The sequence below is a fragment of the Aeromonas sp. sif0611 genome (assembly GCF_019218845.1).
Classification (GTDB): Bacteria; Pseudomonadota; Gammaproteobacteria; order Enterobacterales; family Aeromonadaceae; genus Aeromonas; species Aeromonas media.
The window spans coordinates 1-114,166 of sequence record NZ_JAHUWU010000004.1 but is presented as its reverse complement, the minus strand read 5'-3'; the positions used below and the strand labels follow the sequence as shown (position 1 = coordinate 114,166).

Below are 114,166 nucleotides of genomic sequence, written 5' to 3'. Positions count from 1 at the left end.
TCAGGGGCTGGCTCCGTCAGCATCCTCAGGTCCATCAGCCTGGCCGGGGATCAGTGCAGGATATCGCCGAAGAAATAGGCCAGCAGGGTCAGGATGAGGGTGAACACCAGGTTCAGCACCAGACCTGCCCGCATCATCTCCCGCTGCTGGATGTGACCGCTGGCGAAGACGATGGCGTTCGGCGGCGTGGCCACCGGCAGCATGAAGGCGCAGGAGGCCCCGACTGCGATCAGCACGGACACCACTATGGGGGAGACCCCCAGCGCCTCGGCCACACCGGCGAACAGCGGCACCAGCAGGGCGGCGGTGGCGGTGTTGGAGACCAGTTCGGTCAGGAACACCACGAAGGCGGCCAGGCAGAGCAGAATGATGAAGATGGGCATGGTGGAGAGCGCACTGGAGAGGTGCTCCGCCAGGAAGGCATTGGCCCCGGTTTGCTTGAGGACGGCGCTTAAGGTAAGACCACCCCCGAACAGCAGCAGCACGCCCCAGTCGGTGTTCTGGTTGATGTCATCCCAGCTGGCGACCCGGCTGACGGCGATGGCCAGGATGGCGCCCATGGCGATCAGGGTATCGAACTGGGGAATGCCCCCCAGGGCCGCAGCGATGGGCTGGGAGCCAATCCACAGCAGCACTGTGGTCAGGAAGATGAGCAAGGTGGTCTTGCGCTGGCCGGTCCACTCTATGGTGACCTGCTCGGTGCTGACCTGGTGCGACAGGTTGGGGCGCGTCACCCAGTAGAGCAGGCCTATGCCCACCGGCATGAAGATGAGCACCACCGGGATGCCGAACTTCAGCCAGTCGGTGAAGCCGAGTCCCATCTGGGCGGCGGCGATGGCATTGGGAGGGCTGCCCACCAGAGTGCCGATCCCGCCGATGCTGGCGCTGTAGGCGACGCCAAGCAGAACGAAGACCAGGGTACGGCGCTCCTTGTGAACGTCGAGGCCCTTGAGCATGCCGAGGGCCAGCGGCATCATCATGGCGGCGGTGGCGGTGTTGCTGATCCACATGGAGAGCGCAGCCGTGATGGTGAACAGCACTATGGCTGCCCAGCCAAGGTGACCCTTGGCAAGCTGCATCACCTTGGCGGCGATTTGGGTATCGAGTCCCTGCTTGGAGAGGGCCGCCGCCAGGGCAAAGCCGCCGAAGAAGAGGAACAGGACCGGGTTGGCGAAGTCGGTCAGCGACTTGCTCATGTCAAACACCCCGAGCAGGGTGGCGAGCACCGGGATGGACAAGGCCGTGATGGTGATGTTCACCGCTTCGGTCAGCCAGAGAATGGCGATGAAGATCAGGATGCCGAGGCCTTTGTTGACCATGGGATCAAACGGAAGCCAGGCGAGCATGGCACAGAGCAGCAGGAGATCCAGGATGACGATCCCGGCCTTGATGTCCAGCCAGCGTGTAGGGGCGGAAGGGACTGCAGAGGTATTCATGTTGTTCTCTCGGTTAATTTATGGTTGTTGTTGTGTTGCCGAGATTACATTTATCCCCCTGTTTGAAACAGGGGGATGTGGTCAAAGCATGTGGCGACTCACAGAGTCAAGTGAAAATGGATCTGACATTAAACAGAAATTAAACATTCTGTTTTCATTTGGGCGCTGCCGCGGTGGAGAGCAGCCACTCCTTGAACAGGCTCTTGGGCAGGGAGCCGCTGCGCTGAGCCAGGATCTGTCCCCCTCTGAAGATCATCAGGGTCGGTATGCTGCGAATGCCGTAGCGGCTGGCGATGGCGGCCTCCTGTTCGGTGTCGAGCTTCACGAAGCGGATGCGGGGTTCGAGCTCCTGGGCTATCTCTTGAAAGACGGGGGCGAACTGCAGGCAGGGGCCGCACCAGCTGGCCCAGAAGTCGACTACCACCGGAATGTCGGACTGGATCAAGGCATCAAAGTGCGCCATGCGACCCGACACCGGGGAGTGGGAAAAGAGGGGTTGGTGGCAGCGACCGCACTTTGCACTGGCATCCACTTTGTCGTCGGGCAGGCGATTGCGGGTGAAGCAGTGGCTACAATAGGTAGTGACAAGTGACATAATTGGCTCCTTTATTCATGGCCCGGCAACATCTTTATTGCATTCACAGAGCAGACTAACGGTAACATAGCGCTCAGTTGTTTTTCACACTCGGCTGTCTGGTCGTGACCCTGAGTCACCGGATGGCTGACCATGACATGAGAATCGTGACGGGATGAAGAGTGTTGCACGGGTCAATCGTGTTGTCTTTGGCCTTATCATCGTATCGCTGCTGGCGTTTTCTGCCTATTGCTGGCAGTTGCTGAGCCAGCAACAACGCGCCTCCGATCTGAGCGTGGCCGCAGAGCTGGTCCTCAACCGGGTCAATACCGACACTGTGTATCTGCTGGGGCGAGAGAAGGCCAGCGATGGCAGCGTACAGCAGCGCCTCAGCCTGCTGTCGAGCAGCCTGGATCGCTTCGTGAGCCAGGTGCGCGAAGACCCGGGCTCGGTGGATGAGCCCACTTCCCAGGCGCTGCAACGGGACATCGATGGCTATCTGCTGGATCTCGCCAGGTTCTACACCATGGAGATGACCATCGAATACCTGGCGCCTCGTTTCCAGAGCCAGCTCAAGGCACTGCTGGCAACGCTGCCGGCCGGGGCCGAGCAATCCCGCGATCTTACCGAGCTTGCCCGGTTGAGCCACTACCTCAGGCGCAGCTGGGACACGAGCGAACAGCGTCAACTGCAGCAACTGCAGCAGCGGCTGATGGAGACCTCCCCCGGGCAGCCCAAGGTCATGGCCCTCACCCGACTCAGCCAGGAGCTCAATCAGCAGGTGATGGAGTACCATCGCCTGCGCAACCAGATCGTCGAGATGAAGGGGTTGTCCTCGCTGCCTGCGTGGAAACAGAGCAAGCTGGATCAGGCCTCGTCCCTCAAGAGCCGTTTCTATCTGATGGTGCTGGGGGGGGCGCTGCTCTGTTTCTCGCTGGTGGCCGCGACCCTGTGGCGCCGCAACCAGAAGCTGAGTGAGCTGTCCCGCCACGCCGCCTTGCTGGCCCAGGCCAAGAGCGATTTTCTGGCCAACATGAGCCACGAGATCCGCACCCCCATGAATGCCATCATCGGCTTCAGTGCCCTGGCGCTGCAGACCAATCTCGATCAGCAGCAGCGGGACTATCTCAACAAAATAAAGTCATCGTCTGACACCTTATTGTTGCTCATCAATGACATCCTGGATTTGACCAAGGTGGAGTCCGGCAAACTGACGCTCGAGGAGATCGACTTCGATCTCAGCGAGCAGCTCGACTCCCTGGCCGCCATGTTTGCGGACCTGGCGGAGCGCAAGCAGATCGAGGTCATCATCAACAAGTCGCCTGCGGTGCCCGATTTTCTGCGCGGCGATCCGCTGCGACTCGGTCAGGTGCTGGTCAATCTGGTCAACAACGCCATCAAGTTCACCGAACGGGGGGAGGTGGAGGTGGCCATCACTCTAGTCAATCAATACCCGATGCGGGTCTGTTTCAGCGTGCGGGACACCGGCATCGGCATAGCGCCGGAGAAACAGGCGCAGCTGTTCCAGCCCTTCACCCAGCTGGAGGCGGGCAACACCCGCAAATATGGCGGCTCGGGGCTTGGGCTCAACATCTCCCAGCGGCTGGTGGGGCTGATGGGGGGGGAGATTAAGGTGCAGAGCAAGCCCGGGGTGGGCTCCACCTTCCTGTTCGAGATCCCCCTGTCCCAGGTTGTCTATGGGGTCTCCGGACGCCGGGTCTTCTTCGATCACCAGCCCCTCATCCTGATGATGGATGACAACGAACTGGTGCTGGATCTCGCCAAGGACATACTGGGCCGGGCCGGTGCCTCGGTGATCGCGGTCAACAGCCTCTCCCGTGCCCGCCAGGTGCTGCGAGAGGAGGGCCACCACATCCGGCTCGCCATCCTCGACTGGCGCATGGGGCAGGAGGACGGTCTGGATCTCGCCCTCGAGATGTACCAGCACAGCCAGTGGCGGCGTCTGCCCATACTGATGACCAGCGCCTGGTCCAGGGAGGGGCTGCACGGGCGCATGGAGAGCATGGGGCTGACCCACTTCCTGCCCAAGCCCATGACAGAGAACGCCCTGCTGGCCAAGGTGGACGAGCTGCTCAACGGCAGCTCCCATGACAGCAAGGTTCGTCAGGCTGAGGCGCAGGGCGATCAGCAGCACTTTCGGGAGCTGCTGCACGGGACCCGGGTGCTGCTGGCCGAAGACAACCGCGTCAACCAGCAGCTTATCATGGAGTACCTGCGCCGGGTCGAGGCCGTGGTCACCGTGGTGGACAACGGGCGCGAGGCGGTGGAACAGGTGGCGGAGCAGCCCTTTGACGTGATCCTGATGGATTTGCAGATGCCGGTGCTCGACGGCCTGGATGCGACCCGCCAGATCCGCAAGATGGTGGACAAACACGATGTGCCCATCATAGCACTCACCGCCAGCGCCATGCCGGGGGACCGGGAGCGCTGCCTCGGGGTCGGCATGAACGGCTATGTCACCAAGCCGGTGAGCAAGCTGGATCTCTACAACAACCTGCTGCAGTGGGTGAAGAGCGCCAGCGGCGAGCGGCGGGCGCCGCCCGAGGTCAAGCCGCCGGATCTGATGGGGGTGCTGGATCTGGAGGATGCCCTGCACCGGCTGGAGCAGGACAGGGAGGCGCTGCAGATCCTGTTCAAGCTGTTCCTCTCGGAGCACAAGGACGATCTGTGGGACATTCGCTCCGCCCTGCGCCGCCAGCAGCCCGAAGTGGCCTGCCGCCTGCTGCACACCTTGAAGGGGGTGTCAGCCAACATCTCCGCCTCCCGCCTGCAACTGCTGGCTGGCGAGCTGGAGTGGCGGCTGCGGCTGCAAGAGGAGCTGAGCGAAGGCGAACTGACCCAGTTGCAGCAGGTCTTCATCCAGACCCGGGAGGAGGTCTCCCACTTCCTGCTGACCGGCGAGCAGCAGGAGTCGGTCGCCTTCCCGTTCTCGCCCCCCGACAAGCGGCTGTGAACCGGTGAGATAGCAATCGTTCTCAAGTCGTCCGCTTCAGGCTATGATGACCCACTCCCATCGCCCCCACCTCGGGGGCGATTGTATTGAGCTTCTCTCTATGACCACGCGGCGCCGGCTGTGCCGCGAGCAAGGACTTTACTGTGAGCGTATTTTTGCGGCTTGGCTGGTTTTTCAAGGATCAGTGGCGGCGTTATCTGATGGCCATCTCCCTGCTGATGATGGTGGCCCTGTTGACCGTGATCCCCCCCAAGGTGGTGGGCTGGGTAGTGGATGGCATCGCCAGGGGGGAGCTCGATGACGGTACCCTGATGGGCTATCTGGCGGGGCTCCTTGGCCTCGGCCTGCTCATCTATCTGCTGCGTTATGTGTGGCGGGTCATGCTGTTCGGGGCCTCCTACCGGCTCGCCTATGTGCTGCGCAACCGCCTCTTTACCCACTTCACCCGCATGAGCCCGGATTTCTATCAGCGCCACCGCACCGGCGATCTGATGGCCCATGCCACCAACGACATCCAGGCGGTGGAGATGACGGCCGGAGAGGGGGTGCTGACCCTGGTGGACTCCTTCATCGTCGGGATCCTGGTGCTCTCCATCATGTGCAGCCAGTACTCCTGGCAGCTGACCCTGCTCTCCCTGTTGCCGCTGCCGGTGATGGCCTTCTTCATGAACCGCTTTGGCACCCAGATCTACAAGGAGTTCAAGGCGGCGCAGGGGGCCTTCTCCCGGCTCAACAACAAGACCCAGGAGGCTCTCTCCGGGGTGCGGGTGCTCAAGTCCTATGCGGTGGAGTCCCTCGAGGATCAAGGCTTCGCCGAGCTGACCCGTCAGGCGGGAGAGCGCAACATGGCGGTGGCCCGCATCGATGCCAAGTTCGATCCCGTCATCTACCTGTGCATCGGCTGCTCCTACTTCCTCGCGGTGGCCGGCGGTAGCGCCCTGGTGCTGCAAGACAAGCTGACCCTGGGGGAGCTCACCAGCTTCACCATGTACCTGGGTCAGCTGATCTGGCCCATGTTCGCCATCGCCTGGCTGTTCAACATCATAGAGCGGGGCAGCGCCGCCTACTCCCGTATCGAGAGCATGCTGGGGGAGCGCAGCGACATCGAAGAGCCCGCCCGGCCTGCGGCCTTTGTCTCGGCTCTGCCCCTTGAGGTCAGGGGCCTGGGCTATCGGCTGGAGCAGCGTACCCTGCTGCAGGATATCGACTTTACCCTCAAGCAAGGGGGCATGCTGGGGGTGGTGGGACGCACAGGAGCAGGCAAGAGTTCCCTGCTCAAGCTCCTGATGCGTCTTGCCAATCCCACGGCCGGTGCCATTACCATGGGGGGCGTGCCCATCGATCAGCTACCCCTGGGCACCCTGCGCAACCAGTTTGCCTATGTGCCCCAGGAGCCCTTCCTCTTCTCCACCACCATCGCCGCCAACATCGCCCTCGGCAAGCCGGAGGCAAGCCAGGAGGAGATAGAGCGGGTGGCGCGCATCGCCTGCGTCCACGACGACATAGTTCGTTTCCCCAGAGGCTATGAGACCGAGGTGGGGGAGAAGGGGGTGACCCTCTCCGGCGGCCAGAAGCAGCGCCTCGCCATTGCCCGCGCCCTGCTGCTGGATGCCCCCATCCTGGTACTGGATGACGCCCTGTCGGCGGTAGATGCCCACACAGAGCAGCAGATCCTGCTGGCGCTCAAGGCCCACAGACGGACCCTCATTCTGGTGAGCCACCGCATGACGGCGGTGGAACAGGCCAACGAGATCCTGGTGCTGGAGCAGGGAGCCATCAGCGAGCGCGGTGCCCACGGTGCCCTGATGACCCACAACGGCTGGTATGCGGACATGGTGCGCTATCAGCGCCTGGAACAAGACGTGGAGGAGAGCCTGTGAGTTCGATGATGAGACGAGTGGCTCCCCTCATCCCCAACCCTTCTCCCGCAAGGGGAGAAGGGTGCAAAGAGAGTCCATTCCCTGAGAGTGCTGTGCTGGAGGCAAGTCTGTGAACCCGACTATCAAACGGCTGCTCGCCTATTGCGCCCGTTACCCGCGCTGGCTGGTGCAGGCGGGCATCTGCCTGCTGCTGGCCACCGGCGCCGAAGTGGCCGGGCCCCTGCTCATCAAACTCTTCATCGACGACTATCTGGCGCCGCGCCAGCTGGTGTGGCCCGACATCGCCGCTCTTGCCGCCGGTTATCTCGGCCTTCAGGTGCTCTCGGCGGCGGGTTTTTACCTGCAATCCCTGCGCTTCAACCGCATCGCCCAGGCGGTGGTGCAGACCCTTCGCGAGCAGGTGTTTGCCACCGCCATCCGGCTGCCGGCCCGCTATTTCGACAAGCATCGTTCGGGCTCCCTCATCTCCCGCATCACCAATGACACCGAGGCGATCATGAACCTCTATGTGCAGGTGATAGGGCTGCTGGTGCAAAAAGTGGTGCTGCTGTGCGGCATCCTCATCTCCATGGCGCTGCTGGATCTGCGCCTGATGCTGGTGTGTGCCACCCTGCTGCCGGCGGTGGGTGCCGTGATGTGGCTCTATCAGAAACTGAGCGTGCCCGTGGTGCGGGCGACCCGCAGCCTGCTCTCCGACATCAACAGCCGGCTCAACGAGTCCCTGCAAGGGATGCCGGTCATTCAGGCCATGGTGCAGGAGCGCCACTTCGCCAATGCCTTTGCCGAGGTGAACCAGCAGCACTGGCAGGCCAGGATCAAGAGCCTCAAGATCAACGGCATATTGCTGCGCCCCCTCATCGATCTCTTCTACATGATGGTGCTCATCGGCCTGCTGGCGCTGTTTGCCCACGAGGGGTTGAGCACGGGCAGCGCCATCCAGGTGGGGGTGCTCTACGCCTTCATCAGCTATCTGGGGAGAATGATCGAGCCCCTCATCGAGATGACCAACCAGCTCAACCAGTTGCAGCAGGCCATGGTGGCGGGGGAGCGAGTCTTTGCCCTGCTGGACGAATCCCGGGAGAGCACGCAAGGGGAGAGCCCTGCGTTGCAGGGGCGGGTCAGCTTCGAGGGGGTGAGCTTCTCCTACGATGGCCAGCAGCCGGTGCTGCAGGAGGTGAGCTTTGCCACCCGTCCCGGCCAGATGCTGGCGCTGGTGGGTCACACCGGCAGCGGCAAGTCCACCATCATCAGCCTGCTGATGGGCTTCTATCCGCTGGATCAGGGCTGCATCCGCTTCGATGATCACCCCATGAGCGCGCTGTCGCTCTCGGCGGTGCGCCGCAGCATAGGCCTGGTGCAGCAGGATCCCTTCATCTTCGTCGGGACCCTGGCGGAAAATCTGCGCCTCGGCCGTGACGGCATCCTTGATGCGACGCTCTGGCGAGCGCTGGAGGAGGTGCAGCTGGCTGCGTTCGTGCGCCATCTGCCACAGGGGCTGGAGACCCTGATGGAGGAGGGGGGCAAGAACCTCTCCGCCGGTCAGCGTCAGTTGCTTTCGTTTGCCCGCGCCCTGGTGGGGGATCCGCGCATCCTCATCCTGGACGAGGCGACCGCGAGCGTGGACTCCCAGACCGAGCTCGCGCTCTCCCAGGCGCTCTCGGCGGCGCGCCGTGGCCGCACCACCATCGCCATCGCCCACCGGCTCTCCACCATCGTCGATGCGGACGAGATCCTGCTGCTCTCCCGCGGCCAGGTCAGCGAGCGTGGCACCCACGGCGAGCTGATGGCGCTCGGGGGCCACTACGCCCAGCTGTTCGAGATGCAGAGCCAGGGGGCCTGGCTCGAAGAGAAGCGAGCCTGAGGTTCCTCATAAAAAACAGCCGGCAGATGCCGGCTGTGTTGTTTCCAGGATTGGGGAGGATCAGACCGTGGCCTTGCTGCGTGCGATCAGCTTGGGCTCCAGGGGCGGGAAGTCGTCGTTGAAGAAGGTGTCGGCTTCCTCGATCTGGGCCTTGCGCTGCTTCTGGATGAAGCTGTCGAAGTCGCGCTTGATCTCCGGATCCTTCAAGGCCTCGTAGTCGAACACGTTGGCGGCATAGAGGTAGTTGAAGTGGATGTCGACGAATTCGGCGCTGGCACAGGCGGAGGTGAACTTGCTGTTCTGGCGGTCGAAGTTGACGCGGTACTGCTTGATCTTGGGCACATAGACCAGCTCGTTGCCCACCTTGAACACTTCCACCGTGACTCCCACGGTGATGGTCTTGTAGAAGTCCTTGTTGTTCTCCATCCCGAAGCGGATGGCATCCCCCTGCTTCTGCAGGAACTTGTTGAAGCTGGCCAGCGCCGTGGTGCCCTGGCTCACCACCACATCCATGATGAAGTTGATGAAATCGGTGGCGATGCTGAGCCCCTTGATGTGGCGGCTGTAGCTCTGCTGATCGATCTTGCTCGGCCCCATCAGAGGGATCTTGGAGAGGGCCCTGGCCCAGAGATCCGCGTCCGTCTTGTACTGCTCGCCATAGGCTTCGGCGTAGCGGTTGATGTAGGCGGTAACCACAGAGGTGATGGCGATGAGGTAAGCCTTCTGCTCCGCCAGCTTGGCCATGACGGCGGGATCGTCCAGCAGCTCGTTGGCCACGATGAACTCCACCAGGCCGTCCTTGTCTGCATAGGGATCATTGACCACCGCCCGGACGGTGTCGGGCAGATTGACGTCGTTGAAGAAGGCCTCTGCCTCGGCGAACTGATCATGGTTGCTCAGGCGGTTGGCCGGTGCCTCGCGCACCAGCTGGCAGAGCACTATCTCGGCCTCGTAGTCCGACTCGCGCCACAGGGGAGCCTGGGCCTGGTTGCCGAAGGTTTTCTTGTAGGCGAGGTTGAAGTCGAACAGCACAGAGTTGCAGCCGCAATCCATGGCGAAGTCGACGGTGTAGCTGAGCGGCCCGGTGGGCAGCGGCTTGCTCATCTTGCCCTTGGCGCTGAGGTTGGCATAGCACTTGAGGTACTCCCGGCCAAACAGCTCAAAGGCACGGTTGTTGTTGAAGTTGAGCTGGAAAGTACCGGCGCTCTCGCCCCCGTTGAACAACTGTTGCACGTGACTCATCTCTCTATCCTTATGGTGAGATTGGTAAACGGGTTGACCCGGTGCCGAGTGGCTACTTCCGGGCCAGCAACAGCCTAGCGAGGGGGGAGACATTTCGTTACTGCGATTATTCTCAGTGGCGCTGGCGAGAGGGTGAACTAGCGCCTGGGCAATCCCATTTATCGTTAGCTTTCATCCGGCTAGGGGTGTAATGAAAGTGCCATATGGATTCTTAATGAAAAAATGTCTGGCACGAAGAGAGAATGGCACCCCTTAGGCCAGGATGTCAGGGTCAGTCTCTCCCCATCGAATGCAGCGGCGCCCATCATTTGAATGACAAAGAGGTCCGGGAGCCGATCGTCCTCACAGCGATGGCAACGGAGGCTTGTCTATTGGGGAGTGGGCTGGCAACATTTCGTTCACACCAACTCATCGGATCAGTTTGCAATGGACCTGCAACGCTTCAAAGCCAATCTCGCCCTGCGCCTGTTTGCCTGGCGCTATATTCCGGTCATCGGTTTTTGCGCCCCCGTCATCGAAGAGATGAACGCCAAGGCGCTGCGCATCCGCATTCCGCTGGGCTGGCGCACCCGCAACCACCTGGGCAGCATGTATTTCGGGGCGCTCGCCACCGGCGCCGATCTGGTGGGGGGCTTGCTGGTGATGGAGAAGGGGCGGGCAAGGCGCAAGAAGGTGCATTTTGCCTTCAAGGATGTGCAGGGGGAGTTTCTGAAGCGCCCCGAGGGGGATGTGCAGTTTGATTGCGCGGCCGGGGAGGCCATCGACGCCATGATAGACGAGTCCCTGGCGACGGGGCTGCGCATCAACCGCCCCATCCAGGTGGTGGCCACCTGCCCGTCGCTCAACGGGGATGAGGCGATGGCGCGCTTCGTGCTGACCCTGTCGATCAAGGCCAGCTAGGCAGCCCCTGCTGGGCGTCAGGGTTCGGCCGATGGCCGGGCTCTGGGGCCATTGAGGATCAGGCCGCGAGACTTAAAGGATCTCGGGGCTGATACCTTCCTTTACCACAACTTTCATGCCGTTGAAGTTGACCACCTGCTCGGCCACTATCTTGCAGCGTTTGCGGGTCTCGACCTGACCGTCTACTTCCACCAGACCCTCTGCGACCAGCGCCTTGGCGGCACCGCCACAATCGGCCCAACCCTGATGCTTGATCAGGTCACACAAGGCAACGAAGGGGTGACCTTCGAGCAGAAACGTCTCCATGGGAAATCCTCTAGCTGGATGAATGCCTACACGGCAGGGCGGTCATTTTAGGCAGTTAGGCGGGGCAGGGAAAGGGCCAGGGCCCAATTGCCTCGAAAAAGGGGATGAATGGAGCGGGGGAAATCAAAGAGCGCGGCAAACAATCAGCCCGGCAGAGGCCGGGCTGATTGTGTCTGTGTGCCGTCGGTGCTCAAGGCCGCTTGACCACCGCTTCCCCCGTCACGGCGAGGGCGCCGCTTTCGGTGAAGATGCGGGTGGCCAGGGTGGCGATGGGCTTGTCGTCTCGCAGGGCAATCACCTCCACCTCAGCCGTCACCTCGTCCCCGACAAAGACCGGCAGCTTGAAGCTGAGGCTCTGGCCCAGATAGATGCTCCCCTTGCCCGGCAACTGCTGGCCCAGCAGCCCGGAGAAGAGGCTGGCGAGCAACATGCCGTGGACGATGGGGCGCTCGAACGCCGTGGTGGCGGCGAAGGCCGGATCCAGGTGCAGGGGGTTGAAATCCTCCGAGAGCGCGGCGAAGGCGGCCACCTCCGTCGCCCCGAACCGCTTGGTCAAACGAGCCTTCTGGCCTATTTCAAGGGATTGTGGGCTCATGCGGCGTCCTCCTCGGTAGCGCTGGCAAACACAGGGTTGAGCCGCACCTTGACATAGTGGCCGGGGGCGGGGGCCAACCCTTCGTCTGGTACCCGCGCGGGGACGGGCTCCGCCCCCTCGTCACGGCTCTGGATAAAGCCCATCATCTCGGGCCACCAGGAGCCGCCCTGGTGCGTCGCTCCAGCAAGCCAGCTCTCCGGACTCTCGGCCCCGGCCTCGCTCTGCCAGAAACCGTACTTGTTGGCGGCCGGCGGGTTGATGATGCCGGCGATGTGGCCCGATTCCGCCAGGAGGAAGCGCTGCTCCCCGCCGAACAGCTTCATGCCCTGCCAGGTGCCCTGCCAGAGGGCGATGTGATCGTCCACCGCCGACACCAGCAGCACAGGGGTCTTCACCTTGGCGAGATCGATGCGGGTGTTGCGGATCTTGAGCTCCCCCTTCACCAACTGGTTCTCCAGATAGAGACGGCGCAGCAGGCTGTTGTGGGTCTTGCCCGCCACATTGGTGCTGTCGCTGTTCCAGTGCAGCAGATCGAAGGCCACCGGGCTCTGCCCCTTGAGGTAGCTGTCGATGTAGTAGTTCCAGTAGAGGCTGTTCTCCCGCAGCAGGCTGAAGGAGACAGCCAGCTGGCGCCCGTCCATGATGCCCTTGGCCTCATTTTGCGCCTCGAGCGCCGCTATGATGGGCTCGTGGATGAAGATGCCAAGCTCCCCGGGCTGGGAGAAGTCCAGCAGGGTGGTGAACAGGGTGGCGGTGCGCACCCGCTGCTTCTGGCGCCGCGCCGCCAGCCAGCCCATGGCGAGTGACAGGGCAGTGCCGCCGATGCAGTAGCCGATGCCGTGCACCTCCCGCTCGCCGGTGGCCGCCTCCACGGCGTCCAGGGCGGCGATGACCCCGTCCACCACGTAGTCGTCGAGATCGACTTGCGCCTGTGCCACCCCCGGGTTGCGCCAGGAGATCATGAACACCGTCTGGCCCTGGGCGACCAGCCAGGCGACCAGGGAGTTCTGGGGCCGCATGTCCATGATGTAGTACTTGTTGATGAAGGGGGGCACGATCAGTACCGGGGTCTTGCCCACCGTCTCGGTGGTCGGGCTGTACTGAATGAGCTCATAGAGCTCGGTGCGCTGCACCACCCGGCCCGGGGTGGTCGCCAGATCCCGGCCGAGCTCGAAGGCGGACTCGTCGGTCAGGCGGATGTTGAGCTGATCGGCGCTGCGCTCCAGATCCTCGGCCAGCAGAGCCAGTCCGCGTACCAGATTCTGGCCGTCGGACTCCAGGGTCAGCTTGAGCAGCTCAGGGTTGGTCGCCAGGAAGTTGCTGGGGGCCATGGCGTTGACGTACTGACGGGTGAAGAAACGCAGCCGCTCCCGGCTCTTCTGGGGGACACCGTCCAGGGCATCCACCGAGGCCAGCAGGTGCCTGGCGGTGAGCAAGTAAGACTGCTTGAGGTAGTCATAGAGGGGTTGTTCGCTCCAGGCCTCGGCCTTGAAGCGGCGATCGCTGCGCTCCGGGGTGATCACCGGCTCGCTCTGCTGGCCTGCGCTCTTGAGCAGGGTGTGCTGCATCAGCTTGAGCTGATCCTGCCACCAGTTCATCTGAGACTGGATCAGTTGCCAGGGTTGCTGGCTGCCTTGCTCCAGCACCTGCCCCAGATCGTCCAGATTGGTCTGCAGCAAGGCCTGGGCTGTGCGCTCTGTCTGGGCCTTGGCCATGGCCAGCAGCTTGTCATTGTAGTGGGCCAGGGCCTCGAACAGCGGGCCATAAGATGGTTGGCTCATGTGCTCTCCTTCACCCACACCCGAGGCGGGAACTAGCCCGTCCTGTCGAGTCGTGGGGAGATGTGGCTGCCCGAGCGGGCAGCCAGGGGTTATCAGGCCTTGCCCGTGCTCTTCTTGATGCCGTCCGCGGTCAGGGTATCCAGCTCTTCCTTGAACTGCTGGCCGAGGGCGCTCAGCTTCTGGATATCGTCCAGCATCTGGCGGGAGAGCTGGCTGGCGGTCTCTAGTTGCACTGTGCCGAGCGCTGCCAGGCTCTGGGCATCCTGCACCTTGCTCACGGCCTGCAACTGATTGAGGCCCAGTTCGGCGTAGGCGTTGGCAGAGGCGAGCTGCAACCGGGTCAGCTGTTCAATATTGCTGGCCAGCAACTGGTTGTAGCGGGTGAGGGGGGAGGCAAAGCCTTGCATCTGCTCGGTAAAGCTCTTGAGTATGTCCATATTCATCATGCGTCTCCATTTCGGCTGAACTGTATTGTTATGAGCCAACTGGCCCAGAGTGGGTACAACTCGTCATCCATGTTTACGTGTTGTTTGCTCTGTTCAAACACACGTTTGAGCATTCTGCAATCAAATGCGGTTTGGTGTAAATGACATAAATGTTAATTTCTGTTTGAATTTTTTTGTCAGCGTTCCTCGCCGGGAGTGGGGTCAGACGAGAGGTGACGCACGGGGCCTGGTGCACGCTCGTCCCGCTGGCGCCGCGCTGGTAGTCTGGCATGTCACTCAGACTGCCAAGGAATCCCGATGAAACCTCTCGCCCTGCTGCTCGGTTGCTCCGCGCTGGCCCTCGCCGGCACTGCCCAGGCCAGCACCCCGGTCCAGATCTCCCTGCCCGGCATCAACCTACCAGCCTCCCACCAGGTGGAAGGCGCGCGCGCCTCCTTCCTGTATGGCCGCACCGGCCAGGTGAAGGGCATTGACCTGCCGGTGTTCGCACTCTCCGACGTGGATCAGTTCACCGGTCTGCAGCTCGGCATCTTCTTCGGCGCTGGTCGGGTGCGCCATCAGTTCGGCGGGGTCGCCATCAATGCCGTCAACTGGCATGAGGGGCAGGACACCGGGGTCAACCTGGGCTTCGTCAACCTGACCAACAATGTGCAGGGGCTGAACTGGGGGGCGGTCAACATCGCCCAAGGCAATGCCTTGGCCAACGTCGGCTTTGTCAATTATGCCGAGCGCACCACCTTCCAGCTTGGTTTCATCAATGCCACAAAACACCTTGATGGTCTGCAGATAGGCCTCGCCAACTACGCCGAGAACGGCATCTTCCCCATCTTGCCCCTCATCAATTTCAAGAAATCCTTCTAGGAGGGGAGCCTGACCTTGCTTTAGGAGGCGCAGCCATTACCCTGTGCTCCATCAATAGTGCGCAAAGGTGACAGGGGCATGACAACGGAACACATGGATGCGATCGGCATCGGTTGGGATGTAAGGGGCTGGCAGGGCAATGCCCAGGCGGTGGCTGTGGTGGGCTGGCAGAGCCGCACGCAGCAGTTGCACTGGCTCGGGGTCTCCCCTCTGTTTCGATTGAGCTCCAGGGTGGCGCCGGATCTGGATGCCTTGCTGCGTCCGGCGCTGCAAGACGAGATGGCGCTGATGCAGGCGCTGGCCTGCCCGCGACTGGCACTCGGCATCGACGCCCCGCTGGCATTTCCCCGTGCCCTCGGCGAGCTGCTGGCGGGGAGGGGAGTCGAGTGCGCCGTGCCCCAGGGGGAGATAGACAACCCCTATGCCTATCGGGACTGCGAGCGCTGGCTGCATCAGCAATACGGCAAGAAGCCGCTATCGGCCACCTTCGACAGACTCGGCAACAACGCCACCCTGGCGCTCTCCATGCTGCCGCGCCTTGGGGGTCTGCAGCTTGTGCCCAGGTTACAGCCCCGGGCCGAGCGCGCCGTGCTGGAGGTCTATCCGGCCCTCGCCAAGGTGGCAGGCAAGGCTTCACCTGCCAGGGAGGAGATAGTGGCCTCCTTGCCACCGGATGTGGTGGCCGGGACGGATCGCTACGACGCCGCCCTCTGCGCGCTGATGGCGCTGCAATATGCCGCCGGGGGAGCCGTCACCTCCCTGCCGGATCTTGTCTCTGCGCCCCCCGACTTCCCCCTGGACGAAGGCTGGGTCTATCACTTCGCCAGGCCCTAAGCCTTAAGTACAAAGCCCGAGGCCATCGGCCTCGGGCTCAGTGCCATCCACGTCTAGTCGCTCTTACTCGATGCTGTCTCCCGCCATCCGCCTGCCTGTATTAAAAATGCCCTCATATGCCATCAAACAAGAGTATGAAGAACCCATGTCACACCGACGAGACCGAGGTGGTCCTGGTTCGCCAGGTTGAGCAAGGATGGGGGTGTTGGCGTAACACTCCATGGAATGGTCTTTTTGCCGCATAAATGGCGAGGGTTGCCGGGAATCGCTGGCAGAGCCCGCTCTGCATCCGATATATTGCCCGCTTTCCTCATGCTTCTTCAGTGGTGGTGTCGATGAAACGCATTCTCTCTATCCAGTCCCACGTGGTATTTGGCTGTGCCGGCAACAGCGCCGCCGTCTTCCCCATGCGCCGTCTCGGCATGGAGGTCTGGCCCGTCAACACGGTGCAGTTTTCCAATCATACCCAGTACGCGTCGGGCTGGCAGGGAATGGCAATGCCTGCCGGCCATATCAGCGCCCTCTGTCAGGGGCTGATGGATATAGAAGTGCTGGGGCGGTGCGATGCGGTGCTGAGCGGCTATCTGGGCTCGGCGGAGCAGGGGGACGAGATCCTGACCGTGGTGGCTGCGGTCAAGGCGGCCAATCCGGCGGCCATCTATTTTTGCGATCCCGTCATGGGCCACCCGGAGAAGGGGTGTATCGTCGCCCCCGGCGTGACCCGTTTCCTCACCGAGCAAGCGCTGCCGGTGGCCGACATCATGGCCCCCAACCTGCTGGAGCTGGAGACTCTGTGTGATACCCACCTGGCGGATCTGGTCCAGACGCGCGCCGCGGCGCATCAGCTGCTGGCCCGAGGAGTGAAGATGGTGCTGGTCAAGCATCTGGGGCGTGCCGCCAGTGAACCCGGGCGTTTCGAGATGCTGCTGGCTACCCCGCAGGGGGATTACCTGATCGCGCGGCCGCTGTACGAATTTGCCCGCCAACCGGTGGGGGTGGGGGATCTCATCAGTGCCCTGATGCTGGCCAACCTGCAGGCGGGCTTTGATGCCGTAACGGCGTTTGAGCGCACCAATGCGGCTGTGGATACTGTGCTGCGGCACACCTGGCAGGCGGAGGCCTACGAGTTGCAGCTGATCGCGGCCCAGTCCGCCTTCGCCGAGCCGCAGATCGCACACAGGGCCGAGCGGCTGGCCGACGGGGTGGTGTGATGCCGCAACCGTGATCGGCCAAGCTCATCCTTGGCTGATCACGGTTGTACGGCCTGAAAATGCTCCACTGTGGGGAAGGGATCGTAGAAGTGGTGGAGCAGCGCCTTCCACTGCTGGTATTGAGGGGAGCCGCGAAATCCCTGGGTATGATCCTCGAGCCGTTGCCAGTTCACCAGCAGCAGGTAGCGGTGGGGATCGGTCAGTGAACGTTGCAACTGGTGACCGGCGTAACCGGGCTGGGTGCTGATGATGCGCTGGGCCTGCTCGAATGCCTGCTCGAAAGCGGCAGCCTGGCCCGGGATGATCTGCAGCGGGGCGACTTCCAATATCATGATGGATCCTTGCCGTTTCTCGATGAAGGGGCTATTTCAGCAGCGAATGCACCAATAAACAAGGCCAGCCTCGGGTCTGTCACTTGTACGCAAGCTCCCGAACATCACTCAGTTTTTTGAGCTCTTGTTCCCGCCCGTGGACGCCATCTTTTGTTATCGGCCCAGGGCAATTTCACATGGCCACTCACCAACCCCATCCAATGAGCACAGGCACAATCTGCCCAGGTTGAACGCCATGACCCGCTGCCTTGCCCTGTTCCCGCCGAGATGGAAGGTGTCTACTGGTTCACGGCTGTGCATGCACAACAACATGCGCTGTTACTGGTGCTGGCAGAGAGGTTCATGCTCTCCTTTGGTCGTCGGAGCGTGCGCATACCAGCCAGTTATTGCTGTTGGCGGCCACAGACCAGCCGGTGGTCGGGTTGATGGCACAGAAAACATGGGCCAGTGATATTCGTCAGCAAAGCCAGCGGTACCTGCATGCCACAAGGCCTAACCAGGAGAAGGAGAGCGACAAGTGGGAGGGGAGATCAAGAGAGGTGGCCGAGATGACCAGGGTCATCTCGACAATCCCGGTTTGGCGCAAGGGGCGGGCTTGGGCATAATGACGCCCCATCACCATGTACCTTGTCCCGCGCCTACAACGTTCGGGGAGGGGACATGGCAACGCGCAGAGGAGACAAGATGAAATTTATCGGCGCCCACGTCAGTGCGGCCGGCGGGGTGGAAAACACCATAGCCCGTGCCCAGGCTATCGGGGCCAACGCCTTCGCCCTGTTCACCAAGAATCAGCGGCAGTGGCAGGCGGCGCCTCTGTCGCAGGCCAGCATCCGCTCCTTCAAGCAGGCTTGCGACAAGGGGGGCTTTCGCCCCGAGCAGATCCTGCCCCACGACAGCTACCTCATCAACCTGGGCCACCCCGATCCCGATGCCCTGGCTAAGTCACGGGATGCATTTTTGGACGAGATAAAACGCTGCGAGCAGCTCGGGCTCTGCTATCTGAACTTTCACCCCGGCAGCCACCTCAAGCAGATCCCCGAGGCGGCGAGCCTGAAACTGGTGAGCGAGTCCATCAACTGGGCGCTGGAACGCAGCGAAGGGGTTACCGCAGTGATCGAGAACACCGCCGGCCAGGGCACCAACCTCGGCTGGTCGTTCGAGCACCTGGCCACCCTGATTGAGGGGGTGGAGGACAAGAGCCGGGTCGGCGTCTGCTTTGACACCTGCCACGCCTTCGCCGCCGGCTACGATCTGCGCACCCCGGAGTCCTGCGTCGCCGTGTTCGCCGACTTTGACCGCATCGTGGGCTTTGAGTACCTCAAGGGGATGCATATCAACGGGGCCAAGTGTACCTTCGGTAGTCGGGTCGATCGCCACCACAGCCTGCGGGAGGGGAATCTCGGGGAGGCGGTATTCCACCACATCATGAACGACCACCGTTTCGATGGTATTCCGCTTATCCTCGAGACCATAGACGAGACGATCTGGAGTGACGAGATAAGCTGGCTGCGCAGCCTGGCCAGGGCCTGAGCCGCAGGGACAGCCCGAACAGATGGTGCTGTCCCGTCCGATGGCCGGGGCCATTACCCACACGAGGAGACAAGATGCAATCACAGGGAACCGCGCCACTGCTGCGCTGGGGGATCGCCGGGGCGGGTGCCATCGCCAGGCGTTTTTGCCGCGACGTCAATCAGTACGCCAAGGGCGGGCGTGTGGTGGCGATCGCCGCCCGGGATCAGGGGCGGGCCGACGAGTTCGCCCGTGAGCAGGGGCTGGAGTTTGCCTATGGCAGCTATCAGGCCCTGGCCGAGAGCCCCGAGGTGGAGGCCGTCTATGTGGCGGTGATCCACCCACAGCACGCTGCTCTGATCAGGCAGATGCTGCTGGCGGGCAAGCACGTGCTGGTGGAGAAACCGGCGGTGACCCGGTTGAGGGATTGGGACGCCCTGGTGGCACTCGCCCATGAGCGCGGCCTGTTGCTGCTGGAAGCCATGAAGGTGATGTGTTTCCCCGCCATGCGTGCCCTGCTGCAGCGGCTGCCTCTGCTGCCCGCGCCCCGCAACCTGCGCGCGGCGTTTGGCTCGGCCCCACCCCGGGTCGGCAAACTGTTCGATCCTGCCCTGGACGGCGGCGCCGCCTGGGATGTGGGGGTCTACCCGCTGTGGCTCTATGCCGCCCTCTGCGAGCGACTGGGGCTCGCGACCAAGGCCCCCGAGGTGGCGCTGGAACGGGCACCGGGGGAGGTGGACCTCGCGGCCCGCTTCAACTTCGGCGGCCCCTTCTCGGCCGAGCTAGGCGCCTCCATCGCCGAAGATCTCGACAGAGAAGCCTGGCTCTCGGGGGAGGAGTGGACCCTGGTCATCGAGGGCAAGTGGTGGAACCCCCAGCACATTCGCTGGCAGGGCGGTACGCCGCCGGCCGCCTGGCCGGAGGACATCTACCTGCCGGTGCAGGGAGGCGGCATGCAACACGAGGCGGATCATTTCACCGACTGTATCCGCCACCGGCTGCTGGACTCTCCCTGGCTGCCCCATGCCTTGACGCGGCGGGTGCTTGGCTGGGTCGAGACGGGGCTGCATGGTGCGGGCCGATAGCGCCACTCTTTTTCCCGCACTCCAGAGGACGCCACGGCGTCCTCTGGGTTTTTGGTGCTGTTCCTGAGCCGGGGCGGCTCAGGGGGCAGGCAGGGTCTGGGCGCGGCAGAAGGCCAGGAAGCGGCGCAGGGCCGCGGAGTGGAACTTCTGCTTGTGCCAGACGAGGGAGAGCTGGCGGGGGAAGCTCTGGCTCGGGGTGAGCGCCACCAGGCGGCCGCTATGCAGGCGATCGGAGACCGCGAGGCGGGAGATAAAGGAGATGCCGAGCCCCTTCTCCACCGCCAGCATCACTGCCTCGAGGGTGTTGAGCTCGAGCCCCGCCTGCCAGCGGGGCAGCCTGGGCTGGATCTGCTGCTCGAACTGCTCGCGGCTACCGGATTGCGGCTCGCGCAGCACCCAGGTCTCATCGGCGAGCAGGCGAAGGGGCAGATCCCGCTGCCCCGCCAGGGGGTGCTGGGGCGGGGCTATGATAAGCATCTCGTCTTCAAGCCAGAACTCGCTCACCAGCTCCGGGTGATGGTTCTCCCCCTCGATGAGAGCCAGATCCAGCTCGAAGTGGGCGAGGGAGTGGCACAGCAAGTGGGTGTTGGCGATGGTCACTCTGGGGGCGGCGCCCAGCGCCTGGGCACTCCCCGCCAGCAGGGCAGGCAACAGGTAGTTGCCTATGGTCTGGCTGGCCCCCAGACGCAGCTGGCCGCTCGGCTCGGCATCCGGACTGAACAACTGCTCTATCTCCTGCATCCGGGTCAGCAGCTCCTCGGCGGCCGGTTGCAGCAGGCGCCCCTCGCTATTGAGCTGGAGTCTCGGATGCACCCGATCGAACAGCGGGGTGGCGAGCTGGCGCTCCAGCTCCTGCAACGACTGGGAGACGGCCCCCTTGCTGAGGCAGAGCTCGCTGGCCGCGCCCCCCAGGTTGCCGTGGCGGGCTATGGTGGCGAACACCTTGAGTTGTTGCAGGGTCAGTTTCATGTTGTTTGATTTTCCTAAACGCTTGGTTCAATTCATTTAGATATCGTAAACGATAGACCCTCTTTATCCTATGCACATCGTCATCCACAAGAGGGTACCAGTCATGATCGCACGCACCCGTCGCTCCCTTGCCGCCGCCCCGACCCCCATGGCCGGGCTGGCACTCGGGATCGCCAGCCTCGGTTGGTGTTGGGAAAATGCCGGTCAGTTCGATGGCCGCTTGCAACTGCTGGGGGCCGCTATCGCCGCCGTGCTGCTCCTCGTTCTCACCTTCAAGTTCCTGCTGCACCCGCGTCTGCTGTGGCAGGATCTCGCTCACCCCGTGGTGGGCAGCGTGGTGCCCACCTATGCCATGGGAACCATGGTGGTCTCCAAGGCGGTCGGGCTGCTGGCCCCGACCCTGGGTCAGGGGCTCTGGCTGTTTGCGGTGATCCTTCACCTGGTGTTCCTCGCCACCTTCGTCTGGCACAGGGCCAAGGCGTTTGAAATTCACCACATGGTACCGAGCTGGTTCGTGCCGCCGGTGGGGATCATCGTGGCCGACGTCGCCTACCCGGGTGGCCCCTTCGCTGCCCTGGCCAATGGCCTGCTCTGGTTCGGCATGGCCTGCTACGGCCTGATGCTGCCGCTGATGCTCTATCGCCTCATCTTCAGCCACGAGGTGCCGGATGCTGCCAAGCCCACCATCGCCATCCTGGCGGCTCCTGCCAGCCTGTCGCTCGCCGGCTACCTGACTGTGAGCCAGGATCCCTCCCTGCTGCTGGTGGCCGTGCTGCTGGGGATAGCCGTGCTGATGACAGGCATCATCTACCTAGCCTTCATCAAGCTGCTGCGCCTGCCGTTCTCGCCGGGTTATGCCGCCTTCACCTTCCCCCTGGTGATCGGCGCCACCGCCCTGTTCAAGGTGGGTCAGTTGCTGTCGCAGTGGCCAGAGGCGGTCGACTATGTTGCGCAGATCAATCAGCTGGCCTATCTGGAACTGGGTGCGGCGACCCTGATCGTCGGCTATGTGGTGCTGCGTTACCTGATGTTTTTCCTGCCGCTGGGCCAGGTCGGCATGCTGGATCAGCCCGTGCGTCGCTAAGGTGCAGCCGGTCTCATCAACGAGCAGACCCCGCCTGGCGGGGTCTGCTGCATAAGGGCCTGGCTCAAGGAGTGAGCGGCAGTCACCGACAGGGTGACAGGAGCCTGCAGTCAATTCGTGAAAAGGCTCAAATAGTCGCTCATTCAGGTGATATTAAGGTGGTTTTCACTGGTATTACCTGTCAGGATGGCCGCAATTGCCCACTTTCACCGTTTGATAGTACCCATGCCCTCCCAAGATCCCGTGTTTGATTCTGCCTTCCAGACCCGTTTGCTGCACCCGCGTTACTGGCTGAGCTGGCTCGCCCTCGGTGTGCTCGGCGTGCTCGCCTATGTGCCGCCCCGTTTGCGTGACAAGCTGGCTGACGCCTTGGCGCCCCTGGTGCTCAAGATCTCGAAGAAGCAGGTCTACATCGCCAGAACCAACCTCGCCATCTGCTTCAAGGAGCAGAGCGAGGCAGAGCGGGACGCCATTCTGATGACCTCGATCCGGGTTGGCCTCAAGAGCCTGCTGGGGTTCGGCGAGTTCACGGTGCGCAGCCCCGAGTACCTGATGAAGCGCATCCAGGTGAGCGGATGGGAACACATTGATGCCGAGCAAGCCGCCGGCCGTCCGGTGATCCTGGTGGTGCCCCACAGCTGGCCCATCGATGCGGCGGGCTACTACTTCTCTCAGCGGGGCCTGCCCATGTGCACCATGATGAAGAGCGCCCGCAACCCTGTGTTCGACTGGCACATCAACCGCGAGCGGGCCAAGAATGGCTGCCGCGTCTATGAACGCAGCGCCGGCATCAAGCCGGTGATCAAGGCGGTCAAGTCCGGTCTGAGCTTCTTCTATCTGCCGGATCAGGATCATGGTCGCGAGGCGAGCCTGTTCGTGCCCTTCTTCAAGCATCCCAAGGCGACCCTGCCGGCCCTACCACGGCTGGTCAAACTGACCGGTGCCCGCGCGGTGCCGGTGCTGGCCTGCTATGACGAGGCAGCGCACTGCTACCGGCTGGAGATCGAGGCCCCCTTCGCCGACTACCCGAGCGATGACCTGATGGCCGATACCTGCCGCATGAACGATTGCGTGGAGCGGCAGCTGACTCGCCACCCGGGACAGTACATGTGGTTCCTCAAGATCTTCGATACCCGCGAGGATCAGGAGGGGGAAGACGGCCTCTATGAAGAGGGCATACGTCGCATCCGCAAGGGACTCAGCCCTCATTCCTGAACCGCAGCTTGATGCGCATTCATAAGTGGCCCCATGTGGGCCACTTTTTATTTCTAACTAGTCTGATCAGTGACTTGGCGACCCGCCTTGGGGGATCTCGGGTAGAAAAAAATGTCAGGATCACTAAAATGACGGTCTGTTTTGATGATTCGATGGCGACCATGTCCGCACAAGATCCGGTGTTTGACACCTCCTTTCATCTGCGTCTGCTGCACCCCCGTCTGTGGGGTAGCTGGCTGGCGCTTGCCCTGCTCTCCCTGCTGGCCTGGATCCCGGCCAGCTACAGAGACAAGCTGGCCGATGCCCTGGCCCCCCTGTTGCTGCGCTTCTCCAGGAAGCAGGCCTACATCGCCGAGACCAACCTCAAGATCTGTTTCCCCGCGCTGGATGCGGCCGGGCGCGAGCGGTTGCTGCTCAAGTCCATCCGGGTCGGCCTCAAGACCTTCATGGGCTTTGGCGAGCTCACCTGGCGCAGCCCCGCCTTCCTCAAACGGCGGATCAAGGTGCGTGGCTGGGAGCATATCGAAGCCGAGCTGGCCGCCGGGCGCCCCATGATCTTCGTGGTGCCCCACACCTGGGCGGTGGACATGATAGGCCGCTACCTGACCGATGAGGGAGTGCCCCTGTGCACCATGATGAAGAGCCCCAAGGACGCGGTGTTCGACTGGTATATCAACCGCGAGCGCAGCAAAGGCGGGCGTGTCTACGAGCGCAGCGTCGGTATCAAGCCGGCCATCAAGGCCCTGCGCAGCGGCGACAGCTTCTTCTATCTGCCGGATCAGGATCATGGCCGGGAGGCGAGCATCTTCGTGCCCTTCTTCGGCCACCCCAAGGCGACCCTGCCGGCCCTGCCCAAGCTGGTGAAGCTGACCGGCGCCCGGGCCGTGCCCATCCTGGCCTGCTATGACGAGGATGAGGGCTGCTACCGGCTCGAGGTGGAGCCGCCGTTCGACCCTTATCCCACCCTGGATCTGGAGGCGGACGTCAACGCCATGAATCGCACAGTGGAGCAGCAGCTCGGCCGCTTCCCCGAGCAATACATGTGGTTTCTCAAGATTTTCGAGACCCGGGCGGATAACGAAGGGGAGGATGGTCTCTACGAAGAGGGGATCCGGCGCATCCGCCAGGGGCTGCCCCCCGAGCATTGAACCACAGGGCTCCCTTGCGGGTCGTGTTGACAACCAGGGAGAGGCGGTTGGCGCGGGGCACACCAGGCCACCCCCGGCAAGTGGCCGGTGGGGGACCAAAGCGGGGCCCTGTCTGGCCTCCCGTCATGTGCAAACAGGCGCAAACAAGGTGCAAACAAGGTGCAAATAAGGTAAAAGGGCGGTCATGAAAATTCCAAATCGAATCCAACCTCTGGTTGATGACGGCCTGGTCGACGATGTCATCAGCCGGCTGATGAGCGGCAAAGAAGCCGACGTCTATGTGGTGCGCTGCGGCGACGAGATCCGCTGCGCCAAAGTCTATAAAGAGGCCTCCAAACGCAGCTTCAAACAGGCCGTGGTCTATCAGGAAGGGCGCAAGGTGCGGGGCAGCCGCGATGCTCGCGCCATGGAGAAGGGCTCCAAGTACGGTCGCAAGCAGCACGAAGAGGTGTGGCAGAACACCGAGGTGGATGCCCTGTTCAAGCTGGCTGCCGCCGGCGTGCGGGTGCCCACCCCCTATGTCTGCCTGGACGGCGTGCTCTTGATGGAGCTCATCACTGACGCCGACGGCAACGTCGCGCCCCGCCTCAACGACGTGGCGCTCTCGCCCGAGCAGGCGCTCATCGATCACGGCAAGGTGATCCGCTACGTGGTGCGTATGCTCTGCGCCGGCCTCATCCACGGGGATCTCTCCGAGTTTAACGTGCTGGTGGACGAGCAGGGCCCGGTCATCATCGACCTGCCCCAGGTGGTGAATGCCGCCGCCAACAACCAGGCCAGGGCCATGCTGGAGCGGGACGTCAACAACATGCGCAACTACTACGGCATCTATGCCCCCGAGCTGCTCAAGACCCGTTATGCCAGGGAGATGTGGGCCCTGTTCGAAGATGGCAAGCTCGGCCCTGAAACCGAGCTGACCGGCCTGTTCGAGGAGAGTGCCGAGGCCATCGATGTGGATGGGGTGCTGCACGAGATCGAGAGTGCACAGGAAGAGGCCATGGCCCGTCGTGCCAGGCTGAAGGCCGAGCAGGAAGAGGAGTTCTGATGCGCACTTGAGGCGCGCCTCCTGTCTACTTTCCCTGTGTCAGGGCACCGACCTCTATCAGGCTGGTTGTGCAAAGGGGTTGCAATGACGAGAGGGGCTATGTGCCCCTCTTTGTTTAAGTGGTGGATCAGCCGGGAACATGGTTGCCACTTCACAAGCCGGCTCCGCAAGTCTGCCTGCTGGTTCGGCGTGCAACCACAAACACCAGTGTACACACGGCGATCGGCACCAGAAAATCCAGCACACTCCCCAGTTCCCAGACGCTGGGATCGAATCCTCCCCACCAAGGCATGTTAATCCTTCGCCCCTGCCCGAACAGCGCTATCCATCTATATTCTGCCTGTGTCTGCTCTCGTGCGACAAACCATATGCACCCCATGAGGCCGCCATATCCCCAGTGCCCAAAGCGGTATCCGAAGAGTATCTGGACGGAGACAGCTGCGCTGGCGTGATAGAAGGGTGATAAATCCATAAACAATCCTTGCTGCTCACCAAGAACGCCCGCTACCGGCCGTGTTGAAACGATCGATTCCACGTCTGGCAGGTCTGCAGGCAGCTCTCGATTCGATATGTGCCGTTACGGTAAGTCTGTCTTGTCGGGCTCAGAGCCCGGCAAGGGGCGGAGCGACTAGGCGCGGCCCAACGTAACCCACCACCTCGCCGAAGCGGGGGTGACCGCTCTCCCAATCCGCGGCGGCGGTGCGAATGGCCTCGGGGCTGAAGCTCACGAAGTTCCACCAGATCTGCAGCGGCTTAGTCAGGGGCTCGCCGCCGATGAGCAGCAGGCGGGTGTCTGGGCCGAGTGTCACCCTCAGCGCCCGGGTGCCCGGTGGCAGATAGAGGAGCTGCTCTGGGGCGAGCGCTTCCCCTGCTATGGTCGCCTCTCCCTGCAAGGGGAAGAGCCCGTGCTCGAAGGCGGGATCCAGGGAGAGGGTGATTTCTCCCCCCTGTGGGGCGTGCAGATCCAGCCCCAGGATGGGGGAGAAGTGCAGGGTGGGGGCGCGCTGGCCGCTGTGCTCGCCGATGAGCAGGGTGAGATCGATTCCCTCTTGCTGCCAGCGGGGGAGTCTCGGGTAGTGATCGAAGCGGGGCGGGGTGTGCTGATCCGCCTCGGGCAGAGCTATCCAGAGCTGGGCGGCGTGCAAGTCGGGGTGGCCGGCCAGGGACTCCTCGGTGTGGGCTATGCCCCGTCCGGCGGTCATCAGATTCACCTGGCCCGGGCGGATCACTTGCTCGCTGCCCAGGCTGTCCCGGTGGAGGATCTCCCCCGCCAGCATCCAGGTGAAGGTCTGCAGGGCGATATGGGGATGGGGCCCCACGTCCAGCCCGGGGGCGTCGGGGGCGAAGCGGGTCGGCCCTATGTGGTCGAGAAAGCACCAGGGCCCTATGGTGCGTCGCTCCTTGACCGGGAGGGCGCGGGCCACCGGGATGCCGCCCACATCGGTGAGGCGGGAGGAAATACGTTGCCACTGTTGCGTCATGTCGTGCTCCTTGCAATGGGTTGATGGCGTAAGGTTTTCGCCCTAACGGCGGCGGATCGCCGGGAAGCTTCTCATGGGGGCGAAGCCGGGTCTTATCGCCGGTCTGACGGTGGGGGTGCGCACCGGCGTGGTCATGGTGCGAGGGAGGTGGGGTCTGGCATCCACCTTGGGCTGAGTGGAGGGGGTCAGCAAACCGTAGTCGGCCTTGGGCAGCACCCCGGGGGCTAGCAGGCCATTCTCGGTCCTGGGGAGAGTGCCGCCTCTGTCGTCCAGTGGTGAGCGGGGGGAGTTGTCCGGGTTGCTGATGCTGGGTCTGTTCTGCCGGTTGTCACGCAGCGCCTGTTGCTGCGCCGGCGTCATGGCATTCCAGCGGGTCGCCAGATCCCCTCGCAGGGCGGCTACGTCTGGCTGGCCAGGGTTCTCCTGCCAATCCTGATACTTCTCCCTGATCTCTTGCTGGCGCTCCGGATCGAGCCCGCTCCACCACTTCTTGATCAGCTCGTCGAACTCCCCCTGGTTGTCGCAGCACCAAGGGTAGTAGTCGTCCCAATAGTAGTAGTAATCCTGATACCACCAAGGGGAGGGGACAGGCCCCCGGACGCCCTGGCCGGTGTCCGAGCTGCTGCAGGCGCCAAGGCCCAGGGCCAGCAGGGGAATAAGGAGGGCGATGCGCATGATGCTCCAAGTGCCATGAAAGGACGCAATGGACGGATGATAGCCTGACTATGCACCAATCCGGCCGCAGATGGCAGACCCAATCCCCATAAGGCGCCAGGCCGCCCCATGACGCGGGGGAATTGCGGCCGGGCACTGTATGAACGTACAATAGTCCCATCCCAAGGCCGACCCCCTATTCTTCATGACTGCGACCCAGCCCCCCGTTCCCGCCACCCCGCCGCTCGACGGTTTTATCCTGACCCGCCACGGTCGGGACGTGCGTGGCCGCAACGGGCAGGCTGCCACGACCGAAATCGTGATGTGGCTCTGGAGTGCCCAGGGGCCGGTGCGACTGGTGGTACCGGGGCAGGAGCCGGTCTTCTTCCTGCCACAGAGCCATATGGCCGAAGCCGCTGAGTTGTTCAAGGGCGCCGGAGTGAGCGGGCGGTTTCGCCGCCTGCCCATGCACACCTTCGATGGCCGCCCTGTGGTGGGCTGCTATTTTGCCACCCTGAGCGCCTTTCACCGTGCCATCGAGCTGCTGCTCATTCGCGGGCTGGAGCACTTCGAGGCGGATATCCGGCTGCCGGAGCGCTTCCTGATGGAGCGCTTCATCACCGCTGGCGTGCGCTTCGATGGCCGGGCGGTGAAGAAGGGGGGCAGGCAGGGCTACTGGGAGGTCAACGAGGCGCGCTGCGCGCCCCAGGCGGTGACGCCGACCCTCTCCTGGGTGTCGCTGGACGTGGAGTGTGCCATGGACGGGGCGCTTTTCTCGGTCGGTCTTTACAGCGAGCAGGATGCGCGGGTCATCATGATAGGCAACCCGGAGGCGGATGCCGACAGCTGGGGCACTCAGGTCGAGTGGGTGGCGGATGAAAGCGCCCTGCTCGGCGCGCTGGAGAGCTGGTTCACTCTGCACGATCCGGATCTGGTGATCGGCTGGAACGTGGTGAACTTCGACTTTCGCCTGCTGCTGCGCCGCGCCGAACTGGGCAAGCGGCGGTTGCGGCTGGGGCGAGGGCGCGAGCTCTGCTTCTGGCGCTCGTCGCGGGGGGATCCCCAGACCGGCAACGTCATCATCCCTGGGCGCATGGTGCTCGATGGCATAGATACTCTCAAAAGCGCCACCTGGCAGTTTGCCAGCTACAGCCTGGATGCGGTGGCCAGCGAGTTGCTCGGTCGCGGCAAGGATATCGAGGACGTGGCGAACCGGGGGGAGAAGATCACCGAGCTGTTCCACTCCGACAAGGAGGCGCTGGCCCGCTACAACCTGGAAGACTGCAAGCTGGTGTGGGAGATCTTCGACTACTGCCACCTCATCCCCTTTGCCATAGAGCGCGCCTCCCTCACTGGTCTCGAGCTCGACCGGGTGGGGGGATCTGTGGCCGCCTTTACCAACCTCTACCTGCCGCGGCTGCATCGCGGCGGCTACGTGGCCCCCAATCTGCCCGCCGACGGGGGGCTGGCGAGCCCCGGCGGCTATGTGATGGATTCCAAACCCGGCCTCTATCGCCACGTGCTGGTGCTCGACTTCAAGAGCCTGTACCCCAGCATCATCCGCACCTTCTGCATCGATCCCATGGGATTGGTGGAGGGGTTGCAGCACCCCGAACAGGCTATTCCCGGATTTCGCGGTGCCCTCTTCTCCCGCGAGCGGCACTTTCTACCGGATCTCATCGCTACCCTCTGGGCGGCGCGGGATAGGGCCAAGGCGGCCAGCAACAAGGCGCTCTCTCAGGCCATCAAGATCATCATGAACTCCTTCTACGGCGTGCTGGGATCGGGGGGCTGCCGCTTCTATGATCCCAGGCTGGCATCATCGATCACTTTGCGTGGTCACAGCATCATGCAGCAGACCCGGGAGTGGATAGAGGCCAAGGGGTTCGAGGTGATCTATGGTGACACCGACTCCACCTTCGTTCACCTGAACAGGGAGACCAACCCGCAGCAGGCCGAACAGATTGGCCGTGAGCTGGCCACCATGATCAACGACAACTGGACGGCGCTGATCAGGCGCGAGTTCGATCTGCCCTGTTATCTCGAGATCGAATACGAGACCCACTACCGCCGCTTCCTGATGCCGACCATCCGCGGGCTGGAGAAGGGGAGCAAGAAGCGCTATGCCGGCCTGGTCGGCGGCGAGGGGCAGGAGGGGAGTGAGCAGCTGGTGTTCAAGGGGCTCGAATCGGTGCGCACCGACTGGACTATGCTGGCCAAGCAGTTTCAGACCCGCCTCTATGAGCTGGTGTTTCACGATGAAGATCCCTGCGGCTATGTGCGCACCATGGTGGATGAGACCCGTGCTGGCCTGCACGACGATCTGCTCATCTACCGCAAGCGGCTGCGCCAAAAACTCGAGGAGTATCAGAAGAACGTGCCCCCCCACGTGCGGGCGGCGCGCCTGGCGGACGAAGAGAACCTGCGTCGCGGCTTGCCCCAGCGCTATCAGCACAGGGGCACCATCGCCTATCTGATGACCCTCAACGGCCCAGAGCCGCTGGAGTACAGGCGCAGCGCCATCGACTACGAGCACTACATCGATAAGCAGCTGAGGCCCATCGCCGACGCCATCCTCCCCTTCATCGGCGAGTCGTTCGACCGGATCTGCGGCCAGCAGCTGGATCTCTTCTAGCGAGCCAGTCCCCGCAGCCGGGGCTGATCCGGGTCAGAATGACCGGGAGGGCAGGGCAACGTCAGAATGCAAAAAGCCCGCTCAAGGAGCGGGCTTTTCAAATTTGGTGCGTCCTAGTGGATTCGAACCACCGACCCCCACCATGTCAAGGTGATGCTCTAACCAGCTGAGCTAAGGACGCAGGGTGCGCGATGCGGCTTTTTCATTTGCAGGGGAGTGGTGGGTTTAATTGGATTCGAACCAACGACCCCTACCATGTCAAGGTAGTGCTCTAACCAACTGAGCTATAAACCCACATCTGCAATTTATTCAAACTGTTATGGTGCGTCCTAGTGGATTCGAACCACCGACCCCCACCATGTCAAGGTGATGCTCTAACCAGCTGAGCTAAGGACGCATAACAGTGTCGTGATGGTGCGTCCTAGTGGATTCGAACCACCGACCCCCACCATGTCAAGGTGGTGCTCTAACCAGCTGAGCTAAGGACGCATCGCGAAAAGTGGTGGGTTTAATTGGATTCGAACCAACGACCCCTACCATGTCAAGGTAGTGCTCTAACCAACTGAGCTATAAACCCGCTTTTCATCATGCAAGCGAACACGACGTCGCTTGCGTGGTCGGCATACTACCCATGCCCCTAAAGGCTGTCAACAAGGGACATGCACAAAGGAGACTGTTTGCCCAGTTCTTGCGCAGCCTGTTGATTTTGCAGGCGAGCAGCTCGATTGAGCGGCGTCGTGGCGCCCTTTATTGGGCCCGGGAAAGCGCGGTGCAGGCCTCCGGGCTCGCGAAACGGCCATAGATGAACCTCAGCCGCGCCCCCAGCATCAGGGCGGCGCCGGTGAGGCCGACGATGAAGCCGACCCAGAAACCCTGCGGCCCCATGCGCGGCACCATCCAGTCGGTCAGCCCCAGGATCATGCCGGTGGGCAGCCCCATGCCCCAGTAGGCGATGATGGTGATGTAGAAGATCGCCTGGGTGTCCTTGTAGCCGCGCAGGGCGGCGGCGGCCACCACCTGCACCGAATCGGAGATCTGGTAGATGGCGGCGAAGAACAGCAGGGTGGCGGCCAGCGTGATCACCTGGAGATCATCGGTATAGATGCCTGCGATGGGCTCGCGCAGCAACACCGTCAGGGCGGCGGTACCGGCGGCCACCGCCATGCCCAGCATCAGACCGGTGCGGGCGGCGACCCGGGCCTGCTCCGGCTGGCCTTCCCCTATGCTGTGGCCGACTCTGATGGTCACGCCGACGCCAATGGAGAGCGGCAGCATGAACACCAGGCTGGAGAAGTTCAGCGCTATCTGGTGGCTTGCCACCGTTTCGGCGCCGAAGGGGGCCAGCATCAGTGCCACCACGGTGAACAGGGTTACCTCGCAGAAGATGGCCATGGCGATGGGGAACCCTAAGCGAAACAGGCGCCAGATCCGGCTGCCGTTGGGGCGTGCCAGCTGGGCGAACAGGTTGATTTTCTTGAAGTGGGGGGAGAGCTTCACGTAGGCGATCATCGCCAGCAGCATGGCCCAGAGTACGATGGCGGTGGCCACGCCGCAGCCGACGCCGCCGAGTTTCGGCATGCCGAAGTGGCCGTGGATGAAGATGTAGTTGGCGGGGATGTTGACCGCCAGCCCGACAAACCCTATCACCATGGTGGGCATGGTATGGGAGAGCCCCTCGCTGAAGTTGCGCAGCACCTGGAACAGCACGAAGGCGGGCAGGCCCCACAGGATGGCGTGCAGGTAACCGGCGGTCTTCTCCGCCATCACGGGATCCACGTCCATGAACTGCAACGCCAGCGGGCTGAAGTAGAGTGCCAGCATGGCGATGGGGGTCACCATCAGCGCCAGCCAGAAGCCCTGGTGCACGGCCGGGCGGATCTCGTCCCGCTTGCGGGCCCCGTTGAGCTGGGAAACGATGGGGGTGAGCGCCATGATGATGCCCTGCACCAGCAAGATGATCGGCAGCCAGAAGCTGGAGGCCACCGACACGGCGGCGAGATCCACGGCGCTGACCTGACCCGCCATCACGGTATCGACGAAGTTCATGGCGATCTGGGCCACCTGGGCCACCAGTATGGGGCTGGCTAGGCGAACGAGCTGCTTCGCCTCGGTCCAATAACGTTGCACTGACACCTCCGAGTGGATCAGATAAAAGAGAAAAGAACGGGTAAATGAGAGGGGCTTTGGTCTCCTCGGCAGGAAGAAACAAAGCGCGGGGGTGTCATTCTAGCCTGAAAATCCGCCAACGGGGAAGGTTGGCGGCGCATTTCTACCCGGGATCAGGCGTCCTCGTGATCGCTGATCAGCAGGTTAGCGGCGGCGTAGGCGGCCTGCTCGCGCAGATCCGCAGGCACCCTGTCGTCGCTTGCCACGGCGTTGAGCGCCCGTATGCTGGCGGCGATGGCCTGGGGCACATATCCCTGTTCACCTGAGCCTATCTGGTTGTAGGCGATGCGAATGGCTTCACAGCACTGATATACCTGCATTTTTGTTTCCTCGTTAAGCCTGGATTGAATGGGGTCACTATAACGATCGGGGCCCGCCTTGTCAGCCGGCACCCTTGTCTTGCACTGTGGCCGGGGGTAACCTGCCGACAATTTTATTACAGCGTGGAGACGAGACATGTTCACCGGCATAGTACAGGGAACCGCCGAACTGGTGGCCATCGAAGAGCTACCCAACTTTCGCACCCATGTGATCCGCATGCCGAGCCCGGCCTGGGGTGAGGGGCTGGCGCTTGGCGCCTCTGTGGCACACAACGGCTGCTGTCTGACGGTCACCCGGGTGGAGGGGGACCTGGTCAGCTTCGATCTGATGCAGGAGACCCTGTGCCTGACCAACCTCGGTGCGCTCGGGGTAGGGGACAAGGTAAATGTGGAGCGGGCCGCCCGCTTTGGCGACGAGATTGGCGGCCATGCCATGTCCGGCCACATCATGGGCACGGCCGAGGTGACCTCGGTCATCGACACCCCCAACAATCGCCAGGTGTGGTACCGCCTCGCCCCCGAACTGATGAAATACGTGCTGACCAAGGGCTACATCGGCATCGACGGTATCAGCCTGACCATAGGCGAGGTGCGCGGCAGCGAGTTTTGCGTCAACCTCATTCCCGAGACCCTGGCCCGCACCAACCTGGGCTGGATCAAGGCGGGCTGGCAGACCAATATCGAGATCGATCCCCAGACCCAGGCCATCGTCGACACGGTGGAGCGGGTGCTGGCGGCGCGCCAGTCAGCCTGATCCGCCTGCGTTCACCCCTCAAACTGGACCTGCATCATGGGGACCTGTCCTATCCGTGGCTGTAAAGGCTTCAGTCAGCGCAGAACCCCGGCCGTCATGGGCCTGTGTCCGCATCTTGCAGCGGCTGAGCTAGAAGAAGCCCATCAAGATGACGGGCCCAAAGCGATGAACAGGAGAACCCTGTGGCGAGGATAAACACTATGCCCGGTGTGGCCGGCAACCCCTTGGCCTGTTGTGTCTCACGGAGCCTGGCTGTCTGACGCTGGCCGAAGGATGAAACCGGACCTACACTTCGAGTGTCTGGCACATCCATGAGCCGACAACCATCACATAAGCGACAAGGCCCCTTGGCGAACTTCAGGATGATTTGAGGTTCTCCGAGGGGCTTTTTTCTATGGGATCATTTTGAGGGGCTCAGGTACCTGAGGAGAAGCGAGCCTGGATTCGACAGCATGGCGTCGCAGTCCTCATCCCCAGCGCAGGGCGACGCCATCACGTATGCACCCGATGACACAGGCTGCTTCATGCAGGCCGAGCCATCGAAACGGCAATCAGAACATCTGCTCGTCGTCCGCATCCACAAACAGCTGCAGGCAGTCGCGAGCGTCATCCCGGTGCAATCGCAGGTGGATCGGATTGCAACAGGCCATGCAATCCTCGTAGAACTCCTGATCCCCCTGGCTGGCATCCAGCTCGACCCGGGTGTGGTGGCCGCAGTGCGGGCAGACGATGCGCTTGCTGATGTATTCGATCATGGTGACCTCCTCGGGCCCTTGGGCCGCCTCTCTCCCTGATTCTAGTCGGCAAGAGGCGGCCCAACCGCGAGCGGGCGCACGTTTATGACAGGGTTCAAGGGATGCACGGTGCCCCGATGTTCTGATCCGACACGCCCTTGGTCCCGGATGGATTCAAGCCACCCAGCGGACCAGCATGTCGGCATCCAGCTCGGCGAGCGAATGCAGCTGGTGATCGGCGATGGCGAGGCGTGGATCGCCGACCAGGGCCGGGTCCGGCACGATCAGCGCCTTCATGGAGGCCGCCTTGGCCGCCAGCAGGCCGGTGAAGCTGTCCTCGATGGCCAGACAGTGCACGGGTTCGACGCCTAGCTTCTCGGCGGCGTGGATATAGACATCCGGGTGGGGCTTGCCAAAGCGCTCCACCTCGGCGGAGTGGACCGCCATGAAGCGATCCCGGATGCCGAGTTTGCCGAGCACCGCCTCCACCATGGTGAAGGGGGAAGAGGTGGCGAGCCCGATCTTGAGCCCTTGCGCCTCGATGAGGTCGAGGGCTTCCAGCACGCCGGCCTTGGCCTGACCCTCCTGCAGGATGAGCGCTATCACCTGATCCAGGATGCGCTGGACCACCTCTTCCTGGGTCGGGCCGTTCCAGGGGCGCAGGCGATACCAGTGGGCCACCAGCTGATCGATGCGCACCCCTATGGTGGAGTTGCAGTCCTCCTCGGTGTGGAAGTGGCCCAGCTCGGAGAAGACGGCCATCTGGGCCCGTTGCCAAAAGGGTTCCGAGTCGATCAGAACACCATCCATATCGAAGATCACGGCAGTTAACATCTTGTACTCCTGACATAGGTGAAGGGGGGATTATAAGCCCGGCGCTTCAATGGAAAAGGGGCAGAAGCCTGCCCCTTGCGCCGGATCACGCAGATAAACGTTTGTTTTTACGTGACAAAGAGAGCGGTCTAGAAGAGCACCTCGACCCGGGCGGCGACCGCCTTGGCCTGTTCGACCGCTTCATTGCAATCTTCGCCCCGGGCCAGCGCCACGCCGAGACGGCGGCGACCGGCGATCTCGGGTTTGCCGAACAGACGCAACTGGGCACCCGGTACCAGAGCCAGAGCCTCGCCAATGGCGCCATAGCGTATGTTCTGGCTGTGGCCTTCCCGCAACACCACGGCGGAGGCGCTCGGCCCGAACTGGGTGATGGTGCCGATCGGCAGCCCCAGAATGGCCCGTACGTGCAGGGCAAACTCGGAGAGATCCTGGGAAATCAGCGTCACCATGCCGGTGTCGTGGGGGCGGGGTGACACTTCGCTGAACCACACCTCGTCGCCCCTGATGAAGAGCTCCACCCCGAACAGGCCATGACCGCCGAGGGCCTCGACCACCTTGGCCGCGACCTCTTTGGCGCGGGCCAACGCCAGCTCGCTCATGGCTTGCGGCTGCCAGGATTCGCGGTAGTCACCGTCTTCCTGACGATGGCCTATGGGATCGCAGAAGTGAATGCCGTCGACGGCACGCACCGTGAGCAAGGTTATCTCGTACTCGAAGGGGACGAAGCCTTCGACTATCACCTTGCCACGACCGGCGCGGCCACCCTCCTGGGCATAGGTCCAGCTCTCGTCCAGTTTGGCAAGATCGCGCAGCAGGCTCTGGCCCTTGCCGGAGGAGCTCATCACGGGTTTCACCACGCAGGGCAGGCCGATGGCCTCGACGGCGGCGACGAACTCCTCCTTGCTCTGGGCGAAGCGGTAGGAAGAGGTGGGCAGGCCCAGCTCTTCGGCGGCGAGGCGGCGGATCCCCTCCCTGTTCATGGTGAGCTGGGTGGCGCGGGCGTTGGGCACGACCCTGACCCCTTCCTGCTCAAGCTGCGCCAGGGTATCGGTGGCGATGGCTTCAATCTCGGGGATGATAAGGTCGGGCTTGACCTCGGCCACCAGGGCGCGCAGGGCGGCACCATCGAGCATGTCCAGCACGTGGGCTTTGTGGGCAACCTGCATGGCGGGAGCATTGGCGTAGCGGTCGGCGGCAATCACTTCTATGCCAAGGCGTTGCAGCTCGATGGCGACTTCCTTGCCGAGTTCGCCTGAACCGAGCAGCAGGGCACGGGTGGCAGCGGGGCGGGTGGCGGTTCCAAACATCTGATCTCTCCTGATGTCCATGGTCAGGGTTGCTGACCCGAGTGAGTAAAAAAAAGAGGCACGCATGGCGTACCTCAGGAAACGGATTTGTGGGCGCGCTGCTCCAGATGGGTCAGCAGCGTGATGGCGCCTATGATGATGGCGGCGCCGAGCCACAATCGGCCGGGAGGCGCCCAGCCAAACACCAGCCAGCCCGCCAGTACGTTCATGGGCAGCTTGGCAAAGTCAAAGGGTTGCACGAAGGAGGCCTCGGCCACGCTGTAGGCGCGGGCGATGGACATCTGGGCCAGGGCCGACAGCACCCCGGAGGCCGCCACCAGCAGCCACTGGATCTCGCTTGGCCACTGCCATTCCGGCAGGGCCAGCATGGCGTTGAAGGGGGTGCTGAAGATGAGCAGGTAGACCACTATGGTGTGGGACGATTCGCTCGCCGCCTGATAGCGCACCAGCAGGGAGTAACCGGCCCAGAACAGGGCGGCCGCCACCGGCAGCAGGGAAGCCCAGCTGAAGTCATCGGTCCAGGGGGCCAGGATCAACATGGCCCCGACAAAGCCCGCCAGGGTGGCCAGGATGCGTGCCCGGCTCACCTGCTCCTTGAGCAGCAAGGCGGAGCCGAGGGTGGCGAACAGGGGGGAGGTCATCAAGAGTGCTATGCCCTGCCAGATGGGCACGGGCACCGCCAGCGCCCAGAGCCAGAACTGGATGCCGATGACTGCCAGGGCGACGCGCAGCAGGTGCAGCCGCAGCTGGTTGGTCATCAGGGATTGGCGCAGGCCGTGACGAACGAGCCAGGGCAGCAGGCAGATCAGGGCGACCAGGTATTGGTGAAAAGCGACCTGGGTCGAGGGGAGGCCGAGCTTGAAGCTGACAAACTGGCTCAGGCTGTTGACGGCGGCAAAGCAGAGGCCTGCCACCATCATCCAGACTGCACCGGCAAAGGGGGAGTGCCTGCGGGAGGGTGCCATGGGATCCGGGTCACTTAAAAAAAGTGCGGCGGATCATAACGGCAATCGTTTGTTCTGCCAAGGCCGGGGTGCTTGGTGAATACCCTGCTGGCGAGGAAGTGCGCAATCATCAAAATATTTGAATAACTTGAGCATCTATTTTCGCTATCCGCCTTGAAACTCAATCTTTATAGTGACCTCCATCGACAGCCAAGCTGTTCAACCGACAACCAAATGGAGTTTCACCATGGCCAACATCCTCGTTCTCAAGTCCAGCATCCTGGGCCAGTATTCCCAATCCAACGCCCTGATCGACGGCTACCTGGTCGAGCGCCAGGGTGACAGCGTCACTGTGCGTGATCTGGCAACCCTGAATCTGCCGGTGCTCGACGGCGAGCTGGCCATGGGCCTGCGCGGTGGCGAAAACCTCAACGAGCGTCAGCTGGCCGTGCTGGCCCAGTCCGACGAGCTGGTGGCCGAGCTCAAGGCGAGCGATCTGGTGATCATCGCAGCCCCCATGTACAACTTCAACATTCCGACCCAGCTGAAGAACTGGATCGATCTGGTGGCCCGTGCCGGCGTTACCTTCCGCTACACCGAGACCGGCCCGGTCGGCCTGGTGGAGAACACCCGCGCCCTGGTGGTCAGCCCCCGTGGTGGCATGCATGTGGGCAATGCCACCGATCTGGTGACCCCCTACATGCGCACCGTGCTGGGCTTCATCGGCATCAAGGAAGTGGACTTCATCTATGCCGAAGGCATGGGCATGGGTCCCGAGGCACAGGCCAAGGGCATCGAGCAGGCCAAGGAGCAGCTGGAAACCCTGGCATACTGATGCCGTGACGCCTGCCTGCTCATCCAGGTCGTGAAACAACAACGCAGCCATCAGGCTGCGTTGTTGCTTTCAGATGGCGGACGCCACTCTTCAATCCCAGATAAAGCGACGGCAGCCGCTGCCGACCAGCAGGCAGACCGCGACCAGGGATCCCAGCAGCAGGCTGCTGAGCCACTGCTCTGTACTCTGGGGCAGATGGGGTGAGAAGAGGCTGATCGTGAAGAGGGCGCTGATGATGATCAGGCTGGTCTGTCGGGTCAGGATCATGGGGTCGTCCTTGGCTGATGGTGAGCGAAATAAGGCTAACCGCCCTCTGTGACAGCCTGATGTATCCATACCTCAGGCCCATGGTCCAGCGGGGGTGCACTCACCTTAGCAGTTTTTGCCGCCACGGCCAGCGCCATGCGACAGCTTGTGATCCGGATCCCTATCTGAACTGCTTTTGATCAGGCTGGTAGTGGAAATCGCCGCCGGCCAGCCGTGCGATCAGGGCCTCCTTGTCGAGATCCTGCGCCCGGCAGAGATCGTCCAGATCAGCGTAATGATCACGAAGCTGCATGTTGACCACGCTCAGCAGCATGTTGATATCCATGGTGGCAAAGCGGGTCAGGTTCATGATTGTTGCTCGCTGTCCAGCAGGTGGAGTTGTTCGATGGCGTCGCTCACGCTTTGCAGGTGCAGCCGTATGCTCTGACGTGCCTCGGCGGGCAAATAGTCGGTGAGGGTGTGCTGCCAGCTGCCAGCTTCGGTCTTGAGCTGCTGGAACAGGGTGAGCCCCGCCGGGGTGAAGGAGACCAGACTGATGCGCTTGTCCTGGGCGCTGCTCTCGGTGAACAGAATACCCTTCTCCACCAGACGGTGGATCTCGCGGGAGATCCGCACCTTGTCCATCCCGCTCGCCTCCACCAGCTCTTTCTGACTGATGGGATAGTGGGGGCCGAGCACCATCATCAGGCGCCATTGGGGCACCGTCAGCTGGTACCGCTGCTGGTAAAACTGTTCAAAGGTATCGCGCACCATTTCAGCGGCATGAACCAGCTGATAGGGAGGATAGTGCGCGAGCAGCTCTATGATCTTCGACATATGACATCCTGCTGTGGCGGCTGCATCGGGTGCAGTTTCTTTTGATACTTTGACCTTGATGATACGTAACACAAGGGCATTTGTCTGAACGGGCATCAGAAAAATGTGCGTTTGCGCACGTGTTGCGCTACGGATCCGGCAACCAGGGTCTCAACTGGCCTTGTTGGTTACACTTTTACGCAGCCAGATCAAGGCATTATGAGCAAGCCAGGCCTCGCGGCTCTGGAGCGCATAAAGCGCGGCCTCGTCGCGGCTTCCCCCCTGCCAGTGGCGGGGTTCCTGCTTGGGTAGCCTGCGCTGGCCCAGCAGGGTGGCGGGTACATGGGGGTTGGCGTCAAGGGCGGCGACCAGATGGGGCAGCGCCGCCTGCTCGCCTTCGGTGGCAAACACCATCAGCGCCTTGTTGTAGCGCAGCCAGCAGGAGGCCTCATTGAAGCGCACCAGCAGCCCCTGCAGGGAGGTCCAATCCCCTTGCCAGGCATAGAGACTGGAGAGGGGATGACGACAGCCGGGCTCGTCGGCCTGACAGAGGTCGAGCAGGGCCAGGTATGCGTGGCGCGCCTGCTCCTGCTGCCCCAGTCGCAGCAGGCAATCGGCCCGGCCCGCCTGGGCCGCGATCAGGGGTCGGGCCTCCGGGGCGCTCCAGCCGCGGCCTGCGTGCTGCTGCCAGAAGGCCTCGTCGAACAGGGGGCTGGCATCGGCAATGATGCGGTCAAACCAGGAGAGGCGGGTGAGGGGATCGCGGCACTGCGCCGCCTGCTCGAACCACTGCTGCCACTGGCGGGTCTGTTCGTTGTCGAGAAGGGGTTCTTCTTCATGCTGTGCCTCGTCCTGATCCAGGGTCAGCAGGAGATTGAGGGCCGTCTTCATCTGCTGGCGCTGGCGCTTGCAAAAATCCAGGAAGGGCAGCTCGCTGGCCGCGGCCTGGTACAGCATCTGGGCCATGGGTCTGTCACGGAACAGGCAGAGCTCTGCCACCAGGCTGAAGCGGTAGCGAGTGGCGGGATCGTTCAGATCCGTCGGCGTGGGCCAGCGGGCCACCCCTTGACTGAAGCCGTAGCTCCATTGGCCGAGGGGATGGCTCTGCTCGAATACCTGATCCGGATTGTCGGTGGAGAGGCGACACTGGCTCGGCAGGGCCAGCTGGGTGTCGTCGGCCTGGGCCTCCAGCTCGGCGATCAGATGGTACAGCGCCTCGGCACTCTTCTCATCCAGCGTTGCGTCATGGGGCAGCAGCCCGGCCAGCGGATCTTGCCAGTCAGGGGCGGTCGGCCCCGTCAGACGGGCGCAGAGGAAGCCGTGCAGGGCCGGGTAACTCATGTCCTGCTGGCTGTGACTCTGGAGCCATTGATTGAGATGACGAGTACGAGTGGCTGGGTTCATCAACGCTTCCTCTGGGTTTGACGGCCGCGAAGTCTACCTAAAAGTGGGGTTATTTGCAGCCAAGGGGCGACCGAGTGCTGCTAATATCGCCAGGCCAGGGTCACACCGAGGTGAAAATCCTGCGCGGAAGCGGGCAAGGGACTAGGTCCTGTCACGGCTCTGGGGTAACATGCGCGCCTGCATGAAAAACCTGAGCCCTTGTCTTCCCTCAGCCGGCGACAGGGGCGGTGCGCACTATTACGGGCCATGAACTGCAGGCCCATCCGGATATTGAAAGAAGAGATCACCATGTTACAGATTGGCAAGATGAACACCCTCACCGTCGTTGAGCTCGAAGACAGAGGCGCCTGGCTGGCCGCGGGGGAATATGGCGAGCTGCTGTTGCCCAGGCGTCAGCTGCCGGAAGGCGTCGCCGAAGATGGCGAGGTGTCCGTCTTTCTCTATCTGGACGCGGATTGCGAGCCGGTGATCACCACCGACAAGCCCTTTGCCATGGTGGGTGACATCGTCGGCCTCAAGGTGGTCAACGCCAACAAGATCGGTGCCTTCCTCGACTGGGGCATGAAAAAGGATCTGTTCGTGCCAAGCCGCGAGCAGAACAAGCCGATGCAGGTGGGCCATGTCTACCTGGTGCACCTGATGCTGGACAACGAGGGACGCATGGTGGGCACCAGCCGCCTGGAGCGCTTCCTGCGCGTCGATCCCCCCTTCAAGGCCGGTGACGAGGTGACTGCGCTGCCGGGGGAACATACCCCCCTCGGCATCAAGGCCGTGGTCAATGGCCAGTACTCTGGCATGCTGTTCAAGAACGAGGTGTTCGGCCGCCTGATGACGGGCCGACCGCTGACCGCCTGGGTCAAGCAGGTCCGTGAGGATGGCAAGCTGGATCTGACCCTGCAAAAACCGGGGCAGGATCGGATGGATGATGCCGGCGGCCGTATTCTCACCCGCCTGCAGAAGCAGGGCGGCAGCCTGGCGGTGGGGGACAAGAGCGAACCCGAGCTCATCTACAAGATGTTCAACATGAGCAAGGGCACCTTCAAGAAGGCCATCGGCGGGCTCTACAAGCAGGGCAAGATCGTCATCGAAGACAACTGCATCACCCTGGTCGCCGCACAGACCGGCTCGGCGCAGGACGGCGAATAAGGTGCCGAGTCCCTGCATCGGCGACTGCCGGGCCAAGGACGGGCTCTGTCTCGGTTGCGGCCGCACCCTGACCGAGATAGGCCAGTGGTCCGCCATGGACAGCGAGGCCCAGCTGGCCCGCATGGCCGAGCTGGATGGCACGCGCCGCACCCACCAGTGCCCGGGATGCGGCGAGCCGGCGTTTTGCGCCGTCTCCGCCGGTGAACCCATAGCGCGTTGCTGGTGCAGCCAGCTGCCCTCCTTGCCCATGAGCGAGGCGAGCGCCTGCTGGTGCCGTCGCTGTCTGGCCAATGCCATCGCGGCTCGCCCCTGAAGGGATGAATCGCAGAGACGAAAAAGGCGCCAGGGGCGCCTTTTCTTATGCCTGTTGCTGGCGGTGCCAGCGAACATGGACCTCGTGTTCGCTCTGATCCCGCGGCAGCAGGAAGGTGGCGTAGATCACCTCGAACTCCTCCTGATGATCCAGCAAGCCGACCCACACCTCGGCCCAACGCTCCATGTCGACCGGCACGCCGAGCTCGGTCGACCAGTCGGCGTTGGGCAGGGTCGCCTCGACGGCGCCACGCTGCTCGAATTCGAGGGTGATGTCGACGATTTGTTCGGGGGCCAGCATGTCGGCGGCCTGCTCCAGAAACTGATCATAGGCCCACTCGACCAGCTGATCCGGGCTACGTTGTTCCATGAAATCACTCCAGATACGTCCAGGTTCGCCACTTTACCAATTATTGGGGATGGCGGCCAGCGCGTGAGGCCGGCAATCCCGTGCTGTCAAATGGCCGAAACAGGGGATAAGGTTAACAGAGCCGCCGCCATCCGGCGGCATCAAGAGGCATGTGGGCAGCATGAAGCGACGACAGCACAGGCGGCAGATCAAGCGGCGACGGGAGACCTGGTGGTGGCACTATCTGCCGCTGCACCGGGAGGTCGTTGGCGGCCATCTGGGGCCGGCCTCCGATCCCGTCGACGAACCTAATCGGCCTCGTGTACCCGGTTCAGGGTGATCTGACCGAGTTGTCCCATCTGACGGCGGATCCAGGCCGAGCGCTGCTGCACATAGGGCGAGGGGGGCTTGACCCGGTAGCGCCAGGGATTGGGCAGGGCGGCGGCCAGCAAGGAGGCCTCGTAGCGGGTCAGACGCGCCGCCGGCTTGCCGAAGTAGTGCCTGGCGGCGGCCTCGGCGCCATAGATGCCGGGCCCGAACTCCACTATGTTCAGATACACCTCGAGGATGCGGGACTTGTCCCAGCCCAGCTCCATCAGCAGGGTGAACCAGGCCTCTATCCCCTTGCGCAGGAAGCTGCGATCGCTCCACATGAAGAGGTTCTTCGCCGTCTGCTGGCTCAGGGTACTGGCGCCGCGCACCCGCCGGCTCTGCTGGTTGTGCTTGAGGGCCGAGCTGATGGCCTCCATGTCGAAGCCGTTGTGATCGGCGAAGCGCTGATCCTCGGCGGCGATCACCGCCAGTTGCAACTCCCGCGAAATGTGCTCGAGCGGCACCCAGTCGTGCTTGACCTCGGCCACCTTGGCGGGCGGAAACAGGGCCCGCTCGAGGCGCCAGGTCCACATGGGGGGATCGATGAAGCGCAGCAGCGCCACCGAGACGATGGAGCTGACCAGCGCCGCCAGCAGCAGCTTGCCGAGCCAGCCCAGCAGGCGGCGCCAGCGCGTCGGTCTCACGGGCTCGGGCTCTGAGTCCCACTCATAGTGACCGGGATCGTCGGGATCCGGAATTATTGGGGCAGCCATTCGATGTGGCAGAACTTCTCGTCGACACGGCGGGAGAGCAGCATGCGGGCGAACAGGTGCTCATACTCCTGCTCGGCATTGCCAAGGCCAACCCAGATCTCGGCGTACTCGGCATCGCTCACGGCAAACCCCACGTCCGCTTCCCAGTCATCGGCGGGATCCGTCTCCGCCAGCAGACCGCGGTCGTTGAACGCCTGGTTGAACAGGGCTATCTCTTGCTCGGGCAGGTTGTCCGAGGCCAGCTCCATGAAGAGTTCGAGGGCGGTATCGAGCAGTTCCTCGACGCTGTGCATTTCGTCATTCAAAGACATAAGAGCTGTGTTCCAGATGAGAGGGGATAGGTCCCGTCGGCAGGGCCGAGGGGGCGGGCAGTATTCTAGCTGGCCCCGCACGCCTTGGCGAGATGCCTCTGCGCCAGGCAATAAAAAACCGGATCCTGACAAAGGATCCGGTCTTCACTGGGGAAAAGGGTCACGCATGGGGCGTCAGCTCATCCCTTCTTCTGGTCGTCGGCGAAGGTGATGTTGAGCTCCAACACCGACAGCTCGTCACTCTTCTGATCGAGCTGGACGGTGATCTTGTCCGGATCGATCTGCACATATTTACGGATCACGTCGAGGATATCCTGCTTGAGCTGGGGCAGGTAATCCGGCCCCCCTCTGGATGAACGCTCGTGAGCAACGATGATCTGCAACCGCTCTTTGGCCAGTTGTGCGGTGTTCTGTTTCTTGTTGGAACGAAAATAATCCAATAATGACATGTTTAACTCCCGAACAGTCGGCTAAAGAAGCCCTTCTTCTCTTCTTCCAGAAAACGAAAATCCTTGGTATCGCCCAGCAGGCGTGCGACGGCGTCCTCATAGGCCTGACCGGCATCGGACTCCTTGTCCAGAATGACCGGCTCTCCCGAGTTGGAGGCGCGCAGCACCGCCTGGGACTCCGGGATCACCCCGAGCAGTTTGATGGCCAGGATCTCCTGCACATCCTGCACGCTCAGCATGTCGCCACGGCTGACGCGGGTCGGGCAGTAGCGGGTCAGCAACAAGTGCTCCTTGATAGGGTCTTCCCCGCGCTCGGCGCGACGGGACTTGGAGGCCAGGATGCCGAGGATGCGGTCGGAGTCGCGCACGGAAGAGACTTCCGGGTTGGTGGTGACGATGGCCTCGTCGGCGAAGTAGAGCGCCATCAGGGCGCCAGACTCGATGCCGGCGGGGGAGTCGCAGACGATGTAGTCAAACTTCATCTCCGCCAGCTGATCCAGGATCTTCTCGACCCCTTCACGGGTCAGGGCGTCCTTGTCCCGGGTCTGGGAGGCAGGCAGGATGAAGAGGTTTTCCGAGCGCTTGTCCTTGATGAGGGCCTGGTTGAGGTTGGCCTCACCGTTGATCACGTTGACGAAGTCATACACCACGCGCCGCTCGCAGCCCATGATGAGATCCAGGTTTCGCAGGCCAATGTCAAAATCGATGACCACTGTCTTGTGGCCACGCTGGGCCAAGCCGGTGCTCAGGGCCGCGCTGGTTGTGGTCTTGCCAACGCCACCTTTGCCCGATGTAACGACTATGATTCGCGCCATTCTCGCTTCCTTGTAACTCTATTTGATGCGGTCTATTCGGAGTTGTTCGTTGTCCAGCCGGATATGGACTGGCTCTTGTATCAGGCCTGCCGGCAGTGCGTCGCTGAGCTGGAAGGTGCCCGCGATGGAGAGCAGCTCGGCCTGCAATTGCTGGCAATAAATACGGGCAAGAGGATTGCCCTTGGCCCCCGCGATGGCTCGGCCACGCAGGGCGCCATAAATATGGATGCTGTCGTCGGCGATGACTTCGGCTCCCGGACTGACCGAGCCCAGCACCACCAGGGAGGTGCCGGCAGCATAGATCTGCTGGCCGGAGCGCACAGGCCCGACGTGGACCTTGCTCGGCTCCATAGGCGCCTGAACCGGGGCGACCGGAGCCGCCTCCACGGGTTCAGGCGCTGGCGCCGCAGGCTCGGGATCGGCCTTGCGGCTCTTGCCCGACACCATGACCGCCAGCCCGGCCGCCTTGGCCGCCGTCTTCATCGCCTCATCCCGCGCCCCCGTGATGCCGACCAGCACGAAATCTTCCGACTCGACCAGCTCCCTGAGCTGCTCGAAATCCGGGATCTCGCTGAGGCGTTCCACATTGAGGACGAGGGGGGCACAATTAAAAAACTGGGGGGCCTGTGCAACCTTGGCCTCCAGCAGTTGTCGGATCCGGTCCGGATTGCCATCGCTGAGATGCAACACAGAAATAGTGAAGGTGGTCCCTTTCAATTCGTTATCGCGTTCAACCATGAATCTTCCCCGAACCGAGACGGTAATACGTTATTGTTATTCAATTCCTGATGTTATAGTTTGCCACCACCAGAGGCAATGAACCCGTCGGATTATATCAATTTCCATGTTGTGTGCAGTCTATAAAAGTCGCAAAAAAGCCGAGACCTATCTCTTTATTGAAAGAAGAGAGGACTTTTCCCGTGTGCCAGAGGCACTGATGAGTACCTTCGGACGTCCCGAGCTGGTCTTGATGACCAAGCTGGACCCGGCCAAGCCCCTGGGGATCGCCTCCACCGAGCGGGTGATGGCAGCCTTGCAGAGCCAGGGCTTCTACCTGCAGGTGCCTCCGCCACCGGAAAATCTGCTGGAGCAGCACAAGGCACAATTAAAGGGCGCCCGCTGATGCAGGGTCGGCCGGTAGTGTTATTGTTGGGCGCACTATTAAGTGCATCCGCGCAGGCCGGCGCTGATTTTGACCATTATGTGACGAGTCTCAAACAGCAAGCCCTGGCGGCCGGCATCCAGCCTGCGACGGTAACGGCCGCCTTTGTCGATATTCGCCTTATCGAGGCGGCCATCAAGCACGACAAAAATCAGCCGGAATTCAAACTGACCCTGGATTCCTATATTCCCCGCGCCGTGCCCCAATGGAAAGTCAAGCAGGCCAGATCCTTATATCGCCAGCATCTGCCGCTGCTCACGAAAATAGGTGATGAATATGGGGTGCAGCCCCGTTTTATTGTCGCCTTGTGGGGCATAGAAACCAATTTCGGCAAACTCACCGGTAATTTCCCGCTGATCTCATCTCTGGCGACCCTGGCCTGGGACGGGCGACGGGAAGCCTTCTTCAAGGATCAGCTGTTCGATGCCCTGCGCATCATAGAGCAGGGGCACGTGAGCCCCGCCGCCTTCAAGGGCTCCTGGGCGGGGGCCATGGGGCAGGTGCAGTTCATGCCCTCGTCATTTCTCAAATACGCGGTCGATCAGGACGGGGATGGCAGGAAGGATCTGTGGGGCAATCTCGCGGATGTGTTTGGATCGGCAGCCAATTATCTGCACCAGAACGGTTGGCGCGAGGATCAGACCTGGGGACGGCGGGTGAGGGTGCCTGACTCCCTCAACTCTGCCCTGTTCGGGCTTGAGACCCGCAAGCCGCTGTCGGCCTGGCAGGCTCTGGGGGTGCGGCAACTGGACGGTTCGCCGCTGCCGAAGGCCGATATGCAGGCCTCCCTCATTCGGCCCGATGATGTCCATGGCCGCAGTTATCTTGCCTATGAGAATTATCGGGTGCTGCGCCACTGGAACCGCTCCCCCTATTTCGTGGTGGCGGTCGGCACCCTGGCGGATCGGATAGTGGAATAAAAGTGGAATAAAAGCGGGCAAGGAGCGAAATAGGATGCGGGAATAGTCTCTTCTCATTCTGACACCTGACGGATAAGCCAGGCCCATCTGAACGAATTGCCCCCTTCTTTTTTATTCTTTATGCCAATGCGACTGCCGTTGAGAAAATCACAGACAAAAAAAGGCGGGAATCTCTCCCGCCTTGTTTGTATCTGCTGTCTACCGCTTATTCGCAGGCAACCTGCATCACCTTGATGGCCAGGCCACCGCGGGAGGTCTCACGGTACTTGGAGTCCATGTCCTTGCCGGTGATGTACATGGTCTCGATGACCTTGTCCAGTGATACACGGGGCTTGGAGGTACGACGCAGGGCCATGCGGGAGGAGTTGACCGCCTTCATGGCGGCGATGGCGTTGCGCTCGATGCAGGGGACCTGTACCTGGCCGGCGACCGGATCGCAGGTCAGACCCAGATTGTGCTCCATGCCGATCTCGGCCGCTTCACACACCTGCTCCGGGCTGCCGCCCATCAGTTCGGTCAGGCCAGCGGCGGCCATGGAGCAGGAGACACCTACCTCACCCTGGCAACCCACTTCGGCACCCGAGATGGAAGCGTTCATCTTGTAGAGCATGCCGACGGCGGCGGCGGCCAGGTAGAAACGGGTGTATTCGTCGCGGCCGACCGGCTGGATGAACTTGTCGTAGTAGGCCAGCACGGCCGGGATGATGCCCGCGGCGCCGTTGGTCGGAGCCGTGACGACGCGGCCACCGGCGGCGTTCTCTTCACTCACCGCCAGGGCGAACATGTTGACCCAGTCCACGATGCTCATGGGGTCGTTGGAGAGATGCTCGTTGGTGGTCAGCTGACGGTAGAGGGGGGCGGCGCGGCGCGGCACCCGCAGCGGGCCGGCCAGCACACCCTCGGTGCGGCAGCCGCGCTCTATCCCTTCACGCATGGTGGTCCAGATCTTGCCGAGCTTCTTGTAGATCTCTTCCGGGGTATTGAAGCACTTCTCGTTCTCCAGCATCAGGGCGGAGATGGAGAGACCGGTCTGGCCGCAGTGGGCGAGCAGCTCGGCGGCGCTCTTGAAGGGGTAGTTGACGGTCATGTCGCCGCTGTCGGCCTTGCCGAAGCTCTCTTCGTCGACGATGAAGCCACCGCCGATGGAGTAATAGGTCTTGCTGTAGACGGCTTCGTCTTCGATGAAGGCGGTCAGCTTCATGCCGTTCTCGTGCAGGGGCAGGGCCTCGTCATGGAACACCATGGCGCCTTTCGGGAAGCTGACGGTGTGGCAGTGCAGGCCGATGGGCAGGCGACCGGTCTGCTCGACCCGAGAGATGAATTCAGGAATGCCGTCGATGTCGACATTTTCCGGCAGGTTGCCGGCCAGCCCCATGATGATGGCGGTGTCGGTGTGGTGGCCTTTGCCGGTCCAGGAGAGGGAGCCATAGACGTCAACCTGGATCCGGGTGATGTCACGGATCTTGCCGCTAGCACGCAGATCATCCACGAACTGTTTGGCAGCTTTCATCGGGCCGACAGTGTGGGAAGAGGAGGGGCCAACACCGATTTTGAAGATATCAAAAACGCTGATCATGTAACAATTACCTCAGGGTAGAAGGGGGCGCCATGCCCGCTCGCAGAAAGGGTGATCCATGGGACGGGTCTGTCGTCACAAAGGCCGGGAAACCAGATAACCGCAGTGTAACGGCTTCCTGCCTAAAAAAAGTTGAAATAGATCTATTTTTGTTGAATTCACGGCGCGAGTATAAAATTTATTTTGATGGTTATCCATTTTGTTAAGCGCAAGGCAAACGTTTTGCAAAAAAATACCCGGCCAGGCCGGGTATCTGAGGGTCATCTGAGATCGTTTTTACTCAGGCTTAACATTCGGTGATGTTGACGGCGAGGCCGCCGCGGGCGGTCTCCTTGTACTTGGTCTTCATGTCGTTGCCGGTTTCCCACATGGTTCTGATCACCTTGTCCAGCGACACCTTGTGCTCGCCGGTACCACGCAGGGCGAGGCGGGCGGCATTGATCGCCTTGACCGCCCCCATGGCGTTGCGCTCTATGCAGGGCACCTGCACCAGGCCGCCGATGGGATCGCAGGTCAATCCCAGGTTGTGCTCCATGCCGATCTCGGCGGCGTTCTCGACCACGGCCGGACTGCCGCCGAGCAGCTCGGCCAGGGCGCCGGCGGCCATGGAGCAGGCGACCCCCACTTCTCCCTGACAACCCACCTCGGCCCCCGACAGGGAGGCGTTCTTCTTATAGAGGATGCCGATGGCGGCGGCGGTGAGGAAGTACTGCATCAGCAGCTCGTCATCCACCTTGCGCACGAAGCGATCGTAGTAATGCAACACGGCGGGGATGATGCCGGCGGCGCCGTTGGTGGGGGCGGTCACCACCCGGCCACCGGCGGCATTCTCCTCGTTGACGGCCAGGGCAAACAGGTCCACCCACTCCATCACCATCAGGGGATCCTTGTTGAAGTTGGTCTCGCCACAGAGCTGGCGATAGAGGGCCGGGGCGCGCCGTTTCACCTTGAGGCCACCCGGCAATACCCCCTCGCTCCTGCAACCGCGCTCGACACAACCCTGCATCGCCTGCCAGATCTTGCGCAGGCCCGCCTTGATCTCGGCTTCACTGCGAAACACCTTCTCATTGGCCAGCATCAACCCCGAGATGGAGAGACCGCTCTCCTGGCAGTGGGCCAGCAGCTGGGCCCCGCTCTCGAACGGGTAGGGCACGGGGTGGGCGGCATCGAAGCGGGCGGCCTCTTCCCGGGCGTTGGCGAAGTGGCTCTCTTCGATGATGAAGCCGCCGCCGATGGAGTAGTAGGTCTGCTCAAACAGCAGGGCGTCACCCGCGAAGGCGCGCAGGGTCATGCCGTTGGAATGGGCGGGCAGGGTCTTGCGCCGATTGAAGAGGATGGCACCGACGCGGGGGAACTGGCTCGGTTGTTCCCCTCCCAGACGCAGGGTCTGGCTGTGCTCCACCTGATCGAGGAAGGCGGGGATGGCCTCGATGTCCACGGATTCGGGTTCAAAGCCGGCCAGCCCCAGGATGATGGCCTTGCCGGTGCCATGACCCTTGCCGGTCTGGCCGAGGGAGCCGTAGCACTCGACCACGACGCGCCCGGTGCGGGAGAGGAGTGCGCTCTGCTTGAGGGTGTGCACGAAGGCGCAGGCTGCCCGCATCGGACCCACGGTGTGGGAGGAGGAGGGACCAATCCCGATGGAAAACAGGTCGAAGACACTGATCATGACGTACTCCGATTATGGATTTCGTCTAAACATTGTAAATTTTTTGTAGTCGATGAAAAGGGGGGAAGCAGCGGCGTGTGATGGCGGTATGGAAATGGGGCAAAACAGGAAGAGCAGGGGCGCCAGGAGGACAATTACTGCCTCCTATGGCGCCCCTGTGGCACTGTCAGTCGAGGAATTCGCACAGGTAGGCGGTGGCTGTCTTCACTTCCAGCTTGAAGGAGGAGTGGCCAGCCACGTCAAAGGACTCGCCCTGATGGTAGGTATGCCACTCGTCTTCATCGGCCAGCTGGATGCGAAGGGCACCCTTGACCACCGTCATCCGCTCCGGGGCTGCGGTGTTGAACTGGTAATCTCCCGCTTCCATCACGCCGACCGTGGCTTTATCGCCTTTTTGCTCGAAACCGATAGATTTAACATTTCCGTCAAAATACTCGTTAACTTTCAGCATCTTTTCTTCCCTGTATGCACGTTTGAAGAGTCAAAGTAGCACATTATTTTGGCCATTGTCATGGTGAAATAGGGAAAATACATGGAGTTTCTAGTGGGTCTCCATTCTGAGGGAGATCATAAAAAAATCACTTCGTTCAGGGATCCCGATGTTAAACGGGTAATAAATATGAGATAAAGCGCGCCGCCAGAGCAATGGAGAGGATTTGACGCTCTGGGTGGTCATTTGCGCTGCAAAAGTGTGAGTCATTGCTAAATAAAGGAACATTCTGTGTTGACAAAAGGATTAATTAAAAATATCGGCTTCCAGGTCGTGGTTGCCATGATTCTGGGGGCGCTGGTGGGGGCCCTCATGGGTGAGCAGGCGACCGTCTTCGCGCCGTTCGGTACCCTGTTCATCCAGCTGATCAAGATGCTGGTGATCCCGCTGGTGGCGGTCGCCATCCTGTCCGGGGCCGCCAATCTGGGCGCCAGCCCGGCCGCGGGCAAGATAGGGGTGACCACGCTCGCCTTCTTCCTCGGTACCTCCGCCCTGGCGGTGTTGCTGGCACTGGTGATGGGTCAAGTCTTCAAGCCCGGTGTTGGGGTCGATTTCGGCTCCACGGCCGCCATGTTCTCAGGTGATTACGCCGACAAGGGCGCCCTGCCGGACGCCGTGGCTACCCTGCTTGGGATGATCCCGACCAATGTGTTCAGTGCCCTGAACGAGGCGAACATCCTGCAGATCCTGGTGTTCTGCATGTTCCTCGGCATCGCGCTGGCCAAGCAGCCCCGCGAGCGTGCCAAGCCGCTGGTGGATGGCCTCAACACCCTGGTGGACGCCTTCGTCTGGATGATCAACAAGGTGATGCTGATTGCCCCCATCGGGGTCTTCGGCCTGATGGCCGACGCCATCGGTACCTATGGTTTCGACGTGCTGACCCTGGTGCTCAAGCTGTTCGTGGTCTATGTCGCCGCCATCCTCATCTTCGGCTTCGTGGTCTACCCGCTGTTGATCGCGGTCTTCTCCAACACACCGGTACGCAAGTACTTCTCGGCGATGAAGAAGCCGCAGATCGTGGCCTTCTCCACCGCCTCTTCCATGGCGACCCTGCCGGTCAACATGGAGACTTGCGAACACGAGCTGAAGGTGACCAATGCCACCGCTTCCTTCGTGTTGCCGCTGGGCGCCACCATCAACATGAGCGGCAACGCCATCTATTACGGTCTGGTGGCCATCTTCTTCGCCCAGGTTTACAACATCGATCTCAGCATGGGCGCCTGGGCGGCCATCATCCTCACCTCGACCCTGGGTGCCATCGGCCAGGCCGGCGTGCCAGGCCCGAGCTTCCTGGTGGTGGCCGTGCTGCTGGCGGCCGGTATCCCCATCGAGGGCCTGCCGCTGTTGTTCGCGCTGGATCGCCTGTTCGACATGATCCGAACCGCGCTCAACATCACCGGCGATGCGGCCTGCGCCATCATCGTCGATCGCTACAGCCCGGATTACGATCCGAACCGCTGGAGCAAGGAGGCCTGATCCCAGGCTCACCGTCATGAATGACAAGAGGGAGGCGCAAGCCTCCCTCTTTTCGTTGTCCCCGGGCTATCTGCCCCCATCCTCTGCCCACTCAGGGAGTTAGCTGCCCCAGCGCCTGCCGGCAACGCTGCTCCGCCGCCTCCAGCTCCAGCAATACCATCTGGATGTCTTCCAGCTGTTGCTGCAGGGTCTCCCGCTTGTCGGCCACCAGCCCCAGCATGGTCTGCAACTGGGAGCGGCTGCTCTTGTCCGCGTCATAGAGATCGAACAGCTCTCGGATGTCTGCGAGGCTGAACCCCAGCCGTTTGCCACGGAGGGTCAGCTTGAGACGCACCCTGTCCTGGCGGCTGTAGATCCGGGTCTGTCCCTGGCGTGTCGGATTCAGAAGACCCTGATCCTCGTAGAAACGGATACTGCGGGTGGTCACATCGAACTCACGGGCCAGCTCGCTGATGCTGAAGGTCCGGGCGTCATCCTTGGATTTGGTCATAGGGCTGTCTTGGCTGTCATCTGGTTGTCAATGCAGGCTGGCACCTTACCCAAACGTCAACTTCCTCGCAAGTCTTGTTCCGGGGACGGCGGCGGCATATGTTATCCCAATGTAACAAGGAGAGCGCTATTGATGGATATCGTGATTGTGGCAGCCAAACGTACCCCCATGGGGGCTTTCCAGGGGGCCTTGAGCACACTGAGTGCTCCGGAGCTCGGCGCCTGCGCCATCCGCGCCGCCCTGGCGGCGGCCGGGATGGGGGGGGATCGGGTCGATGAGGTCTATCTGGGCAATGTGCTGAGCGCCGGGGTCGGGCAGGCACCGGCCCGGCAGGCGGCACTCAAGGCCGGGCTGCCGGACAGCGTGCCCTGCACCACCCTCAACAAGGTGTGCGGCTCCGGCATGAAGGCGGTGATGCTGGCGGCAGACGCGCTGCGGCTGGGGGAGGTGGACGTGGTGGTGGCGGGCGGCATGGAGAGCATGAGCCGGGCCCCCTATTTGCTGGACAAGGCGCGCAGCGGTTTTCGCATGGGTCACCAAAGCGTGCTGGATCACATGTTCCTCGACGGTTTGCAGGATGCCTACGAGGGGCACCTGATGGGCCATTATGCCCAGCTGAGCGCGGACAGAGCCGGGCTGACCCGGGCCGACATGGATGCCTTCGCCATCGCCTCCCTCGAGCGGGCCCTGGCAGCGCAGCGAAGCGGCGCCTTCGAGGCAGAGCTGGCGCCCGTGATGGCCGGGGACACCCTGTTGCTGGCCGACGACGAGCAACCGGAGAAGGCCAGGCCCGACAAGATACCGACCCTGAAACCGGCCTTCAGCAAGACGGGCACCATCACGGCGGCCAATGCCAGCTCCATCTCGGACGGGGCGGCGGCGCTGGTGCTGATGCGGGCCGAGACGGCCCATCAACTGGGCTTGCCGGTGCTGGCCAGGGTGGTGGGATACCAGAGCCATGCCGCCCTGCCGGCGGAGTTTACCAGCGCCCCGGTGGGGGCCATCGACAAGTTGCTGGCCCGGGTGGGCTGGTCGGTGGAGGAGGTGGATTTGTTCGAGGTGAACGAGGCCTTCGCCATGGTGAGCATGCTGGCGATGGCGGGGTGCCAGATCCCCCATCACAAGCTGAACGTGAACGGAGGCGCCTGTGCCCTGGGGCATCCCCTGGGGGCCAGCGGTGCCCGCATCCTGGTGACTCTGATCCATGCCCTGCGCACGCGCGGGCTCAGGCGAGGGGTGGCGAGTCTGTGCATCGGGGGCGGGGAGGCGACGGCCATGGCCATCGAGCTGGTGTGAGCCCTTGGTCCCAACACCGGCCCCAGGCCGGTCCGGTGTTGAGGCCGTTTCCCTCTGTTTCTCCCTCCACTCATTACTTATGTCCGGCAGCGGGTTGCTCAGGCAACCCGTTTGTCTCCCTCCATGTCGCTCTATCAACCCCTGGTTTTCCAACTGTGCTGTTCGCTCGTCATGTCACCTGGCCTGATGGATAGACGGTGGCGAAAAGTCCGGTTTTGGTGGGGAACATGGACTGATTTGCTTTCATTCAGCCGGGATTAAGCCTGATGACCGTTTTCGACACTGGTCTGCTTTGTGGCGGGAGATGGGCTCCCTACTATTCGCCTCTGTTTTACTGTCCTCGCACCGTTCCCGTGCGCCACTGACCCACGGCAGTGTTCCGTCGTTGCCGTCATGGCCACTGCGACGATCAATGCCCGCTTGCGGTGGGCACCCACAAGAGAAACTCAGATGACTACGCCATTCAAGCGCAGCACCCTTGCCAGCGTGCTGGCACTGCTTGCTACCCATGCCTCAGCCTCCGGCTTCCAGATTAACGAACACTCCGCCGCCGGCCTTGGCCGAGCCTTCGCAGGTGAGGGGGCCATCGCCGACAGCGCCGCCGTGCTGGGTCGCAACCCCGCTGCCATGATGATGTTCGACAAGACTGCCGTCTCGGTAGCGGCCACCATGGTCGATCCGGATTACAGCGTGGACGGGGCCTTTGTCACCGATCTGCCGGGTAGCCGGTTTGACTCCAGCACGCCGGCAAGTCATGGCAACGCCGGCCCCAACGCGGTCATCCCCGCCGCCTACATGATCCACCCCGTCAACGACCAGTGGGCCGTCGGTTTCGCCATGATGACCAACTACGGCCTGGGCACCCGCTTCGACGACAGCTTCGGGGCGGGCAGCCATCCTGCCGCCGGCCTGTTGGCGGGTGAGACGTCCCTGATGAGCGTCAATCTGAACCCCAATGTCGCCTATCGCGTCAACGAGCAGTGGAGCCTCGGGGCTGGTATCAACTACACCCTCGCCACCGGTTACGTCGATAGGGTCGATGCCAATGGAAACGCCAATGGTGCTCACAATACCCTGGCCAACTTCGATGGCGCCGGCAACGGTTGGGGCTGGAACCTAGGTACCCTGTTCGAGATCAACCAGGATAACCGCCTGGCGCTGACCTATCGCTCCCAGATCGATGTGGAGCTGGAGGGGGATTACACCGGGGCAGTGGGGGCGCCCGGCTATAAGGCCGAGGCCACGGTCGATGTGCCCATGCCCGCCATCGCCGAGTTTTCCGGCTACCACCGCCTGACCCCGCAATTTGCCCTGCACTACTCCGTGATGTGGACCGACTGGAGCGCCTTTGAAAAACTGGAAGCCGTCAGCAGCCAGTGCAACCTGCCGGGTGGCGTCTGCCTGAGCAAGAACGAGCAGTTGCAAGATGCGATGCGCTACGCGGTCGGGGCGACCTGGTATGTGAACCCGCAGTGGGAGGCACGCGTCGGGGTGGCCTATGACGAATCCGCCGTGCAGAGCGAGCACGCCACCATCAGTCTGCCTGATGCAGACAAGTGGTGGTACAGCGCAGGGGCGACCTATCACATCGATGAGAGCAAGAGCATCGATCTTGGCATGGCCTATATCAATGGGGAAGCGAGCGGGGTGAAGGAAGGAATCCACAACAACGACCCGGGTCAGCCGTTCTATTTCGAAGGCAACAATGAAGGCAATGCCTTCCTGGCCTCGGTCCAGTTCAATATGGTGTTCTGAACGAAACGTCCCCTCGCGGGACGTTTTTGTTATGAGATGACATGAGGAAAACTATGGCGAGTTCGCGGGTTCAGTCCATCCCTTCCATGGCCTGGAGCTGCTGATTGACCCAGGCGGTGGCGGCGAGATAGAGGTGGCTGACCTTCTCCTCGTTGAGGCCGAGGCGCGCGGTGCTGGCGGCGATCCGTTGCCAGTTGGCCTTCTCGTACTCTTCACAGAACGCGAGGTAGAACCCCAGGTTGCCCTTGCGCTCCAGCAGGGCGGCACGGATCTCGGCGGTCAGCGGTATGGTGCCGAGCAACTGATCCAGCGGCTGTCCCATCAGCACGTCCAGCAGGGAGAAGAGCCCGGTGATGAAGGCTTGCTGAGCCTGCTGGGTAGGGGCATGGGTCTGTGCCAGCAGCTCGCAGAAGCGGGCACGGATGAGGGACATCTGGTAGAGCTCGGCACTCTTGTCGTGACCGGCACTGGTGGCGGCGATCAGGGCCACGAAACGTTTCAGCTGGGCGTGACCCAGGGAGCTGGCGGCCTGGCGAAACGAGGCGATGGGCTGGGGAAAGTGCTTGAGATGGTTGACGTAACGCAGCAGCTTGAGGGAGAGGGAAAGATCCTGATTGAACAGTTGCTCAATCTTGTCCAGATCCGGCTCGGCCTGATTGACCACCTTCAGCAGTTGCATCACCACCAGCTGGGTCGGGGGCATGGTGGTCTGCTGCACCATCTGGGGCCTGCTAAAGAAGAAGCCTTGGAACAACTCGACCCCGAGCCCCTTCATCCGTTCAAACTCGTCCTTGTCCTCCACCTTTTCGGCGAGATAGGTGAGCGGCAGGTGGCGATGGGTCTGCATGAACCGCTCGATGCTGGCAAGCGGCGTGGCCCGCAGATCGAACTTGATGATGTGGATATAGGGAAGGAACCTGTCCCAGGCCGGGACCAGGGTGAAATCATCCAGCGCCAGCCGATAGCCCAGCCCGTGCAGCTGGATCACCTTGTCCAGCAGCGCATCGTCGGGCTCGGCATCTTCCAGTATCTCGATCACCACCTTGTCCTGGGGCAGGCATTCGGCCAGACCGTCCAGCAGCAGGGAGTGAGGGAAGTTGATGAAGCAGGGGTGTCCGCCAAGCAGTTGATCGATGTTCTGTTGCAGAAATTGCTCTGTCACCAGTCGGGAGGTAGCCAGCTGTGCGGAGATGGGGGGAAACACATTATCCAGGCTGTCGCGAAACAGCAGCTCATAGGCATGGGTCTTCAACTCCCGATCCAGGATGGGCTGCCTTGCTACATAGGAATACATGCATCTCTCCAGCATGGGTGAAGGCTTGATTCTATGGTGAAGCGGATCACTATGCCAGTGCCGACCGAGTCGAAACGGTCAGCAACTGGCAGAGTGCAGCCAAGGTTGGCAGGATCAGAACAGGTAGTTGAGCTGCAAGCCAGCCAGCCAGGCGTCCCCTTCCGAGGTGCCCTGGAAGGTGGAGGTGGTTTGCGCCATCCCGGGTCTGAGCTGCATGGTCTCTTTCACCTCGACTTTTTTGCCGTCGATCAGGGTCAGCCCCAGATCCAGCGACAGGTTGCGATCTATCTGGTAACCCACCCCGGCGCTGTACCACACCCGATCCGAGTCCGGGATGGAGATGGTGCGGCGATCGGCGGGCACCGGGCTGCGATCGTAGGCCAGGCCGGAGCGAAGCTGCCACTTCGGATCCAGGCGATAGGTCAGGCCGAGGGCGTAGCGCCAGCTGTCTTCCCAGTGTTCGTCCTTGATGTGCATGGTGCCATGGTGATCGAGCTCGGACTCGAGCTGGACGAACTTGCTCCAGTTGGTCCAGTTGATGCTCGAATGCAACGCCAGGGCCGGGGTCAGCTGATGGAACAGGGCCAGCTCCGCGGTGGCGGGCAGCGGCAGGTCCAGGGCGCCGGTGTCGGTGAAGGTACGGCCCAGCAGATCGGTGCCGACAGCATCCCCGGAGAGAGTCAGGTTGACGTCATGGCGATAGGAGAGGCCGAGGCGGGTGGCAGAGGAAAACTCCAGCAGGGTGCCGAGATGCCAGCCGAGGGCCCAGCCATCCCCCTTGAGGTGCTTGGCAATCTTGTTGTTGGAGGGGAAGGTACCGCCCACTTCCCCTTCGCCCTGAATGGCGGAGAGGCCGGCACCGACTGACCAGTGCCGGTTGATGCGATAGGCCAGGGAGGCACCGAGATCCACGGTCTTGATATCGGAGACGTTGCCAAAGTGACCGGCGTTGTAGTTGTCCGGCATCTGGACGCCGAGGCCGTAATAGGAGGTGGCCGCCAGCCCCAGCCACCACTGTTCATTCAAAGGAAGGATGAGATAGGCATTGGGGACCCAGGCACCGTCCGCGATGTCGCTGGCGCTTGCATCCAGCGTCACCGGGCCCATGGCGGTAGGCACCCGGGTCACCCCCTCGATGTTGACGTCAGGCTGGATGTGAATGACGCCCCCGGAGAAGGCGGTGCGCTCGAAGCGGGTCATGGCCGCGGCGTTACGGGCGAGCACGCTGGCATTGTCGGCGATGGCGGCTTCGCCGGCGAAGGCGCGGCCCATGCCGGTGGCCGATTGTTCCGCCAGCTGGAAACCGGCCGCCTGGGCCTGACTCGATAGCACCAACAGGGCGATGAGGGAGGGCTTCATGTTCGGGAGCATTGCTTTTCCTCAGGATGAATTTGGAATTCATTCTGTAATTTGGTTGGGGGCGGGATTTTATATGGTATGACCAGTAAGGCAACGGGGGCGGGGGCAGAGAGGACAAAACGGGATTAAATGCTGGAGGTATTGGCTCTAATAGCTTGATAAAAAACAAAAAGAGTACAGCTGTTTGCTACAGCTGTGCGCCGAGATGGGGATGTCGCATAAAAAAAGAGCGCCCGGAGGCGCTCTGTTTTATCGCGATGAAATCAGAACTTCATGTTGAACTGGGCGGAAGCCAGGAAGGCGTTGCCGTGGGAAGTGCCCTTCCAGCGAACCGGATCGGTATGGCTGGTCAGACCTTCGTTCACGTCCACTTCCTTGCCATCCAGATAGGCCATGCCGAAATCGACGCTCATGTCCTGATCGATGTGGTAGGTGGCGCCGGCGCTGTACCAGACACGGTCGGAGTCAGGAATGCTCAGGCTGCGGTATTCCGGCTCGATCGGGCTGTTGTCGTAGGCGAAGCCGATGCGGGCTTCCCAGGACGGGTTGACGTACCAGGTACCGCCGAGGGAGTAACGGGTAGAATCCTTGAACTTCTCGTCTTTTTGCAGGCAGACCCCACCGGCACAGGCGTTGCTGGTGGCCTTGAGCTCCTGGAAGGCGCTCCAGTCGGTCCAGTTGACGGAGTAGTGCACCGCGAACTGCTGGTTCAGACGGTGGTAACCGGCGAATTCGGCCTGGGCAGGCAGATCCAGCTTCAGGTTGCCATCGACGGTCCGGTAGCCGGAGGTCAGCCCCTTGAAGTCGCCGTCAAAGCTTAAGTCCACCTGGGAGCGGTAGGTCAGGGCCAGGCGGTTGTTCTCATTGATCTCGTACAGGGTACCAACGTTCCAGCCAAAGCCCCAGGTATCACCCTTGAGGTGAGCGATGGCGGTGTCGCTGTTGTGAACGATACCTGTCTTGGCAGTCAGACCCGGTGCCAGGGCTCCGGCATAGCGGTTCAGCTCGGCCTGGGCATAGACGGCATTGATGCCGGCACCCACGCTGAAGTTGGAGTTGATGCGATAGGCGATGTTGGGGTTGATATTGAAGGTCAACAGCTCGGTATCACCGGCACCGGCACCGGCCGGGAAGGTCTTGGAGTACTCGGTGGAGAGGCCGTAGTTGGAGAACAGGCCAATTCCCCAGGCCCACTGATCGTTCAGGGGCTGGATGAAATAGGTGGCCGGCACGAAGGCATCTGGCGCGATGTCGCTCTCGCTGGAAGAGGCCAGCTTGGCCGGACCGGCATAGATGTCGCCCGCGACATCCACGTCGGGCTTGATATAGGTACCGGAAACAGACAGTGCCATCTTGTCGAAGGTGGTCATGGCGGCCGGGTTGCGGGACAGCACGGACGCATTGTCGGCGATGGCTGCTTCCCCGGCATAGGCGCGGCCCAGACCGGAAGCCGAGTGTTCGTTCAGCTGGAACGCGGCGGCGAAGGTCTGAGTGCTGGCCAGGGTGACGGCCGCGGCGATCAGGCTTTTCTTGAAAAAGGCAGTTGTCATAGTGTTCTCTCTTTGTAAGCAGATTTTCTGTCGACATCAGGGCTCTTTGGCCGCTATAGACGACAAGATCTGTTGTTATGTCAGCTTCTTCCCATTCATTTCTGGCGTGATTCTATGGATCTGGTAGGAGGTAAGAAATCAGACCAGTGACAGCAGAATACATAAAAGTTTCCATTGTGTTAATCATTTGTTTTAACTTGCCGTTTAAATGGTCTGTTTTATCCATTATTGAATGAATAACATACAATAGGTGTCGTTTGTATCGTTCAAAAAAAATAGTAAAAATGTGACTTCAGGTGGGTATCAAGCGGGAAGTTGTCGGGATTCTGAGATGAACAGGCAGACAACGACGGTGTCTGCCTGTGATATGGAGGGGACGGGGGCCCAGTCAGCCCCAGTCAAGTTCTGTTAAATGGACCAGTGCAGGCGTGACTCAAGCTGCTGGGCAACCGGGGCAAGTGACTCCTGCATGTCTCCAATCAACACCATGTTTGCCCCTTTGAGCGGCAGTATCTCCCCCTTGAGGGTACCGTCTGCAAAATCGGGCTGGATCGTGAGTGGTACATGCTTGGGCACCAGGAACAGGGTGACCGGGCCCATCTTGCCCTGGATCACCATGTGCAGGGCCGGCCCCTGATAAAAGGCACAGTGATTGACATAGGTTACCTTCATGCCGGGCATGCCCATCAGGGTGGCACCATATTTTTCCATCTTGGCGTTGATGGTCTGCAGGCTCACCTTCTCATCCACCCCCTGGATGAAGGGCTCCTCCCCATAGACGTGGGCCATGGCCACCTGGGCCAGCGACAACGGCTCCGATGCCGGTGGCCAGCTGATCCAGCGGGTACTCATGCCGAGCAGGAAGGCGACCGAGGCCGCCATGGCGAGCGGGCGCCAACCTCTGCCTTTGGTCGGGGGGGGCAGTGGCATCACCACATCCTCGCTCGCGTCCATCGCCTGGCGGAGCAGGATCCGCTCGGCGAGACCGGCGGGCACCTCCACCTCCAGGGTGCGGCGCAGTTTGCTGTCCAGCTGCTTCATCTCGTCCAGATGCTTGCGATTGGCGGAAGACGCCTCTGCCGCGGCGAGGAAGGCCGGATCCCTGTCCGAGGGATGGGTGATGGCCCGGCGGCGAAATTCAAGCTCATCCATTGGTGTGACCTCTCTGTTGTACCGCAGCCTCCATGGCCTCTTTGATCTGGTTGCGAGCCCGGAACAGCCGCGTCATGACGGTGTTCTTGTTCAGGCCGAGCTGGGCGGCGATCTCCTCGCCGCTGAATCCCCCCAGCACCTGCAACAGCAGGGGTTCCTGATATTCGGCAGGCAGGCGGGCGATGTGGCGCCGAAGCCATTCGTGTTCCATCTCCTGCTCGCTGTGCAGCGCATCCGGATCGCTTTGGGGATGCTCGTCGAGATCGATGAGATCGAACTGCTTGCGCTCGAAGCGCCGGGCATTTTCCCGCCGCATGATGGTGATGAGCCAGGCCTTGGCGGCCTTGTCATCGACCAGGGAGTCGAGCGCCTTCCAGGCTCGCAGGAAGGTTTCCTGCACCAGATCCTCGGCGACTTGGGGATCCCGGCACAGCCAGTAGGCGTAGCGGTAGATGTCCCCGTGCAGGGCATGCACCAGGGCCTCGTATTTCGTTTGTTTGTCTGCCATATCCCCATAGACCGGGGTGGCCGAGGGATCCTTTCCCGTTCCTGCCTTTTTTTTTCTAAAAAAACCTAACGTCATGAATGCGATTCCTTTTTCATGAGTGGTTTGCCGCAGGCGTCAAGGATGTGCCCACGCCAGTTTTCTGAGGACATAGGCTATCGCAAAAGTCTCCCTGGCGCACAGCGACTGGGCGAGCCTCTGCCAGTCGACCCCTTGGCTGGCAGCGCCAGGGGCGGCAAAACAGGCCCTGTCCAGGTCATCGAGCAGCGTGCCCATGGCGGGATCGCCATGACAGGGCAGGTTGGCCAGGTGCTGGCAAGGCCGTCCCAAGCGCAGCGCTGCCCAGGCCAGCAAGGCCCATCTGGCCGGGTCAGGTTCCCGGGTCGCCAGGGCCCGTTGCAGCCGATAGAAGGCGAGCCAGCGCGGCCCGCCTTGGCACAGGGCGCGCAGCAGCAGCGCCCACAGCACCCAGTGGAGGCTCTCTGCGCCCGGCGCCCTGGCGGGATCGGAGGGGGCGGCGTCGCCCTCGATGTGCAGGGTCTGCGTCGGCAGGCGGGCCTGCTCGATGCGCCCTGTCCGGGTGCTGAACCAGGAGAGGGTCACGGCGGGCAGGGTATAGCTGCCTGGGGCTTGTGCGGTCAGGGCCTGGCGCCACTGGCGTTCGAAGCGCAGCGCCCCCTTGGCCACGAAACGCTCCTGCTGCTGCTCGCCGTCCGGTTTCATCGAAAGACCCTGTGGCAATGCCGGGGCCGGGATCTGTGGCAGGCGGTTGCCATCCCCTCCTTCCATCACCAGGGTGAGGGTGCGGATCACCGGCTCCCCGACGCTGGCTCCCCTGGCCGGACTGAACTGCTGGCGCAGGATCAGGCTGCTCGCCACCGGCTCCACCGGTGCCTTGTCTACCTTGACGAAAAGGGTGGCCGCTCTGGCGGAAAGCAGATCCCCCGCGTCGTTTTGCGCGGCAATGTCCGGGTCCTGGGGCAATCGACCCTGGAAACGGGGGGACTCCAGGGGATGCAGCCCGGGCTCCCTGGCCTGGAGCAGCCACTTGCGGATCAGGCGCCCTGGCATGCCGGGGCTGGCGGGGGACTCCCAGCGATCGTCGCCGAGGCGGCGTATGGTGAAGCCTTGACCGAGGGGCTCGCCGAGGTTGGGGGCCTCCATGTTGGCGGGCAGCCAGAGGCTCAGCTCATAGATGAAGGGTTGCCCCGGGTAGAGGGGGCCCTGATGCAGCACTCTGGCCTGCAGCTCCACGGGGGAAGGTCTCGCCTCGGGTTGTGGCATCAGGGTGCCCGTTCGGGGGCGCGTCGGAATGGACAGCGCGGGCGTCTGTTCGGCGCCGAGGGTCAAGGGAGGCACCTGGCGGGGACTGGTCTCCAGCAGGTGAAGCGGGATCTGCCAGCGGATCAGGCTGCTCACCTCGGTATTGACGCGGCTGATGCTGACCCGGCCTACCGCAAACTGGCGCAGCAGGGGGAGCAGGCTGAGCTCGTCGCCCTTGAGCTCCCCGTCGGCTTCGATGACGAGCAGCCAGTCGCGTTCGCTCTCCCCCGCCAACAGCTCGGCGCGAGGGGAGGCTGCCTGCACTTGAGCTGTCTGTACCTGGGTGGCCAGCAGCATGGCGAGCAGCCAGCAGCCGCTTAGGCCCTTCATAAACCGGATGAATGAATGCAGCCAAGGGATCACCAGGGCTCCTCCACCTTGATAAGGGGGCGGCGCTCGGCCTCCTTGCGCAGCCGCTGCTCCAGCAAGAGTACGGGGGGCGCCGGGGGGCGGGGGTTGTCCGGGACGGCAGAGGGCTCGGGGGGCTCGCCGCTCTCGGGAGCCTGGGCAGAAGGTGCCGCCTGTGGCGGGCTTGCTCGCAGCAGCGCCAGGTTATGGAGGGCATCCTGGTGCCCGGGCTCCCGCTTGAGGGCGGCCAGGTAGGCCAGCTCGGCCCCCTTGAGATCCCCGAGCCAGACCAGCGCATTGCCCCTGTTGTAGTGGGCGGTGGCCGTGTCGGCTCGGCCATAGGCGGCGACGGCCCTGGCATGGTCACCGGCTCTGTACCAGGCATTGCCCAGCCAGACGGGATCCTGGAAGGCGCGGGCCGCCTCCTGATAGCGCCCCTGGGAGAAGGCGTGCCAGCCGGGCGCCTCCTGGGCGGGCCACCAGGTAGCGGGCGCCGCCTGCAGGGGGGGCGGGGGGATGAACACCACCATGAGCAGCAGCAACCACTGGGCCCCTATGCGGGCCAGCAGCGCCAGGGGCAGCAGAGGAAGCAGCAACCAGGGGCCGAGATCGAGGGACCTGGCCCCGGTCTGGGTCTGGCTCATGGGCAGGGGGGCAAAGGAGGGGAGCCCGGCCTGCAGCCATTGCAGCCTTCCCCCTGTGCTGGCCGCGAGATCCGCCATTGCGGCACCGTCCGGTGCCGGCAGAGTCTGCCCCAGGGCGCTGCCGAGTCGCCCCCCCTCGGCGGGGGGCGGGGGCAGCACGGCGCTCTCGCCGGCATTGGCCAGCAGGATGTCGAGTCGGGGGGACGGTGACTGCGGGCAGAAGAGTGTACCCAGACAGGGCCAGAGAGCGGCGATGCGCGCCATCTGGCTTTCCGAGAGGCCGTCGGTGATGAGCAGCAGGCGCGCCTGCTGGCCCGGGGGGATCTGCGCCAGGGCCAGTGCCACGGCCCGCTCCGGTGCGCTGCCCTGAAGCGGCATGATGGCCGGGCGCAAGTCCGGCAGCAGCAGCGAGATGGCCTGATGATCCCGGGTAGGGGGCATGGCGAGGTAGGCATCCCCGGCAAACAGGATGAGTCCGAGGGGATGGGGCGCCTGCCGGGCCGCCGCCTCGGCCAGCATGTCCTGAAGCAACAGCCGCACCCGGGTCGCCCGATCCGGGGGCAGATCCTTGGCTTGCATGGAGCTTGAGAGATCCAGTAACCAGAGATCCAGGGCAGGGCTGCTGACGGTCTGGCTCTGCTGGCGCAGGGCGGGGCCCGCGAGAGCCAGGATCACCGGCAGGGTGGCCAGCCAGAGCCAGGGGATGGCCCGGCCCCGGGCCGGCAACAAATAGGCCTGCATGGCGGGGGCCAGCAGGGGGCGCTGCCGACGACGGCGCCACCCCTGCCATAGCCAGGGCAGCAGGGCCAGCAGCCAGAGCGGGCGCAGCAGCATCAGCTCCATGATGACGCTCCTTCAAGCCACTTATTCATGGGGCGGCTCCGGCGCGTCCCTGTCCGTTCGCCGCCCCGGCCAGCGCAGTCGGGTCGGCCACACCAGCAGCAGCCAGGCGAGCGCCAGGGGCCAGGGATAGAGCTCATGGTGGGGACGATAGAGGGTCTGCGGACGGGCGGCCGGCTCCAGGGTGTCTATGGCCTGATTGATGGCCGAGAGATCGGCCTGGCTGCGGGCGCGAAAATAGCGGCCATGACCAAGTTCAGCCAGTTGCTGCAACAAGGGTTCATCCAGCTCGGCGCTGGGATCGGCCCCTCCCAGGGGGGAGGCGAAGGTATCGGGATCGGCCCCCACCCCCAGGGTATAGAGGCGGATGCCTGCGGCGGCGGCCCGCCTGGCCTCGGTCAGGGGGTCTGCGTTGCCCGCGGTGTTGCGCCCGTCCGTCACCAGCAGCAGGGCGGTGGGGCGGGCGGGGTCGGCGTGCTGGCGGGCCAGCAGTATGGCCTCGCCGAGCGCCGTGGTGCGCCCCACCAGATCGAAATCGAGCTCGCGGGTCAGTGCCAGCAGGGCCCGGGTCTCCTGGGTCAGGGGGGAGAGCAGGTAGGCGTGATCCGCAAAGACGATGAGGGCGATGCGATCGCCGGGGCGCTCGCCGATGAGCTGCGTTATCTGCTGGCGCACCGCAGAGAGGCGATCGCGCTGCTCCCCCTCGTCCAGCATGTCCTGGGTGCGCATGCTATCGGAGAGATCCACCGCCAGGATGAGATCCCGGCTGGCCTGGTAGTGAATGAGGGGGGGCTCCTGCCACTGGGGGCGGCACAGGGCCAGCACCAGGGCACACCAGCACAGGGCCATGCGCCACAGGGGTTGCCCGGCCTGGGGCTGCAGCAGGGGGAAGCCGGCATGGACCAGCCTGGCGCGGCCGGTGCGAGAGACCGGGGGCAGGCCGAAGCGCACCAGCAGCGGCAGCGCCAGGGCGAAGGCAAACCAGGGCCAGGCGAGGATCATCTGGCCCCTCCGCTGCGCGTGCGGCGCCACAACACAGGGCGCGCCATCCAGTGCGGTGCGCTGAGGCAGCGGCGCCCCCAGCTAAGGTAGGCAAGGCGCAGCCGCGCCCGCTGCGCCTCATCCGGGGTTTCTGAGCCATAGAGCCAACCCGGCCACTGGCGGGCGAACTCGCCAAAATGACAGCCCCCCTGGCGGTCGAGCCAGGCGAGCCATTCATCCCCTTGCAGGGCGCGCGCCTCCGGCCAGCGGGTGATGGCCGCCTCTCTCAGCGCGGCCTGCAGGCCAGGCACAAGATCGGCGGCCTGCCAGTCTATCTGGCGTGCCCAGCGGCGCTGACGCCACAGGGTGTTTATCGTGGCCCCGATCAGCAAAGCAGCGAGCACGGCGATCAGCAGCCAGCCCCAGGCCAGCAGACGGGGATCGCTCGCGCTCTCCAGGGGCGGGCCCGGATGGATGTCGCGAAGCTGTCCCTGGATCTCCTGAAGCCGCGTCAGCGAGAAGATCTCCCCAGGCTGGTGCTGGAGGGGGGCAGTTTGAGGGGCGCTCAAAACAGACGGCATCCAGCCTCCTGCCACTGGCGTTGCAGCGGCAAGCCGTTGTCGAGGCGGTAGAGGCGCTGTACCAGGGGCAACAGCTGCTGCTGGCAGGCGTCGGCCTGCTGCCTCGCCGCGGCCTGGTAGCGCCAGCGAAAGAGGGCCTGCCCGGCGTCGAGCCAGCCGCTGCGCTTGCCCGATTGCACCGCCAGTTGCCCCTGCTCGGGCAGGGCTGCCTCCAGGGGATCCCGGATCTGCCAATAGTGGATGTCGTGGCGCTTGCCGAGGCGTTGCAACTGCTGGCAGAGCTCCTGATCCAGGGGCTGATGGTGGCTGATCAGTGTCAGTCTGGCGCCATGGGGCAGGCTGAGGCGCGCCAGGGTCTGGGCCAGGGAGTGAGGCAGAGGGGCGCGATCCAGCCCCGCTTCATAGTGGTGACAGAGCGCCTCCAGCAGGGGGATCAGGGAGTCACGCTGAGACTCGCTGCGGGTCTCCACCCCGTGGCAGACCAGGGTGTTTGCCTGCTTCTCCCCCTGCCAGAGCAAGGCGGCGGCAAGCTCGCAGCCGAGGCGGGCCTTGAGCTGGGAGCCAGAGCCGAAATACATGGCGGGGGAGAGATCCAGCAGCAGCCAGTGGGCCTGCTCCTGCTCCTCGGCATACAGCCGGGTGTGGGGGCGGCCGAGGCGGGCGGTGACCCGCCAGTCGATGTGGCGCACCTCGTCCCCGGCCTGATAGAGGCGCAGCTCACGAAAATTCAGACCCGGCTGTCGCCCGAGCCGCCCTTGACGCGCCTGGTGAATGCGCGCCCGCTGACCCTGTCTCGCCCACAGCCGGATGGCCAGCAACTGGGACAGGGGCAGGGCGATGTCGGGATGGGCGCGGGGATCAGCGGATCTGGTCATGGGGGCAGATCATCAGGGGCATGGGATAAGATCCAGCAGACGGGCGATCAGGGTGTCGTTGTCGAGGTTGTCCGCCAGGGCCTGATAGCTCGGGATGAATCGGTGGCGCTGGACGGCGGGCTGTCAGGGACATGGGATGGCATCCAGCAGACGGGCGATCAGGGTGTCGTTGTCGAGATTGTCCGCCAGGGCCTGATAGCTCGGGATGAGGCGGTGGCGCAAGATGGCCGGCGCCAGTTGCTGGATGTCTTCCGGCAGCACGAAATCGCGCCCGGCGAGCCAGGCTCGGGCGCGGGCGGCGCGGGCCAGGCCTATGCTGGCCCTGGGGCTGGCGCCTACCGCAATGAGGGATTCGAGCTCGGGGCAGAGGCCGCTGCCGGGGCGGGTGGCACAGATCAGCTGCACCAGATAGTGCTCTAGCCGGGTCTGCATCTGCACGGCCTGCACCGCGCTGCGAGCCGAGAGCAAGGCGGCCTGGCTCAGGGTCACGGGGGGCGTCGGCAGGGCGTCGCCCCCGGCGTTGAGCTGCAAGATGGCGAGCTCCATGGCGGGGCTGGGGTAATCCACCATGAGTTTGAGCAGGAAACGATCGAGCTGGGCCTCTGGCAAGGGATAGGTGCCCTCCTGCTCTATGGGGTTCTGGGTCGCCGCCACCATAAAGAGCGGCGGCAGGCGCCAGCTCTTCTTGCCCACAGTGATCTGGTGCTCGGCCATGGCCTCCAGCAGGGCGGACTGCACCTTGGCCGGAGCCCGGTTGATCTCGTCCGCCAGCACCAGGTGGTTGAACAAGGGGCCGGGCTGGAACACGAAGCTGGCATCTTGCGGGTGAAACACCTCGCTGCCGGTGAGATCGGCGGGGAGCAGGTCCGGGGTGAACTGGATGCGGGCGAAGCGCCCCTCGACGGCACCGGCCAGCGCCTTGACGGCCCGGGTCTTGGCCAGCCCCGGTGCCCCCTCGATCAACACATGTCCTTCACATAGCAGGGCGATCAGCAGCCCTTCGATGAGGGGGGCCTGTCCCAGAACCTGACTGCCAAGATAGTTCCCAAGTGCTCTGAATTCTGCCACCGCCATGCAATGAACCCGTTGTTTTTATGGAAGTTGATCTTTTTATACTCCAGTTGGTCCCCAAGGGCGAGGGAGGGGGCCAAGATGGGGACAATTTAGTTTCAATCAGCCGTATGAAAGTTGTGATTGGATTGTTAAGATGTGGCGCTATGAGGTCAGACCTCTCCCTTTTAATCTTCTCGTTTAACCAAGGAGCCAGGATGAAACAGCCATTGAAACTGACGACTCGCCAGGGCGAACGGATTGCCGTCGTGGCGGGTCTGCGAACCCCCTTTGCCAAGCAGGCCACCGCCTTCCACGGCGTGCCTGCGGTGGATCTCGGCAAACTGGTGGTGAGCGAGCTGCTCGCCCGCACCGATCTCGATCCCAAGCTCATCGACCAGCTGGTGTTCGGCCAGGTGGTACAGATGCCAGAAGCGCCCAACATCGCCCGCGAGATCGTACTCGGCACCGGCATGAGCGTCAGCACCGATGCCTATAGCGTGTCGCGCGCCTGCGCCACCAGTTTCCAGGCGGTGGCCAACGTCACCGAATCCATCATGGCCGGCACGGTCGACATCGCCATCGCCGGCGGGGCCGACTCCTCTTCCGTGCTCCCCATCGGGGTGAGCAAAACTCTGGCCCGCGCCCTGGTGGATCTCAACAAGGCGCGCAATCTGCAGCAGCGTTTCAATATTCTGCGTCGTCTGCGCTTGAAAGACTTGATGCCGGTGCCGCCCGCCGTGGCCGAGTACTCCACCGGCCTCTCCATGGGACAGACCGCCGAGCAGATGGCCAAGAGCCACCAGATCAGCCGCGAGGCGCAAGATGCCCTGGCCCACCGCTCCCATACGCTGGCGGCGCAAGCCTGGGCCGAGGGCAAGCTCAGTGGCGAGGTGTTCACCGCCCATGTGCCCCCCTACAAGTCGCCGCTGGAGCGGGACAACAACATCCGTGAAAGCTCGGATCTGGCGAGTTACGCCAAGCTAAAGCCGGTGTTTGACCGGCTGCATGGCTCCGTCACCGCCGCCAACGCCACCCCGCTTACCGACGGCGCCGCTGCCGTGCTGCTGATGCGCGAAGGGCGGGCCAAAGAGCTCGGTCTCGAGCCCCTCGGTTATATTCGCAGCTTCGCATTTTCCGCCATCGACGTCTGGCAGGACATGCTGATGGGCCCCTCCTATGCCACGCCGCTGGCGCTGGACAGGGCCGGCATCACGCTGGCCGATCTGACCCTCATCGACATGCACGAAGCCTTTGCCGCCCAGACCCTGGCCAACCTCAAGATGTTTGCCAGTGCCGAGTTTGCCCGCGACAAATTGGGCCGGGATCAGGCCATCGGCGAGGTGGACATGGACAAATTCAACGTCCTCGGCGGCTCTTTGGCCTATGGCCACCCCTTTGCCGCCACAGGCGCGCGCATGATCACCCAGACCCTGCACGAGCTGCGGCGTCGGGGTGGGGGACTGGGGCTCAACACCGCCTGTGCGGCGGGTGGGCTGGGTGTGGCCATGGTGCTGGAGGTTGAATGATGAGCGCTAAGACTTTTTCACTGGATATTCGCAAAGACGGCATCGGCATCCTCACCATGGATGTGCCCGGTGAGAGCATGAACACCCTGAAGGCCGCCTTCGCAGACGAGATCCGCACCGTGTTGGCCGAGATAAAGGGGAACCGCGATCTGATCGGCCTGGTGATCGCCTCCGGCAAGAAGGACTCCTTCATCGCCGGGGCCGACATCAGCATGCTGGCCGCCTGCACCAGTGCCCAGGACGCCGAGACACTGTCGCGGGAAGGTCAGATCGTGTTTGCCGAGATCGAGGCGCTGACCATACCGGTGATCGCCGCCATTCACGGCCCCTGCCTCGGTGGCGGGCTGGAGCTGGCGCTGGCCTGCCATGGCCGGGTGGTGACAGATCACGCTAAAACCGTGCTGGGCCTGCCGGAAGTACAGCTCGGCCTGCTGCCGGGCTCCGGCGGTACCCAGCGCCTGCCGCGCCTCATCGGGGTGGCCAAAGCGCTGGATCTGATGCTGACCGGCAAGCAGGTGCGGGCCAAGCAGGCCAAGAAACTGGGGCTGGTGGATGACGTGGTGCCCCCCACTATCCTGCTGGAGGCCGCCATCAAGCTTGCCAAGAAGGGCAAGCCCCGCCATCAGCTGAAGCGGGATCTGCAGGGCAAGGTGCTGGAGACCAATGCCCTGGGTCGCAAAGTGCTGTTCGATCAGGCCCGCAAGGGAGTCAAAGCCAAGACCCGTGGCAACTACCCGGCCCCTGAGCGGATCCTCGAGGTGGTGCGCATCGGCGTGGAGGAGGGGATGCAGGCCGGCCTCGCCGCCGAGTCCCGCCACTTTGGCGAGCTGGTGATGACGGCGGAATCTGGCGCCCTGCGCTCGATTTTCTTCGCCACCACAGAGATGAAGAAAGAGGTCAGCTACCAGGGCGCCGAGCCGCGCAAGGTGGCCCATGCCGCCGTGCTGGGCGGGGGCCTGATGGGGGGCGGCATCGCCTTCGTCACCGCCACCAAGGCCGGGGTGCCGGTGCGGATCAAGGACGTAGGGAGCGCCGGCATCGGCAACGCCATGCGCTACAGCTATGACCTGCTGGCCAGGAAGCTCAAGCGCCGCCAACTGCTGCGCAGCGAGCTGGAGAAGCAGATGAGCCTGCTCACCGGCACCCTGGACTATTCCGGTTTCCACCGGGTGGACATGGTGGTGGAGGCGGTATTTGAAGATCTCGCCCTCAAGCACCAGATGGTGGCGGACGTGGAGCGCGAGTGCGGTGAACACACCGTCTTTGCCTCCAACACCTCCTCCCTGCCCATCCACCAGATAGCGGCCAATGCCGCCCATCCGGAGCGGGTGGTGGGGCTGCACTACTTCAGCCCGGTGGACAAGATGCCGCTCGCGGAAGTCATCCCTCACGCCGGCACCAGCGCCGAGACGGTGGCCACCACCCTGGCCTTCGCCCGGGCCCAGGGCAAGACGCCTATCGTGGTGAAAGACGAGGCGGGCTTCTACGTCAATCGCATCCTGGCCCCCTACATGAACGAGGCGGCGCGCCTGGTGCTGGAAGGGGAACCGGTGGAGTTGCTGGACAGTGCCCTGCTGGACTTCGGCTTCCCGGTTGGTCCCATCACCCTGCTCGATGAGGTCGGTATCGACGTGGGGGCCAAGATCTCCCCCATCCTCGAGAAAGAGCTCGGCGGCGAGCAGTTCCAGGCCCCCAAGGCCTTTGACAAGCTGCTGCAAGACGATCGCAAGGGGCGCAAGAACGGCAAGGGCTTCTACCTCTACGGCAAGGCGGCGCCGCGCAACAAGCTCACCGGCAAGGAGGGCAAGAAAACGGTGGACGAGAGCGTCTACGCCGTGCTCGGGGTCAAGGTATCGCCCAAGCTGGCCCGCCAGGAGATCGCCGAGCGCTGCGTGCTGCTGATGCTCAACGAAGCGGCCATGGCGCTCGACAGCGGCGTGGTGGCCTCGGCCCGTGACGGCGACATAGGTGCCATCTTCGGCATCGGCTTCCCGCCCTTCCTGGGCGGCCCCTTCCGCTACATGGACAGCCTCGGCATCGATCACCTGGTGGGGCGCCTCGAGTACTACCAGAAGCGCCACGGCGATCGCTTCGCCCCCTGCGCACGCCTCAAGGCAATGGCGGCGGAGCAACAGCGCTTCTACTGATCCCGGGCGACATGCAAAGGATGTACGCGAGGCGACCCCGGGGTCGCCTCGCTTTTTTGTCTGACCGTGGGCTGGGAAGGGGGGAGCGCTCGCCTCCATGGACAAAAAAGCGGCACATCAGGGGCCAAATCATTGATCTGGCGCAAACTGGTGCCCCATTTATTACTTTGGTGGCATAGGACTCAGGCACCGGTTGAGGTCAAATAGCCTTATCAGGAACGGGGACTACTCCGTCACGAAAGGGACACCCATTTCACTGGATGAAGGACACGTTATGAGTCTGCTTGAACAAACCATCTGGAACATATTGGGATACGGGGCCATGCCCTTTATCTTCCTGAGCGGCTTCGTGGCCGTGGCAGTGATCTGCTGCCTGCTGCTCAATGCCTTCGGGGTCAAGTCCGCCGAGAAGTGAGTCACTCTCGTTCATGCCGCCAAATGCCAGTCTCACGACTGGCATTTGTTTTATGTGTCTTTTAAAGCACTTATCCAGGTCCAAGTGGGGAAACCTTGGTCAATATGGTCGAACCCGGCGGCCATTTTGATTACACTGGCGCCCGGCATGTCCGCCCTTTTTCTTTTATCAGGTGTTCACGATTTCTATGGCGCTCAAGGCAACCATCTTCAAGGCCCAGATCAGCTTGTCTGACATGGACCGCAATCTCTATCAGGACTTCTCCCTCACCCTGGCCCGTCACCCCTCCGAGACCGACGAGCGGATGATGATCCGGCTGGCGGCCTTTGCCTGGCACGCCGCCGAGCGGCTGGAGTTCACCAAGGGACTCTCGGCGGACGACGAGCCCGAGCTCTGGCGCAAGAACTACTCCGACGAGATCGAGCTCTGGATTGAACTCGGCCAGCCCGACGAGAAGCGCCTCAAGAAAGCGTGCAACCGCTCCCGTCAGGTGGTGCTCTATCTCTACGGTGGCCGCGGCACCAGCGTCTGGTGGAAGCAGAACCAGGGCAAGCTCGGCCTGCACGACAACCTCACCGTGATCGAGCTCTCCGACAGCCAGACCCTGCCCCTGACCGCCATGGTGGAGCGTACCATGCAGCTCACCTGCACCATCTCGGACGGCCAGCTCTGGGTCAGCAACGGCACCCTGGAGGTCACCCTGGATCCCGTGGTGCTGATGGGGCGCCCCGCCCGCGAACTCTAAGACGGACTCCCCATGCTCAGTGCCCTGCTCGATATCGTCATCCCGGTGTTTGCGGTGGCGGGCCTCGGCGCCCTCTACGGGCGGCTGCGCGGGGGAGCTGAACTCGGTTACATCAACCGGGCCAACATAGAGCTCTTCTCCCCGGCGCTGGTCTTCTCGGCGCTGGTGAAATACCCGCTGGATCTGGCGGCCCATCTGCCGCTTATCATGGCCGGGGCCCTGGTGATACTGCTGCCGGGCTTGCTGTTCTCCCTGCTCAGGCTGGTGATGCCTCCAATCAGTTGAAATGGAGCCTTTCGATAAAGGCACCAATCACTTTCTCATAGAGCTCAATGGAGCGAGAGAAGCAGATGGTTTTGCGAGCCAATCGCTTGATGCGCGTTCTGAGCGTCAGGTTGTTACGCTCGATACGCTGGGTGAATGTCTTCCCGGTCAGATGCGTCTCGATCGGAACCTCTCTTGCATGGCTTCCCCAGTCATCGCTGGTGATAAAACCAATCTGGAATGGAGAAAGCGGGCTCAGCAACCTACGGCATGCCCCATCGTTGCGCGGGCCAAATGTATAGGTAACGACTCGTTTTCCTTTGGTATCAAAGGCATACCAAAGCCAATGTCGATGCTGTGTGTTGCCGACATAGGCCCATTGCTCATCAAGTTCACAGATAAGCACCACGTCATCGAGCACCACCTTTTGGGAGGTTACTTGCCTTGGGGTGAATGTTTTAGGGCGCGCAGGACAGTGTTATGTTGAGGACGCGAGCGGTGTCGCGAACACCTGAGCCGTTGAACGCCATACCAACAATCTTGTCTTTGACGCCAGGCTTGCGGGCTTCATAGGTGTAGGTGAGCTGAAACACGTGGGGACAGGCGGGCAACGATAGCGAACATGGCCGGCAGGGGTCTTGCCATGGCGGAATACGCGGTTTGATTGGCAGCGAGGGCGTGAACAGTGATGGATGCCATGAAGCTGTGAGTCTCAAAGGAACCCATCATACCAGCTCAACCGATCGGAGGCATCACCCGGCCGGAGACGGTGTGACGGTGGGGGAGGGATGGGAATGGAAAACGGCGGGAAAATCCGCCGTTTTTTTATGTATCGTAAACGTCTTATTACACTTTGCTAATCTAAACTACGGCCCTATCAGTCCGTGGGGGTTAGATTGGGGTTTCTCGGTATGAAAAGAATAGAGGTCCATTAGTTTAACTGCTCTGGGTTTTGAATAATAAAATCCCTGTATCGCCCAACTGCCGCTGGACAGAGCAATGTCGTGCTGTTTTTTTGTTTCAATTTTACTGACGATAGTTGTTAAGCTGTATTTTTCCTGAAGTGATAGCACGCAATCTTTGAAATCATTTATCTCTAGTTGCGATGATGGAGGGGCGCCAAATTTTACGCAACTGAATATCCCACTTGAAAGATACCGTTTACGCCAGTCTCCCCCTTGCCATAAGAAGTTATCGACAGTCAGGTTAATGTTATGCTCTTTGAGCCTCACCAAGCTATTAATGGTGATGTTGTTGTCAATAATCGGGCAGTGGCTTATCTCAATGTATAAAGAAATGTTGTATGAAGAGAAAATATTGGAAAAATAAATTAGAGCTTCTTCTACAGCGTGTAGTATTCGGTATTCAACTTTAAAGAAAAACATGGTCACTTTTTCTTTTAAAGCATTAATAAGTGCGTCGCTTAACTGTAAAAGAGTTAATTCAATAAGTGATATTGAGTCACATGAGTTATAAAAACTAGTGGGAGGGACAGCCTCCTGTGGTCGATATAAAATCTCCAATAGCCGTGGCTGACCTTCAATGGCGATGGACGGGAGACTGACTTGGCGTGATCTAAATATCGATGCTATATGAATGTCCTGAACCACAGGCTGGAAAAGATTTATGATAGTAGGATTAAATGATAGTTTGCGTTTGCTGTTGAATAATTCAATACGTTCAATCCCGATCATTCGGTAGGTTAGAATATCAACACCATGATCTCTTAGCTGTTTAAACAGACCAGTCATACCATGTTCCTTATGTGTACTGGTGATCTATACGTTAAATTATGACAGCGTCCAAGAAAAAGACTCTATTGGCACTTTACCATTAAGGGGATTCGGTGTCACGGAGAAGATGTAGCACACCATCCCCCCTCTGTAGGGATTGCAGAAGACGGTTCAAGATCGGCAGTCCATAGACCGTGGGACCGTGTGGTACCCACTCTCATGTCAGATGCCCAATTGGTGCATACATAGTTTTTCCATAGCGCACTAGAATTTGAGTATTCATACTAAAAACAAAATTGCCACTGTCAGAAATGACAGGTGGCTCATTATTGGCCGCAGATGGCTTCATCAGCATTGGCAATGAGCCGGCCGCATGCAAGCCTGGCGCCCAAGAAGGCGGTGGACTTCCTGAGCGACAAGCCCATCGAGATCGAGCTGGAGGGGGAGTTGTTGGCGTTGGGCGGGAAGGCTGCGCCCTTCTATGTGGATCGGCCGGAGGCTGTGTAAGGGCTAGATAGCAGAACGGCGGGGAGACCCGCCGTTTTCTTTCGTATTCGTCCGATTATACTTGGCGGCTAATCGAACCTACGAGCTAATTGAACTAAGGCTCAAATCACAGATCCTTTGTGGCCTTAGCTGCTTGTTGTTTCTCATCCTTCATCTGTTCGTTGGAAATGGGTTGATAAATGTAGGTAAACCCTCCAGATTGGCGAATGTCATTGTACTCAAGCATGATCGTTACATCACTCCCACTTAATCCCCACCAATATTTATCCATGTATTTATTTGGGCGGAATGGCTCATCAAATTTTTGAGTTAGCGTTTCCTGAATTTTGGAGAAGTTAGTTGTGCCAGCAAATTTGACGGTGACTGCAAAAAAACGGTCCTTGTAGTAGCAATAAGTAATGCTCCTCAAATCGGCATCGCCAATATTTAAGCTCTCTTTATTTCTGGCAAAGCACTTCATGTCTCCATGATCCTCCACAAGTGCGGCTCCACCCGCCAATGCACTGGGTGATGAGGCCCACGGAATATCACGAAACCCGGTGGGAGGTGTGTAGCTAGCCAATGCTGTGCTAGAAACGATAACCGCGCTCATGACTAGTTGCTGAAACTGCATAATTGATTCCTCCATGGATCAGGGCCTTATGTTCGGTTAACACAACGTAATCGAACATTCGCATCCAACCTGTGATGCACCTCTGTAATCCACCATAAATCCGCGCTTTCACCCATCTCTTTACAATGGGGCATATCTGAATCTCTCAGGAATGCCCCATGGCCACTTTTTCCAACCTCAAACGGCATTGGACCTGGTGGCCAACTCACCGGCCATGCAAATAGGGCCGCCACTGGCGTAGCAGGTGCAAGACTGGGTTCATATCTGACTTGATAGCCGTTATCACAATGTATATCGCTCTGCCTTTGTGTGTTGGATTAGCTGTAAGTTATGTAGGGGGGGAGGGTGTAGACATAAACAGGGCGGCCTTGGCCGCCCTGTTTATTGATTGGCTGCCGGCTGTGGCTGGCCATCCTTGCGCAGCTGGATATAGAGGCCAAACCCGGCCAGCAGGCCGGTGAGGGCCAGCAGCAGCCAGATGGCGGTGGCGGGGCGGCTGCCTGCATCCCCCAGCATAAAACCGATAAGCAGGTTGCCAAAGAGTGCCATGCAGCCGCCGGCGCTGGCATAGAAGCCGTAGTAGCTGGCGAGTTGCTCAGGGGGGGCGTAGCGGGGCAGCTGGGCGGCAAAAAGCGGGAAGCAGAGGATGGAGCCTAAGGAAAGCAGGGCCACCTGCGCCAGGACCCCCGCCGTCGGCCAGGGGGAGAGCAGCGGCAGGGCGAGATAGCTCAGGCCCATCACCCCGATCCCCAGCCCCATGGCGAGCGGCACCCCAAGGCGGCGCTCCACCAGACGGGACGCCGGCAGCTGGAGCAGGACGCCGATCACCGCCGAGAGGGTGAAGACGCCGCCGAGCAGCTGGGTGGCGTCCTGCAGGCTCTGGATATGGGCGGGCAGGGCGAGATAGAGCTGGTGGAACAGGATCTGGTAGCTGCCCGCCAGCAGGGTGAACACCATGAAGGGGCGCTGGCGCAGGATCTCCCGCCATTGGCGCAAAATGGCGTCGCGCGGGCTCTGGCTGCTAACCGGGCGTTTGGGCAGCACCCGATACTGCAACACCCCGAGCAGGGCGAACAGGCTAGCCGCCAGAATACCCGTCAGGGCATAGCTCTGCTGGGTCAGTGCCAGGCCGAGCAGAGGGCCGAGCAGCATGCCCGCCTGGCTGGCGAGATTGTGCAGGGCGAAGGCGCGCTGACGTTGGCTCGGGGTGCCGCATTCGCTGGCGAGATAGGCCTGGGCGCAGGGGGTGAACAGGGCCCCGGCAAAACCGGTCAGGGTCGCCGCCAGCAGCAGTATGGGCAGGGACTCGGCCCAGCCCAGCAGCACGAAGCCGACCGAGCGCACCAGGCAGCCCCAGACGATGGCGGGGTGATAGCCGATGCGATCCCCAAGGGTGCCCCCCAGCAGAAACAGCCCCTGCTGGCTGAAGACCCGCATCCCCATGACCAGGCCACAGGCCCAGCCGGCGAGGCCAAGCCCGCTGCCCATGTGCTGGGCGAGGAAGGGCATCATCATGTAGAAGCCGAGGTTGAACGCCAGCCCATTGATGATGAGCAGGCGGGCGGCCGGGCTCATGCCCTGCCAGTCCCGCCAGTAGGAGGCGCCGTTCATCTTGTGTGTACCCTGGGGCCGGTTGCGGGCCATGCCGAAGGGGCCGTCATGATTGTCTTCGCAGGGTACGCAGGAAGGGGGTACCGCTCTGATCGTGGCTTATCTGCACCGGCACCTGATAGAGGCGCTCGATGAGGGCCGCGTCGAGCACCCGGGCGGGGGGGCCGAAGGCCTGCAAGTCACCCCCCGCCAGCACGATCAGCTGATCGGCAAACTGGGCCGCCAGGTTGAGATCGTGCAGCACCACCAGGGTGATCCACTGCTGCTCCCGGGTCTGCTGGCAGAGGTGCTCCATCAGCTGCATTTGGTGATGCAGGTCCAGGGCGCTGACCGGCTCGTCCAGCATCATGATGCGGGGATCGCGCAGCAGCACCTGGGCAAAGAGCACCATCTGCCGCTGGCCGCCGCTCAAGGAGTAGAGGGGGCGATCCGCCAGATGGGCGATGCCAAGCGCCTGCAGGGCGCGGCCGGCCGCCAGTATGTCCTCGTCCGCCAGACGCATGGAGAGGCTGTCGAGGCGCCCCAGCACCACCACTTCGATGACGCTCAAGTCCAGCTCCAGCTGGATGTTCTGGGGCATGTAGCCAAACTGCTGGCGCCATTTGGCTTGTGTCATCTGACGGGCACTCTGGCCCCCCAGGCGGATGTCGCCAGCGGCCGGGGTCAGTTCACCGAACAGGGCGCGCAGCAACGAGGTTTTGCCGGTCCCGTTCGGGCCGATGATCACATGGACCTGACCCGGATGCAGGGTGAGGTCGAGCTCTCGCAGCAGGATCTGCTGGCCGAGGGAGAGGGAGAGTCGGGATATTTCAAGCACGTTTACGCCCCCTGCCGAGGATCAGCCAGATGAAGAAGGGCACACCAATCAGGGCGGTGACGATGCCGATGGGAAAGAGAGCCCCCGGAATGATGGACTTGGAGAGCACCGAGGCCGCCGACAACATGCAGGCGCCGCACAGGGCCGAGAGCGGGATCAGGAAGCGTTGATCTTCCCCCACCAGCATGCGGGCGATGTGGGGGGCCACCAGGCCGACGAAGCCGATGATGCCGACGAAGCTGGTGGCGGTGGCGGTGAGCAGGGCGACCAGGATCAGGGTCTTCATGCGCAGCCTGTCCACGTTGACCCCCAGGCTCCTGGCCCGGGCTTCCCCCAGACGCAGGCTGGTGAGGGCCCAGGCATCCCGGTAGATGAGCAGGGTGCAGATCAGGGTGACGGCGGCCGTGATGATCAGGGAGTCCCAGGTGGTGCGCATCAGGCTGCCAAACAGCCAGAACATGATCTGCTGGTTGAGCTCGGGGGAGGAGAGGAACTGCAGCAGGGAAAGCAGGGACTGGAACAGGAACAGCAGGGCGATGCCCGCCAGGATCAGGGTCTGGCTGCTGATGTTGCGCATCATGGCGAGGCCGAACAAGAGGCTGGCGGCAAACATGCACAGGATGAAGGCACCGGCCGGAATGGCGATCAGGGGAGGGAGCCCGAGACCGCCGCTATAGAGCGCCAGCGCGGCGCCAAGCCCGGCCGCCGCCGCGAGCCCCAGGGTAAAGGGGCTGGCCAGGGGGTTGTCCAGCAGGGTCTGCATCTGCACGCCACCAAGGCCCAGCGACGCGCCGACCACCAGCGCCATCAGGGCGATGGGCAGGCGCATGTCATGGACTATTGTGCGGGTCATGGAGTCCGCCTGGGCGGGGGAGAGCAGGGCATCGATCACCTCCCCAAGGGGCAGCAAGGAGGGGCCGGTGGCGATGTCGAGCACTAGCGTGATGCACAGCACCAGGGTGAGCAGCGCCAGCCAGTGCCAGCGACGACGCTCCCGTTGCCGCTGGCGGGTGAGGGTCTGCTGCAGGGCAGCCAAATCATTCATGATGACAATCCTGAAGCGGGCGCCATGAGGGCGCCCGGTTAAAGAGGGATGACGAAAAGGGCTCTGCCAAGGTGGGCAGAGCCAGAACGACCGGATTTAGTTTGCTTCACCCTGCTTGATACCCAGCATGAAGGTGCCCTGGGGGTGAATGGGCAGATAGCTGCGGTAGAAGCCCTGATAGGTGACCAGGGGATCGAGATCCTGGAACAGATCCGGATAGAGCGCCTTGGCCATGAACTCGATGAGGGCGGCATCCATGATGCTGCGGGTGGCGCCGTGATAGACCGCATAGAGGCGACCCTGCTGCACCGCGGGCAGCTCGCTCCAGCCCGGACGGGCGGCAAAGCCCTGCAGACGCTGGCGCACCGTCTCGGCCGAGACGTCCTGACCGACCTGCATCGCTTCTGCACTGCTCACGCTCTCGTATCCCGCCATCAGGATCACCTCGGGCTTGCTCGCCAGCAGTTGCTCAGGGTGGATGGGGCCCCAGCGTTCGACAAAGGGCGCTGCGACGTTGTCACCGCCCGCCAGCAGGGCCATGGCGCCCCACATGTCCTTGCCATAGGTGTAGCTGTATTCGGCCGGTCCCTTGTCACCCAGCTCGATATAGACCCGGGGTGGCTGGCGCTTCGCGGTGGCGATGCGGGAGGTGATGGTGTCAATCTTGGCCTTGTACTCGTCGGCCATTTTCTGGGCTCGGGCCTCCTGGCCGGTCACCTTGCCAAGCAGCAGGGTGCTCGCCATGTGGTGGGTCAGGGTCTGGGCGTTGTAGTCCACCACCACCACAGGGATGCCTGCCTGCTCGAGGCGCGGCAGATCCGGGGCCAGGGCCTCGTATTGCCACTGGGCCAGGATCACCAGATCGGGTTTGACTGCCAGGGTCTTTTCGATGGAGAAGCTCTGATCCTGCACGTTGCCAAGGTCGGGCACCCTAGCCAGTTGCGGCAGGCTGGCGACATAGAGGGACCAGATGGCGGGGCGGGACTTGACGAACCAGCCACGGGACATGCCCACCAGGCGATCGGCGCCGCCTTCACCGGCCACGGCCAGATAATCCTCGGGATAGAAACCGAGCACGATGCGGCTGGCCGGCAGGCTGAGGGAGACCTTGCGGCCCATCACATCTTCCACTTCAACGGGGGCGGCGGCCTGCGCCATCCAGCTCATCAGGGCGAGCTGACCAAGCAGCAGCAGCTTTGCCAGGGGGTGACGAAACATCTTGTAGCACCTCGGGAATAAAGACGGTCAAAAAAGAAAGTGAGAACTATTGCTATTCGTGAGCGCAAAAGCAACAAACGTTTGTGCCATCTCCTCTCTTGTTATTTCTGTCATTACTGAACCGGTTTCACACGAGCACAGAGTATCGTTCCAATGAAGCCCATCTCACTGCCTTCACGGGGCATGGGGGCCTGTGGCGCCTATCTGGCTGCACTTGGAACCACGCTCTGGCCGCCTCGCTCGCACCTCTGGAGCGGCTCTCAGCCCCGGACTCTGCTCGATGTCGAGCCCCTTGGCATGGCCCCCCAGAGGTGGCGACGACTTCCTGCGCACCGATAACAGGCACTGACCATTCGGGTATTGATCGTCACCTGCACGCAACAATTTGCGGTCATTGTTAGCCAGCTCTCAGCGGCTCCGTCGTCAAAAGGGCAGAGTAGGCGCGATCTTGGTCATCGGCCGAGTTCGACAGGTAACAAGGTGCTGCGGCCCGCCTTGCGCGGGGCGCCAATAACATAATCTGCAAATAAAAAAAGGAAACTGACCATGTCAGGAAGACACTCTCTGGTAGCGCTGGCCGTCGGGCTGGCGCTCTCTGGACAGACACAGGCACAACTGCTGATCAGCGAATACCTGGAAGGATCCAGCAACAACAAGGCGGTGGAGCTGAGCAATCTGGGCGCGACTCCCGTCGATCTCTCTCAATACCGTTTGGCGCTCTATGCCAACGGCAAGCCTCTCACCGATGCCCCCACCAACAGCCTGACACTGCAAGGCACGCTCGCCCCCGGTGCCAGCCTGGTGCTGGCCAACCCCTCCGCCAGCGGCGAGATCCTGGCCAAGGCGACCCAGACCAGCGGCAACCTGGTGTTCAACGGTGACGACGCCCTGGTGCTCTATCGCGGCAGCGAGATAGTGGACAGTTTCGGCCAGGTCGGGGTGGATCCGGGCACTGCCTGGGTGTCTGGCAGCGTCTCGACACTGGACATGACCCTGCGCCGCAAGGCCACCGTCAGCACGGGCCGCACTGATGCGACCGGCCCCTTCGATCCGGCACTGGAATACGTGGCCGCCGCCAAGGATGACGCCAGCGGTCTCGGCTGCAGCGGCGATGCCTCCTGTGATGGTACCCAGCCGCCCGCTTTCGTCTGCCCGGTGGATAGCTTGGTGCCGGTGCCTGCCATTCAGGGTGCCGGCAGCAGCAGCCCGCTGGTACCGGCCGGCAAGTTTGAATCCGAGCAGGCCCATGCCACCCGTGGCATCGTCACTCAGGTGGTGAACGGTCTCTACAAGGGCTTCTTCATCCAGGACCCGCAAGGGGACGGGGATCCGGCCACCTCCGACGGCCTCTTCATCCACAGCACCCAGGCCAACGGCGCCATCGTGCCGGGCGCCGAGGTATGCGTCTCGGGCAAGGTGAAGGAGTATTTCAACCAGACCCAGCTCAGTGCCGATGCGCTGGTAGTGACCCAGCCGGTGGGGGCTGTGCCGGCGGCGGTGGATCTGGTGCCGGTGGCGGGCGAGAGCCTCAGCCAGCTGCTGGAGCGCCACGAGGGGATGCAGGTACGGCTGGTGCCCGAATCCAGTCTGGTGGTGACCCGCAACTTCAGCTTCGATTACGACGGCAAGCGCAACAACCTGGTGCTGGCCTATGGCGCGCCGCTTATCAAGTCGACCCAGAAATTTGCCGCCATGAGCCAGGAGGCGAGCGACTGGGCCCTGCGCAACCAGCAAAATCAGCTGGTGGTGGAGACCGACGCCAAGGCGCCGGACGGTGTGCTGCCCTGGTTCCCCGGCTTCAACGCCGAGGATGGTTACCTGCGCATCGGTGACAAGCTCAATGGGCTGGAGGGGGCGCTTGGCTACTCCTACAACCTGTTCAGACTGGTGGCGAATAATCGTATCGATGCCAGCAACATCGATCACAGCGGCTGGGACAGGGTCGAGACCCCTGAGCTGGCCGAGGCGGGGGATCTGCGGGTCGCGAGCTTCAACGTGCTCAACTTCTTCACCACTGTGGTGGGGGGGGATGCCAACCCCACCGGCAGCAACCGGGGCGCCCTGACGGTGGCGGAGTTCGAACTGCAGCGCACCAAGATCGTCAGCGCCATCACCCGTCTCAATGCCGACGTGGTGGGGCTGATGGAGATAGAGAACAACGGCTACGGCGATAACTCCGCCATCGCCAACTTGGTGGCGGCCCTCAACGCCGCCCAGCCGGACGAGGCGGATCACTACGCCTGGGTGGCTTCCCCCGATGGCCAGCCCATCGGCACCGACGCCATCACGGTGGGTCTCATCTACCGGCCCGCCAGCGTGACGCCAGAGGGGGCTGCCAGCCTCATCGAGCTGCCGGTGCAGCAGGCCGAGGCGCAGGACGCCAGCGGCAAGCCGGTTGCCATCAAGCAGGGCATGCGCGAATCGCTGCTGCAGCGCTTCAGCTCGCCTAAGGGGGATGCGCCCCTGACCCTGGTGGTCAACCACCTCAAGTCCAAGGGTTCCGCCTGCTTCGAGGATTACCCCGACTACGCCACCGCCGATCCGCTGGACGGGCAGGGCCACTGCAACGCGCTGCGGGTCTCCGCCGCCAAGGTGCTGGGTGAGCGCCTCAAGGCGGTGAGCGGGGATCTGCTGCTCATCGGCGATCTGAACGCCTACGGCATGGAGGATCCCATCCGGGTGCTGACCGACTATGATCCGGCCGCCCAATCGCGCCAGATCATGAGCGCCTCTTTCACCACACTGGCGGGCCAGCCTTTCGAGGAGAGCGGCAGCGCCCTTGGCAAGGGCTATGGTCTGGTGAACCTCAACACCCGCTTCCACGGCACTGACACCTACTCCTACAGCTATGAGGGTGAGCTCGGCAACCTGGATCATGCCCTGGCAAGCCCCGGCCTCGCGGCCAAGGTGATCGGCATCGAGGATTGGCACATCAACTCCGCCGAGAGCAACTTCTTCGAATACGGCAGCAAGTACACAGGCCAGCTGGCCAAATCGGACGGGCCCTTCAGCGCCTCGGATCACGATCCCGTGCTGGTGGCGATCCAGTATCCGCTGCCGCCCGCCGGAGTATTGAGTCTCGAGAGTGCCGTTGCCAGCGTGGAGGAGGGCAGCATTCTCGCCCTGTCCGTGGCGCGCCGTGACGGCAGCCATGGGGAGGCCAGCGTCAGCTATCGCATCGCCTTTGGCAGCGCCGATGCCAATGACGTGGCGCCCCTCACCGGTACTCTGAACTGGGCGGCGGGCCAGAGCGACAGCCAGACCATCCAGATCCCGGTGAAGAGCGACACCCTGCACGAGGGGGATGAGACCTTCACCCTGGAGCTGTTTGACCCGAGCGGCGCGGCGCTGGGGGAGCAGCACCAGACCCTGGTGACCATCAAGGACAAGCTGGCACCGTCCACCATCTCCCTGGCCCAGACCAGCCTGACGGTGAACGAGGGGCAGTGGTTTGCCGAGATCCCTGTGGTACGCAGCGGCGATCTCAGCAAGCCGGCCCGCGCCCAGTTGGGCCTTGAGGGGATCACGGCGCGCTGGGGGCTGGATTTCCTGCCCTGGTTCGGCCAGTCGGTGAGCTGGGCCGCCGGTGAAGGTGGCAGCAAGTCGGTCAAGGTGCTGATCCTGGATGACTGGTTCGTCGAGCCTACCGAGCAGTTCAAGGTGGGTCTTGTGAAGGTGCAGGGGGCCCAGCCGGGTGCCGTGCAGGAGACCCGGGTCGACATCAAGGACAACGACAAGTCCTGGTGGCCCTTCGGTCGTCACTGATGAGCGTCAGTACCAAGATGCATAACACAAGGGGCCCGCGGGCCCCTTTTTGTCGGTCGGCACTGCGGCCTACCTGGCAACGCAGAGATGCGGGCATCTCTTCGCCATGAAAAAAGCCCACCTCGTCGGGTGGGCCTTCTCCATGGCAGGGCGCTCCTAACGGAGTATCAACCCTGCGCGTTGCTCAGTACCAGCTTGCCATCCTTGACCGGGATGGTGGGGCCGGGTTGTTTCTCCATGCGGATCACCCCTTCCTGACCGGCGAGGCGGTAGGTGACGTCATAGCCCAGGGTGCGGGTGCTGCTATCTTGTACCGTCTTGCAGCGCTGCTCCGTGGTGGTGTAGGTGTCCCCGGCCTGCATGTTGCCCTGCACCTGGTTGCCCGCATAGCCGCCGGCGACGGCCCCCGCGGCGGTGGCGACCTTCTTGCCGCTGCCGCCACCGAACTGGTGGCCCACCACGCCCCCGAGGGCTGCGCCGACCACTGTGCCCAGGATCTTGTGTTCATCCTGCACCGGCTTGCGGTGGGTGACGGTGACGTTGCGACACTCCTGGCGCGGCGTCTTGATGGTTTCGGTCACCGGTTTGCTGGCCAGCACCTCGGCAAACTGGGGCTCTGATGAAAACAGGGATCCGCTGGCTGCCGCCGACAATGCCAGCGCAGAGGCAATACCGATCCCGACACCTGCCAACATGGATTTGTTCATCTCTTTAACTCCTGTCTACTGTGATTGCCCGCTCTCGGGGCCTGTGAGCATTCTTGTCATTTTGCTGCCCCCACTCAAGCAAAAGGGCCCGGGTCTGCGACAAGGCCTGACTGCGCAAAAAATGACCGCGGCAAAAAGGCGTCTGTGTTTGGCGACAAAAGAGAGGGGGGTCTGAGGGCGCAGACCAGCAGGCGTGGGGTCGGGCCTGCTTAAGACGTTTTGCTAATACCTGCCCCCAGAGCCCCTTGATACCCTTGCACTCAGTACCAGAAAGCCGCCGCCGGCACGATGCCAGGGCGCGTTCACGGCTGCACCGCCGCTTTGCACCCCGATGAGGAAGGAACCCGATGACAAGCCAGAACATCTACGAGACAGGTCTTGAGAAAACCGCTGCCAATTTCGAGGCACTGACCCCCTTGAGCTTCCTGGCCCGGGCGGCTCGGGTCTACCCCGACTACCCGGCGCTGATCCACGGTCCCTTGCGCCAGAGCTGGGCCCAGACCGAGGTGCGATGCCGCCGTCTCGCCTCGGCCCTGCGCCGCCGCGGCATCGGTGAGGGGGATACGGTCTCCATCGTCGCGCCCAATGTGCCGGCCATGTTCGAGGCTCACTTCGGCGTGCCCATGAGCGGCGCCGTGCTCAACACCATCAATACCCGGCTCGATGCACAGTCCATGGCCTTCATCTTTCAACACGCCCAGAGCAGGGTGGTGCTGGTGGACAGGGAGTTTGGCGCCGTGGTGCGCAAGGCGCTCTCTCTCATCGACAGCCAGCCTCTGGTGATCGCCATCGACGATCCAACCTATCTGGAGGGGGAACTGGTCGGCGAGCTGACCTACGAGGCCTTGGTCGCCACAGGGGATGAGCAGGAGCCAGGCTGGCTGCCGGCGGACGAGTGGCAGGCTATTTCGCTCAACTACACCTCGGGTACCACGGGCAACCCCAAGGGGGTGGTCTATCACCATCGCGGCGCTCACCTCAATGCCATCAACAACGTGCTCTCCTGGGAGCTGCCCAAGCACCCCGTCTATCTGTGGACCCTGCCGATGTTCCACTGCAACGGCTGGTGCTTCTCCTGGACTCTGGCGGCGACCGCCGGGGTGAGCGTCTGCCTGCGCCACGTGCAGGCGGGCGCCATCTATGAGGCGCTGCACGAACACAGGGTGAGCCACTTTTGCGCCGCCCCCATCGTCCTCAACATGCTCAACAACGCCGATCCGGCCTTGAAACTGGGGCTCAGTCATCCCATCAAGGCGATGACGGCGGGGGCAGCGCCGCCCGCCACCGTGATCGCCGGCATGGAGGCCATGGGGATCGCCGTGACCCACGTCTATGGCCTCACCGAAACCTATGGCCCCTGCGTGGTGTGCGAGCCCCAGCGAAGCTGGCAGGGACAGGATGCCACGGCGCTCTCGCGGCTCAAGGCGCGCCAGGGGGTGGCCTCGCCGCTGCAGGGGGAGATGCGGGTGGCCAACCCCGTCAGCGGCGAGCCGGTGCCCCGGGATGGCAAGACCCTGGGGGAGATCTTCTTGCGCGGCAACATCGTCATGAAGGGCTACCTCAAGAACCCGGCGGCGAGCGAAGAGGCGATGGCGGACGGCTGGTTTCGAAGCGGGGATCTGGCGGTCTGGCACCCGGACGGCTACGTGGAGATCAAGGACAGATCCAAGGACATCATCATCTCCGGCGGGGAGAACATCTCCAGCCTGGAGGTGGAGGACGTGCTCTATCGCCACCCGGACGTGGATGAGGCCGCGGTGATCGCCATGCCGGACGAGAAGTGGGGGGAGGTGCCCTGCGCCTTTGTGAAGCTCAAAGAGGGCCGGGTGCTCAGCCAGGCGGAGCTGATTGCGTTCTGCCGCGAGCAGATGGCCCACTTCAAGGTCCCCAAGCGCATCATCTTCACCCCCTTGCCCAAGACCTCCACCGGCAAGGTGCAAAAATTTATGCTGCGCCAGCAGTTGGAGTGACCCAGGTGGAGTCGTCATCCAATCAACGGGCCCAAGGGCCCGTTCTGCTTTTCATGACCTTTGGGGACGAGGCTCAGCCGGAAGCGGCCGGAGCAGGTAAAGGCTGCTGGCCAACAAAGCGTGCCTTTCGAGCCCATCCCGGCTTACCATGCCCTCCACGTCCCGCTGGCCTGAGGATGCCCGTGAGAAAATCGGATCGACTGTTTCAATTGACCAACCTGTTGCGGGCTCACCAGCCCCTGACCGCCCGCGAGCTGGCGACGCGTCTGTGTGTCTCTGAGCGCACCATCTACCGCTATATGGACGATCTCTCCCTGGCGGGTATCCCGGTTTACGGTGAAGCCGGGCTGGGTTATCGACTGAGTGAAGGGTTTGAAATGGCGCCCTTGCAGTTGAGTGCTGCCGAACTGGAAGCCCTCATCACCGGGGTGAATCTGGTGGCAGTGCTGACCGGCAAGGGGATGGCCGATCCGGCGCGCTCCCTGCTCGCCAAGATAGAGGCTGCCCTGCCAGCAAAGGACGTCCAGGCGACTCGCGACCCCGTGGTGCGGGTACCGGACTATCGTACGGAGCATCCGGTATACGCTCGCTGGGACAGGTTGCACGACGCCATCACGGCCGGGCACTGGCTGGAAATAGGCTACCAGGATGCCAGGGCCAGCAGGACAGGGCGCCATATCTATCCTCTGGGGCTCTTTTACTGGGGTGGATGCTGGACACTCGGCGCCTGGTGCGCGCTGCGTCGAGCCTACCGGGATTTCAGGGTGGATCGCATCGATACCCTGGCGTTGTGCCGCCAGGGGGAAAGCACTCCCCCCGGTGTGACCCTGGCCGATTACCTTGCCCTGCGACAGTCGGATGCATTCGCTGCTGCGGATGTTGACGGCAAGAAAGCCATTGGGGACTGACATAAGGCTGTCAGTAGCCCTTCGTTATGCTGGTTTCTCCAGACCATCCACAACGGAGAGAACTAGATGATCATCAATGGCGACATGCAGGGGACAGGGGGTGTCGAGTTTGCCACCTTTAGGCTCAGGGAAGGGGTGACGGAGGCGGATCTGCTCGCTCTGTCACGGCGGGTCGAGTCCGAGTTTCTTGTCCAGCAATCCGAGCTCATCGTGCACTGCCTGCTGCGCGGCGCCGACGGCCTCTATGCCGACCTGGTGATGGCGCCCAGCCAGTCACTGGTCGAAGCCTATTGCCAGCAGTGGTTGCACAATGAGGTGGCAGCGGAGTATCTGACCCTGCTTGACCGCAACTCGGTGAACATGAGCTTCTGGACCCGCATCGGCTGAAAGAAACGCTGAGCCTGCCATCACCTGACAGGGTGGCGACCATGAAATGAAACGGGCCCCTGAGGGCCCGTTTTGTCGAGATGAGTTCAACGATTACTTGGTGTGGCGCTCATAAAGGCGCTGCACCACATCCTTCAGGCCCAGTCCCTCGTTTTGCAGCAGCACTGTGAGGTGGTAGAGCAGGTCCGCAGATTCGTTGATGAGCTCTTCCCTGTCTTTCGCCATGGCGGCCAGGGCCACTTCGACACCCTCTTCACCCACCTTCTGGGCGATGCGCTTGGTGCCTTTGCCATAGAGGCTGGCGGTGTAGCTGGTGGCGGGGTCGGCCCCCTTGCGTGATGCCAGGATCTGCTCGAGCTCGGCGAGGAAACCGAGCGGCGGCAGCGGGTGGCCGTCGAAGCAGGAGGGATTGCCCAGATGGCAGGTGGGGCCGACCGGGTCGGCCGCGATCAGCAGGGAGTCCTGATCGCAGTCGGTGGTGATGGCGACCAGTTTCAGCACATGGCCGGAGCTCTCGCCCTTGGTCCACAGGCGCTGCTTGCTGCGGCTGAAGAAGGTGACCTGGCCGGTGTTTTGGGTCTTTTCCAGGGCCTCGCGGGTCATGAAGCCCTGCATCAGCACTTCGCCGCTCGCGGCATGCTGGACGATGGCGGGGATCATGCCGTCACACTTCTCCCAGTCCAGGCGCTCGGCGAGGGGCAATGCATTGTCTACTGCTTGATTATTCACGGATGGCGACTCCTTCGTTTTTCAGCCAGCGTTTCAATTCGGGAATGGGGATAAGGCCCTTGTGGAACACGGACGCCGCCAGGGCGCCGTCCACGTCGGCAAGGGTAAAGGCATCGCGAAAATGTTCCATGGCCCCGGCGCCGCCAGAGGCAATCAGCGGCACCTTGCAGACGGCCCGCACCAGTTTGAGCTGCTCGAGATCATAGCCCTGGCGCATGCCGTCCTGGTTCATCACGTTCAGCACGATTTCGCCGGCGCCGCGCTTTTGCACCTCCTTGACCCACTCCAGGGTGGTCCAGCTGGTGGTGCGGGTGCGGCTCTCGTCACCGGTGAACTGCTTGACCTGATACTCGCCGCTCTGCGCGTCGAAGTAGGAGTCGATGCCCACCACCACGCACTGCACGCCGAAGCGCTCCGCCAGCCGGGTGATCAGGGTGGGATCGGCCAGGGCCGGGGAGTTGATGGAGACCTTGTCGGCACCGAATTCCAGGATCTGGCGGGCATCCTCCACGCTCTTGATGCCGCCGGCGACGCAGAAGGGGATGTCGATGACCTCGGCCACCCGGCTCACCCAGCTCTTGTCCACCACACGGGCGTCACTCGAGGCGGTGATGTCATAGAACACCAGCTCGTCGGCACCCTCCTCGGCGTAGCGGCGGGCGAGCTCGACGATGCCGCCCATCACCTCGTGGTTGCGAAACTGCACGCCCTTGACCACCACGCCATCTTTGACGTCGAGGCAGGGGATAATACGCTTTGACAACATGCTCATTGCTCCATGTAAAGCACAGTTAAAAAAACATCGTTCTGCCGGTGATGCAGGATCAGGCGGCGAACGGAAAAGCGGTTGGCATGCTTTCACTGCAGGATCCTGAGCGGGAAACGGCGCGCTCATCGGGCGGCACGGCCCCGGGGGAACCAACACTATATGCATGACTTTATTCAGTGATTCAACCCTTTGTCTCCCTTCACCGGGCCCGGGGGCAGCGAAGGACCATCAGTGATGGAGGGTACGGCCTTAGTTTGGGGCTCATCTGCTCCCTCACATTGGCGAAGGGTGAGCAGGGCGCCGTCGAAGTCAAATGTCTTCAACTGCCTGGCCAGGGTTTCGCTGCGTGGCCCGAGCATGAGCCGCAAGGGGGCGGCATACTGCTCGAACAGCGGGATCACGGCGGTATCGCTTTGCACCAGCAATGCCTCCATCTGGTGGCGCAGCGCCCGTTGCCACTGGCTGCCAAGGGGGATGAGCTCCGCCGCGTGGGCGGGCACCTCCTCTCCCAACCGGTCGTGCAGGGCAGTCAAGGCCCCGTCAATGGCCGCCATCAGGGCGGTCGGCTCAGGGTCATCCCCCGCGAGTGTCTGCTCCAGCTGCAGGCATTGCTGCGCGAGATCCACCATCCCAAGGGTGCTCGCGACCCCGCGCAGGGTGTGAACCAGCCGGGTAGCGCTCGTTTTATCCCCCGTTTGCAGGTGGTGGCCGAGCAGGGTCATGTCCTGGCCATGCTCGCTGGCGAAGTAGCGCAGCAGCGCGATGTATTTGTCCTGATTGCCCTGCAGTGCCGTCAGCCCTTGCTGCAGGTCCAGCCCGTGGAAGCCCTGCAGGTGGGCGAGGGGGCCTGCCTGCATGTCGTGGGACAGCGGCTGATGCTCGGGCTCCACCATCCCGTTGCTCGGCAGCCAGCGCTGCAGCGCCTCAAACAACTTGGCAGGGGTGACGGGTTTGGTGATGAAATCGTTCATGCCGGCAGATTCACATGCCTTTCGGTCTTCCTCAAAGGCACTCGCCGTCAGGGCGAGGATGGGAAGCAACTCCCGGCCGGGCAGGGTGCGGATGGCGCGCGTGGCGTCGTAGCCATCCATCACCGGCATCTGTATGTCCATCAGGATGAGATCGAAGGCGTGCTGGCGGACGCGCTCCAGCGCCTCCTGGCCATTGACGGCGGTCTCGATGACGAGGCCGCTGTTGCAAAGCAGCTCCAGCACCACTTCGCGGCTGATGGCGTTGTCTTCCACCAGCAGTACCCGGGCGTGGTGAGGGAAGTAGGTCTGCGTCACGCTCTGCACGAGCGGGCTCGGCTGCAGCACTTCCCCCTGACCTGCCGAGAGCGCGGCGGTAAACCAGAAACAGCTCCCCTTGCCAAGGGTGCTGCTGACGCCAGCCTCCCCCCCCATCAGGGCGGCGAGCCGGCTGGTGATGGCGAGCCCGAGACCGGTGCCGCCGTATTTGCGGGTGGTGGAGACATCGGCCTGCTCGAACGCCTGGAACAGCTTCTCGCGCTGCTCCGGACTGATGCCGATACCGGTGTCTTCCACCTCGAAGCGCAGCAGGTAACCGCTGGCGAGTGGACGCGCCACCCGCACCCGCAGGGTGACCGCCCCCTGTTCGGTGAACTTGATGGCATTGGCTGCATAGTTGAGCAGTGCCTGGCGCAGGCGGGTAATGTCGCCATGGACCCAGGTGGGCGAGTCTCCCATATCGACCATGATGGTGAGCCCCTTGGCGCGGGCCTGCTCGCTCACCAGGGCACTGACGTTGTCCAGCATGGCGGTGAGGGAGAAGTCGCCCTGCTCGAGCGCCATCTTTCCCGCATCGATCTTGGAGAGATCCAGGATGTCATTGATGATGGTAAGCAGGTGCTGGGCGGCGTGATCGATCTTCTCCAGCCGCTCGTGCTGGGTGCTGTCCGGGGTGTCGCGTTTGAGCAGGTAGGTCAGCCCCAGGATGGCGTTCATGGGGGTGCGGATCTCGTGACTCATGTTGGCCAGGAAGGCGCTCTTGGCACGGTTGGCGCTCTCGGCTCTCTGATGGGCCTGGGCCAGTTGCAGGGTGCGCTCATCGACCATCTCCTCCAGGTGGTAGCGATACTGATCGAGTTCCTCGCCAAGCTGTTTCTTCTCGGTGATGTCGGCTTGTACCGCCACATAGTGGGTCACGATCCCGCTCTCCTGGCGGATGGGGGAGACAGTGGCCAGCACCTGATAGTGGGAGCCGTCTTTTCGCCGGTTGATGAACTCTCCATGCCAGCGTTGACCCTGATTAATCGCATCCCGCAGGGCGATATAGGTCGCCCTGGGGGTGAGGCCGGAGCGCAGCAGGGCGGGGGTCTGGCCGATGACCTCGTCCTGCCGGTAGCCACTGATGGCCAGAAAGGCCGCGTTGACATACTCGATGCGCGCCTGGGTATCCGTGATGAAGACACCATCCGGGCTCTGCTCCAAGGCCAGGGATAGTTGGCGCAACTGCTGCTCGGCCTGCTTGCGCTCGGTGATGTCAAGATGGATGCCGAGCAGGCGCAGCGGACGCTGGCGGTCATCCCGATAGACACTGCCCTTGCTCACCAGCCAGCGCATGTCACCGTCTGGCAGCAGGATCCGGAATTCTATCTCGAAGGGTTTGTCGCTGGCCGACAGCTCGGCCAGCAAGGGGTCGACACGGGGCCTGTCGTCCGGGTGCAGGCAAGCCTGCCAGGCGTGAAACGTCCCGAGTTGCTCGGCGGTGCGGCCATAGAGGCGGGCGCATTCCGGGGAGAAAAAGAGGCGATCACTGACCATGTCCCACTCCCAGATCCCGACGTGAGCCCCCTCCTGAGCCATCAGCAACCGTTGCTCGCTCTCGCGCAGGGCGCTGCTGATGGACTCGGCTCGGACCCTGGCACTGATGGCATCGTCCATCAGGTTCAGTGCCGCCAGGCGGGCGCGGCGCTGGGTATCGAGGGCCGTCTGCTGATTGTGCAGCAACTGCTGCTCGGTCAGCTTGCGCTCCGTGATGTCCTGCACAGTGCCATACAGCTCGACGACATGGCCGTCACCGTCCCGCAAGGCCGCACCACGGGCGATGACCCAGACGGCGTTCCCCTGCTCGTTGATGACGCCGGCATCACACTCATAGGGCAACCCATCGCGCAGGCAGCGCTCGACGGCCTGGGCTATGGTGTGCCAACCCTCCTGGGTGAAGTACTTTTTCACCTCGGGATAGACGGCAGGGGGGAGGGCGGGATCACGGCCATAGATGCGGTAGATCTCCGGTGACCAGAAGTGGTTGCCGTCGCTGACACGCCAGCGCCAGTTGCCGATCTTGGCCAGCCGCTGGGATTCCCGCAGGATCCCCTCGTTGCGACGCAGGGCCTCCTCCGTCTCCTTGTTCTGCTGATTGTCCTCGATGATGGAGATGAAGTAGTCGGGCTCCCCCTCGCTATCCCTCACCAGGGCCACCGTCAGTGTCGTCCAGATGGCCTCGCCCCCCTTGTGCAGATAGCGCTTCTCCAGGGTGTAGTGGGGCAGCTCGCCCGCCAGCATCCGGTCGACGTAGTGCTGATCGATGAAGAGATCGTCCGGGTGGGTGATCTGCTGGAAGCTCATGCCCATGAGCTCACCGGCGCGATAGCCCAGCATGTCGCATAGCCGCCGATTGACCCGCAGCCAACCACCATCGGGGGCGACCAGGGCGATGCCGACCGCCGCCTGCTCGAAGGTGGCCTGGAAGCGGTTCTCGCTCTGTTGCAGGCGGGACTGGGTGTTCATCAGCTCCTGCCAGCGCTGGATCTCCCGGGCGCGGGAGCTGTGGATGGCGGCGCTGAGGAGGCTGACGAGCACGCCGTTGGCCACCAAGAGCCCCCACTGCACCAGATCCTGGCCGGTCGCCACGGTCAGCTCATGGATCGGGGGCAGCAGGAAGTAGGTGGTGACCAGGGCGCTGATCAGGGTGCAGAGCAGGCCTGGCAGCAAGCCCCCCAGCAGGGCGCAGAGGATGATGGGCAGCATGAAGAGCACCAGCAACGGCCGCTCGCCAAAGGCGATGGGCAGCTGGACCCGGATCTGCAACATCAGGACGGGCAGCAGCAGGGCCAGCAGGCAGACGCCCCAGCGCTGGGTGGCTGGGCGGACGTGCCACAGTTGCGGTCGGTGCATCATGGGTGCTCCTCCGGCGGCATGGGGGCCTGGGGGTAGGGCGGCGGTAGCCCGAGCTGGTGTGAGAGCGCATTGATCTGGTGCTTGAGGGTCAGCATGGCGAGCTCCCTGTCCACCATCACCTTGTTGAAACGCTCCAGCTCCTCGTTTTGCTGGCGCAGCTCCATGGCCTGGCGGGTCAGGGCCTGCTCGACCTGCTCCCGCTCGGTGACATCGAGCAAGAGCCCGAGCACGGCGGGCTGGCCGCGATAGTCGACGCGCCGCCCGTACAGCTCCACCTCCAGGGGCTGGCTGTCGTGGTGCAGGGCGCTGAAGCGGGCATGGATGTCGCCACCCTCCTGCTCGCATTGCTGTACCAGCTCGGCTACCCGGTCGCTGTCCTTCGGGCTTGCCAGGGCGTGCAGGGGACCGACGCCGAGCAGTGCGCCGGGGGAGTCATAGCCAAACAGGTGGGCAAAACAGGGGTTGATGTAGCAGAGTTTGCCCTGCTGGATGATGTAGATGCCGGCGAGGGATTGCTCCACCAGGGCGCGAAACAGCCCCTCCCGCTCCCGCAGGTCTGCCTCGGCACGCTTGAAGCCCGTGATGTCGCGGGAGATGCCGAAGATGCCGATCACCTGACCCTCGTTGTCCTGCAGCGGACCCTTGGTGGCGAGGAACACCCGATCGCCACCGGGCAGGGTCAGGTACTCCTCCTCGGTTTGCACCCGGTTGTTCTCGATCACCCGGCGGCCTGCCTCCATCAGCATCCGGGCCTGATCGGGGGGGAAGATGGCCATGTCATCCTGGCCCAGCATCTCGGCGGCCGGTTTGCCCACGAACTGGCTGGCGGCGCGGTTGAACAGGATGTATTTGCCCTCCCTGTCCTTGGCGAAGATGGCATCTTCCGAGCTGTCGGCGATGGCGGAGAGCAGTTGCAACGCCTGCAGCCGCTGTGCCTGGGAGTGGCGCACCTGCTCAGCCATCAACAGCCGGGTGTGCTGGCGCAGCAAGATGATGCCGGCGTTGGTGACGAAGAGCACCAGCAAGGTGATGAGACCGATCCAGATGCTCTCCTTGAAGCTGGCCTGGTTGAGCTCGGCCTTGTCTATCTTGGTCAGCAGGTACCAATCCGTGTCCGCAACCGGATAGACGACGCCAAAGGCCGCGATGTCGCGATAATCCATGCCGGACAGCACCCTTGACCTTCGCTGCCCGCCGTCCAGCCGCAGATACTGGGCTGCCAGCAGGGTGTCGTGATGAAGTGGAAGGTGCAGGCGCAGGGCCGAGTCGGGGCGATAGCGCGGGTCGTTCAGATACTGCACCTGATCTGCGCGCTGGCGAAATAGCATGGCTTCCCCGCTGCTGTCGGGGATGGGCCAGGGTGTGAGGATCTGGTTTATCCAGTGGCTGCCGCTTATCTGCAGCACCATGACGGGGGCCGCCCCGGCCGCCCTGGTCAGGGGGGCCAGGAAGTCGAGCCTGGGTTGACCTCGCTCATCCAGATAGGGGCCGACCCTGAGCACCTTGCCCGGCTCCACCCGGGTCAGGGCATCGCGCAGGGTGGCGTTCATGATGCCGGCCCCCGGGGTCTGCCACAGGGCCTGGCCGGTCCGGTCGAAGAGGGCCGCGCCATCGAATCCCCGCACCGAGATGAACTCGATCAGCCGCTGGGTCTGTTCATCGGACGGCCTGCCCCTCTGCCCGGAGAGAGAGAGGGCACCATAACTCGGGTTGTCGAGGATCTGACGAAGATCCTGTTCCCGGTTGCCCAGCCACTCGGTGATGCGCCTGCTCTTGAGATCGGCGATGGTCTCGAGGCGTGCCACCTCCTTGTCCCGGGTCAGGCCGATGTTCTGGGCGATGGCCATGGCGGTCAGGGCCAGAATGAGACCGTTTAGCAGCAGGATGGGCAGCCACTGACGCCCGGAGAGGCGGGGGCTGGCGGTGGTCTGATTGATGCGACGGCGCAGCATGGCATAGAGCATGAGCGCGGTAATGAGGATAAACAGCCACCCCTTGATGGTGCTGGCCAGGGCGAACTGTGCCGGGGTGTGGAAGAGCCACTCCACCGCCTTGTCCGAGAGCAGGATCCACAGGCTCGCCACCGCGGCATAGGTGAGCACCACGTTGAGCACCTGGGCCCGGGTCAGGGGAGGCTGCTCAGCCATGGATTGCCTCGGCGACATCCTGGTAACGTTTGGCGATGAGGACGAACTGCTCGAAATGGCTGTCGAAGGCCGCCACCACGTCCGGGTCAAAGTGTTGACCGCTGCCGGAGAGGATCAGGGCGCGGGCCTCGTCATAGGACATGGCCGGTTTGTAGACCCGGGCGCTGATGAGGGCGTCAAACACATCCGCCAGCGCCATCAACCTGGCCGAGAGGGGAATGGCATCGCCGCAGAGGCCGTCCGGGTAGCCGCTGCCGTCCCACTTCTCGTGGTGCCAGTGGGCTATCTCCTTGGCCAGGGTGAGGAAGGCCAATGGCTGCTCCATATCCCGCTCGGCCTCCTCGATGGCGTCGCTGCCGAGCTTGGCGTGGGTGCGCATGATCTGCCACTCCTCCGGGATCAGCTTGCCCGGTTTGAGCAGGATATGATCGGGAATGCCGACCTTGCCGATGTCGTGCAAGGGGGCGGAGCGGCTCAGCAGATCGATGTAACCCGGCGACAGGGTCCCGGCAAAGCGGGGGTGACCGGCAAGGGCGCTCGCCAGCAACCGCACGTAGCCCTGGGTGCGCAGGATGTGATTGCCGGTCTCGGGATCGCGGATCTCCGCCAGATGGGCCAGCGCCCGGATGGAGACCTGCTGGATCAGATCGTTTTCGGCCATCCGGCGAGCGACCTCGGCCTCCAGGGCCGCATTCTGATCGTGCAGACCATCCCGGGCCTGTTTGGCCTCCAGCTGGGTGCGTACCCGTGCCTGGACGATGACGGGCTTGATGGGCTTGGTGATGTAGTCGGCGGCCCCGAGGGAGAGGCCCTGCTCTTCGCTCTGGGGATCGGCGAGGGCGGTGAGCAGTACCACTGGGATGCGGTGGGTGTCGGGGTTGGTGCGAAGCTGCTTGAGGACCTCGTAGCCGTCCATGCCGGGCATCATCACATCCAGCAGAATGAGATCGGGTTTCGTCTTGCCACTGGCGATGCGCAGGCACTTCTCCCCGCTCTGGGCGGCGAGCACCCGATAACTGGGGGAGAGCAACTCGGTCAGCACCATCAGGTTCTCGGGAGAGTCATCGACGATGAGGATGGTGGCACAGTGAGATGTGAACATAAGCCTTCCGTGACGTTATCTCGATGAGACCGAGTATAGAGTCAATTGCTTCCAGATTATAAGGACTTGCCGCTGGCTCCCGGCAGAAGAGGTGCCTGTTCCGATTCTGATGGCCGGACAGGCTCCCCTGGATCACCCGGTGACCCGGTGATCACTCATTCCAGCAGGTGATGGCCTCACTCACCGAAAATTTGCCCTCGAGGAGCGCGCGGCCAAGGATGACCCCCTTGACGCCGGTGTCCTTGAGCGCCTCTATGTCCGCCAGACCGCCGATGCCGCCTGAGGCCTGGAAGGCCACGCTCGGGTAGCGGGCGCAGAGATCCCGGTAGAGCTCGACGTTGCTGCCCGAGAGCGTTCCGTCGCGGCTGATGTCGGTGCAGAGCACATGCCTGAGCCCGGCGGGGAGGAAGCGCTCGATCAGCGCCTCGATAGTCACCCCGCTGTTCTCCTGCCAGCCGGCCACCGCGATCTGGCGCTTGCCCTGGGCATCGATATTGACGTCCAGCGCCAGCACGATTCGCTCGGGGCCATATTTTTCCATCCAGCTCGTCACCAGTTCAGGGGACTTGACCGCGGTGGAGCCGACCACCACCCGATTGGCACCAGCGGCAAGAAGGTCCGCCACGTCCTGCTCGCTGCGCACGCCGCCACCCACCTGCACCGGCGCCCTGGTGGTCGCCAGCAGCGCCGTGATGAGGGCAAGCTGTCGCGCTTTTGCATCCTTGGCGCCGTCCAGATCCACCAGGTGCAGTTGCTCCGCCCCCTGGGCGACATAGTCGTCGAAGCGGGCCTGGGGGCTGCTGCTGTATGCGGTCTTCTGGCCGTAGTCCCCTTGATAGAGGCGGACTACCTGACCATTGATGAGGTCGATTGCGGGAATGATCATCCTTGTTACAGCTCCAGAAAGTTTTGCAGTAAACGGGCACCGGCCGAGCCGGATCGCTCCGGGTGGAATTGGGCGCCAAAGAAGTTGTCACGGCCGACGATGGCGGTGAAGGGCTGGCAATAGTCGCAGGTGGCCAGGGTCGCTTCGGTCACCTCCAGGGCGTAGGAGTGAACGAAGTAGAAGTAGCTGCCGCTTGGGATCCCCTTGAGCAAGGGATGGGTCTCATCGTGCTCAATCTGGTTCCAGCCCATGTGGGGCAGGCGCAGATTGCCCACTTCCATCAGTCGGATCCTGCCAGGGACTATGCCGAGGCAGTCGATGAGCTGGCCTGAGTCGCCATCGGCGCTCATGTTCTCCTCGGAGGCCTGTGCCAGCATCTGCATGCCGAGGCAAAAGCCCAGCAGCGGCTGTTTGGCGGCGCGGATCAGGGGCACCAGGTTACGTTCATTGAGATTCTTCATGGCGGCCACCGCAGTGCCCACCCCGGGCAGGATCAGCTTGTCCGCCTGCTCGATGTCGGCGGCCTGGCAGGAGACCTGCGGCTGCACGCCGAGGCGCTCGAACGCCATGCGCACCGAAGCCAGGTTCGCACAGCCCGTGTCGATGATGACCAGCTTCTGGTTCGCCATCACAGCACCCCCTTGCTGGAGGGGAGCTCGCTCCCTTCCACCCGGATGGCCTGGCGCAGGGCGCGGCCAAAGCCCTTGAACAGCGCCTCCACCTGGTGGTGGGTGTTGCCGCTGCTCACCTTCATCTGCAGGGTGATGGCCATGGCGTCCGACAGGGAGCGGAAGAAGTGGGGCACCATCTCGGTGGCCATCTCACCCACGCTGTCGCGACCAAAGCCGCTCGGGCAGTCGAACACGAAGTAGGGGCGACCGCTCAAGTCCAGCGCGGTGGCCACGTCCAGTTCGGTCAGGGAGGGAGCCTGTTCGCCCTCGCGGGGACGACCATCGATCACCGCCTGCACCTCGTCCATCGCCAGCACGAAGCCGAAGCGGCCGATCCCGCGCTTGTTGCCAAGGGCCTGGCGCAGGGCCTGACCGAGAGCCAGCCCCACGTCTTCCACCGTGTGGTGATCGTCGATGTGCAGATCGCCGCTGACTTTCAGCTTGAGGCGAAAGCCCGCGTGAGTGGCTATCTGATCCAGCATGTGATCGAAGAAGCCGATGCCGGTGGCGATCTGGTTGCCGCCGCTCTTGTCCAAGTCCACCGCCACCTGGATGCGGGTCTCCTTGGTGTAGCGCTCCACCTCGGCGGTGCGCCCCTTGGCGAGCAGCTGATCACGGATGGCGAGCCAATCGTGATCCTGCGGGTGGTAGCGGATGCCGCGGATGCCCATGTTCTCGGCAAGCTGCAGATCGGTCTGTCTGTCGCCAATGACGAAGGAGTTGGCAAAGTCGATGCGACCGGACGCGAGGTACTCCTTCACCAGTCCGAGGTGGGGCTTGCGGCAGCTGCAACCGTCGGTGGGGAAGTGGGGGCAGATCAGCACCTGTTCCCAGCTCACCCCTTGGGATTCAAAGAGGTGCATCATCAGATCCTGAGGGGGCTGGAAGTTCTCCAGCGGCAGGCTGGCGGTGCCCAGCCCATCCTGATTGGTCACCATCACCAGCACGTACCCGGCGGCCTGCAACTCGCGCAGCACCGGGATCACCATGGGTTCGAAGCGCAGCTTGGCGAGGCTGTCCACCTGCTTGTCGGTCACCGGCTCTTCTATCAGAGTGCCGTCACGGTCGATAAACAAAAACGGGGTCTTCATCTGGCTACTTCCTTATATGCTGGCGGCAGTCTGGTTGCTGGCTGAGGGGGCGTTGAGTGACAGATCTCGCAGCACTTTGATCACGGCATCCATCTCCCCCTGATAGCCGATGGTGATGCGGATGCTGTTGTCCAGGCCCGGCTTGGTGGAGAAGTCCCGCAGTATGATGCCGGCGGCCTTCATGGCGGCAAAGACGCTGGCACCGTCATTGAAACGCACCAGCACGAAGTTGCCCTTGTCCTCGAACACCTCTTTCACGCAGGCAAGCCGGAGCAGCTCGGCCTTGATGAGGGCCTTCTGCTTGTTGAGTTCCTGCACCCGCTCCTGCATCAGCGTCAGCCCCATGGGGGAGAGCGCCTGGGCCGCAATCTGGGCGATGGGCTCGGGGATGGGGTAGGGGGCGATTACCTTGGCCAGCATGGCGATGACCTCCGGATCCCCCAGGGTGAAGCCACAGCGGATCCCCGCCAGGGCAAAGGCCTTGGAGAGGGTGCGGGTCACCACCAGATTGGGGTATTGGGCCAGCAGATCCACCACTGAGCTTTCCGGGCAGAATTCGATGTAGGCCTCGTCCACCACCACGATGGCGCGTTCCCGGGCCTTCTCCATCAGGGCGATAAGCCCCTTGCGGCCCACCAGATCCCCGGTGGGGTTGTTGGGGGAGCAGAGGAACACCAGTTTCACGTCGGAGAGGCGATCCGCGATGGCGGGCCAGTCCGGTTGACGGCTGGCGGTGAGCGGCAGCTCGACGATGCCGACGCCACAGGTCTCGGCGCTGATGGCGTACATGCCGTAGGTGGGGGGGCAGATGAGGATCTGATCTTCACCGGCGTCGCAGAAGGTGCGGATCAGCAGCTCGATGGCCTCGTCGGCGCCACGACTCACCAGCACCTGATCCGGATTAACCCCGGCGTAGGCGGCATAACTGTTGACTACCTCGGCAGGTTGGCACTCGGGGTAGCGGTTGAGGCGACTGCCCTCGATGGTGAAGGGGTAGGCCAGTGGGGCCTCGTTGGCGTTGAGCCAGACATGACCCTGACCGCCGATGCGGCGGGCGGATTGATAGGGGGTGAGGGCCCGCACCACGCGGCGAGCCAGATTGGCGATGCTCATGACAAATCCTTTTGCTGCTGGTTTGAAAGTGCGTTCAATCTCAGGGTCACGGCATTCTTGTGGGCATCGAGCCCCTCCGCATCGGCGATGCGCTGGACGATGGGGCCAAGGCCCTGGATCCCCTCGATGCTCAGCTCCTGCACAGTGTAGCGGCGCTGATAATCAGCGAGCCCCAGGCTTGAACAGGTGCGGGCATAGCCGTAGGTGGGCAGGGTGTGATTGGTGCCGCTGGCGTAGTCGCCGACCGATTCCGGCGTCCATGCCCCGAGGAAGATGGAGCCGGCGTTCTCGAGTTTATCCAGCAGATCGCGGGGGGCGCGGGTCTGCACGATCAGGTGCTCCGGCGCATAGGCATTGGAGATGGCGCAGGCCTCGTCCAGATTGTCGCAGAGGATCACCAGACTGCTGCCGAGCGCCTGTGCGGCTATGTCGCGGCGGCTGAGCTGGGCCAGCTGGCTCTTGATCTCGCCGGCAATGGCGTCTGCCAGGAGCGGCGAGGTGGTGACCAGCACCACCTGGCTGTCGGGGCCGTGCTCGGCCTGGGATAGCAGATCTGCGGCCACGAAGGCGGGGTTCGCGCCATCGTCGGCAATCACCAGCACCTCGGAGGGGCCGGCCGGCATGTCGATGGCGGCGCCGCGCCAGTCGCGAGAGACCTGGCCCTTGGCTTCGGTCACGTAGGCGTTGCCCGGGCCGAAGATCTTGTCCACCTTGGGAATGCTCTCTGTGCCATAAGCCATGGCGGCGATGGCCTGGGCACCGCCGATGGCGAACACCTTCTCAACGCCGCAGGCGCGGGCGGCAAACAGGATCTCGTCGCTGGCGGGGGACGGGGTGCAGAGCACCACCTCACGGCAACCGGCTAGGCCTGCCGGAATGGCCAGCATCATCACGGTGGAGGGGAGCGGCGCGCTGCCCCCCGGCACATAGAGGCCGACCCGGCTGATGGCCTGGGTGCGCAGCTCGCACACCACACCGGGCTGGGTTTCGACACGCACCACTGGCTGCACCTGGGCGGCGTGGAAGGTACGAATGTTGGCAATCGCCGCCTCGATGGCACCCTTGATGCCGTCATCCAGGCGCGCACAGGCGGCCTCGATCTCAACTTCACTGACGCGCAACTGCTCACGGGGGGCGCGCTCGAAGCGCAGGCTCAGCTCGCGCAGCGCATCGTCACCCCGGCTGCGCACAGCTGCGATGATCTCCTTGACCACGGCGCCGATATCCGCCTCGTCATTGAGGGCGGGCCGGGTCAGCACATCGGCCTGCTGGGCGGGGGAGAGGGTCTTCCAGATCAGGGTCTGCATGATATCCCTTCCTTATTCCATCATTTTTTCGATGGGCAGCACCAGAATGGAGCTGGCGCCGAGGGCCTTGAGCTGCTCCATGGTCTCCCAGAACAGGGTCTCGCTGGAGACGACATGCAGGGCCACCTGGTTAGTGTCACCGGCCAGTTGCATGATGGTGGGGCGCTCGGCACCCGGCAGCAGATCGGTGATGGCATCGAGCTTGTCCTTGGGGGCGTGCAGCATGATGTACTTGCTCTCGCGGGCCTGCTGCATCCCCTGGATGCGGGGCAGCAGCTTGTCGATGAGCTTCTGCTTGGCCTCATTCAAGGGGTTGGGGGCCTGTACCAGCACAGCCTTGGAGCGGTAGATTACCTCCACCTCTTTGAGGCCGTTGGCCTCCAGGGTCGCGCCGGTAGAGACCAGATCGCAGATGGCGTCGGCCAGTCCCGCGCGGGGGGCCACTTCCACCGAGCCACCCAGCATCACGCTCTTGAAGCCGAGCCCCTTCTCGTCGAAGAAGCGCTTGAGCAGCCCGGGGTAGGAGGTGGCGATACGCTTGCCTGCCAGACTATCCGGCCCTGTGTAGGTGACGTCTTCCGGCACCGCCAGGGAGAGGCGGCAGCCACCGAAGTCGAGCTGCTTGAGGGTTTTGACCTCGAAGGGGAGTCCCTGTGAGGCGCGAATAAGCTGTACCTCTTCCAGCACGTTCTCGCCGATGATGCCAAGGTCGACCACCCCTTCCATCACCAGCCCCGGGATATCGTCATCACGCACCCGCAGTATGTCGATGGGCATGTTTTCCACGTGGGCGATGAGGCGCTGTTCCCGCAGGTTGATCTTGAGGCCGCAGCTCTTGAACAGGGCCTGGGAGTCCTGGCTCAGGCGACCGGATTTTTGCATGGCGATGCGCAGACGTTGTGTTTCCATTGCTCGATTTCCTTCTAGTCAAAAACGAAAAAACCCTCGGAAGTATGTGCTTCCGAGGGTTCATGAATCTTGCGGTCCTTTTGGAAGTCACCAGTTAAAAGTGTCTTCCAGCAGTCAACCTCCTGAAAGACTAGTCGGGATGATGATGGTGATGATGAGTCTTCAGCAGGGTGAACTTCATGTAATCAATCCTTTACAAATAAGATGTCGTAGTTGACGCCTGATTTAAACTACCTGCCTTGACGGAAAATGCAACCTGAAATTGTGTTTTGCCCGATTAAAGTGGGGAAAACGGTTTTCTGGTCGATAACTAATCAAGATAACCTGAGGAGTGATCACCATGCCCAGCCAGGATCTGTTATTTCCCATCTTGCCGCGCGCACCGTCGACCCCGAGCCCCGACGACATCAAGCGGGAGGTGACCCAAATCAGCCATAAACATCAGTTGCGCAAGATTGGCACCGACAATGGTGGCGGCGCCCAGCAGCACCAGCAGGGGTACCCTCCGGCCAAGCGTGATCAGCCAAAGGTGCAGGATGATGATCACAAGCCGGATCCGGACCATCAGATCGATCTCTTCGTCTGAACGCATTATCAGTCCCGCTTTCGTCGCGCTTTTGGCATAATGGCCGCTTTTGCGCGGGACGCTCCTTTGACCATCCAGACCCTGTTCAAGCCAGATGGCCCTCTGGCCAGCCACATCGACGGCTTCAAGGCCCGTGCGCCGCAACTGGAGATGGCCGAAGCGGTGGCGCGCGCTATCAAGAGTGGCGGCCGCCTGCTGGTGGAGGCGGGCACCGGCACCGGCAAGACTTACGCTTACTTGGTGCCGGCGTTGGAATCCGGCAAGCGGGTGGTGATAAGCACCGGCTCCAAGAACCTGCAGGAGCAGCTCTTTTACCGGGATCTCCCCACCATCACAGGGGCGCTCTCCTACACCCCGCCAGTGGCCCTGCTCAAGGGGCGCAGCAACTATCTCTGCATCGAGCGCATGAACCGCCTCCTGAGCGAATCCCACCTGCAAAAGCCCGAGATCCTCAGCGATCTGGTCAAGGTGAAGTCCTGGTCCACGGCCACCGATAACGGTGATGTGGGTGACATTCCGGGGCTGCAGGAGAACGCCGAGATCCTCGCCCACGTCACCAGCACCAATGACAATTGCCTCGGTCGCGACTGCCCCTATTATGACGACTGCCATCTGGTGGTGGCCCGCCGCCGTGCCATGGATGCCCAGGTGGTGGTGATCAATCATCATCTCTTCTTCGCCGATATGGCGGTGAAAGACACGGGATTTGGCGAACTGGTGCCCGAATCGCAGGTCTATGTGTTCGACGAGGCGCACCAGTTGCCGGAGATCGCCACCAACTATTTTGGCAAGTCGGTGGGCAGCCGCACCATCCTGGATCTGGCGCAGGACATCCAGCTCGCCTACAGGGCCGAGGCCCATGACATGGGGCAGCTTGGCAAGGCGGCGGACAGGCTCTCCATCGCGAGCCAGGACTTGCGCCTCGCCTTCGGGATAGACGGGGGGCGTGGCAATACCCGCGATATCCTGCGCCAGCCGCTCTGGGGCCAGGCCCTGGCTCGTCTCAACGACGCCATCGGGCTCTGCTACGAGGTGCTGAAACTGGCGCTCGGGCGTGGCGAGCAGCTGGATCACGCCTTCGAGCGAGTCTGCGAGCTGCGCACCCGCCTTGGGGAGGTGCTGGCGGTCAATCAGACCGGTTTCTCCTACTGGTATGATTGCTCGCGGCTGCACTTCTCCCTCAATCTCACCCCCTTGTCGGTGGCCGAGCGATTTGGCGCCGAGGTGCAAAAGCCCGAGGTGGCCTGGATCTTTACCTCCGCCACCCTGACGGTGGACAACCGTTTCGATCACTTCAAGGCGGAGCTGGGGCTAGCTGGTAGCGCCGAGCTTATTCTCGACAGCCCCTTTGATTACGCTGAGCAGGCGCGGCTCTGTGTGCCGCGCTTCCTGCCAGAGCCCAATGCCTTCGGGCGGGGGGAACAGCTGGCCAATCTGATGATCCCCCTTATCAACAAGACGCCGGGGGGCTGCTTCTTCCTCTGCACCAGCCATCAGGTGATGCGGCAGGTGGCCGAGGTGCTGCGCCGGGAAATCGGCCGCACCGTGCTCTTGCAGGGGGAGGACAACAAGCAGCGGCTGCTCAAGACCTTCGTGGAGAACGGGCGCGCCGTGCTGGTGGCGACCAGCAGTTTCTGGGAGGGGATCGACGTGCGAGGGGCGGCATTGTCCTGTGTTATCATCGACAAGCTGCCGTTTGCGAGCCCGGACGATCCGCTGCTCAAGGCGCGGGTGGATGATTGCAAGCTCAAGGGGGGAGATCCCTTCGCCGAGCTGCAGCTGCCCAAGGCGGTGATTGCCTTGAAACAGGGGGTGGGGCGGCTCATTCGTGATCGCAGTGATCACGGCGTGCTGGTCATCTGTGATCCGCGTATGGTCAACAAGCCCTATGGCGCCACCTTCATCAAGAGTCTGCCCGTCATCCCTCGCACCCGGGAGTTAGGGTCGCTGGGGAGTTTCTTTGACCGCGGCGAGTAACTGGGCAGGTTATTTACCAGAACGTGGGAGCTGGCTACCCTGGGGCATTTTTTCGCGCGGGGCGCTTGTGCCTGACAGGCCGCATACCAGGCGCCCTCTGCATTCGCCCTGAGATGCTGGCGGGTGGCTAACGATTGACGGATTTGCCATGTAAAGAAAACGGGTGAGCACTGCTCGCTTGCACGTTATGTAATTGACTGATTTTATAGAGATTGTAACCCATGACAGAGTTGAAGATCCTGGCCGTTGATACCGCCACCGAAGCCTGCTCCGCCGCCCTGCTGGTGGGCGACAAGCTGTTCTCCCGTTGGGAAGAGGCGCCGCGGGATCACACCCGAAAAATCCTGCCCATGGTTCAGGCTGTGTTAGACGAGGCCGGTCTATCGTTGGCTGAGCTCGACGCCATCGCCTTCGGGCGTGGACCCGGCTCCTTTACCGGCGTGCGCATCGGGATCAGCGTGGCCCAGGGGCTCGCCTTTGGCGCCGGCGTACCGCTCATCGGCATCTCGACCCTGGCTGCCATGGCCCAGGGGGCTTATCGTCTGGAGGGGGCAACCCGGGTGCTGACCGCCATCGATGCGCGGATGAACGAGGTCTATTTTGGCCACTACGAGCTGCTTGACGGCCGCATGCAGCTGGTGGGAGAGGAAGTGGTGAGCGATCCCGCCGCGCTGATTGACGCGCGCGGCAAGCTGGCGGGAAGCCTGAGCTGTGTCGGGACCGGCTTTGAAACCTATGGCGAGACGCTCAATGCGCTGGCCGACGAACTGGCGGTGAGCCAGGTGCGTTTCCCGGCGGCGGTCGACATGCTGCCCCTGGCACGCAGCGCCTGGTTGGCGGGGGAGGCGGTGGCGGTGGAGCAGGCAACCCCCGTCTATTTGCGCGACAAGGTGACCTGGAAAAAACTGCCGGGTCGCGAGTGACATCCAACGGCGAGCCGTGACTCGACGCCAGTGAGTGAAGGCGGGCGGCGCGGACAAGGAGAGGCAAATGATGAAACGCGTGATCATGCTGGGCCTGACGGGGCTGCTGCTCGGCGGCTGCAGCACTGTGCCCAAGGAGCTGGCCTATGAGCCGGAAAGCCAGCTGGTGGCCTATCAACCTGCCCTGCAGGGGATGGAGGGCAAGCCTGCGCGCTGGAGCGGTGTCATCTCGGCGGTGCACAACGAGCAGGATCAGAGCGTCATCGAAGTGGTCTACCTGCCGCTCAAAGCCAACGGTGTACCGACCCAGACGGAACAGAGCCCGGGGCGTTTTCTGGCCGTCATGAAGGGGTTTGTGGATCCGACGCTCTATGCCAAGGGACGCAGCCTGACGGTGCTCGGCACCCTGGACAAGCCGGTGGACAGCCAGATAGGCGATCACAAGTATCGCTTCTCCGTGCTCAAGGTCACCGCCAGCAAGCTGTGGCCGCCGGTGAAGGAGGTGGAGATCCGCTACATGGACCCCTACTTCTACGACCCCTTCTATGATCCCTTCTGGCCAAGACGCCACTACTCCCGCTGGTGATGATGAAAGAGCGCTTCCTCACCCTGGCCGATGGCCGGCGCATTGCCCTGCTGGATAACGGCCGGCAGGGCAAGCCCCTGGTCATTGCCCTGCACGGCTGGCTCGACAACGGCGCCAGTTTCCTGCCCCTTGCCCCCCATCTCGATGAGTGCCACCTCGTCTGCGTCGATCTGCCGGGGCACGGTCATTCGGATCACAAGGCGACCCCCTATGTCTTCGTCGACTGGCTCGACGATCTGCACCAGATTGCCCAGGCTGCGGGCTGGCAGCGTTTCATCCTGCTCGGCCATTCTCTGGGGGCCCTGATCGCCAGCGCCTATGCCGGGGTCTTTCCCGAGCAGATAGTGCGGCTCATCCTGCTGGAGGGGCTAGGGCCGCTGAGCCAACCCGATGAGGAGGTGCCTGCCCAGTTGCGGCGGGCCATTCTCAATCGCAGCCGCACTCGCGAGCGAGCGTCCGGTGGGTTTGCCTCCCTCGACGAGGCGGTGGCGGCCCGCTGCAAGGTGGCGGAGATCTCCCCGGCGGCGGCGCGCCTCATCTGCGAGCGCCAGCTGGAGGTGCGGGAAGGGCGCTGGCACTGGCGCAGCGATCCACGTCTGCGGGATCTCTCGCCCATGCGCATGAGCGAAGGCCAGGCCCAGGCGCTGATCCGGGCCATCGCCTGCCCTGTGCTCTTCATTCGTGGCGAGCAGGGGTTCCAGGGTCTGCTGGCGCAGTGGCAGCTGCGGAGGCCGGCCTTTGGCCAGATTGAAATGGTACAGGTGGCGGGAAATCATCACTTCCATATGGAAAATTCGGCCAAAACCGCCGTTTATATCGAAAACTTCTGTCAGATCCGGTAGGATCGCCGGCTTTCAATCATGTCAGGTTTGCTTTCTCCCTCACACTTCTCGTTGTTAATTTGCTGTTAATCGATGTTGCCTTATGTAACTATGTGCGGCATTAGAGCTGTAGCTTAAAACAACTGATTGAAATGGATGTGACAGGGACGGAGGCAACACAGTGAGCGCACAGGTGCTAGTTATGCAGGAGAAGTTCGTGGAAAGAGTCTGGCTGAAGCGTTATCCAGAAGGGGTGCCCGCCGAGATCAATCCAGACCAATACGGCTCCCTGGTCGAGATGTTTGAAGAGTCGGTGACCCAGTTCGCCGACCAGCCCGCTTTCGTCAACATGGGGCAGACCATTACCTATCGCCGGCTGGAAGAGCAGTCCCGTGCCTTTGCCGCCTACCTGCAAAACGAGCTCAAGCTCGGCAAGGGCGACAGGGTGGCGGTGATGATGCCAAACCTGCTGCAATACCCCATCGCCGTGTTTGGCATACTGCGGGCCGGCATGACGGTGGTCAACGTCAACCCCCTCTACACCCCGCGCGAGCTGGAGCACCAGCTCAAAGACTCCGGCGCCAAGGCCATCGTCATCGTCTCCAACTTCGCCCATACCCTGGAGAAGGTGGTCTACAACACCCCGGTCAAGCACGTGATCCTGACCCGCATGGGGGACAACCTCGGCCTGGCCAAGGGCACGCTCGTCAACTTCGTGGTCAAGTACGTCAAGAAGCTGGTGCCCAAATACAACCTCCCGCACGCCAGCACTATGCGCCAGGCCCTGGCCAAGGGGCGCTACCTGCAGTACATCAAGCCGGAGATCAGTAACCAGGACATCGCCTTCCTGCAATATACAGGGGGCACCACGGGTCTCTCCAAGGGGGCCATGCTGACGCACCGCAACATGATTGCGAACGTGGAACAGTGCCTCGGCGTCTACGGTCCCGTGCTGGAGCGAGGCAAGGAGTTCGTGGTCACGGCGCTGCCGCTCTATCACGTCTTCGCCCTGACGGTGAACTGCCTGCTGTTCATGCGCCTGGGTGGCTACAACCTGCTCATCAGCAACCCCCGCGACATCCCGGGCTTTGTCAAAGAGATCAAGAAGTACCCCTTCACCTGCATCACAGGGGTCAACACCCTGTTCAATGCCCTGGTCAACAATGGCGAGTTCCAGGGCATGGACTTTTCCAAGCTCAAGCTCACCATAGGCGGCGGCATGGCGGTGCAGCGAGCGGTGGCCGAGCAGTGGAAGACGCTGACCCGGACCCCGCTGCTGGAAGGCTATGGCCTGACCGAATGTTCACCCCTGGTGAGCGTCTGCCCCTACGATCTGGTGGATTACAACGGCTCCATCGGTCTGCCGGTCTGCTCCACCGAGATCCGGCTGGTGGATGACAAGGGGTTGGTTATCACCGAGCTGGGCGCCCCCGGCGAGATGCAGGTGCGTGGCCCCCAGGTGATGACGGGCTACTGGCAGCGTCCTGAGGCGACCGCCGAGGTGATGCAGGATGGCTGGCTCTGTACCGGTGACATCGCGGTGTGCGACCAGCAGGGCTTCTTCAAGATCGTCGATCGCAAGAAGGACATGATCCTGGTCTCCGGCTTCAACGTCTATCCGAACGAGATTGAAGACGTGGTGGCGCTCCATCCCAAGGTGCTGGAAGTGGCTGCCGTCGGCGTGCCTAACCCGGTTTCCGGCGAGCTGGTGAAAATCTTCGTGGTCAAGAAAGATGCAAAGCTGGCGGAGGACGAGATAATTGCCCACTGCCGCAAACATCTGACTGCCTATAAGGTGCCGAAACTGGTAGAATTTCGCGACGAACTTCCCAAGACCAATGTGGGCAAGATCCTGCGGCGCGTGCTGCGCGACGAGGAGATTGCCAAGCAGTAACCGGCATGCACTGCTCTGCAGTCAAGCGCTGTCGTTATGCAAAACCGTGGGTCATGCCACGGTTTTTTCTTTCTGGGTCCCGACCAACGTGCAGGCAAAGATGCAATATCAACTCATTTCACAGCAAGCCGAACTGGAGCAGTATCTCGCTTCCCTGGCCGACGTTCCCCTGGCCATAGATACCGAATTCGTTCGCACCCGTACCTACTATCCCCAGCTCGGTCTGTTCCAGATCTATGACGGCGAACGCCTCGCCCTGCTGGATCCGCTGACTCTGGATCTCTCCGGCCTGTGGCAGCGGCTCGGCCGGGCAGGGCAGATCGCCATACTGCACGCCTCCGGTGAAGATCTGGAGCTCATCCAGCATCAGGCGGGCCACCTGCCCAACCAGATGCACGACACCCAGCTCGCGACGGCCTTCCTGGGGTACGGCGTCTCGGTGGGCTTCGGCGCCCTGGTCAACGAGTTCCTCGGGGTGGAACTGGAAAAGGATCAGGCCCGCACCGACTGGCTGGCCCGCCCCCTGACCGCGCGCCAGCTCGAATACGCGGCGGCGGATGTCTTCTACCTGATGCCCCTCTACGAGAAGGTGATGGCCAGGCTGCATGAAAGCGGCAAGTTTGCCTGGTTCGAGCAGGAGTGCCAGAACCACTCCGCCCGCAAGACCCAGGGCAGCGATCCCCGTCAGGCCTACCTCGAGATCATCAACGCCTGGCAACTGGGTCGGCGCGAGCTGGCCATCCTGCGCGAGCTCGCCGCCTGGCGTCAGCAAGAGGCGGTGCGCCGGGATCTGGCCCTGAACTTCGTGGTCAAGGAGCTGCACCTGTTCAAGGTGGCGGAGCGCCGACCCACTTCATTGCGGGATCTCAACGAGCTGGGGCTGGCCCCCATCGAGATCAAGATCCACGGCAAGCGGATGCTGGACATCGTCGCCTCCGCCCAGCAGAGCGATCCGGACAGCTGGCCAGAGCCCATTCGCCGGCTGGTGGACTTCCCCCAGTATAAGGCCGAGCTCAAGCGCATCAAGGCCATGGTGGAAGAGAAGGCCAAGGCCAGCAACATCCCCCCTGAGCTGGTCGCGAGCAAGAAAATCATCCACCAGTACTTCACCTGGAGCTGGCGGATGAGCGCCGAGGAGCGGGCACGCGCCGACAAGCCCATGCTGCTGCAAGGCTGGCGTCATGAGCTGGTGGGCCACCTGCTGGCGCAGTAGCGGGCCTCTGATGCCCCAATGACGAAAGCCCTGGCTGTGTGAGCGGCCAGGGCTTTTGCGTATTCGGATGGCGTGAGCCGGGGTTATCCGTGAGTCAGCAGGTTGCCTTGCTGCTGCAGCTCGTCGAGATGCAGGCCTGTGGTGCCCTGCAGCAGAACCAGATCCTGGAAGCCGGCATCCCCCGTTGCACCATCCCTATCCACGCTGAGGATGGTGCTGCCATTTTCTTCCCGCACCGCCAGATAGTCCGACAGGTCGCCGCCCGTCGTATCCTGGAACAGATCTCGCAGATCCAATACGTCTCCCCCCTGTATCAGGTTGGCACCATTGAAGTCGGTTATGGTATCCACCCCCCCTTCGCGGCCGAAGACGAAGGTATCGCTTCCTTCCCCGCCGACTAAAACATCATGGCCAACCAGCCCGTTCAGGGTGTCGTTGCCATCGCTGCCCACCAGGCCGTCATCGCTCTCTGTCCCCGTCAGTATTTGATCAGCCAGTATCGCGTGGTAGCTGATCGTGGTGCTCGCATCCTCTCCTTGTGTCATCTGGAAACCGGCTGTCGTATAGGTGCCCTGCAACTGGATTTCGCTACGGTGGGTACCATCGTCGATGGTCAGCACACCGCCGCTCGCGGTGGCGTTGCTGACATAGCTGATGGTTGCGTTGCCAACGTCGGCCAGCTCGAACTTATCTCCTGCGTTGAAGCCAGAGACAGTGCCGGTGAAGTCGGCGGCATGTGCCAGCCTTAGGATCCCATCCCCCTCGAGGGCAAAAGCGGTGTCCATGTTCGACGCAGCAGCGTAAGCCAGCGTAGCCATGCCGCTGATCAAGGCGCTGCCGGTACCGCTGACAGCCGCGTTCAAGGTCACATTGCCGCCATTGGCCCACAGCAGGCCGCTGTTGTCGAGCCCACTGTCGATGATCAGACCACCGGCCCCGATCGCTGCCAGCATGCCGGAGTTGATGATGGCCTCATCGCCTGTGTCGATCACCAGGGCATGACTGCCATCGGCGATGATGCTGCCTGCGTTGTTCAATATCAGCTGCCCGGCGCCGAGTTGGCCTGCACCGCGGATGCTGTTGTCGATGTTGAACAGCACTGTATCGGCGCTGCCACCGAACAGAGCATTGTGGTCGCTGTCGGAGAGCACCAACTGCCCGCCGCCACTCAGGCTGGCTCCGCGGAACAGGATCTCCAGGCTGGCGCCGCTGTCGTGGCCACCAAGGGCAATCATCCCTTCGTTGATGAGACTGCCACCAAACGGCATGATGGCCCCGTCATCTATGGTGAGGGTACCGCCGTTGCGGGTCACCGGATCGACGTTGAACTCGAAGTTCGCCTCGCCGAGCAACGCCCCATCGACCCCCTTGATCGTGATGCTCTGGCCCTCGCCAATGCTGATCACCGCATTGCCATCGGCGTCATTGCCTATTTGCACGTTTGCCATGCTGGTGACGCCGGCAAAGCCGATCAGATCCAGCCTGTCGGTGGTCACGTCGAAGTTGTAGACGACGTTGTTGCCGATGGGTTGGGCGAACACGAACTGATCCGCACCGGATGAGCCGGTCAGGTTGTCGTCTTGCGACAGGGCGAAGATGGGGGAGCCTGGGGCATAGGCCTCGACGTTGTCGGCGATATAGGCGCTGCCCATGCTGCCGTCGACGTTGGTCCAGCTCATGTTGACAGCCAGGACTGCGGCCCCGACAAAGTCAGCCGGGGTGGTGACAGTGAGGCCGCTCGGATCCTCGGTCATTAGGCTCCAGGTACCGTCGCCATTGTCGTTGCCGCCGTTTATGGTCCAACCCGAGGGAACGCCGGATATCTTCATCGAGATCAGGCCAATAAGCCCCTCGGGGGCTTCCAGGGCCAGGTGGATCGGTTCACCGGCAATACCAGCGGGTGCAAGAGATGCAATCTGTGGTGTGCCGAAGGAAGTTGATGTGGCGACATTGCCATTGCTATCGATCACATTGTTACCCGCATTCAGGTTTAGCCCTAGAGTGTTACCTCGGTCGCCATTGGCTGGCTGTCGACCATCGTAGGCAACAGTCACCGTCCAGGTCGAGCCGGAGCCTGAGACGCCCGTGATACTGGGGAAGGGCGAAACGCTGGTAGCACTGCCGAACAGGGTGAAGTCTTCGGCGCTGACCCCGTTGACCTGTTCGGAGAAGGTGACGGTGAAGGTCGCGGTGCCGGAGTTGCCGCTACGTGAACTGATGCCCGTGATGGAGAGTACGGTCGGAGCGACCTCGTCGAGGTTGTTGACCGCGAGGGTGACGGCCTGCTCGGTGGCCGGGTTGACGCCATCGCTGGCCAGGACGCTGAAGCTGTAACTGGACTGGGTCTCGTGATCGGGGTTGCCGAGCAAGGTGACCGCACCGGTGATGGCGTTGATGGTGAACTTGTTGGCATCGGTACCGGCGAGGCTGAAAGTCACGCCTGCGCTGATGTCGGCACTGTCGTCGGCGGTGGCGGTGTAGACGACCTGACCGGCGCCGCTGTTTTCATTGATAGCGACGGCAGTGCCACCGGAGGTGATGGTCGGTGCGATCTCGTCGAGGTTGTTGACCGCGATGGTGAAGGTCTGCGCCTGGCTGGAGCCATCGGCACTGGTGGCGGTGACCTCGATATTCACGCTGGCACCGAGGGCTTCACGGTCGATGGCGGCGGCGACGGTGACCACACCGGTGGCGGGAT

General features: G+C 62.5%; 100 protein-coding genes, 5 tRNA genes, 2 pseudogenes and 1 other annotated feature. Of the genes and pseudogenes, 40 read left to right on the top strand and 67 right to left on the bottom strand.

The window, feature by feature from the left end; all coding sequences use genetic code 11:
- Positions 1–50 precede the first annotated feature (50 nt).
- On the bottom strand, positions 51–1,436 hold the full coding sequence (locus KW824_RS11695; protein ID WP_005323530.1) for a DASS family sodium-coupled anion symporter: 1,386 nt from the start codon (positions 1,434–1,436) through the stop codon (positions 51–53).
- 154 nt (positions 1,437–1,590) lie between these two features.
- Positions 1,591–2,031, bottom strand: coding sequence for a thioredoxin TrxC (gene trxC / locus KW824_RS11690; protein ID WP_218409870.1), 441 nt, complete (start codon positions 2,029–2,031; stop codon positions 1,591–1,593).
- Positions 2,032–2,185: 154 nt separating this feature from the next.
- On the opposite strand from trxC, the gene KW824_RS11685 reads away from it, so the two are divergent.
- The 3 genes from KW824_RS11685 to KW824_RS11675 all read left to right on the top strand — a co-directional run bounded on the left by KW824_RS11685 (position 2,186) and on the right by KW824_RS11675 (position 8,725).
- Positions 2,186–4,984 (top strand): response regulator, encoded by a 2,799-nt coding sequence (locus KW824_RS11685; RefSeq protein WP_218409869.1) that lies wholly within the window; start codon positions 2,186–2,188, stop codon positions 4,982–4,984.
- Between the two features lie 143 nt (positions 4,985–5,127).
- The gene (locus tag KW824_RS11680; protein WP_043129856.1) at positions 5,128–6,864 is read left to right on the top strand and encodes an ABC transporter transmembrane domain-containing protein; all 1,737 of its coding nucleotides are present in this window, start codon (positions 5,128–5,130) and stop codon (positions 6,862–6,864) included.
- 109 nt (positions 6,865–6,973) lie between these two features.
- Positions 6,974–8,725, top strand: coding sequence for an ABC transporter transmembrane domain-containing protein (locus KW824_RS11675; RefSeq protein ID WP_218409868.1), 1,752 nt, complete (start codon positions 6,974–6,976; stop codon positions 8,723–8,725).
- Positions 8,726–8,785: 60 nt separating this feature from the next.
- Here KW824_RS11675 and KW824_RS11670 read toward each other — a convergent pair whose 3' ends face one another.
- Complete coding sequence (locus KW824_RS11670; protein WP_218409867.1) at positions 8,786–9,967, bottom strand: hypothetical protein; 1,182 nt, start codon at positions 9,965–9,967, stop codon at positions 8,786–8,788.
- A 426-nt stretch (positions 9,968–10,393) separates the two neighbouring features.
- Between KW824_RS11670 and KW824_RS11665 the strand changes: the two genes are divergently transcribed.
- Positions 10,394–10,867 (top strand): DUF4442 domain-containing protein, encoded by a 474-nt coding sequence (locus KW824_RS11665; RefSeq protein ID WP_005324917.1) that lies wholly within the window; start codon positions 10,394–10,396, stop codon positions 10,865–10,867.
- A gap of 72 nt (positions 10,868–10,939) precedes the next feature.
- Here KW824_RS11665 and ybcJ read toward each other — a convergent pair whose 3' ends face one another.
- The 4 genes from ybcJ to KW824_RS11645 all read right to left on the bottom strand — a co-directional run bounded on the left by ybcJ (position 10,940) and on the right by KW824_RS11645 (position 13,992).
- Positions 10,940–11,173 (bottom strand): ribosome-associated protein YbcJ, encoded by a 234-nt coding sequence (gene ybcJ / locus KW824_RS11660; RefSeq protein WP_005324920.1) that lies wholly within the window; start codon positions 11,171–11,173, stop codon positions 10,940–10,942.
- Between the two features lie 190 nt (positions 11,174–11,363).
- Entirely contained in the window at positions 11,364–11,768 is a 405-nt protein-coding gene (locus tag KW824_RS11655) for a MaoC family dehydratase (protein WP_218409866.1), read from the bottom strand.
- Positions 11,765–13,549: a class I poly(R)-hydroxyalkanoic acid synthase gene (locus KW824_RS11650; RefSeq protein ID WP_218409865.1), complete on the bottom strand. Its 1,785-nt coding sequence runs from the start codon at positions 13,547–13,549 to the stop codon at positions 11,765–11,767. The genes KW824_RS11655 and KW824_RS11650 overlap by 4 nt, the downstream gene beginning before the upstream one ends.
- Before the next feature lie 92 nt (positions 13,550–13,641).
- Positions 13,642–13,992 (bottom strand): phasin family protein, encoded by a 351-nt coding sequence (locus KW824_RS11645; RefSeq protein WP_218409864.1) that lies wholly within the window; start codon positions 13,990–13,992, stop codon positions 13,642–13,644.
- Positions 13,993–14,292: 300 nt separating this feature from the next.
- Here KW824_RS11645 and KW824_RS11640 point away from each other — a divergent pair, with 300 nt between their 5' ends.
- The 3 genes from KW824_RS11640 (at position 14,293) to pdxY (ending at position 16,901) form a co-directional block, all read left to right on the top strand.
- Positions 14,293–14,856: a VC2662 family protein gene (locus tag KW824_RS11640; protein WP_218409863.1), complete on the top strand. Its 564-nt coding sequence runs from the start codon at positions 14,293–14,295 to the stop codon at positions 14,854–14,856.
- A 78-nt stretch (positions 14,857–14,934) separates the two neighbouring features.
- Positions 14,935–15,690: a DUF429 domain-containing protein gene (locus KW824_RS11635; RefSeq protein ID WP_218409862.1), complete on the top strand. Its 756-nt coding sequence runs from the start codon at positions 14,935–14,937 to the stop codon at positions 15,688–15,690.
- A 335-nt stretch (positions 15,691–16,025) separates the two neighbouring features.
- The gene (pdxY, locus tag KW824_RS11630; protein WP_218409861.1) at positions 16,026–16,901 is read left to right on the top strand and encodes a pyridoxal kinase PdxY; all 876 of its coding nucleotides are present in this window, start codon (positions 16,026–16,028) and stop codon (positions 16,899–16,901) included.
- A gap of 38 nt (positions 16,902–16,939) precedes the next feature.
- On the opposite strand, the gene KW824_RS11625 is transcribed toward pdxY, so the two are convergent.
- On the bottom strand, positions 16,940–17,233 hold the full coding sequence (locus KW824_RS11625; RefSeq protein ID WP_218409860.1) for an antibiotic biosynthesis monooxygenase: 294 nt from the start codon (positions 17,231–17,233) through the stop codon (positions 16,940–16,942).
- Positions 17,234–17,917: 684 nt separating this feature from the next.
- On the opposite strand from KW824_RS11625, the gene nfo reads away from it, so the two are divergent.
- Together nfo and KW824_RS11615 are read left to right on the top strand one after the other, a co-directional pair.
- A complete protein-coding gene (gene nfo, locus KW824_RS11620; protein ID WP_218409859.1) occupies positions 17,918–18,763 on the top strand; it encodes a deoxyribonuclease IV in 846 nt (281 codons plus the stop codon).
- Between the two features lie 74 nt (positions 18,764–18,837).
- Positions 18,838–19,827: a Gfo/Idh/MocA family protein gene (locus KW824_RS11615; RefSeq protein ID WP_218409858.1), complete on the top strand. Its 990-nt coding sequence runs from the start codon at positions 18,838–18,840 to the stop codon at positions 19,825–19,827.
- Between the two features lie 78 nt (positions 19,828–19,905).
- Here KW824_RS11615 and KW824_RS11610 read toward each other — a convergent pair whose 3' ends face one another.
- On the bottom strand, positions 19,906–20,796 hold the full coding sequence (locus KW824_RS11610; protein ID WP_218409857.1) for a LysR substrate-binding domain-containing protein: 891 nt from the start codon (positions 20,794–20,796) through the stop codon (positions 19,906–19,908).
- A gap of 103 nt (positions 20,797–20,899) precedes the next feature.
- Here KW824_RS11610 and KW824_RS11605 point away from each other — a divergent pair, with 103 nt between their 5' ends.
- The 4 genes from KW824_RS11605 (at position 20,900) to KW824_RS11590 (ending at position 25,288) form a co-directional block, all read left to right on the top strand.
- Complete coding sequence (locus tag KW824_RS11605; RefSeq protein ID WP_218409856.1) at positions 20,900–21,880, top strand: TDT family transporter; 981 nt, start codon at positions 20,900–20,902, stop codon at positions 21,878–21,880.
- 225 nt (positions 21,881–22,105) lie between these two features.
- Positions 22,106–23,095 (top strand): lauroyl-Kdo(2)-lipid IV(A) myristoyltransferase, encoded by a 990-nt coding sequence (lpxM, locus tag KW824_RS11600; RefSeq protein ID WP_041205691.1) that lies wholly within the window; start codon positions 22,106–22,108, stop codon positions 23,093–23,095.
- Between the two features lie 152 nt (positions 23,096–23,247).
- Entirely contained in the window at positions 23,248–24,243 is a 996-nt protein-coding gene (locus KW824_RS11595) for a lauroyl-Kdo(2)-lipid IV(A) myristoyltransferase (RefSeq protein ID WP_218409999.1), read from the top strand.
- Between the two features lie 184 nt (positions 24,244–24,427).
- Positions 24,428–25,288, top strand: coding sequence for a PA4780 family RIO1-like protein kinase (locus KW824_RS11590; protein ID WP_005324946.1), 861 nt, complete (start codon positions 24,428–24,430; stop codon positions 25,286–25,288).
- Positions 25,289–25,890: 602 nt separating this feature from the next.
- Here KW824_RS11590 and KW824_RS11585 read toward each other — a convergent pair.
- Together KW824_RS11585 and KW824_RS11580 are read right to left on the bottom strand one after the other, a co-directional pair.
- On the bottom strand, positions 25,891–26,769 hold the full coding sequence (locus tag KW824_RS11585) for a pirin family protein (protein WP_218409855.1): 879 nt from the start codon (positions 26,767–26,769) through the stop codon (positions 25,891–25,893).
- Positions 26,770–26,811: 42 nt separating this feature from the next.
- The gene (locus KW824_RS11580; RefSeq protein WP_218409854.1) at positions 26,812–27,444 is read right to left on the bottom strand and encodes a hypothetical protein; all 633 of its coding nucleotides are present in this window, start codon (positions 27,442–27,444) and stop codon (positions 26,812–26,814) included.
- Positions 27,445–27,628: 184 nt separating this feature from the next.
- Between KW824_RS11580 and KW824_RS11575 the strand changes: the two genes are divergently transcribed.
- On the top strand, positions 27,629–30,058 hold the full coding sequence (locus tag KW824_RS11575; protein WP_218409853.1) for a DNA polymerase II: 2,430 nt from the start codon (positions 27,629–27,631) through the stop codon (positions 30,056–30,058).
- Positions 30,059–30,162: 104 nt separating this feature from the next.
- Here KW824_RS11575 and KW824_RS11570 read toward each other — a convergent pair.
- The 7 genes from KW824_RS11570 to KW824_RS11540 form a co-directional block, all read right to left on the bottom strand.
- A tRNA-Val gene (locus tag KW824_RS11570) sits at positions 30,163–30,239 on the bottom strand.
- A gap of 36 nt (positions 30,240–30,275) precedes the next feature.
- Positions 30,276–30,352: transfer RNA gene (locus tag KW824_RS11565), tRNA-Val, on the bottom strand.
- Positions 30,353–30,378: 26 nt separating this feature from the next.
- Positions 30,379–30,455 (bottom strand) — tRNA-Val (locus tag KW824_RS11560).
- 15 nt (positions 30,456–30,470) lie between these two features.
- A tRNA-Val gene (locus tag KW824_RS11555) sits at positions 30,471–30,547 on the bottom strand.
- 11 nt (positions 30,548–30,558) lie between these two features.
- Positions 30,559–30,635: transfer RNA gene (locus KW824_RS11550), tRNA-Val, on the bottom strand.
- Positions 30,636–30,805: 170 nt separating this feature from the next.
- The gene (locus KW824_RS11545) at positions 30,806–32,185 is read right to left on the bottom strand and encodes an MATE family efflux transporter (protein WP_218409852.1); all 1,380 of its coding nucleotides are present in this window, start codon (positions 32,183–32,185) and stop codon (positions 30,806–30,808) included.
- A gap of 152 nt (positions 32,186–32,337) precedes the next feature.
- Positions 32,338–32,544, bottom strand: a complete 207-nt coding sequence (locus KW824_RS11540; RefSeq protein ID WP_005324956.1) for a YaeP family protein — start codon at positions 32,542–32,544, stop codon at positions 32,338–32,340.
- 136 nt (positions 32,545–32,680) lie between these two features.
- On the opposite strand from KW824_RS11540, the gene KW824_RS11535 reads away from it, so the two are divergent.
- The gene (locus KW824_RS11535; protein WP_218409851.1) at positions 32,681–33,298 is read left to right on the top strand and encodes a riboflavin synthase subunit alpha; all 618 of its coding nucleotides are present in this window, start codon (positions 32,681–32,683) and stop codon (positions 33,296–33,298) included.
- 551 nt (positions 33,299–33,849) lie between these two features.
- On the opposite strand, the gene KW824_RS11530 is transcribed toward KW824_RS11535, so the two are convergent.
- From KW824_RS11530 to KW824_RS11515, 4 genes are all read right to left on the bottom strand, one after another.
- Complete coding sequence (locus KW824_RS11530; RefSeq protein ID WP_005324812.1) at positions 33,850–34,053, bottom strand: CPXCG motif-containing cysteine-rich protein; 204 nt, start codon at positions 34,051–34,053, stop codon at positions 33,850–33,852.
- A gap of 153 nt (positions 34,054–34,206) precedes the next feature.
- Entirely contained in the window at positions 34,207–34,866 is a 660-nt protein-coding gene (gene hxpB, locus KW824_RS11525; protein WP_218409850.1) for a hexitol phosphatase HxpB, read from the bottom strand.
- Positions 34,867–34,994: 128 nt separating this feature from the next.
- Positions 34,995–36,173, bottom strand: a complete 1,179-nt coding sequence (purT, locus tag KW824_RS11520) for a formate-dependent phosphoribosylglycinamide formyltransferase (protein WP_218409849.1) — start codon at positions 36,171–36,173, stop codon at positions 34,995–34,997.
- A 74-nt stretch (positions 36,174–36,247) separates the two neighbouring features.
- Positions 36,248–37,138: a DMT family transporter gene (locus KW824_RS11515; protein ID WP_041204258.1), complete on the bottom strand. Its 891-nt coding sequence runs from the start codon at positions 37,136–37,138 to the stop codon at positions 36,248–36,250.
- 226 nt (positions 37,139–37,364) lie between these two features.
- On the opposite strand from KW824_RS11515, the gene KW824_RS11510 reads away from it, so the two are divergent.
- On the top strand, positions 37,365–37,952 hold the full coding sequence (locus tag KW824_RS11510) for an FMN-dependent NADH-azoreductase (protein WP_218409848.1): 588 nt from the start codon (positions 37,365–37,367) through the stop codon (positions 37,950–37,952).
- Positions 37,953–38,042: 90 nt separating this feature from the next.
- Here the strand turns inward: KW824_RS11510 and KW824_RS11505 are convergent, their stop codons facing one another.
- From KW824_RS11505 to KW824_RS11490, 4 genes are all read right to left on the bottom strand, one after another.
- Positions 38,043–38,219, bottom strand: coding sequence for a hypothetical protein (locus KW824_RS11505; RefSeq protein ID WP_218409847.1), 177 nt, complete (start codon positions 38,217–38,219; stop codon positions 38,043–38,045).
- A 160-nt stretch (positions 38,220–38,379) separates the two neighbouring features.
- Positions 38,380–38,568: a DUF4250 domain-containing protein gene (locus KW824_RS11500; RefSeq protein ID WP_005331650.1), complete on the bottom strand. Its 189-nt coding sequence runs from the start codon at positions 38,566–38,568 to the stop codon at positions 38,380–38,382.
- Entirely contained in the window at positions 38,565–39,035 is a 471-nt protein-coding gene (locus KW824_RS11495) for a MarR family winged helix-turn-helix transcriptional regulator (RefSeq protein WP_005331665.1), read from the bottom strand. Before KW824_RS11495 ends, KW824_RS11500 begins: the two co-directional genes overlap by 4 nt.
- Before the next feature lie 150 nt (positions 39,036–39,185).
- Positions 39,186–40,418 carry a UPF0149 family protein gene (locus tag KW824_RS11490; RefSeq protein WP_218409846.1) on the bottom strand — a complete coding sequence of 411 codons (1,233 nt, stop codon included), beginning with the start codon at positions 40,416–40,418 and terminating at the stop codon, positions 39,186–39,188.
- A 270-nt stretch (positions 40,419–40,688) separates the two neighbouring features.
- Here KW824_RS11490 and KW824_RS11485 point away from each other — a divergent pair, with 270 nt between their 5' ends.
- Together KW824_RS11485 and KW824_RS11480 are read left to right on the top strand one after the other, a co-directional pair.
- Positions 40,689–41,564 (top strand): S1 RNA-binding domain-containing protein, encoded by an 876-nt coding sequence (locus tag KW824_RS11485; protein ID WP_218409845.1) that lies wholly within the window; start codon positions 40,689–40,691, stop codon positions 41,562–41,564.
- A 1-nt stretch (position 41,565) separates the two neighbouring features.
- Positions 41,566–41,877 carry a DUF1289 domain-containing protein gene (locus tag KW824_RS11480; RefSeq protein ID WP_218409844.1) on the top strand — a complete coding sequence of 104 codons (312 nt, stop codon included), beginning with the start codon at positions 41,566–41,568 and terminating at the stop codon, positions 41,875–41,877.
- A 45-nt stretch (positions 41,878–41,922) separates the two neighbouring features.
- On the opposite strand, the gene KW824_RS11475 is transcribed toward KW824_RS11480, so the two are convergent.
- The 6 genes from KW824_RS11475 to minC all read right to left on the bottom strand — a co-directional run bounded on the left by KW824_RS11475 (position 41,923) and on the right by minC (position 45,623).
- A complete protein-coding gene (locus KW824_RS11475) occupies positions 41,923–42,246 on the bottom strand; it encodes an HI1450 family dsDNA-mimic protein (RefSeq protein WP_005331685.1) in 324 nt (107 codons plus the stop codon).
- 287 nt (positions 42,247–42,533) lie between these two features.
- Complete coding sequence (gene mtgA / locus KW824_RS11470; protein WP_218409998.1) at positions 42,534–43,241, bottom strand: monofunctional biosynthetic peptidoglycan transglycosylase; 708 nt, start codon at positions 43,239–43,241, stop codon at positions 42,534–42,536.
- A 53-nt stretch (positions 43,242–43,294) separates the two neighbouring features.
- Positions 43,295–43,621, bottom strand: coding sequence for an HI1450 family dsDNA-mimic protein (locus KW824_RS11465; RefSeq protein WP_041205707.1), 327 nt, complete (start codon positions 43,619–43,621; stop codon positions 43,295–43,297).
- 179 nt (positions 43,622–43,800) lie between these two features.
- On the bottom strand, positions 43,801–44,070 hold the full coding sequence (gene minE / locus KW824_RS11460) for a cell division topological specificity factor MinE (RefSeq protein WP_010674646.1): 270 nt from the start codon (positions 44,068–44,070) through the stop codon (positions 43,801–43,803).
- Positions 44,071–44,072: 2 nt separating this feature from the next.
- Positions 44,073–44,885, bottom strand: a complete 813-nt coding sequence (minD, locus tag KW824_RS11455; RefSeq protein WP_005331693.1) for a septum site-determining protein MinD — start codon at positions 44,883–44,885, stop codon at positions 44,073–44,075.
- Between the two features lie 18 nt (positions 44,886–44,903).
- The gene (gene minC, locus KW824_RS11450) at positions 44,904–45,623 is read right to left on the bottom strand and encodes a septum site-determining protein MinC (RefSeq protein ID WP_218409843.1); all 720 of its coding nucleotides are present in this window, start codon (positions 45,621–45,623) and stop codon (positions 44,904–44,906) included.
- 106 nt (positions 45,624–45,729) lie between these two features.
- On the opposite strand from minC, the gene KW824_RS11445 reads away from it, so the two are divergent.
- Complete coding sequence (locus KW824_RS11445; protein ID WP_025326888.1) at positions 45,730–46,008, top strand: YcgL domain-containing protein; 279 nt, start codon at positions 45,730–45,732, stop codon at positions 46,006–46,008.
- Positions 46,008–46,967 (top strand): lytic transglycosylase domain-containing protein, encoded by a 960-nt coding sequence (locus KW824_RS11440; protein WP_218409842.1) that lies wholly within the window; start codon positions 46,008–46,010, stop codon positions 46,965–46,967. Before KW824_RS11445 ends, KW824_RS11440 begins: the two co-directional genes overlap by 1 nt.
- Positions 46,968–47,172: 205 nt before the next feature.
- Here the strand turns inward: KW824_RS11440 and KW824_RS11435 are convergent, their stop codons facing one another.
- The 3 genes from KW824_RS11435 to KW824_RS11425 all read right to left on the bottom strand — a co-directional run bounded on the left by KW824_RS11435 (position 47,173) and on the right by KW824_RS11425 (position 50,663).
- Complete coding sequence (locus tag KW824_RS11435) at positions 47,173–48,543, bottom strand: L-serine ammonia-lyase (protein WP_005325119.1); 1,371 nt, start codon at positions 48,541–48,543, stop codon at positions 47,173–47,175.
- Between the two features lie 286 nt (positions 48,544–48,829).
- Positions 48,830–50,212 (bottom strand): L-serine ammonia-lyase, encoded by a 1,383-nt coding sequence (locus KW824_RS11430; protein ID WP_218409841.1) that lies wholly within the window; start codon positions 50,210–50,212, stop codon positions 48,830–48,832.
- Positions 50,213–50,378: 166 nt separating this feature from the next.
- The gene (locus KW824_RS11425; protein ID WP_005325124.1) at positions 50,379–50,663 is read right to left on the bottom strand and encodes a pyrimidine/purine nucleoside phosphorylase; all 285 of its coding nucleotides are present in this window, start codon (positions 50,661–50,663) and stop codon (positions 50,379–50,381) included.
- A 270-nt stretch (positions 50,664–50,933) separates the two neighbouring features.
- Between KW824_RS11425 and KW824_RS11420 the strand changes: the two genes are divergently transcribed.
- Positions 50,934–52,178, top strand: a complete 1,245-nt coding sequence (locus KW824_RS11420) for a dicarboxylate/amino acid:cation symporter (RefSeq protein ID WP_218409840.1) — start codon at positions 50,934–50,936, stop codon at positions 52,176–52,178.
- Between the two features lie 91 nt (positions 52,179–52,269).
- Here KW824_RS11420 and KW824_RS11415 read toward each other — a convergent pair whose 3' ends face one another.
- Entirely contained in the window at positions 52,270–52,668 is a 399-nt protein-coding gene (locus tag KW824_RS11415; RefSeq protein ID WP_005325128.1) for a MerR family DNA-binding transcriptional regulator, read from the bottom strand.
- A 132-nt stretch (positions 52,669–52,800) separates the two neighbouring features.
- Between KW824_RS11415 and KW824_RS11410 the strand changes: the two genes are divergently transcribed.
- Positions 52,801–53,964, top strand: coding sequence for an acetyl-CoA C-acyltransferase (locus KW824_RS11410; protein WP_218409839.1), 1,164 nt, complete (start codon positions 52,801–52,803; stop codon positions 53,962–53,964).
- Between the two features lie 450 nt (positions 53,965–54,414).
- Positions 54,415–55,719 (top strand): outer membrane protein transport protein, encoded by a 1,305-nt coding sequence (locus tag KW824_RS11405; RefSeq protein WP_041205719.1) that lies wholly within the window; start codon positions 54,415–54,417, stop codon positions 55,717–55,719.
- A gap of 70 nt (positions 55,720–55,789) precedes the next feature.
- Here the strand turns inward: KW824_RS11405 and KW824_RS11400 are convergent, their stop codons facing one another.
- From KW824_RS11400 to KW824_RS11345, 11 genes are all read right to left on the bottom strand, one after another.
- Positions 55,790–57,013 (bottom strand): EAL and HDOD domain-containing protein, encoded by a 1,224-nt coding sequence (locus KW824_RS11400; protein WP_218409838.1) that lies wholly within the window; start codon positions 57,011–57,013, stop codon positions 55,790–55,792.
- Between the two features lie 114 nt (positions 57,014–57,127).
- Positions 57,128–58,384 (bottom strand): OmpP1/FadL family transporter, encoded by a 1,257-nt coding sequence (locus tag KW824_RS11395; RefSeq protein ID WP_218409837.1) that lies wholly within the window; start codon positions 58,382–58,384, stop codon positions 57,128–57,130.
- A gap of 251 nt (positions 58,385–58,635) precedes the next feature.
- Positions 58,636–59,922, bottom strand: a complete 1,287-nt coding sequence (locus KW824_RS11390; RefSeq protein ID WP_043129896.1) for an outer membrane protein transport protein — start codon at positions 59,920–59,922, stop codon at positions 58,636–58,638.
- A 408-nt stretch (positions 59,923–60,330) separates the two neighbouring features.
- Positions 60,331–61,074 carry a DUF3379 domain-containing protein gene (locus KW824_RS11385; protein ID WP_043129898.1) on the bottom strand — a complete coding sequence of 248 codons (744 nt, stop codon included), beginning with the start codon at positions 61,072–61,074 and terminating at the stop codon, positions 60,331–60,333.
- Positions 61,067–61,657, bottom strand: a complete 591-nt coding sequence (locus KW824_RS11380) for a sigma-70 family RNA polymerase sigma factor (RefSeq protein ID WP_218409836.1) — start codon at positions 61,655–61,657, stop codon at positions 61,067–61,069. The genes KW824_RS11385 and KW824_RS11380 overlap by 8 nt, the downstream gene beginning before the upstream one ends.
- 39 nt (positions 61,658–61,696) lie before the next feature.
- Entirely contained in the window at positions 61,697–63,232 is a 1,536-nt protein-coding gene (locus KW824_RS11375) for a BatD family protein (RefSeq protein ID WP_218409835.1), read from the bottom strand.
- 29 nt (positions 63,233–63,261) lie between these two features.
- Positions 63,262–64,737, bottom strand: a complete 1,476-nt coding sequence (locus KW824_RS11370) for a VWA domain-containing protein (RefSeq protein ID WP_218409834.1) — start codon at positions 64,735–64,737, stop codon at positions 63,262–63,264.
- Positions 64,738–64,758: 21 nt separating this feature from the next.
- Positions 64,759–65,736 carry a VWA domain-containing protein gene (locus KW824_RS11365; protein WP_043129902.1) on the bottom strand — a complete coding sequence of 326 codons (978 nt, stop codon included), beginning with the start codon at positions 65,734–65,736 and terminating at the stop codon, positions 64,759–64,761.
- Entirely contained in the window at positions 65,733–66,296 is a 564-nt protein-coding gene (locus KW824_RS11360) for a DUF4381 family protein (RefSeq protein ID WP_256351361.1), read from the bottom strand. The genes KW824_RS11365 and KW824_RS11360 overlap by 4 nt, the downstream gene beginning before the upstream one ends.
- Complete coding sequence (locus tag KW824_RS11355) at positions 66,281–67,171, bottom strand: DUF58 domain-containing protein (protein WP_218409833.1); 891 nt, start codon at positions 67,169–67,171, stop codon at positions 66,281–66,283. The genes KW824_RS11360 and KW824_RS11355 overlap by 16 nt, the downstream gene beginning before the upstream one ends.
- Before the next feature lie 123 nt (positions 67,172–67,294).
- Positions 67,295–68,245, bottom strand: coding sequence for a MoxR family ATPase (locus tag KW824_RS11345; RefSeq protein WP_218409832.1), 951 nt, complete (start codon positions 68,243–68,245; stop codon positions 67,295–67,297).
- Between the two features lie 194 nt (positions 68,246–68,439).
- Here KW824_RS11345 and fadI point away from each other — a divergent pair, with 194 nt between their 5' ends.
- The 5 genes and pseudogenes from fadI to KW824_RS11320 form a co-directional block, all read left to right on the top strand.
- Positions 68,440–69,750: an acetyl-CoA C-acyltransferase FadI gene (gene fadI / locus KW824_RS11340; protein WP_218409831.1), complete on the top strand. Its 1,311-nt coding sequence runs from the start codon at positions 68,440–68,442 to the stop codon at positions 69,748–69,750.
- A complete protein-coding gene (gene fadJ / locus KW824_RS11335; protein WP_218409830.1) occupies positions 69,750–71,897 on the top strand; it encodes a fatty acid oxidation complex subunit alpha FadJ in 2,148 nt (715 codons plus the stop codon). The genes fadI and fadJ overlap by 1 nt, the downstream gene beginning before the upstream one ends.
- A gap of 274 nt (positions 71,898–72,171) precedes the next feature.
- Positions 72,172–72,312 (top strand): TIGR02808 family protein, encoded by a 141-nt coding sequence (locus KW824_RS11330; protein ID WP_081934454.1) that lies wholly within the window; start codon positions 72,172–72,174, stop codon positions 72,310–72,312.
- A gap of 187 nt (positions 72,313–72,499) precedes the next feature.
- Complete coding sequence (locus KW824_RS11325; protein ID WP_043129908.1) at positions 72,500–73,057, top strand: YaeQ family protein; 558 nt, start codon at positions 72,500–72,502, stop codon at positions 73,055–73,057.
- Between the two features lie 12 nt (positions 73,058–73,069).
- Positions 73,070–73,321: pseudogene (locus KW824_RS11320) on the top strand (AEC family transporter); the annotation flags it as partial.
- 13 nt (positions 73,322–73,334) lie between these two features.
- On the opposite strand, the pseudogene KW824_RS11315 reads toward KW824_RS11320, so the two are convergent.
- Together KW824_RS11315 and KW824_RS11310 are read right to left on the bottom strand one after the other, a co-directional pair.
- Positions 73,335–74,037 (bottom strand): annotated as a pseudogene (locus tag KW824_RS11315) (IS1 family transposase).
- Between the two features lie 150 nt (positions 74,038–74,187).
- A complete protein-coding gene (locus KW824_RS11310) occupies positions 74,188–75,072 on the bottom strand; it encodes a hypothetical protein (RefSeq protein ID WP_218409829.1) in 885 nt (294 codons plus the stop codon).
- Between the two features lie 342 nt (positions 75,073–75,414).
- Here KW824_RS11310 and KW824_RS11305 point away from each other — a divergent pair, with 342 nt between their 5' ends.
- On the top strand, positions 75,415–75,561 hold the full coding sequence (locus KW824_RS11305; RefSeq protein WP_218409828.1) for a hypothetical protein: 147 nt from the start codon (positions 75,415–75,417) through the stop codon (positions 75,559–75,561).
- Between the two features lie 106 nt (positions 75,562–75,667).
- On the opposite strand, the gene KW824_RS11300 is transcribed toward KW824_RS11305, so the two are convergent.
- From KW824_RS11300 to KW824_RS11280, 5 genes are all read right to left on the bottom strand, one after another.
- Positions 75,668–76,174, bottom strand: a complete 507-nt coding sequence (locus KW824_RS11300) for a hypothetical protein (protein ID WP_218409827.1) — start codon at positions 76,172–76,174, stop codon at positions 75,668–75,670.
- 381 nt (positions 76,175–76,555) lie between these two features.
- Positions 76,556–77,785 (bottom strand): MFS transporter, encoded by a 1,230-nt coding sequence (locus tag KW824_RS11295; RefSeq protein ID WP_218409826.1) that lies wholly within the window; start codon positions 77,783–77,785, stop codon positions 76,556–76,558.
- 46 nt (positions 77,786–77,831) lie between these two features.
- The gene (locus KW824_RS11290) at positions 77,832–78,602 is read right to left on the bottom strand and encodes an ABC transporter ATP-binding protein (RefSeq protein WP_043129911.1); all 771 of its coding nucleotides are present in this window, start codon (positions 78,600–78,602) and stop codon (positions 77,832–77,834) included.
- Positions 78,595–79,647: an iron ABC transporter permease gene (locus KW824_RS11285; protein WP_218409825.1), complete on the bottom strand. Its 1,053-nt coding sequence runs from the start codon at positions 79,645–79,647 to the stop codon at positions 78,595–78,597. The genes KW824_RS11290 and KW824_RS11285 overlap by 8 nt, the downstream gene beginning before the upstream one ends.
- A 96-nt stretch (positions 79,648–79,743) precedes the next feature.
- Entirely contained in the window at positions 79,744–80,865 is a 1,122-nt protein-coding gene (locus KW824_RS11280) for an ABC transporter substrate-binding protein (RefSeq protein ID WP_218409824.1), read from the bottom strand.
- Between the two features lie 546 nt (positions 80,866–81,411).
- Here KW824_RS11280 and KW824_RS11275 point away from each other — a divergent pair.
- Entirely contained in the window at positions 81,412–84,630 is a 3,219-nt protein-coding gene (locus tag KW824_RS11275) for an ExeM/NucH family extracellular endonuclease (RefSeq protein ID WP_256351360.1), read from the top strand.
- A 167-nt stretch (positions 84,631–84,797) separates the two neighbouring features.
- Here KW824_RS11275 and KW824_RS11270 read toward each other — a convergent pair whose 3' ends face one another.
- Positions 84,798–85,325, bottom strand: a complete 528-nt coding sequence (locus tag KW824_RS11270; RefSeq protein WP_214006080.1) for a glycine zipper 2TM domain-containing protein — start codon at positions 85,323–85,325, stop codon at positions 84,798–84,800.
- A 359-nt stretch (positions 85,326–85,684) separates the two neighbouring features.
- On the opposite strand from KW824_RS11270, the gene KW824_RS11265 reads away from it, so the two are divergent.
- The 3 genes from KW824_RS11265 to KW824_RS11255 all read left to right on the top strand — a co-directional run bounded on the left by KW824_RS11265 (position 85,685) and on the right by KW824_RS11255 (position 88,602).
- Positions 85,685–87,307: an acyl-CoA synthetase gene (locus KW824_RS11265; protein ID WP_218409823.1), complete on the top strand. Its 1,623-nt coding sequence runs from the start codon at positions 85,685–85,687 to the stop codon at positions 87,305–87,307.
- Positions 87,308–87,516: 209 nt separating this feature from the next.
- Positions 87,517–88,215, top strand: coding sequence for a YafY family protein (locus KW824_RS11260; RefSeq protein WP_218409996.1), 699 nt, complete (start codon positions 87,517–87,519; stop codon positions 88,213–88,215).
- A gap of 66 nt (positions 88,216–88,281) precedes the next feature.
- A complete protein-coding gene (locus tag KW824_RS11255; RefSeq protein ID WP_218409822.1) occupies positions 88,282–88,602 on the top strand; it encodes a hypothetical protein in 321 nt (106 codons plus the stop codon).
- A gap of 93 nt (positions 88,603–88,695) precedes the next feature.
- Here KW824_RS11255 and hisIE read toward each other — a convergent pair whose 3' ends face one another.
- The 11 genes from hisIE to hisG form a co-directional block, all read right to left on the bottom strand.
- On the bottom strand, positions 88,696–89,331 hold the full coding sequence (gene hisIE, locus KW824_RS11250; protein WP_218409821.1) for a bifunctional phosphoribosyl-AMP cyclohydrolase/phosphoribosyl-ATP diphosphatase HisIE: 636 nt from the start codon (positions 89,329–89,331) through the stop codon (positions 88,696–88,698).
- Positions 89,324–90,097, bottom strand: coding sequence for an imidazole glycerol phosphate synthase subunit HisF (gene hisF / locus KW824_RS11245; RefSeq protein ID WP_218409820.1), 774 nt, complete (start codon positions 90,095–90,097; stop codon positions 89,324–89,326). Before hisF ends, hisIE begins: the two co-directional genes overlap by 8 nt.
- Positions 90,098–90,273: 176 nt before the next feature.
- Complete coding sequence (locus KW824_RS11240; RefSeq protein ID WP_218409819.1) at positions 90,274–94,242, bottom strand: PAS domain S-box protein; 3,969 nt, start codon at positions 94,240–94,242, stop codon at positions 90,274–90,276.
- On the bottom strand, positions 94,239–96,389 hold the full coding sequence (locus KW824_RS11235; protein ID WP_218409818.1) for a PAS domain S-box protein: 2,151 nt from the start codon (positions 96,387–96,389) through the stop codon (positions 94,239–94,241). Before KW824_RS11235 ends, KW824_RS11240 begins: the two co-directional genes overlap by 4 nt.
- Positions 96,382–97,491, bottom strand: coding sequence for a two-component system response regulator (locus KW824_RS11230; RefSeq protein WP_218409817.1), 1,110 nt, complete (start codon positions 97,489–97,491; stop codon positions 96,382–96,384). Before KW824_RS11230 ends, KW824_RS11235 begins: the two co-directional genes overlap by 8 nt.
- Positions 97,492–97,642: 151 nt before the next feature.
- Positions 97,643–98,377, bottom strand: coding sequence for a 1-(5-phosphoribosyl)-5-[(5-phosphoribosylamino)methylideneamino]imidazole-4-carboxamide isomerase (hisA, locus tag KW824_RS11225; protein WP_218409816.1), 735 nt, complete (start codon positions 98,375–98,377; stop codon positions 97,643–97,645).
- A gap of 5 nt (positions 98,378–98,382) precedes the next feature.
- Entirely contained in the window at positions 98,383–99,006 is a 624-nt protein-coding gene (gene hisH, locus KW824_RS11220) for an imidazole glycerol phosphate synthase subunit HisH (RefSeq protein WP_218409815.1), read from the bottom strand.
- Entirely contained in the window at positions 99,006–100,139 is a 1,134-nt protein-coding gene (gene hisB, locus KW824_RS11215; RefSeq protein WP_218409814.1) for a bifunctional histidinol-phosphatase/imidazoleglycerol-phosphate dehydratase HisB, read from the bottom strand. The genes hisH and hisB overlap by 1 nt, the downstream gene beginning before the upstream one ends.
- Before the next feature lie 12 nt (positions 100,140–100,151).
- Positions 100,152–101,252, bottom strand: a complete 1,101-nt coding sequence (gene hisC, locus KW824_RS11210; RefSeq protein WP_218409813.1) for a histidinol-phosphate transaminase — start codon at positions 101,250–101,252, stop codon at positions 100,152–100,154.
- A complete protein-coding gene (gene hisD / locus KW824_RS11205; RefSeq protein WP_218409812.1) occupies positions 101,249–102,559 on the bottom strand; it encodes a histidinol dehydrogenase in 1,311 nt (436 codons plus the stop codon). The genes hisC and hisD overlap by 4 nt, the downstream gene beginning before the upstream one ends.
- A gap of 12 nt (positions 102,560–102,571) precedes the next feature.
- On the bottom strand, positions 102,572–103,468 hold the full coding sequence (gene hisG / locus KW824_RS11200; RefSeq protein WP_005324991.1) for an ATP phosphoribosyltransferase: 897 nt from the start codon (positions 103,466–103,468) through the stop codon (positions 102,572–102,574).
- 28 nt (positions 103,469–103,496) lie between these two features.
- Positions 103,497–103,623, bottom strand: a sequence feature (His leader region).
- 185 nt (positions 103,624–103,808) lie between these two features.
- On the opposite strand from hisG, the gene KW824_RS11195 reads away from it, so the two are divergent.
- The 7 genes from KW824_RS11195 to rnd all read left to right on the top strand — a co-directional run bounded on the left by KW824_RS11195 (position 103,809) and on the right by rnd (position 111,468).
- A complete protein-coding gene (locus KW824_RS11195) occupies positions 103,809–104,054 on the top strand; it encodes a hypothetical protein (RefSeq protein WP_218409811.1) in 246 nt (81 codons plus the stop codon).
- 66 nt (positions 104,055–104,120) lie between these two features.
- Entirely contained in the window at positions 104,121–106,031 is a 1,911-nt protein-coding gene (locus KW824_RS11190) for an ATP-dependent DNA helicase (protein WP_218409810.1), read from the top strand.
- 221 nt (positions 106,032–106,252) lie between these two features.
- Positions 106,253–106,954: a tRNA (adenosine(37)-N6)-threonylcarbamoyltransferase complex dimerization subunit type 1 TsaB gene (gene tsaB / locus KW824_RS11185; RefSeq protein ID WP_218409809.1), complete on the top strand. Its 702-nt coding sequence runs from the start codon at positions 106,253–106,255 to the stop codon at positions 106,952–106,954.
- 67 nt (positions 106,955–107,021) lie between these two features.
- Positions 107,022–107,540: a Slp family lipoprotein gene (locus KW824_RS11180; RefSeq protein ID WP_218409808.1), complete on the top strand. Its 519-nt coding sequence runs from the start codon at positions 107,022–107,024 to the stop codon at positions 107,538–107,540.
- The gene (locus KW824_RS11175; RefSeq protein ID WP_218409807.1) at positions 107,540–108,382 is read left to right on the top strand and encodes an alpha/beta fold hydrolase; all 843 of its coding nucleotides are present in this window, start codon (positions 107,540–107,542) and stop codon (positions 108,380–108,382) included. The genes KW824_RS11180 and KW824_RS11175 overlap by 1 nt, the downstream gene beginning before the upstream one ends.
- A 196-nt stretch (positions 108,383–108,578) precedes the next feature.
- On the top strand, positions 108,579–110,255 hold the full coding sequence (gene fadD / locus KW824_RS11170; protein ID WP_371316619.1) for a long-chain-fatty-acid--CoA ligase FadD: 1,677 nt from the start codon (positions 108,579–108,581) through the stop codon (positions 110,253–110,255).
- Positions 110,256–110,355: 100 nt separating this feature from the next.
- A complete protein-coding gene (rnd, locus tag KW824_RS11165) occupies positions 110,356–111,468 on the top strand; it encodes a ribonuclease D (protein WP_218409805.1) in 1,113 nt (370 codons plus the stop codon).
- Positions 111,469–111,551: 83 nt separating this feature from the next.
- Here rnd and KW824_RS11160 read toward each other — a convergent pair.
- Positions 111,552–114,166: cadherin domain-containing protein (locus KW824_RS11160; RefSeq protein WP_218409804.1), on the bottom strand; the 2,615-nt coding region annotated here is incomplete at its 5' end.

Coding starts and splice junctions, on each gene's coding strand:
- KW824_RS11695 (WP_005323530.1), bottom strand. CDS start 1,436: ATGAATACCTCTGCAGTCCCTTCCGCCCCTACACGCTGGCTGGACATC.
- trxC (WP_218409870.1), bottom strand. CDS start 2,031: ATGTCACTTGTCACTACCTATTGTAGCCACTGCTTCACCCGCAATCGC.
- KW824_RS11685 (WP_218409869.1), top strand. CDS start 2,186: ATGAAGAGTGTTGCACGGGTCAATCGTGTTGTCTTTGGCCTTATCATC.
- KW824_RS11670 (WP_218409867.1), bottom strand. CDS start 9,967: ATGAGTCACGTGCAACAGTTGTTCAACGGGGGCGAGAGCGCCGGTACT.
- KW824_RS11665 (WP_005324917.1), top strand. CDS start 10,394: ATGGACCTGCAACGCTTCAAAGCCAATCTCGCCCTGCGCCTGTTTGCC.
- ybcJ (WP_005324920.1), bottom strand. CDS start 11,173: ATGGAGACGTTTCTGCTCGAAGGTCACCCCTTCGTTGCCTTGTGTGAC.
- KW824_RS11655 (WP_218409866.1), bottom strand. CDS start 11,768: ATGAGCCCACAATCCCTTGAAATAGGCCAGAAGGCTCGTTTGACCAAG.
- KW824_RS11650 (WP_218409865.1), bottom strand. CDS start 13,549: ATGAGCCAACCATCTTATGGCCCGCTGTTCGAGGCCCTGGCCCACTAC.
- KW824_RS11645 (WP_218409864.1), bottom strand. CDS start 13,992: ATGAATATGGACATACTCAAGAGCTTTACCGAGCAGATGCAAGGCTTT.
- KW824_RS11640 (WP_218409863.1), top strand. CDS start 14,293: ATGAAACCTCTCGCCCTGCTGCTCGGTTGCTCCGCGCTGGCCCTCGCC.
- KW824_RS11635 (WP_218409862.1), top strand. CDS start 14,935: ATGACAACGGAACACATGGATGCGATCGGCATCGGTTGGGATGTAAGG.
- pdxY (WP_218409861.1), top strand. CDS start 16,026: ATGAAACGCATTCTCTCTATCCAGTCCCACGTGGTATTTGGCTGTGCC.
- KW824_RS11625 (WP_218409860.1), bottom strand. CDS start 17,233: ATGATATTGGAAGTCGCCCCGCTGCAGATCATCCCGGGCCAGGCTGCC.
- nfo (WP_218409859.1), top strand. CDS start 17,918: ATGAAATTTATCGGCGCCCACGTCAGTGCGGCCGGCGGGGTGGAAAAC.
- KW824_RS11615 (WP_218409858.1), top strand. CDS start 18,838: ATGCAATCACAGGGAACCGCGCCACTGCTGCGCTGGGGGATCGCCGGG.
- KW824_RS11610 (WP_218409857.1), bottom strand. CDS start 20,796: ATGAAACTGACCCTGCAACAACTCAAGGTGTTCGCCACCATAGCCCGC.
- KW824_RS11605 (WP_218409856.1), top strand. CDS start 20,900: ATGATCGCACGCACCCGTCGCTCCCTTGCCGCCGCCCCGACCCCCATG.
- lpxM (WP_041205691.1), top strand. CDS start 22,106: ATGCCCTCCCAAGATCCCGTGTTTGATTCTGCCTTCCAGACCCGTTTG.
- KW824_RS11595 (WP_218409999.1), top strand. CDS start 23,248: ATGGCGACCATGTCCGCACAAGATCCGGTGTTTGACACCTCCTTTCAT.
- KW824_RS11590 (WP_005324946.1), top strand. CDS start 24,428: ATGAAAATTCCAAATCGAATCCAACCTCTGGTTGATGACGGCCTGGTC.
- KW824_RS11585 (WP_218409855.1), bottom strand. CDS start 26,769: ATGACGCAACAGTGGCAACGTATTTCCTCCCGCCTCACCGATGTGGGC.
- KW824_RS11580 (WP_218409854.1), bottom strand. CDS start 27,444: ATGCGCATCGCCCTCCTTATTCCCCTGCTGGCCCTGGGCCTTGGCGCC.
- KW824_RS11575 (WP_218409853.1), top strand. CDS start 27,629: ATGACTGCGACCCAGCCCCCCGTTCCCGCCACCCCGCCGCTCGACGGT.
- KW824_RS11540 (WP_005324956.1), bottom strand. CDS start 32,544: ATGCAGGTATATCAGTGCTGTGAAGCCATTCGCATCGCCTACAACCAG.
- KW824_RS11535 (WP_218409851.1), top strand. CDS start 32,681: ATGTTCACCGGCATAGTACAGGGAACCGCCGAACTGGTGGCCATCGAA.
- KW824_RS11530 (WP_005324812.1), bottom strand. CDS start 34,053: ATGATCGAATACATCAGCAAGCGCATCGTCTGCCCGCACTGCGGCCAC.
- hxpB (WP_218409850.1), bottom strand. CDS start 34,866: ATGTTAACTGCCGTGATCTTCGATATGGATGGTGTTCTGATCGACTCG.
- purT (WP_218409849.1), bottom strand. CDS start 36,173: ATGTTTGGAACCGCCACCCGCCCCGCTGCCACCCGTGCCCTGCTGCTC.
- KW824_RS11515 (WP_041204258.1), bottom strand. CDS start 37,138: ATGGCACCCTCCCGCAGGCACTCCCCCTTTGCCGGTGCAGTCTGGATG.
- KW824_RS11510 (WP_218409848.1), top strand. CDS start 37,365: ATGGCCAACATCCTCGTTCTCAAGTCCAGCATCCTGGGCCAGTATTCC.
- KW824_RS11505 (WP_218409847.1), bottom strand. CDS start 38,219: ATGATCCTGACCCGACAGACCAGCCTGATCATCATCAGCGCCCTCTTC.
- KW824_RS11500 (WP_005331650.1), bottom strand. CDS start 38,568: ATGAACCTGACCCGCTTTGCCACCATGGATATCAACATGCTGCTGAGC.
- KW824_RS11495 (WP_005331665.1), bottom strand. CDS start 39,035: ATGTCGAAGATCATAGAGCTGCTCGCGCACTATCCTCCCTATCAGCTG.
- KW824_RS11490 (WP_218409846.1), bottom strand. CDS start 40,418: ATGAACCCAGCCACTCGTACTCGTCATCTCAATCAATGGCTCCAGAGT.
- KW824_RS11475 (WP_005331685.1), bottom strand. CDS start 42,246: ATGGAACAACGTAGCCCGGATCAGCTGGTCGAGTGGGCCTATGATCAG.
- KW824_RS11465 (WP_041205707.1), bottom strand. CDS start 43,621: ATGTCTTTGAATGACGAAATGCACAGCGTCGAGGAACTGCTCGATACC.
- minE (WP_010674646.1), bottom strand. CDS start 44,070: ATGTCATTATTGGATTATTTTCGTTCCAACAAGAAACAGAACACCGCA.
- minD (WP_005331693.1), bottom strand. CDS start 44,885: ATGGCGCGAATCATAGTCGTTACATCGGGCAAAGGTGGCGTTGGCAAG.
- minC (WP_218409843.1), bottom strand. CDS start 45,623: ATGGTTGAACGCGATAACGAATTGAAAGGGACCACCTTCACTATTTCT.
- KW824_RS11445 (WP_025326888.1), top strand. CDS start 45,730: ATGTTGTGTGCAGTCTATAAAAGTCGCAAAAAAGCCGAGACCTATCTC.
- KW824_RS11440 (WP_218409842.1), top strand. CDS start 46,008: ATGCAGGGTCGGCCGGTAGTGTTATTGTTGGGCGCACTATTAAGTGCA.
- KW824_RS11435 (WP_005325119.1), bottom strand. CDS start 48,543: ATGATCAGCGTTTTTGATATCTTCAAAATCGGTGTTGGCCCCTCCTCT.
- KW824_RS11430 (WP_218409841.1), bottom strand. CDS start 50,212: ATGATCAGTGTCTTCGACCTGTTTTCCATCGGGATTGGTCCCTCCTCC.
- KW824_RS11425 (WP_005325124.1), bottom strand. CDS start 50,663: ATGCTGAAAGTTAACGAGTATTTTGACGGAAATGTTAAATCTATCGGT.
- KW824_RS11415 (WP_005325128.1), bottom strand. CDS start 52,668: ATGACCAAATCCAAGGATGACGCCCGGACCTTCAGCATCAGCGAGCTG.
- KW824_RS11410 (WP_218409839.1), top strand. CDS start 52,801: ATGGATATCGTGATTGTGGCAGCCAAACGTACCCCCATGGGGGCTTTC.
- KW824_RS11405 (WP_041205719.1), top strand. CDS start 54,415: ATGACTACGCCATTCAAGCGCAGCACCCTTGCCAGCGTGCTGGCACTG.
- KW824_RS11400 (WP_218409838.1), bottom strand. CDS start 57,013: ATGTATTCCTATGTAGCAAGGCAGCCCATCCTGGATCGGGAGTTGAAG.
- KW824_RS11395 (WP_218409837.1), bottom strand. CDS start 58,384: ATGCTCCCGAACATGAAGCCCTCCCTCATCGCCCTGTTGGTGCTATCG.
- KW824_RS11390 (WP_043129896.1), bottom strand. CDS start 59,922: ATGACAACTGCCTTTTTCAAGAAAAGCCTGATCGCCGCGGCCGTCACC.
- KW824_RS11385 (WP_043129898.1), bottom strand. CDS start 61,074: ATGGATGAGCTTGAATTTCGCCGCCGGGCCATCACCCATCCCTCGGAC.
- KW824_RS11380 (WP_218409836.1), bottom strand. CDS start 61,657: ATGACGTTAGGTTTTTTTAGAAAAAAAAAGGCAGGAACGGGAAAGGAT.
- KW824_RS11375 (WP_218409835.1), bottom strand. CDS start 63,232: ATGAAGGGCCTAAGCGGCTGCTGGCTGCTCGCCATGCTGCTGGCCACC.
- KW824_RS11370 (WP_218409834.1), bottom strand. CDS start 64,737: ATGGAGCTGATGCTGCTGCGCCCGCTCTGGCTGCTGGCCCTGCTGCCC.
- KW824_RS11365 (WP_043129902.1), bottom strand. CDS start 65,736: ATGATCCTCGCCTGGCCCTGGTTTGCCTTCGCCCTGGCGCTGCCGCTG.
- KW824_RS11360 (WP_256351361.1), bottom strand. CDS start 66,296: ATGCCGTCTGTTTTGAGCGCCCCTCAAACTGCCCCCCTCCAGCACCAG.
- KW824_RS11355 (WP_218409833.1), bottom strand. CDS start 67,171: ATGACCAGATCCGCTGATCCCCGCGCCCATCCCGACATCGCCCTGCCC.
- KW824_RS11345 (WP_218409832.1), bottom strand. CDS start 68,245: ATGGCGGTGGCAGAATTCAGAGCACTTGGGAACTATCTTGGCAGTCAG.
- fadI (WP_218409831.1), top strand. CDS start 68,440: ATGAAACAGCCATTGAAACTGACGACTCGCCAGGGCGAACGGATTGCC.
- fadJ (WP_218409830.1), top strand. CDS start 69,750: ATGAGCGCTAAGACTTTTTCACTGGATATTCGCAAAGACGGCATCGGC.
- KW824_RS11330 (WP_081934454.1), top strand. CDS start 72,172: ATGAGTCTGCTTGAACAAACCATCTGGAACATATTGGGATACGGGGCC.
- KW824_RS11325 (WP_043129908.1), top strand. CDS start 72,500: ATGGCGCTCAAGGCAACCATCTTCAAGGCCCAGATCAGCTTGTCTGAC.
- KW824_RS11310 (WP_218409829.1), bottom strand. CDS start 75,072: ATGACTGGTCTGTTTAAACAGCTAAGAGATCATGGTGTTGATATTCTA.
- KW824_RS11305 (WP_218409828.1), top strand. CDS start 75,415: ATGAGCCGGCCGCATGCAAGCCTGGCGCCCAAGAAGGCGGTGGACTTC.
- KW824_RS11300 (WP_218409827.1), bottom strand. CDS start 76,174: ATGCAGTTTCAGCAACTAGTCATGAGCGCGGTTATCGTTTCTAGCACA.
- KW824_RS11295 (WP_218409826.1), bottom strand. CDS start 77,785: ATGAACGGCGCCTCCTACTGGCGGGACTGGCAGGGCATGAGCCCGGCC.
- KW824_RS11285 (WP_218409825.1), bottom strand. CDS start 79,647: ATGAATGATTTGGCTGCCCTGCAGCAGACCCTCACCCGCCAGCGGCAA.
- KW824_RS11280 (WP_218409824.1), bottom strand. CDS start 80,865: ATGTTTCGTCACCCCCTGGCAAAGCTGCTGCTGCTTGGTCAGCTCGCC.
- KW824_RS11275 (WP_256351360.1), top strand. CDS start 81,412: ATGTCAGGAAGACACTCTCTGGTAGCGCTGGCCGTCGGGCTGGCGCTC.
- KW824_RS11270 (WP_214006080.1), bottom strand. CDS start 85,325: ATGTTGGCAGGTGTCGGGATCGGTATTGCCTCTGCGCTGGCATTGTCG.
- KW824_RS11265 (WP_218409823.1), top strand. CDS start 85,685: ATGACAAGCCAGAACATCTACGAGACAGGTCTTGAGAAAACCGCTGCC.
- KW824_RS11255 (WP_218409822.1), top strand. CDS start 88,282: ATGATCATCAATGGCGACATGCAGGGGACAGGGGGTGTCGAGTTTGCC.
- hisF (WP_218409820.1), bottom strand. CDS start 90,097: ATGTTGTCAAAGCGTATTATCCCCTGCCTCGACGTCAAAGATGGCGTG.
- KW824_RS11240 (WP_218409819.1), bottom strand. CDS start 94,242: ATGATGCACCGACCGCAACTGTGGCACGTCCGCCCAGCCACCCAGCGC.
- KW824_RS11235 (WP_218409818.1), bottom strand. CDS start 96,389: ATGGCTGAGCAGCCTCCCCTGACCCGGGCCCAGGTGCTCAACGTGGTG.
- KW824_RS11230 (WP_218409817.1), bottom strand. CDS start 97,491: ATGTTCACATCTCACTGTGCCACCATCCTCATCGTCGATGACTCTCCC.
- hisA (WP_218409816.1), bottom strand. CDS start 98,377: ATGATCATTCCCGCAATCGACCTCATCAATGGTCAGGTAGTCCGCCTC.
- hisH (WP_218409815.1), bottom strand. CDS start 99,006: ATGGCGAACCAGAAGCTGGTCATCATCGACACGGGCTGTGCGAACCTG.
- hisB (WP_218409814.1), bottom strand. CDS start 100,139: ATGAAGACCCCGTTTTTGTTTATCGACCGTGACGGCACTCTGATAGAA.
- hisC (WP_218409813.1), bottom strand. CDS start 101,252: ATGAGCATCGCCAATCTGGCTCGCCGCGTGGTGCGGGCCCTCACCCCC.
- hisD (WP_218409812.1), bottom strand. CDS start 102,559: ATGCAGACCCTGATCTGGAAGACCCTCTCCCCCGCCCAGCAGGCCGAT.
- hisG (WP_005324991.1), bottom strand. CDS start 103,468: ATGGAAACACAACGTCTGCGCATCGCCATGCAAAAATCCGGTCGCCTG.
- KW824_RS11195 (WP_218409811.1), top strand. CDS start 103,809: ATGCCCAGCCAGGATCTGTTATTTCCCATCTTGCCGCGCGCACCGTCG.
- tsaB (WP_218409809.1), top strand. CDS start 106,253: ATGACAGAGTTGAAGATCCTGGCCGTTGATACCGCCACCGAAGCCTGC.
- KW824_RS11180 (WP_218409808.1), top strand. CDS start 107,022: ATGATGAAACGCGTGATCATGCTGGGCCTGACGGGGCTGCTGCTCGGC.
- KW824_RS11175 (WP_218409807.1), top strand. CDS start 107,540: ATGATGAAAGAGCGCTTCCTCACCCTGGCCGATGGCCGGCGCATTGCC.
- rnd (WP_218409805.1), top strand. CDS start 110,356: ATGCAATATCAACTCATTTCACAGCAAGCCGAACTGGAGCAGTATCTC.